Source organism: Halomonas sp. A29 (assembly GCF_046723295.1).
Taxonomy (GTDB): domain Bacteria; phylum Pseudomonadota; class Gammaproteobacteria; order Pseudomonadales; family Halomonadaceae; genus Halomonas.
Genome location: NZ_JAXQPR010000005.1, coordinates 342,382 through 437,314, shown reverse-complemented (window position 1 = coordinate 437,314; position 94,933 = coordinate 342,382). Strand labels below are relative to the sequence as shown.

At 63.6% G+C, this 94,933-nt stretch carries 93 protein-coding genes, 1 tRNA gene, 1 rRNA gene and 2 riboswitches (1 of these 97 cut by a window edge); of the genes, 64 read left to right on the top strand and 31 right to left on the bottom strand.

The features are described from left to right. Positions 1 to 8 precede the first annotated feature (8 nt). Positions 9 to 124, top strand: a 5S ribosomal RNA gene (gene rrf, locus SPH52_RS12450). Positions 125 to 393: 269 nt separating this feature from the next. After that, complete coding sequence (gene sugE, locus SPH52_RS12445; protein ID WP_411795332.1) at positions 394 to 708, top strand: quaternary ammonium compound efflux SMR transporter SugE; 315 nt, start codon at positions 394 to 396, stop codon at positions 706 to 708. Between the two features lie 107 nt (positions 709 to 815). On the opposite strand, the gene gdhA is transcribed toward sugE, so the two are convergent. Continuing rightward, positions 816 to 2,168 carry an NADP-specific glutamate dehydrogenase gene (gene gdhA, locus SPH52_RS12440; RefSeq protein WP_411795331.1) on the bottom strand — a complete coding sequence of 451 codons (1,353 nt, stop codon included), beginning with the start codon at positions 2,166 to 2,168 and terminating at the stop codon, positions 816 to 818. Positions 2,169 to 2,425: 257 nt separating this feature from the next. Between gdhA and rlmM the strand changes: the two genes are divergently transcribed. Next, entirely contained in the window at positions 2,426 to 3,505 is a 1,080-nt protein-coding gene (gene rlmM, locus SPH52_RS12435; protein WP_411795350.1) for a 23S rRNA (cytidine(2498)-2'-O)-methyltransferase RlmM, read from the top strand. Positions 3,506 to 3,546: 41 nt separating this feature from the next. On the opposite strand, the gene SPH52_RS12430 is transcribed toward rlmM, so the two are convergent. Further along, positions 3,547 to 3,834, bottom strand: a complete 288-nt coding sequence (locus tag SPH52_RS12430) for an antibiotic biosynthesis monooxygenase family protein (protein ID WP_411795330.1) — start codon at positions 3,832 to 3,834, stop codon at positions 3,547 to 3,549. A gap of 29 nt (positions 3,835 to 3,863) precedes the next feature. Between SPH52_RS12430 and tusA the strand changes: the two genes are divergently transcribed. After that, complete coding sequence (gene tusA, locus SPH52_RS12425) at positions 3,864 to 4,121, top strand: sulfurtransferase TusA (protein ID WP_411795329.1); 258 nt, start codon at positions 3,864 to 3,866, stop codon at positions 4,119 to 4,121. Between the two features lie 34 nt (positions 4,122 to 4,155). On the opposite strand, the gene SPH52_RS12420 is transcribed toward tusA, so the two are convergent. The 3 genes from SPH52_RS12420 to SPH52_RS12410 form a co-directional block, all read right to left on the bottom strand. Further along, positions 4,156 to 4,869, bottom strand: a complete 714-nt coding sequence (locus SPH52_RS12420) for a hypothetical protein (RefSeq protein WP_411795328.1) — start codon at positions 4,867 to 4,869, stop codon at positions 4,156 to 4,158. Positions 4,870 to 5,002: 133 nt separating this feature from the next. Further along, the gene (locus SPH52_RS12415) at positions 5,003 to 6,052 is read right to left on the bottom strand and encodes a DUF3080 family protein (protein WP_411795327.1); all 1,050 of its coding nucleotides are present in this window, start codon (positions 6,050 to 6,052) and stop codon (positions 5,003 to 5,005) included. Next, the gene (locus SPH52_RS12410; protein ID WP_411795326.1) at positions 6,024 to 7,472 is read right to left on the bottom strand and encodes an MATE family efflux transporter; all 1,449 of its coding nucleotides are present in this window, start codon (positions 7,470 to 7,472) and stop codon (positions 6,024 to 6,026) included. The genes SPH52_RS12415 and SPH52_RS12410 overlap by 29 nt, the downstream gene beginning before the upstream one ends. Before the next feature lie 134 nt (positions 7,473 to 7,606). Here SPH52_RS12410 and SPH52_RS12405 point away from each other — a divergent pair, with 134 nt between their 5' ends. After that, entirely contained in the window at positions 7,607 to 8,191 is a 585-nt protein-coding gene (locus tag SPH52_RS12405) for an elongation factor P hydroxylase (RefSeq protein WP_411795325.1), read from the top strand. Here SPH52_RS12405 and SPH52_RS12400 read toward each other — a convergent pair. Beyond that, positions 8,149 to 9,084, bottom strand: coding sequence for a LysR family transcriptional regulator (locus SPH52_RS12400; RefSeq protein ID WP_411795323.1), 936 nt, complete (start codon positions 9,082 to 9,084; stop codon positions 8,149 to 8,151). The two genes, SPH52_RS12405 and SPH52_RS12400, sit on opposite strands and share 43 nt — an antisense overlap. Positions 9,085 to 9,185: 101 nt before the next feature. Here SPH52_RS12400 and SPH52_RS12395 point away from each other — a divergent pair, with 101 nt between their 5' ends. Both SPH52_RS12395 and SPH52_RS12390 read left to right on the top strand, forming a co-directional pair. Beyond that, positions 9,186 to 11,411 (top strand): thiamine pyrophosphate-dependent enzyme, encoded by a 2,226-nt coding sequence (locus SPH52_RS12395; protein WP_411795322.1) that lies wholly within the window; start codon positions 9,186 to 9,188, stop codon positions 11,409 to 11,411. Further along, entirely contained in the window at positions 11,408 to 12,502 is a 1,095-nt protein-coding gene (locus SPH52_RS12390; protein WP_411795321.1) for an ACP S-malonyltransferase, read from the top strand. Before SPH52_RS12395 ends, SPH52_RS12390 begins: the two co-directional genes overlap by 4 nt. On the opposite strand, the gene SPH52_RS12385 is transcribed toward SPH52_RS12390, so the two are convergent. After that, the gene (locus tag SPH52_RS12385) at positions 12,488 to 12,964 is read right to left on the bottom strand and encodes a hypothetical protein (RefSeq protein ID WP_411795320.1); all 477 of its coding nucleotides are present in this window, start codon (positions 12,962 to 12,964) and stop codon (positions 12,488 to 12,490) included. The two genes, SPH52_RS12390 and SPH52_RS12385, sit on opposite strands and share 15 nt — an antisense overlap. Position 12,965: 1 nt before the next feature. Then, the gene (locus SPH52_RS12380) at positions 12,966 to 13,859 is read right to left on the bottom strand and encodes a TatD family hydrolase (protein ID WP_411795318.1); all 894 of its coding nucleotides are present in this window, start codon (positions 13,857 to 13,859) and stop codon (positions 12,966 to 12,968) included. A gap of 100 nt (positions 13,860 to 13,959) precedes the next feature. Here SPH52_RS12380 and SPH52_RS12375 point away from each other — a divergent pair, with 100 nt between their 5' ends. Beyond that, positions 13,960 to 15,882, top strand: coding sequence for an ATP-binding cassette domain-containing protein (locus SPH52_RS12375; protein WP_411795317.1), 1,923 nt, complete (start codon positions 13,960 to 13,962; stop codon positions 15,880 to 15,882). Positions 15,883 to 15,990: 108 nt separating this feature from the next. Here the strand turns inward: SPH52_RS12375 and SPH52_RS12370 are convergent, their stop codons facing one another. Continuing rightward, a complete protein-coding gene (locus SPH52_RS12370; protein WP_411795316.1) occupies positions 15,991 to 16,443 on the bottom strand; it encodes a universal stress protein in 453 nt (150 codons plus the stop codon). A 100-nt stretch (positions 16,444 to 16,543) separates the two neighbouring features. Between SPH52_RS12370 and SPH52_RS12365 the strand changes: the two genes are divergently transcribed. Continuing rightward, complete coding sequence (locus SPH52_RS12365; RefSeq protein ID WP_411795315.1) at positions 16,544 to 17,080, top strand: preprotein translocase subunit YajC; 537 nt, start codon at positions 16,544 to 16,546, stop codon at positions 17,078 to 17,080. A gap of 5 nt (positions 17,081 to 17,085) precedes the next feature. On the opposite strand, the gene slyA is transcribed toward SPH52_RS12365, so the two are convergent. After that, positions 17,086 to 17,529: a transcriptional regulator SlyA gene (slyA, locus tag SPH52_RS12360; protein ID WP_411795314.1), complete on the bottom strand. Its 444-nt coding sequence runs from the start codon at positions 17,527 to 17,529 to the stop codon at positions 17,086 to 17,088. Positions 17,530 to 17,886: 357 nt separating this feature from the next. On the opposite strand from slyA, the gene fadB reads away from it, so the two are divergent. The 3 genes from fadB (at position 17,887) to SPH52_RS12345 (ending at position 21,597) form a co-directional block, all read left to right on the top strand. Next, positions 17,887 to 20,064 carry a fatty acid oxidation complex subunit alpha FadB gene (fadB, locus tag SPH52_RS12355; RefSeq protein ID WP_411795313.1) on the top strand — a complete coding sequence of 726 codons (2,178 nt, stop codon included), beginning with the start codon at positions 17,887 to 17,889 and terminating at the stop codon, positions 20,062 to 20,064. A 28-nt stretch (positions 20,065 to 20,092) separates the two neighbouring features. Continuing rightward, a complete protein-coding gene (gene fadA, locus SPH52_RS12350; RefSeq protein ID WP_411795312.1) occupies positions 20,093 to 21,271 on the top strand; it encodes an acetyl-CoA C-acyltransferase FadA in 1,179 nt (392 codons plus the stop codon). A 140-nt stretch (positions 21,272 to 21,411) separates the two neighbouring features. After that, a complete protein-coding gene (locus SPH52_RS12345) occupies positions 21,412 to 21,597 on the top strand; it encodes a CCGSCS motif protein (protein ID WP_411795311.1) in 186 nt (61 codons plus the stop codon). Between the two features lie 46 nt (positions 21,598 to 21,643). Here the strand turns inward: SPH52_RS12345 and SPH52_RS12340 are convergent, their stop codons facing one another. Next, positions 21,644 to 22,105, bottom strand: a complete 462-nt coding sequence (locus SPH52_RS12340; protein ID WP_411795310.1) for a flavodoxin family protein — start codon at positions 22,103 to 22,105, stop codon at positions 21,644 to 21,646. A gap of 75 nt (positions 22,106 to 22,180) precedes the next feature. On the opposite strand from SPH52_RS12340, the gene SPH52_RS12335 reads away from it, so the two are divergent. Both SPH52_RS12335 and thpD read left to right on the top strand, forming a co-directional pair. Further along, on the top strand, positions 22,181 to 22,657 hold the full coding sequence (locus tag SPH52_RS12335; RefSeq protein WP_411795309.1) for a YbhB/YbcL family Raf kinase inhibitor-like protein: 477 nt from the start codon (positions 22,181 to 22,183) through the stop codon (positions 22,655 to 22,657). Between the two features lie 268 nt (positions 22,658 to 22,925). Next, positions 22,926 to 23,837: an ectoine hydroxylase gene (gene thpD / locus SPH52_RS12330; RefSeq protein ID WP_411795308.1), complete on the top strand. Its 912-nt coding sequence runs from the start codon at positions 22,926 to 22,928 to the stop codon at positions 23,835 to 23,837. A gap of 84 nt (positions 23,838 to 23,921) precedes the next feature. On the opposite strand, the gene SPH52_RS12325 is transcribed toward thpD, so the two are convergent. Next, positions 23,922 to 24,689 (bottom strand): class I SAM-dependent methyltransferase, encoded by a 768-nt coding sequence (locus tag SPH52_RS12325; protein WP_411795307.1) that lies wholly within the window; start codon positions 24,687 to 24,689, stop codon positions 23,922 to 23,924. Between the two features lie 105 nt (positions 24,690 to 24,794). Next, the gene (locus SPH52_RS12320) at positions 24,795 to 25,739 is read right to left on the bottom strand and encodes a 2-dehydropantoate 2-reductase (protein WP_411795306.1); all 945 of its coding nucleotides are present in this window, start codon (positions 25,737 to 25,739) and stop codon (positions 24,795 to 24,797) included. 203 nt (positions 25,740 to 25,942) lie between these two features. Between SPH52_RS12320 and SPH52_RS12315 the strand changes: the two genes are divergently transcribed. From SPH52_RS12315 to SPH52_RS12295, 5 genes are all read left to right on the top strand, one after another. After that, positions 25,943 to 27,535 carry a thymidine phosphorylase family protein gene (locus SPH52_RS12315; protein ID WP_411795305.1) on the top strand — a complete coding sequence of 531 codons (1,593 nt, stop codon included), beginning with the start codon at positions 25,943 to 25,945 and terminating at the stop codon, positions 27,533 to 27,535. Beyond that, positions 27,535 to 28,428 (top strand): ribose-phosphate diphosphokinase, encoded by an 894-nt coding sequence (locus tag SPH52_RS12310; protein WP_411795304.1) that lies wholly within the window; start codon positions 27,535 to 27,537, stop codon positions 28,426 to 28,428. The genes SPH52_RS12315 and SPH52_RS12310 overlap by 1 nt, the downstream gene beginning before the upstream one ends. Before the next feature lie 168 nt (positions 28,429 to 28,596). After that, entirely contained in the window at positions 28,597 to 29,139 is a 543-nt protein-coding gene (locus SPH52_RS12305) for a hypothetical protein (protein WP_411795303.1), read from the top strand. Positions 29,140 to 29,437: 298 nt separating this feature from the next. Beyond that, positions 29,438 to 30,646, top strand: a complete 1,209-nt coding sequence (locus tag SPH52_RS12300) for a Na/Pi symporter (protein ID WP_411795302.1) — start codon at positions 29,438 to 29,440, stop codon at positions 30,644 to 30,646. Between the two features lie 25 nt (positions 30,647 to 30,671). Further along, a complete protein-coding gene (locus tag SPH52_RS12295) occupies positions 30,672 to 31,352 on the top strand; it encodes a phosphate signaling complex PhoU family protein (protein WP_411795301.1) in 681 nt (226 codons plus the stop codon). Here SPH52_RS12295 and SPH52_RS12290 read toward each other — a convergent pair. Together SPH52_RS12290 and SPH52_RS12285 are read right to left on the bottom strand one after the other, a co-directional pair. Further along, the gene (locus tag SPH52_RS12290) at positions 31,325 to 32,251 is read right to left on the bottom strand and encodes a complex I NDUFA9 subunit family protein (RefSeq protein WP_411795300.1); all 927 of its coding nucleotides are present in this window, start codon (positions 32,249 to 32,251) and stop codon (positions 31,325 to 31,327) included. The genes SPH52_RS12295 and SPH52_RS12290 overlap by 28 nt on opposite strands. A 51-nt stretch (positions 32,252 to 32,302) precedes the next feature. Next, positions 32,303 to 32,776: an Lrp/AsnC family transcriptional regulator gene (locus tag SPH52_RS12285; protein ID WP_411795299.1), complete on the bottom strand. Its 474-nt coding sequence runs from the start codon at positions 32,774 to 32,776 to the stop codon at positions 32,303 to 32,305. Positions 32,777 to 33,101: 325 nt separating this feature from the next. Here SPH52_RS12285 and SPH52_RS12280 point away from each other — a divergent pair, with 325 nt between their 5' ends. The 7 genes from SPH52_RS12280 to SPH52_RS12250 all read left to right on the top strand — a co-directional run bounded on the left by SPH52_RS12280 (position 33,102) and on the right by SPH52_RS12250 (position 39,915). After that, a complete protein-coding gene (locus SPH52_RS12280; RefSeq protein WP_411795298.1) occupies positions 33,102 to 33,566 on the top strand; it encodes an SUF system Fe-S cluster assembly regulator in 465 nt (154 codons plus the stop codon). 72 nt (positions 33,567 to 33,638) lie between these two features. Beyond that, positions 33,639 to 35,081 carry a Fe-S cluster assembly protein SufB gene (sufB, locus tag SPH52_RS12275; protein WP_411795297.1) on the top strand — a complete coding sequence of 481 codons (1,443 nt, stop codon included), beginning with the start codon at positions 33,639 to 33,641 and terminating at the stop codon, positions 35,079 to 35,081. Between the two features lie 79 nt (positions 35,082 to 35,160). Further along, positions 35,161 to 35,913 carry a Fe-S cluster assembly ATPase SufC gene (gene sufC / locus SPH52_RS12270; protein ID WP_411795296.1) on the top strand — a complete coding sequence of 251 codons (753 nt, stop codon included), beginning with the start codon at positions 35,161 to 35,163 and terminating at the stop codon, positions 35,911 to 35,913. Next, positions 35,910 to 37,280 carry a Fe-S cluster assembly protein SufD gene (gene sufD / locus SPH52_RS12265; protein WP_411795295.1) on the top strand — a complete coding sequence of 457 codons (1,371 nt, stop codon included), beginning with the start codon at positions 35,910 to 35,912 and terminating at the stop codon, positions 37,278 to 37,280. Before sufC ends, sufD begins: the two co-directional genes overlap by 4 nt. 14 nt (positions 37,281 to 37,294) lie before the next feature. Next, positions 37,295 to 38,554 carry an aminotransferase class V-fold PLP-dependent enzyme gene (locus tag SPH52_RS12260; RefSeq protein WP_411795294.1) on the top strand — a complete coding sequence of 420 codons (1,260 nt, stop codon included), beginning with the start codon at positions 37,295 to 37,297 and terminating at the stop codon, positions 38,552 to 38,554. Between the two features lie 2 nt (positions 38,555 to 38,556). After that, on the top strand, positions 38,557 to 39,129 hold the full coding sequence (gene sufT, locus SPH52_RS12255) for a putative Fe-S cluster assembly protein SufT (protein WP_411795293.1): 573 nt from the start codon (positions 38,557 to 38,559) through the stop codon (positions 39,127 to 39,129). A gap of 69 nt (positions 39,130 to 39,198) precedes the next feature. Next, complete coding sequence (locus tag SPH52_RS12250) at positions 39,199 to 39,915, top strand: vancomycin high temperature exclusion protein (protein ID WP_411795292.1); 717 nt, start codon at positions 39,199 to 39,201, stop codon at positions 39,913 to 39,915. Between the two features lie 12 nt (positions 39,916 to 39,927). On the opposite strand, the gene SPH52_RS12245 is transcribed toward SPH52_RS12250, so the two are convergent. The 4 genes from SPH52_RS12245 to SPH52_RS12230 all read right to left on the bottom strand — a co-directional run bounded on the left by SPH52_RS12245 (position 39,928) and on the right by SPH52_RS12230 (position 42,942). Next, entirely contained in the window at positions 39,928 to 40,371 is a 444-nt protein-coding gene (locus tag SPH52_RS12245) for a hypothetical protein (RefSeq protein ID WP_411795291.1), read from the bottom strand. Positions 40,372 to 40,481: 110 nt separating this feature from the next. Continuing rightward, a complete protein-coding gene (gene rimK, locus SPH52_RS12240) occupies positions 40,482 to 41,390 on the bottom strand; it encodes a 30S ribosomal protein S6--L-glutamate ligase (RefSeq protein ID WP_411795290.1) in 909 nt (302 codons plus the stop codon). Between the two features lie 31 nt (positions 41,391 to 41,421). After that, positions 41,422 to 41,859: an ATP-dependent zinc protease gene (locus SPH52_RS12235; protein WP_411795289.1), complete on the bottom strand. Its 438-nt coding sequence runs from the start codon at positions 41,857 to 41,859 to the stop codon at positions 41,422 to 41,424. Between the two features lie 51 nt (positions 41,860 to 41,910). Then, a complete protein-coding gene (locus tag SPH52_RS12230) occupies positions 41,911 to 42,942 on the bottom strand; it encodes a DUF3549 family protein (RefSeq protein WP_411795288.1) in 1,032 nt (343 codons plus the stop codon). A 318-nt stretch (positions 42,943 to 43,260) separates the two neighbouring features. On the opposite strand from SPH52_RS12230, the gene SPH52_RS12225 reads away from it, so the two are divergent. From SPH52_RS12225 to SPH52_RS12205, 5 genes are all read left to right on the top strand, one after another. Continuing rightward, positions 43,261 to 44,019 carry an amino acid ABC transporter substrate-binding protein gene (locus SPH52_RS12225; RefSeq protein WP_411795287.1) on the top strand — a complete coding sequence of 253 codons (759 nt, stop codon included), beginning with the start codon at positions 43,261 to 43,263 and terminating at the stop codon, positions 44,017 to 44,019. Positions 44,020 to 44,036: 17 nt separating this feature from the next. After that, positions 44,037 to 44,711 carry an amino acid ABC transporter permease gene (locus SPH52_RS12220; RefSeq protein WP_411795286.1) on the top strand — a complete coding sequence of 225 codons (675 nt, stop codon included), beginning with the start codon at positions 44,037 to 44,039 and terminating at the stop codon, positions 44,709 to 44,711. After that, positions 44,708 to 45,454: an amino acid ABC transporter ATP-binding protein gene (locus tag SPH52_RS12215; protein ID WP_411795285.1), complete on the top strand. Its 747-nt coding sequence runs from the start codon at positions 44,708 to 44,710 to the stop codon at positions 45,452 to 45,454. Before SPH52_RS12220 ends, SPH52_RS12215 begins: the two co-directional genes overlap by 4 nt. Before the next feature lie 96 nt (positions 45,455 to 45,550). Beyond that, the gene (locus SPH52_RS12210; protein WP_411795284.1) at positions 45,551 to 45,883 is read left to right on the top strand and encodes a YqcC family protein; all 333 of its coding nucleotides are present in this window, start codon (positions 45,551 to 45,553) and stop codon (positions 45,881 to 45,883) included. A gap of 23 nt (positions 45,884 to 45,906) precedes the next feature. Further along, a complete protein-coding gene (locus SPH52_RS12205; protein WP_411795349.1) occupies positions 45,907 to 46,407 on the top strand; it encodes a gamma-glutamylcyclotransferase family protein in 501 nt (166 codons plus the stop codon). A gap of 69 nt (positions 46,408 to 46,476) precedes the next feature. On the opposite strand, the gene SPH52_RS12200 is transcribed toward SPH52_RS12205, so the two are convergent. Further along, the gene (locus SPH52_RS12200; protein WP_411795283.1) at positions 46,477 to 47,109 is read right to left on the bottom strand and encodes an OmpW/AlkL family protein; all 633 of its coding nucleotides are present in this window, start codon (positions 47,107 to 47,109) and stop codon (positions 46,477 to 46,479) included. Between the two features lie 217 nt (positions 47,110 to 47,326). Further along, on the bottom strand, positions 47,327 to 47,920 hold the full coding sequence (locus SPH52_RS12195) for an OmpW/AlkL family protein (RefSeq protein ID WP_411795282.1): 594 nt from the start codon (positions 47,918 to 47,920) through the stop codon (positions 47,327 to 47,329). A 268-nt stretch (positions 47,921 to 48,188) separates the two neighbouring features. Here SPH52_RS12195 and SPH52_RS12190 point away from each other — a divergent pair, with 268 nt between their 5' ends. Then, entirely contained in the window at positions 48,189 to 48,485 is a 297-nt protein-coding gene (locus SPH52_RS12190; RefSeq protein WP_411795281.1) for a hypothetical protein, read from the top strand. A 68-nt stretch (positions 48,486 to 48,553) separates the two neighbouring features. On the opposite strand, the gene putP is transcribed toward SPH52_RS12190, so the two are convergent. The 6 genes from putP to SPH52_RS12160 all read right to left on the bottom strand — a co-directional run bounded on the left by putP (position 48,554) and on the right by SPH52_RS12160 (position 55,688). Continuing rightward, a complete protein-coding gene (gene putP, locus SPH52_RS12185; protein ID WP_411795280.1) occupies positions 48,554 to 50,032 on the bottom strand; it encodes a sodium/proline symporter PutP in 1,479 nt (492 codons plus the stop codon). A gap of 42 nt (positions 50,033 to 50,074) precedes the next feature. Further along, positions 50,075 to 53,266 carry a bifunctional proline dehydrogenase/L-glutamate gamma-semialdehyde dehydrogenase PutA gene (gene putA / locus SPH52_RS12180; RefSeq protein WP_411795279.1) on the bottom strand — a complete coding sequence of 1,064 codons (3,192 nt, stop codon included), beginning with the start codon at positions 53,264 to 53,266 and terminating at the stop codon, positions 50,075 to 50,077. 178 nt (positions 53,267 to 53,444) lie between these two features. Continuing rightward, positions 53,445 to 54,257, bottom strand: coding sequence for a helix-turn-helix domain-containing protein (locus SPH52_RS12175; RefSeq protein WP_411795278.1), 813 nt, complete (start codon positions 54,255 to 54,257; stop codon positions 53,445 to 53,447). Positions 54,258 to 54,321: 64 nt separating this feature from the next. Continuing rightward, positions 54,322 to 54,696 carry a hypothetical protein gene (locus SPH52_RS12170; protein WP_411795277.1) on the bottom strand — a complete coding sequence of 125 codons (375 nt, stop codon included), beginning with the start codon at positions 54,694 to 54,696 and terminating at the stop codon, positions 54,322 to 54,324. 74 nt (positions 54,697 to 54,770) lie between these two features. Continuing rightward, a tRNA-Gly gene (locus SPH52_RS12165) sits at positions 54,771 to 54,844 on the bottom strand. A 436-nt stretch (positions 54,845 to 55,280) separates the two neighbouring features. Further along, positions 55,281 to 55,688, bottom strand: coding sequence for a CBS domain-containing protein (locus tag SPH52_RS12160; RefSeq protein ID WP_411795276.1), 408 nt, complete (start codon positions 55,686 to 55,688; stop codon positions 55,281 to 55,283). A gap of 233 nt (positions 55,689 to 55,921) precedes the next feature. On the opposite strand from SPH52_RS12160, the gene SPH52_RS12155 reads away from it, so the two are divergent. The 16 genes from SPH52_RS12155 to SPH52_RS12080 all read left to right on the top strand — a co-directional run bounded on the left by SPH52_RS12155 (position 55,922) and on the right by SPH52_RS12080 (position 72,170). Then, positions 55,922 to 56,452, top strand: coding sequence for a YqaE/Pmp3 family membrane protein (locus SPH52_RS12155; protein ID WP_411795275.1), 531 nt, complete (start codon positions 55,922 to 55,924; stop codon positions 56,450 to 56,452). Positions 56,453 to 56,745: 293 nt separating this feature from the next. Continuing rightward, entirely contained in the window at positions 56,746 to 58,284 is a 1,539-nt protein-coding gene (gene glpK / locus SPH52_RS12150; RefSeq protein WP_411795274.1) for a glycerol kinase GlpK, read from the top strand. Between the two features lie 59 nt (positions 58,285 to 58,343). Next, positions 58,344 to 59,432 (top strand): ABC transporter ATP-binding protein, encoded by a 1,089-nt coding sequence (locus SPH52_RS12145; protein WP_411795273.1) that lies wholly within the window; start codon positions 58,344 to 58,346, stop codon positions 59,430 to 59,432. After that, positions 59,432 to 60,532 carry an ABC transporter ATP-binding protein gene (locus tag SPH52_RS12140; protein ID WP_411795272.1) on the top strand — a complete coding sequence of 367 codons (1,101 nt, stop codon included), beginning with the start codon at positions 59,432 to 59,434 and terminating at the stop codon, positions 60,530 to 60,532. The genes SPH52_RS12145 and SPH52_RS12140 overlap by 1 nt, the downstream gene beginning before the upstream one ends. After that, positions 60,529 to 61,413, top strand: coding sequence for a carbohydrate ABC transporter permease (locus SPH52_RS12135; RefSeq protein WP_411795271.1), 885 nt, complete (start codon positions 60,529 to 60,531; stop codon positions 61,411 to 61,413). The genes SPH52_RS12140 and SPH52_RS12135 overlap by 4 nt, the downstream gene beginning before the upstream one ends. 1 nt (position 61,414) lies before the next feature. Continuing rightward, positions 61,415 to 62,308, top strand: a complete 894-nt coding sequence (locus SPH52_RS12130) for a carbohydrate ABC transporter permease (RefSeq protein WP_411795270.1) — start codon at positions 61,415 to 61,417, stop codon at positions 62,306 to 62,308. 16 nt (positions 62,309 to 62,324) lie between these two features. Continuing rightward, positions 62,325 to 62,597 (top strand): DUF2160 domain-containing protein, encoded by a 273-nt coding sequence (locus tag SPH52_RS12125; RefSeq protein ID WP_411795269.1) that lies wholly within the window; start codon positions 62,325 to 62,327, stop codon positions 62,595 to 62,597. Between the two features lie 62 nt (positions 62,598 to 62,659). Next, positions 62,660 to 64,399: an ABC transporter substrate-binding protein gene (locus SPH52_RS12120; RefSeq protein ID WP_411795268.1), complete on the top strand. Its 1,740-nt coding sequence runs from the start codon at positions 62,660 to 62,662 to the stop codon at positions 64,397 to 64,399. A gap of 162 nt (positions 64,400 to 64,561) precedes the next feature. Next, on the top strand, positions 64,562 to 66,244 hold the full coding sequence (locus SPH52_RS12115; protein ID WP_411795267.1) for a glycerol-3-phosphate dehydrogenase/oxidase: 1,683 nt from the start codon (positions 64,562 to 64,564) through the stop codon (positions 66,242 to 66,244). Between the two features lie 85 nt (positions 66,245 to 66,329). Next, positions 66,330 to 67,199 carry a carboxylate/amino acid/amine transporter gene (locus SPH52_RS12110; protein ID WP_411795266.1) on the top strand — a complete coding sequence of 290 codons (870 nt, stop codon included), beginning with the start codon at positions 66,330 to 66,332 and terminating at the stop codon, positions 67,197 to 67,199. A gap of 64 nt (positions 67,200 to 67,263) precedes the next feature. Further along, a complete protein-coding gene (locus SPH52_RS12105; protein WP_411795265.1) occupies positions 67,264 to 68,157 on the top strand; it encodes an NAD(+) kinase in 894 nt (297 codons plus the stop codon). A 16-nt stretch (positions 68,158 to 68,173) separates the two neighbouring features. Next, positions 68,174 to 69,160, top strand: coding sequence for a metallophosphoesterase (locus SPH52_RS12100; protein WP_411795348.1), 987 nt, complete (start codon positions 68,174 to 68,176; stop codon positions 69,158 to 69,160). A 243-nt stretch (positions 69,161 to 69,403) separates the two neighbouring features. Continuing rightward, entirely contained in the window at positions 69,404 to 70,252 is an 849-nt protein-coding gene (locus SPH52_RS12095; protein WP_411795264.1) for a rhomboid family intramembrane serine protease, read from the top strand. 24 nt (positions 70,253 to 70,276) lie between these two features. Continuing rightward, complete coding sequence (locus tag SPH52_RS12090; RefSeq protein ID WP_411795263.1) at positions 70,277 to 70,561, top strand: YeaC family protein; 285 nt, start codon at positions 70,277 to 70,279, stop codon at positions 70,559 to 70,561. Positions 70,562 to 70,610: 49 nt separating this feature from the next. Further along, a complete protein-coding gene (locus SPH52_RS12085) occupies positions 70,611 to 71,408 on the top strand; it encodes a DUF2797 domain-containing protein (RefSeq protein ID WP_411795347.1) in 798 nt (265 codons plus the stop codon). A gap of 75 nt (positions 71,409 to 71,483) precedes the next feature. Next, positions 71,484 to 72,170, top strand: a complete 687-nt coding sequence (locus SPH52_RS12080; RefSeq protein WP_411795262.1) for a glutathione S-transferase family protein — start codon at positions 71,484 to 71,486, stop codon at positions 72,168 to 72,170. 29 nt (positions 72,171 to 72,199) lie between these two features. Here the strand turns inward: SPH52_RS12080 and SPH52_RS12075 are convergent, their stop codons facing one another. Continuing rightward, a complete protein-coding gene (locus SPH52_RS12075; protein ID WP_411795261.1) occupies positions 72,200 to 73,282 on the bottom strand; it encodes a PA0069 family radical SAM protein in 1,083 nt (360 codons plus the stop codon). A gap of 96 nt (positions 73,283 to 73,378) precedes the next feature. Here SPH52_RS12075 and SPH52_RS12070 point away from each other — a divergent pair, with 96 nt between their 5' ends. The 12 genes from SPH52_RS12070 (at position 73,379) to SPH52_RS12015 (ending at position 86,028) form a co-directional block, all read left to right on the top strand. Continuing rightward, positions 73,379 to 75,619: a heavy metal translocating P-type ATPase gene (locus SPH52_RS12070; RefSeq protein ID WP_411795260.1), complete on the top strand. Its 2,241-nt coding sequence runs from the start codon at positions 73,379 to 73,381 to the stop codon at positions 75,617 to 75,619. A 56-nt stretch (positions 75,620 to 75,675) separates the two neighbouring features. Beyond that, positions 75,676 to 76,731: a nicotinate-nucleotide--dimethylbenzimidazole phosphoribosyltransferase gene (cobT, locus tag SPH52_RS12065; protein WP_411795259.1), complete on the top strand. Its 1,056-nt coding sequence runs from the start codon at positions 75,676 to 75,678 to the stop codon at positions 76,729 to 76,731. Further along, the gene (cbiB, locus tag SPH52_RS12060; RefSeq protein WP_411795258.1) at positions 76,728 to 77,708 is read left to right on the top strand and encodes an adenosylcobinamide-phosphate synthase CbiB; all 981 of its coding nucleotides are present in this window, start codon (positions 76,728 to 76,730) and stop codon (positions 77,706 to 77,708) included. The genes cobT and cbiB overlap by 4 nt, the downstream gene beginning before the upstream one ends. A 16-nt stretch (positions 77,709 to 77,724) precedes the next feature. Next, a complete protein-coding gene (cobD, locus tag SPH52_RS12055; RefSeq protein ID WP_411795257.1) occupies positions 77,725 to 78,822 on the top strand; it encodes a threonine-phosphate decarboxylase CobD in 1,098 nt (365 codons plus the stop codon). Beyond that, positions 78,819 to 79,364 (top strand): bifunctional adenosylcobinamide kinase/adenosylcobinamide-phosphate guanylyltransferase, encoded by a 546-nt coding sequence (locus SPH52_RS12050; RefSeq protein ID WP_411795256.1) that lies wholly within the window; start codon positions 78,819 to 78,821, stop codon positions 79,362 to 79,364. Before cobD ends, SPH52_RS12050 begins: the two co-directional genes overlap by 4 nt. Continuing rightward, positions 79,361 to 80,119, top strand: a complete 759-nt coding sequence (gene cobS, locus SPH52_RS12045) for an adenosylcobinamide-GDP ribazoletransferase (RefSeq protein WP_411795255.1) — start codon at positions 79,361 to 79,363, stop codon at positions 80,117 to 80,119. Before SPH52_RS12050 ends, cobS begins: the two co-directional genes overlap by 4 nt. Then, complete coding sequence (locus SPH52_RS12040) at positions 80,071 to 80,712, top strand: histidine phosphatase family protein (RefSeq protein ID WP_411795254.1); 642 nt, start codon at positions 80,071 to 80,073, stop codon at positions 80,710 to 80,712. The genes cobS and SPH52_RS12040 overlap by 49 nt, the downstream gene beginning before the upstream one ends. Next, positions 80,664 to 81,092: a bifunctional adenosylcobinamide kinase/adenosylcobinamide-phosphate guanylyltransferase gene (locus SPH52_RS12035; RefSeq protein ID WP_411795253.1), complete on the top strand. Its 429-nt coding sequence runs from the start codon at positions 80,664 to 80,666 to the stop codon at positions 81,090 to 81,092. Before SPH52_RS12040 ends, SPH52_RS12035 begins: the two co-directional genes overlap by 49 nt. 52 nt (positions 81,093 to 81,144) lie before the next feature. Then, positions 81,145 to 81,374: riboswitch (cobalamin riboswitch) on the top strand. A 117-nt stretch (positions 81,375 to 81,491) separates the two neighbouring features. Continuing rightward, entirely contained in the window at positions 81,492 to 83,357 is a 1,866-nt protein-coding gene (locus tag SPH52_RS12030) for a TonB-dependent receptor domain-containing protein (protein WP_411795252.1), read from the top strand. A gap of 70 nt (positions 83,358 to 83,427) precedes the next feature. Then, on the top strand, positions 83,428 to 84,273 hold the full coding sequence (locus SPH52_RS12025; RefSeq protein WP_411795346.1) for a cobalamin-binding protein: 846 nt from the start codon (positions 83,428 to 83,430) through the stop codon (positions 84,271 to 84,273). Positions 84,274 to 84,286: 13 nt separating this feature from the next. Beyond that, positions 84,287 to 85,261 carry a FecCD family ABC transporter permease gene (locus SPH52_RS12020; RefSeq protein ID WP_411795251.1) on the top strand — a complete coding sequence of 325 codons (975 nt, stop codon included), beginning with the start codon at positions 84,287 to 84,289 and terminating at the stop codon, positions 85,259 to 85,261. Beyond that, a complete protein-coding gene (locus SPH52_RS12015; RefSeq protein WP_411795250.1) occupies positions 85,261 to 86,028 on the top strand; it encodes an ABC transporter ATP-binding protein in 768 nt (255 codons plus the stop codon). Before SPH52_RS12020 ends, SPH52_RS12015 begins: the two co-directional genes overlap by 1 nt. Positions 86,029 to 86,100: 72 nt before the next feature. On the opposite strand, the gene SPH52_RS12010 is transcribed toward SPH52_RS12015, so the two are convergent. The 3 genes from SPH52_RS12010 to SPH52_RS12000 form a co-directional block, all read right to left on the bottom strand. After that, entirely contained in the window at positions 86,101 to 86,865 is a 765-nt protein-coding gene (locus SPH52_RS12010; protein ID WP_411795249.1) for an ABC transporter ATP-binding protein, read from the bottom strand. Then, positions 86,862 to 87,851, bottom strand: a complete 990-nt coding sequence (locus tag SPH52_RS12005; RefSeq protein WP_411795345.1) for a FecCD family ABC transporter permease — start codon at positions 87,849 to 87,851, stop codon at positions 86,862 to 86,864. The genes SPH52_RS12010 and SPH52_RS12005 overlap by 4 nt, the downstream gene beginning before the upstream one ends. Before the next feature lie 89 nt (positions 87,852 to 87,940). After that, positions 87,941 to 88,900 carry an ABC transporter substrate-binding protein gene (locus SPH52_RS12000; protein WP_411795344.1) on the bottom strand — a complete coding sequence of 320 codons (960 nt, stop codon included), beginning with the start codon at positions 88,898 to 88,900 and terminating at the stop codon, positions 87,941 to 87,943. A 324-nt stretch (positions 88,901 to 89,224) separates the two neighbouring features. Continuing rightward, a riboswitch (cobalamin riboswitch) is annotated at positions 89,225 to 89,435 on the top strand. 147 nt (positions 89,436 to 89,582) lie between these two features. On the opposite strand from SPH52_RS12000, the gene SPH52_RS11995 reads away from it, so the two are divergent. The 4 genes in view from SPH52_RS11995 to cobN are tightly spaced (each overlapping or abutting the next) and all read left to right on the top strand, a layout consistent with a single transcriptional unit that may run on beyond the window. After that, positions 89,583 to 91,343, top strand: coding sequence for an ATP-binding protein (locus tag SPH52_RS11995; protein ID WP_411795343.1), 1,761 nt, complete (start codon positions 89,583 to 89,585; stop codon positions 91,341 to 91,343). Beyond that, positions 91,340 to 92,740: a cobyrinate a,c-diamide synthase gene (locus SPH52_RS11990; protein ID WP_411795248.1), complete on the top strand. Its 1,401-nt coding sequence runs from the start codon at positions 91,340 to 91,342 to the stop codon at positions 92,738 to 92,740. Before SPH52_RS11995 ends, SPH52_RS11990 begins: the two co-directional genes overlap by 4 nt. Next, a complete protein-coding gene (gene cobW / locus SPH52_RS11985; protein ID WP_411795247.1) occupies positions 92,737 to 93,846 on the top strand; it encodes a cobalamin biosynthesis protein CobW in 1,110 nt (369 codons plus the stop codon). Before SPH52_RS11990 ends, cobW begins: the two co-directional genes overlap by 4 nt. Next, a protein-coding gene (gene cobN, locus SPH52_RS11980; protein ID WP_411795246.1) for a cobaltochelatase subunit CobN crosses the window boundary here: on the top strand, positions 93,846 to 94,933 show its 5' portion. 2,809 nt of this gene lie beyond the right edge of the window; only the first 1,088 of its 3,897 coding nucleotides appear in the window; the start codon lies at positions 93,846 to 93,848; its stop codon lies off the right edge, out of view. The genes cobW and cobN overlap by 1 nt, the downstream gene beginning before the upstream one ends.

The following is a 94,933-nucleotide window of genomic DNA, read 5'->3' as shown; positions in this document are numbered from 1 at the left end:
CGTTTTCGCCTGACGACCATAGCGAGTGGGAACCACCTGATCCCATGCCGAACTCAGCAGTGAAACCGCTCAGCGCCGATGGTAGTGTGGGGTCTCCCCATGTGAGAGTAGGTCATCGTCAGGCACTTCTTCAGAAACCCAGCTTCGAAAGAGGCTGGGTTTCGCCGTTTGTGGCACTTCATAATCTCAGTGCTGAACGTGAGCGGGACGACCCGTTATACGTACCTTGATTCGGGGACGACCTCGACCCACAAGGCTTTGGACGAAAACTGTCTGCGCTTGGCCATACGGCGTTGAAAAACAGCTCAAGTACTCGTTTACAGCGCGTAAACTGTTTTTTGCCCTGTCTGGCCTTTGCCGCCGGCTTTTCAGGCAAGCCTGAGGACGAAAGCAATGGCATGGTTCCTGTTAGTCGTGGCGGGGCTACTCGAAGTGGCCTGGGCGTTGGGCCTGAAGGCATCAGAGGGCTTTACCCGTCCACTTCCCAGTCTGTTCACGATCGTGGCCATGGCGGCCAGCTTTTACCTGCTGGCTCAGGCAATGAAAGTGCTGCCGGTGGGTACCGCCTACGCCATCTGGGTGGGAATTGGAGCGATCGGTACGGTACTGTTAGGCATTCTTGTCTATGGCGATAGCGCATCATCGCTACGGCTTATCAGCCTGGTGTTGATACTTGCAGGGATGGTGGGTTTGAAGCTGGCTGGCTAGTGGGCACTTGGCCTGCCATGAAGTTCGTGCATGACACAAAGCCCCGGCCTTTTGGCTGGGGCTTTGTCATCTGTGGTTGCCGGAAGTGTGGCGGCCTGGCTGGGCTCTTATACGACGCCCTGATCGATCATGGCATCGGCAACCTTGCGGAAGCCGGCGATATTGGCGCCGAGTACCAGGTTGGTGGGCTCTCCGAACTCCGCGGCGGTGCTGGCACACTGCTGGTGGATATCCGCCATGATGGCCTGCAGCTTGGTATCTACCTTTTCCATGCTCCACTGCTGCATGCTGCTGTTCTGAGCCATCTCGAGCTGGCTGGTGGCTACGCCGCCGGCATTGGCCGCCTTGCCGGGGCCATAGGCGATCCTGGCTTCGAGGAAGCGATCGACGGCGCTGGCGGTAGAGGACATGTTCGAACCTTCGCTGATGCAGCGCGCGCCGTTGCTTAGCAGGGCGATCGCATCGGCCTCGGTCACCTCGTTCTGTGTGGCGCTGGGGAAGGCCACCTCGCCCTTGATGCGCCATACGGCATGGCCATCGCTGGGGTAGTCCTGGGCATCGATATAGGTTGCCTCAGGATGGTATTCGACGTATTCGCGCAGCGAGGTCCGCTTGACCTCCTTGAGTAGCTTGAGCGTGTCGAGATCGATGCCTTCCGGGTGGTGGATGGTGCCGCGTGAATCCGAGCAGGTAACAGGGCGAGCGCCAAGCTGATACAGCTTCTCGATGGTGTAGATGGCCACATTGCCGGCTCCTGAGACCAGGCAGGTCTTGCCCATGATGCTGTCGCCACGTGCCTCGAGCATGTTCTGGGCGAAGTAGACGGCGCCGTAGCCAGTGGCCTCCTTGCGACCAAGTGATCCGCCCCAGTTCAACCCCTTGCCAGTGAATACGCCTTCATAGCTGCCCGTGAGACGCTTGTACTGGCCGTACATATAGCCGATTTCTCTGGCGCCTACGCCAATGTCGCCTGCGGGAACGTCGATGGTTGCGCCGATATGACGATACAGCTCGTTCATGAACGACTGGCAGAAGCGCATGATTTCACCGTCGGACTTGCCCTTCGGATCGAAGTTCGAGCCTCCCTTGCCGCCGCCGATAGGCAGCCCGGTCAGGGCATTCTTGAAGATCTGCTCGAAGCCCAGGAACTTGATGATGCTGGCGTTGACGCTCGGGTGAAAGCGCAGGCCGCCTTTGTACGGCCCCAGAGCCGAATTGAACTGGATGCGGTAGCCCTTGTTGACCTGGACCTTGCCGGCATCGTCTACCCAACTGACCCGGAACATGATCTGACGCTCGGGTTCGACGATACGTTCGATGATGCTGTGCTGATGATAGCGCGGCACCGTTTCGAGGAGGGGGCGCAGACACTCGAGGACTTCTTCGGCTGCCTGATAGAACTCGCTCTGGGCAGGGCTGCTTTTTCTGAGCCCTTCGAGGGTGTCGTGTACGTAGGTCATGTGAACATCCAGTCTGATAACGATGCGCTCACTATAATTCACTGCACCATTATGCAGCAATCGCATAGGCTATGTTCGGATTAGACATTGATATGAGTCGAAATCGCTTTTAAATGGCAATCTTTCGTGCACCACTATCGAGCATTTTGATATTTTCATTGACGATAAATAAACGGTTCTGAGGTTTCCCCACAGCTGCTGCCGAGACTGTTAACATTGGTGGGCCAAACTTGCTGGAGCCTCTTCTCTTGTCCTCGATGCCTCCGTCGCACCTGACGCCCGATCAATTGTTGTTCTATTGCCGCCCTGGTTTCGAGCATGATGCCGCTGCCGAGGTAGTGGCTTGCGTCGAACATCTGGATTGGCACGGCCGGGTGGAGTATTCGCCTCAGGAGGGCTTCGTGCGTTTCGTCGTGGATGACGCGCGGCCGGCCAACGAGTTGCACCGGGAGTTGCGCTTCGACCGACTCATCTTTGCGCGCCAGAGCCTGGTGGCACTGCAGCCGCTTTCCCTGGCCCGGGACGACAGGCTCTCAACGATTGTGGAGCAGGTCGTGGCCAGCGGTTGGAGCTTCGACTCGGTCTGGCACGAGACGCCGGATACCAATGACGGCAAAGCCTTGACGGGATTGATCAAGGCGTTGACGCGTCCACTCGAGTCGGCACTGCGCAGGCGTGGCGCCTTGCGTCGCAAGGCTGCCGGGCGCCGTTTGCATCTGTTCTGGACGGATGGCGATCGCGTGCAGCTGGGCATGAGCTTCCCCGGTAACCGCAGCGAACTACCCGGTGGCATCCGTCGGTTGCGCTTTCCCCAGGCCGCGCCAAGTCGTTCGACGCTAAAGCTCGAGGAGGCCTGGCATGAGTTCGTGCCACGGGAGGAGTGGGATGTCCGGCTCGGGGAAGGCATGCAGGCCGCCGACCTGGGCGCCGCGCCAGGCGGCTGGACGTGGCAACTGGTCAGCCGCGGGATGCATGTGTTTGCGATCGACAACGGACCCATGAACAGTGACCTGATGGCAACGGGGATGGTCGAGCACCTGCGCGAGGATGGCTTCGTTTGGGCGCCCCCTTACCGCCTGGATTGGCTGGTGTGCGATATCGTCGACAAGCCGTCGCGTGTGACGGCGATGGTTCAGCGTTGGCTGATCCAGCGCTGGTGTCGGGAAGCGATTTTCAACCTGAAGCTGCCGATGAAACGGCGTTGGGAGGAAGTTGCTCGCTGTCTGGCTCTGCTGGAGGAGGCGCTACACGACGCCGGCATTCGCGCCGAGCTGCGCTGTCGACAGCTGTACCACGATCGTGAAGAGGTCACGGTGCATGTCAGGTTGCAGGACTGATGGCGCCAGCAGGGCGCTGACGCCGTCGTTCTCACGCTATTTCAGTAGGAGGGTTCGTAGATGCGAATAGTCTCGTCTTCCGTCAGCAGCGGCAGGATGCGCTGCATTGCGCGTGAACGCTCCTCGCTGGTATACCACTCATTCCAGGCGAGCAGGTCACGCCACTTCACGATCATTAGCCGCCGGTCGCTGTGGCCGCGTTCGACCAAGGTTTCGCCTCCGACGAAGCCTCTGGCACCGAGAGAGTGGCGCATGGCTTCGCGTGCGGCCTCCTCGTACTCGTCCTCCAGGCCAGGCATGATACGACGTTCGATTATGATCTTGATCATCCAGCTATTCCCCACACCGAGGTCAATCGATGACGAATGCCGCCGACTCACAGCCTGACTTCGACTTCAAAGTCGAGCTGGACACGACCGGTCTCTATTGCCCGGAGCCCATCATGCTCATGCACAACAAGGTGCGTGACATGAGCGCTGGCGAAATCCTCAAGGTAGTCGCCACGGATCCGGCTACCGTCCGCGACGTGCCCAAGTTCTGCAGCTTCTTGGGCCATGAGCTGCTCTCGCAGCAGGAGTCGGGCGGACGCTACCTCTACTTTATCCGTTTAGGCTGATGTACTGCCAGCCTGGTGGTTGGGCACCTTGCACTCACTCTCCGGCTCCCTTCGCGGAACGGGGCACGACCATCAGGGCCAAGGCCTCGAGTGTGCTTGGGTCCTGTTCGCGGATGCGGTTGGCGATGCTGCGCTGGAAGAAGTAGACCATACGGTGCCGGCTGCGGCCGGGATAGAGGCAGGCATCGCCGAGCAGGATCGGCGTCGATTCGACGATGGATTCGTCTGCCAGGAGAGCTTCCACGTTGCCGTCGCTGTAGAGGCGCCAGCCGAACACCTGCTTGAGCTGCCAGGGGCGGCTGTCATCGTCGATGCACAGGGCGTGGGTGCCCTGAGAGTCGGGGATCTGCTGGATCAGGGTGACTTCGTGGGTTTCTTCGTAATCGAAATAGGCGGCGGCATGTTCCAGTTCGCAGGCCTTATGTGGCGGGGGAGACTCCAGCAGCTCCTCGGTTTCGGGATCGCGATAGCCGATGAAGCAACCATGCTCGGCATCGTCGAGCTGGTGGCAGGGCGTCAGCGTTTCCATCCAAGGTACCAGGCCGACTACATCGCCATCCTCACGCAGCCCCCAGGCAAGAATGGGCATGCCGTAGAGGGAGTCCGGGTCCGAGGCCAGGCTGTAGACCATCTCGAGGCCATCGAGCTCGGGGGAGAGGCGTACCAGGCGACGCTTGGCCTGGAGCTTCTGGCGCATCGTTTCCAGGTCGATGACCCGGGCAGGGCGGGGTGACAGTGACATACCCATGTTTCTCCCTCCAGATTCTGCATGGGCCGAGCGGAAAGGTCACGGCTGCGGCAAGGCTGACGGGATCGACTCCTACCTACTGGATCACCAATATCACAGAGTTGCCATGCAAGTTAAGCCTGGCGAGCCTTTTTCATGAGCAGTGGTCGATGAGAATCTGCCAGTGCCGATGGTGATCGCCATAGGCCCGGCGAAAGGCGGGCAGAGGGGCGTCAGGATTTTCCAGCGAGAGCCAGCGCTCTCGGTAAGCGCCGATCGCTTCGGGAGGAGGGTGGTGACTCTCGAACAGTCGGTCGATCTCTGTCAGCCAGCGAGTGGCCAGCGCTTCGAGTTGCTCCAGCCAATCGAACGCCTGGATGTCAGTCAGGCGCTGGTGCAGTTCACCGGGAACTGCGGAGAAATTCCTGCAGGTGTCGCCGGCGGCAAGGCTGGCGGCCAGTAGCCCAGTCGCTTCGTCCAGCCGTTGTTCGGCGAGCAGCAGGGCGCGCAGCAGTTCGGCCGTCAACGGGCGGCTGCGCAACGACTTGAGGTGTTTCTCCAGCGTGGCTGACTCATGGCGCCACTGCGGATTGAACTGGTTGAGCGTGGCCTGATGCAGCCAGGCCACGGCCTCGAACTGGGCCTCGATGCCTTGTGTTTCGCCAGGTGCCAGCGGAGAGCTTGCGCGGGAAAAGCTGCGTACCCACTCCTCGGAATCGAACAAGCTGTTCCAACTGACTCGCGGTAGTTGCTCGGTCTTGGTACGCGTGAGCTGCTCGAGCCGCTCGCGGTTGGCCTCGGAGAGAGTCTGTGGCACTTCGCTGTGCCAGCAGGTATGGAGGCGCCGCCAGAGTTCGAGTTCATAGATCCACTGCTGGCTGGGCGGCGCCACGCGCCCTAACTGGTTGTTGCGGGCGGCGACAAGTGAAGTGATATGGCACTCACGCAGGGCATAGACATTGAGTATGCCCTCGCGGGTTTCGGCGATCGCATAGAGGCGCTCGTCGCGTTCGGGAAAGGCAGCGATGTTGGGAGGGTTGGCCCTGTGCGGTGTCGGTTGGCCTAAGGCCTCGGCTAGTGCCTGCTGGTACGTTACCAGCTTGATCTCGCCTTCGTCATTGCCGCTACAGCCAGCCAGCAGAACCAGCAGCAGTAGCGCAAAGAATGGTTTCGTCTCAAGTGTGAGGGATGTCCAGCCTGCCATTCGTGACTCCCCTGGTCTTGCGCCGCAAACGCTCGCCAAGCAGGGCCGCTGCCACGGTGAGCCCGGCAACCAAGCCGATCCAGTAGCCATGCACACCCAGCGGTTCGGTCAAGCCGGCTACTCCACGGGTACCCAGCCAATGCCCACCGGCCAAACCCACTGCCCAGTAGGCGAATAGGGTGATGAGCATGATGATGCGAGTGTCCTTGTAGCCTCTCAGTGCACCGGCCAGGTTGACCTGGAGCGAGTCGGATATCTGATAGAGCATGGCCAGCAGGATCAGCGATAGCGCCAGGCGCTGAACGGCCGTATCGTGAGTGTAGAGCGCCATGACCGGCTCTGCCGTGAACCACAGCAGGGTGCTGTTCAGCAGCGCGATAAGCACCGATACCAGTACTCCGTTCCAGGCTACCATGCGGGCCAACTCGGCCTTTCCCTGCCCCAGGGTATTGCCGACCCTGACGGTCAGCGCCATGCTCAACGCCAGTGGCAGCATGAACAGGATCGAGGTGTAGTTCAGGGCGACCTGATGCGCCGCCACCGTGATTTCCCCCAGGCTGGCGATGAACAGTGAAATCAATGTGAACAGCGTGACTTCGACAAAGATCGCTACGCCGATGGGCACGCCCACATACAGCAACTCACCGATTAGACGCCAGCGTGGCGGGGCGGGGGAGTGCCAGAGCTCGACATTGCCATAGGCCCGGGAGCGGCGGGTATAGAAAATCATGGCCAGGCACATGACCCACATGGAGAGGGCGGTGGCAATGCCACAACCTAGCGCGCCCAAGGCCGGCAGACCTTGCACCCAGGCCGGCAGCCAATCACCGAACAGGCCGGTGAGCCCATCGCCGCCATAGATCAGCACGAAATTACAGGGGATATTGACCCCGAGGCCCACCAGACTGATCCACAGTGCCGGGCGGGTATGATTCATGCCGTCGGAGAAGGCGCGTAGCGCCTGAAAAAGCGCTACGCCCGGCATGCCGAAGGCGACGGCGGAGAGATAGGCCGACGAGCGGTAGGCAACCTCCGCGGGGACGTTCATCACACGAAAGATCGGCATCACCGCGAACCAGAGTAACAATGCCGACACCAGACCCAGGGTGAAGGCCACCCACAGCGCCTGGTGCACGCTCGGCCGAATGCGCTCGTTGGCGCCGGCTCCCAGCAGATGGGCGACGATAGGCGTCAGCCCCATCAGGGTGCCGGTCATGAACAGCATCAATGGCAGCCACAAGCTGGAGCCCACAGAGACGGCTGCAAGATCGGTAGCACTGAGACGTCCAGTCATCATTACATCGGCAACGCTCATGCCGGCCTGGGCCAGCTGAGCACCGCAGATGGGCAGGGCCAGTCGTATCAGAGGCCGCGTCTCCGTGCGGCTGACTCTCAGCAGATCGGTGAAGAACGTTGCCAAGGGGAGAGCTCCATGCGTATCGAGAGCCTGGCTATGCACCAGGGAAACGGAATATGTTAGCAACATCTGCTGAATTTCGCTGCGTCATCGACTCACATATACTGGCTGACCACTCTGTCATGCATGGAGAATCCGTGACCCATCGCCTCGAGGACGTGATTGCCCTGTTCGACGGCCTCTTCCAGCAGCGCTTCGATACTCGCTTGGTGCGCGGCGGTGACGAGCCGCTCTATTTACCTGCCGATGAAGAGTGCCCGTGGCATCGGGTCATCTTTGCGCGGGGCTTCTATGCCAGTGCACTACATGAAATCAGTCATTGGTGTATCGCCGGTGACCGGCGTCGCCTGCTCGTGGATTACGGCTACTGGTATCACCCGGATGGGCGTAGCGCCGAACAGCAGCGCAGCTTCGAATCGGCTGAAGTGGCACCCCAGGCGTTGGAAATGCTCTTCTCTCGGGCCTGTGGGCTGCGCTTTCATGTCAGCGTGGACAACCTGGGCGGAGAGGTGGATGTCGATCGCGAGGCCTTTCAGGCCCGTGTTAGCGCTCGGGCAGCACGTTACGAGCGCGAGGGGCTACCGTCCAGGGCGGCAGCCTTCCATGCCGGCCTGAAGGCGCTCTATCAGCAGGGTGTGTCTGTCGAGCGCGCCATCGCTCATGGCCTCGAAGCGATGGATCAGGCCATGCCGGCCTCTTCCCACGCCTGCCTGCCAAGCTGAAGCAGAGGCTGCAAGGCCGGCATGGGCTGTCGCGAAGGGTAAGCCACTCCCACGGTCTGGCAAATATCGAGCCCCGCAAGCGGGCGGCACTGCACGTNGGCCGGCATGGGCTGTCGCGAAGGGTAAGCCACTCCCACGGTCTGGCAAATATCGAGCCCCGCAAGCGGGCGGCACTGCACGTCCGGATGGGCGAGAATCTCCGGCCAGGCGGGCACCAGGGAGGCGCCGACCCCGGCCGCGACCAACCCCAGAGTGTATTCAATCGTGCGCAGGCGCGCGCGCACCTGACAGCGTACGCCGGCATCGCTCAATGCCGCTGCCAGCTGTTCCATGGCAGCGCAGGGATGCCGCCAGATGAAGGGCAGTCCATCCAGCTCGGCCAGCGGCAGCGTTTCCTTGATTACTAGTGGATGCCCGTTGGGCAGTGCGAGCAGGTAGCTGTCGTGCCAGATCGGTTGGAAGGCCTCACCCTGTGCCAGGTCCTGCGAGCCGATGATGCGCGCGTCGCAGCGTTCTTCCGGATTGACCAGCGTTAGCGCCAGATTGTCGCCCTGGCCGATGTACTCCTTGAGCAGCGCCGTCATGCGATTGGCACCGAGTGAGCGCATCAGCCCCAGGCGAACCGGGGTCGGCGGCGACGGGGTACGAAACAGGCGGCTGATGGCGTTGAGGTCCTCGCTGACCTGGCGCGCCAGGGGGTAGAGTCGATCACCCTCTTCGGTCGGCGTGATCCCGCGACGATGGCGCTCGAACAGCGGTGTGCCCAGTCGCTCCTCCAACTGCACCAGTGCGGTCGAGATGGAAGGTTGGGCCACATGGCAACGCCGGGCGGCAGCACTGATCGAGCCGCTTTCATAAGCGGCAATGAAGTAGCGCAAGCTTCGCACATCCATAAGCTTTGCCTATATCTAGGGCAGGATATCGATATTATCGCTTTGCCTGTCAGGCGCGCTAGGCTGTAAGCATTCCTCTTTCCACCTTGGGAGCCTGCATAGTGCTCGAACCTCTACCCCAGGAGCAGCGTTTCTACGCTGCGCTACGCAGCGGTGACTGGCCAAGGCCCGATCGTGATTGGCAGCTTGATGAGGTCGAGCTAACGGCGGCGGGGCTTGCGGAGCTTTTCGAGACTCAGCTCATGAGTCGGCACCTGGATCTGCATGCCCGGCGCCTGCAGGCCCGTGGCGAAGCCTTCTATACCATCGGCAGCGCGGGCCACGAGGGCAATGCCGCCATCGCACGCGCTTTTCGTGCCACCGACCCCGCCTTTCTGCACTATCGCGATGCCGCCTTCCTGCTGCAGCGCAGCCGCAGCGTGCCGGGGCAGACGCCGCTGTGGGACCTGCTGCTGAGCTTTGCCGCCTCGGCTGACGACCCGATTTCGGGTGGACGGCACAAGGTGCTTGGCTCGAAGACGCTGAATATTCCCCCCCAGACCAGCACCATTGCCTCGCATCTGCCAAAGGCCATGGGGGCGAGCTACAGCCTGGGCCTGTGGCGGCGGCTGGGCGGTGGCGGCGAATGGCCCGCCGACAGCGTGGTGATCTGCAGTTTCGGCGATGCCTCGTTCAACCACTCCACCGCCCAAGGGGCGCTCAACGCCGCCGGCTGGGCCGCTTATCAAGGTGCGCCGATGCCGCTGGTGATGGTCTGCGAGGACAACGGCATTGGCATCTCTACTCCCACTCCGGCTGGATGGATCGAAGCCAGCGTGCGCTCGCGCCCGGGCTTCCACTACCTCGCCTGCGATGGCCTTGACCTGCTCGACACCTGGCATGCCGCCCGGGAGGCGGAGCGCATCGCCCGATGCCGCAAGCAGCCGGTATTCCTGCACATGCGCTGTGTGCGGCTGTTTGGCCACGCCGGCTCCGATGCTCAGCAGGCCTATCTTCCCCCGGCACGCATCAAGGCCGACGAGGCGCGAGATCCACTGCTGGTCTCGGCCGGGCTCTTGCTGCGCCATGGCATACTCGATGTCGCGGCCATCGAGCGACTCTACCGCTCGATCGCCGAGCGGGTGGCGCACGTGGCCGAGGAGGCGATTCGTCGGCCCAAACTGGAAACCGCGGGACAGGTCATGGCGAGTATCGTGCCGCCGGCGCGGCCAGGTCGTGCCCGCTCCTGGCAGGGGGATATCGACGAAACGCCGTCGACCATGGCCAAGCTGTTGAACCAATCCCTTACTCGTCTGATGGAGAGCCACCCGCACCTGGTCATGGCCGGCGAGGACATCGGTCGCAAGGGGGGTGTCTATGGCGTCACCCAGCGCTTGCAGGCTCAGTTCGGCCCTCATCGGGTGATCGACACCCTGCTGGACGAGCAGAGCATTCTCGGACTGGGCATCGGGATGGGGCAGAGCGGCCTGGTGCCGATTCTCGAAATCCAGTTCCTGGCCTACCTGCACAACGCCGAGGATCAACTGCGCGGTGAAGCGGCCACGCTCAGCTTCTTCTCCAACGGCCAGTACACCAATCCCATGGTGGTGCGCATTGCCGGGCTCGGCTATCAGAAGGGCTTCGGCGGCCACTTCCACAACGACAACGCCATTGCCGTGCTACGCGATATTCCCGGGCTTCTGGTGGCTTGTCCCTCCAATGCTGCCGATGCCGTTGGCCTGATTCAGGAAGCGGTGCGCCTGGCCGACGAGGAGCAGCGGGTGGTGGTGGTGATCGAGCCGATCGCGCTCTACCACACCCGCGACCTGCACGAGGAGGGCGACCAGCAGTGGTGCTTTGCCGATCCTGGGCCGCAGCACCGCCTGGCGGTAGGCGAGCCTGGCCAGTGGGGGGAGGGGCGCGATCTCGCCATCGTCACCTATGGCAACGGCGTCTACCTGTCACGCCAGGCCGCGGCAAGGCTGGAAGCGCAGGGAGTCGCGCTGCGTATCGTCGACCTGCGCTGGCTGACCGATATCGACCATGACGCAGTTCATCGCTTCATCGCCGACTGTGGGCAGGTGCTGGTGGTGGACGAGTGTCGGCGCAGCGGCTCGCCCAGTGAGGAACTGATCACCGCCCTGGTGGAGCGCGGGGTGCCCAGCGATAGGCTGCATCGGCTGACCGCCGAGGACAGCTTCATTCCGTTGGGGCGGGCGGCCACGGTGACGCTGCCCTCGGTCGAGACGATCGTTGCAACAGCGCAGAGCCTGGTGACTCCCGACAGAAATTCGGTCGCAGTGGCAGCTAAGGCAATCAAGGCAGCGGCAGGGAGTGATGAAGGATGAGTCAGGCGCGCAATCATCGCATCGGCGGGGCGTCCCGAGAACGTCTGCTGATCGTCTGTCCCGGTCGCGGCACCTACAACGCTGCCGAGTGGGGCACACTTAACCGTCTGGCGGGCGGCCGCGAGTGGCTGGCACGCTTCGATGCCCTACGAGATGAGGCCGGCATGCCGACGCTCACGGAACTGGATGGCGAGACGCCTTTCCGCCAGAGCCTGCATGGCCGCGGTGAGCATGCCTCTGCGTTGATCTATGCCTGCGCCTGGGCTGACCTGTTGGCCATCGACCGCGAGCGCTACGAGGTGGTGGCGGTAACCGGCAACTCCATGGGCTGGTACATCGCTTTGGCGGCGGCCGGCGCACTGGGCCCTGACGAGGCACTGCACTTGATCGGTACCATGGGGCTGAGGATGCAGGAAAGCTTGGCCGGCGGGCAGGTCATCTACCCTTGGGTCGACGAGGGGTGGCGGCCCGACTGGGCGTTACGCCGCGAGCTGCTGGCTCTGATCGAGAGCACTCACGGACGCGAGGGCGCCGAGTTGCATCTCTCGATCGACCTGGGTGGCATGTTGGTCTTCGGTGGTAACGAGACGGGGCTGGCGCGCCTTACCGAGCTGCTACCAGCCCGCGAACGGTTCCCGCTGCGGCTGCATCAGCATGCCGCCTTCCATACGCCGCTGCAGGAGGGAGTCAAGCGTGCAGCGCGCCGCGAGCTGGCAAGCTTGCCGTTGCGTGCGCCCGAGGTGCCGATGATAGACGGCCGCGGCCATGTCTGGACCCCTTGGAGTACCGATCCCGAACGGCTGTGGAACTACACCCTGGGTGAACAGCTTGTGGCCCCCTACGACTTCACCGCGGCGATTCGGGTCGGCGTGCGCGAGTTTGCGCCGGATCGTATCGTGATCCCCGGTCCCGGGGCCACGCTAGGTGGTGCCACGGCCCAAGCGTTGGTTCAGCTCGGCTGGAAGGACTTGGATGACAAGGCCGCCTTCCAGCGGCTTCAGGCAGAGGAGCCGCGATTGGTCTGCATGGGCATTGCCGAGCAGCGTGAGTGGCTACTGGCAAGAGAGCCCATGCCGTCACTCAGCGCCTAGGCGCTCATGCAGGCGTAGCATCACTTCCACCTCGTGCTCGGGCCGCAGTGGCTCGAGCCCCATCTCGCCGAACAGCTCGTTGCGTGCGCGGCTCCACTCGCCTGCCGACAGGCTGGGGTAGAGGGTGTCGGCCGGCGCCAGTTCGACGAAGGGGTCGATACCGTAAGTATCGAACAGCCGTGCCAGTGCGGCCTCGTCGCCGCTGACCCCGGCAGTGAACAGGGTGGCGTTGAAATGGTCGTTTTCCAGTTCCCTGATCACATCCAGGGGGCTGGCACCGAAGCTGTGCAACTCTTCCAGGCTATAGCCGTTGAGCTCGTTGAACTCCTCGTCCAGCCAGTCGTCGTCGGGCTGGATCAAGGTGTGCTTGATGCGACCGTCGGACAGTACCCAGGCAATGGCCAGAGGCAGATCGCTGTCGTCGCCGGTCTCGACGGCGATGAATCCGGGTATGTCAGCCATTTCACAACTCCTGTTGGGTACGGCCAATATCTTGAGCTCCGCTTGCCATGGGCAGGCGAAAGAAGCGTCTCGCGGTGTCACTGGTGGCGCGGGCCAATTCTGCCTCGTCGTTGCCTCGCCAGTGAGCAATCTCGCGTACGATCCACGGCAGCAGCGATGGCTCGTTGCGCCTGCCCTTGAGTTTGGCAGGTAAATCGCGCGGCAGCAGGTACGGGCAATCGGTTTCCACCATCAGGCGCTCGAGAGGAATCTCCCTTACCAGTTCGCGGAGATGATGGCCACGGCGCTCGTCACAGATCCATCCCGTCAATCCGATGTGCAGATCCAGGTCGAGATAGCCGTGCAGTGTATCGCGGTCGGCAGTGAAACAGTGAACGACGGCATCGCTGATATCGTCGCGCCAGGCTCGCAGTATCTCGCGCATGCGCCGACCGGCATCGCGCTCGTGGATGAACAGGGGCTTGCCGCTCTCGACCGCCAGTCCTAGCTGGGCTTCGAAGGCAAACTCCTGCTTAGCCGGGGTAGAGAAGTTGCGGTTGAAATCGAGGCCGCATTCTCCCACGGCGACTATCTCGTGTCGCGAGTGCAGCTTGCGCATGGCCGCGGCCAGGGTGGGGTCCCAATGGCTGGCATCGTGGGGGTGTACGCCGGCGGTGGCGTACAGGCCCGGCAAGCGCTGGGCCAGCTCCACTGCCTGTTCGGCATGGGCGCGGTCGGTGCCGGTCACGATCAGGGTCGTCACGTTGGCTGCCCGTGCACGGCGCAGCACGGCCTCGAGATCGCGGTCGAAGCTGTCGTGAGTCAGGTTGGCGCCGATATCCACCAGCGGGGCGGGCGATCGAAACTGCAGCGCCTCGGGGAGAAAGTCATCGAAAGTGACGTCGGGGTCGACCAAGGATGCGCTCCTATGCAGATACATGGGGCATTGTAACCAAAGCCACGGCGGGCCAGCCATGCGTTACACTAGCCGCCTCGATGAATTGAGAGGTGAGCGTGTGACCCTGCTACGTCTGGAAAGCTTGCAACTGGCCTACGGCAACCATGTGCTGCTCAACGGTGCCGACCTGGTGCTGGAGAAAGGAGAGCGTCTGGCGCTGGTCGGGCGCAACGGCACCGGAAAATCGACCCTGCTCAAGCTGGTGGCGGGTGAAATCCTGCCCGACGACGGCAGTATCTGGCGCGCCCCGGGGCTGAAGATCGGTGTGCTGGAGCAGGATCTGCCCTCCGCCACTGGAGAGACCATCTTCGACGTGGTGGCACAAGGGCTGCCACAGGCCGGTGAGCTGTTGGCGGAGTATCACCATCTGGTGCAGGAAGCCGAGCCCGACATGAAGCGCATGGCGACTCTGCAGAGCCGCCTCGAGGCTATCGACGGCTGGTCATTCGAGCAGCGTATCGATGTCGTGTTGACGCGTCTCGGGCTGCCTGCCGACGATCTGATGAGCTCGCTCTCGGGTGGCTGGCGCCGGCGCGTTGCGCTGGCCCGGGCACTCGTCGCCGAGCCCGACTTGTTGTTGCTCGACGAGCCCACCAACCATCTCGATCTCGACACCATCGCCTGGCTGGAGGAGCAACTGCTCGCTTTCAACGGAGCGGTGCTGTTCATCACCCACGACCGCGCCTTCTTGTCGAAGCTGGCAACGGCAATTCTCGAACTCGATCGTGGACGACTGGGCCGCTACCCGGGCAATTACGCAGCGTACCAGCAGCAGAAAGCCCATGAGCTGGAGATCGAAGCGCGTGAGAACGCGGAATTCGACAAGAAACTCGCCCAGGAAGAAGCCTGGATTCGTCAGGGAATCAAGGCACGTCGCACCCGTAACGAAGGCCGGGTTCGAGCGCTGGAACAGCTGCGTCGCGAGCGTAGCCAGCGGCGCGAAGTGCAGGGCCGGGCGAGCTTCGGCGTGGACAGAGGCGAGCGCAGCGGCAAGCGCGTGGTCGAGCTCGTCGGTGTCTCTCACCGCTTCGGCGACGAAATCATCATTCAAGATCTTAACCTGGAGCTTCAGCGCGGCGATCGCATCGGCCTCATCGGACGCAACGGTGCCGGCAAGACCACCCTGCTCAAGATCCTGCTCGGCGAGCTCGAGCCATGCGAAGGCACGGTGCGCTTGGGTACCAACATCAAGGTCGCCTACTTCGACCAGCTGCGGGCCGGTCTCGAGCCGGAGAAGAGCGTCTACGACAACGTCGCCCAGGGCAGCGACCGAGTTACGGTGGGGGGCAAGGACAAGCACGTCATCAGCTACCTGCAGGACTTCCTGTTCACACCGGAGCGGGCGCGTCAGCCGGTCAAGGCGCTCTCCGGCGGTGAGTCAAACCGCCTGCTGCTGGCCCGGCTCTTCACCCAGCCAGCCAACGTCTTGGTGCTCGACGAGCCGACCAACGACCTCGACGTCGAGACCCTGGAGCTGCTCGAGGAGCTGCTGCTCGACTTCGATGGTACCCTGCTGCTGGTTTCCCACGACCGCGCCTTCATGGACAACGTGGTAACCGGCGTGCTGGCCTTCGAAGGCGATGGTGTGGTGCGCGAGTACGTGGGGGGCTACAGCGACTGGGTGCGGCAGGGTGGCACGCTGCCGCCAGCGCCGTGGGAGGGCGCGGCACGCCAGCAGGTGGAACCGACTGCCAAACCGGAAACGTCGGCCAAGGCGACTGCACCGGCATCGTCGACAGCGAAAAAGCCCACCAAACTCTCCTATAAGTTGCAGCGTGAACTCGATGCGTTGCCGGCCGAAATCGAAAGGCTGGAAGCCGAGGTGGCCGAGTTCGAGGCCCGGGTCGGTGCCCCAGCGTTCTATCAGCAGGAAGCGGGAGTGGTGGCCGAGACGCTACAGGCCATGGGTGACAAGCAGGCCGAACTCGATGCCGCCATGGAGCGGTGGATGGAGTTGGAAGCCCTTTCTTCGGGGGGGTGATCAACTTCAGGAGGACGATCAAGTAGATCGAGGCCTTGCCAGGAAGCGCAGAGGGAGCGCTTCCCCACGTCCCTGTGGGGGCTGGCGCAGTCGGACACAGTGATTCCTTTATTCGGCGCTTTCGCCTTTCTTGCCGACGCGCACGGCCAGCACATCGCACTGGGCGCCGTGCAGCACGCCGGTGGAGGTCGAGCCGAGCAGCAGGGCGAAGCCGTGCCGGCCATGGGAGCCAACCACGATCAGGTCGACGCCATTCTCTGCGGCAAAGCGATGGATCTCGGTGTCAGGCATGCCAACCAGTACGTGCTGGTTCTCCTCGGCCACGTGAGGATTGGCGATTTCGGCCAGACGCTGCTTGGCATGCTCATCCAACTGATCCTGGATGCTGGTGAGGTCCATGGGGATGTCGCCACCATAGGCAAAGCCGAGCGGCTCCAGAGTATGCATGATCGACAGCTTGGCGTGGTTGCGCTCGGCGATCTGCAAGGCGCGCTCCAGCACCTTGTGGGAGTCCTTGGTCAGGTCGACGGCGACCAGGATATGGCGGTATTCATTGCTCATGGCAGGGCTCCTGCGTAACGGCATGTGATCGGTATGCCTTCACTCTAGGACGGCTGATGAATCAAGACAACGACTTGCGTCAAGAATCAGGAGAAACCGGATGGTCTGGCTAGTCATTCTTGCAGCGTTGCTGCTGATGGTTTCACCGGTGATGTGGCTCAAGCCCAGCCCCCGGCAACGACGCATCGTGCCCCTGCGCAATGCGGCGGCAAAGGCGGGGGTCAAGGTGGTACTGGAGAAGCCGCCACTGCATGGGACCAGCACCGCCATGCCGGGCTATCGTTGGAGCTACCCGAGCGACGCCCCGGGGCCACGCTTCCTGCTGGTGCGTGCCAGCGAGGCCAGCGACGTGCTCAAGCCCAGCGTGGCCGATTGGCGTTGGCGGATCGAGCCTCTTCGACCTTTGCCAGGGGCGGCCAACGAGCCACTCGAGGCCTTGCTGACACGCCTGCCACAGGATGCACTGGTCGTCGAGTCGAACGAGTTTGCCATCACTTTATGGTGGTGGGAGTCGCAGACGGCAGAGCGCTTCCTCTCCTACGTCAAGGACTTTCGCCAGCTGCGCGATGCTCTGGCTGGGCATGCCGACCATCGCCGGGCCAAGCCTGCCTTCGGTCAAGAGATATCGCGAGACTGAGATGCTCAGCCGTCGCTCTCTCTGGACTGGATCGCCAGGCCGTTGTTCTCGATGTGCTCCAGCAGGGTGTCGAGCTGATGGATTTCCGCCTCGCTGAGGCCACCCAGCATCTCTCGCCTTGCCTGGGTCACCACCTCATCGATCTGCTCGAGCAGGGGCGTGGCGGCCTCGGTCAAGAACACGCGCTTGGTGCGCCGGTCCTGTTCGCAGGGACAGCGTTCGATCAGCCCCTGCTCTGAAAGCTGATCGAGTGTGCGCACCAAGGAAGGTGCCTCCACGCCGATCGCTCGTGCCAAGTCGCACTGGGGCTGTCCATCGCCGAGCCGCCATAGATGATACAGCGTGATCCAGCGCGTCTGGGTCAGGCCTAATGGGGCGAGGCGCCGATCGATGATGGCACGCCACAGGCGAGGCAGACGGGACAGTCGGAAGCCGATGTTCTGATGCATGGGACTCCGCTTAATCGTTGAATTTGTCGAATTGTCCGGACCCCTTGCGTGTAATGCAACTTGTCTCGTCACGTAACTGCTGTCGATGTTTCGATTACCGCACTAATCGATAGGTTCCCCTCCTTTCCTGGAAACGTGTCTTGCCAGCCTGAAACAGACTCACACCGGGCTCGCCTGGACTAGGCTATCAGCCAGTACCCATATGCCGGATGATGTCGACCTGCGCCGCTGTCGATTGCCGCCAATGCGTTTCTGGGGCTTGACGTGTCGGCCGGAGTACACCAAGCTTCCCAGAATCAAACGGCCGTATGAAATCTGGCACTCCTCCAACGCCAACCTCTGTGTGGAGATTCGTGGATGATCTATCAAGGCAACGCCATCACGGTGGCCCGCGGTACCAAGAACGGGGGCGACGATGTCGCCATGCTCACCTTCGATCTGCAGGGTGAATCCATCAACAAGCTGTCCAGCGCCGTGGTCGCCGAGCTCGACGAGGCCGTCCAGGCGATTCGCGCCGAGAGCGGCCTGAAGGGGCTGGTGATCGGCAGCGCCAAGGACGCCTTCATCGTTGGCGCGGACATCACCGAATTTCAGACGATGTTCGGCAAGGGCTCGGAGTTCCTCGAGTCGATGCTGATGAAAGTACACGACATCTTCAATGCCATCGAAGACCTGCCGTTTCCCACAGTTACGGCAATCAACGGGCTGGCGCTGGGTGGCGGCTGCGAAGTCACCCTGACCACCGATTTTCGAGTGATGGGCGACAAGGCCAAGATCGGCCTGCCTGAAACCAAGCTGGGGATTCTGCCTGGTTGGGGCGGCTGCGTGCGCCTGCCGCGCATGATCGGTTCGGACAATGCTGTCGAGTGGATCGCCGGCGGCACCGAGAATCGCGCCGATGCCGCGCTCAAGGTCGGGGCAGTGGACGCCGTGGTACCGAACGACCAGCTCGAGGCGGCGGCACTCGACATGATTGCACGCGCCAATGCCGGTGAGCTCGATTACCAGGCGCGCCGCGCCGAGAAGACCGGCCCGCTCAAGCTCAATGCCATCGAGCAGATGATGGCCTTCGAGACCGCCAAGGGTTTCGTGGCCGGCAAGGCCGGACCGCACTATCCGGCGCCGATCGAGGCGATCAAGGTGATCCAGAAGGGCGCCGGCGAGGAACGCACTCGTGCCCAGGCCATCGAAGCCAAGGCCTTCGCCAAGCTGGCCATGACCGACGTGGCCTTCAACTTGGTCGGTCTGTTCATGAACGACCAGGTGGTCAAGAAAAAGGCCGGCAAGTTCGAGAAGCAGGCCCGCGCGGTCAAGCAGACTGCCGTGCTGGGGGCCGGCATCATGGGTGGCGGTATCGCCTACCAGAGTGCCTCCAAGGGCACGCCCATCCTGATGAAGGACATCAAGGAAGAGGCCATCGAGCTGGGTCTGAAAGAGTCGCGCAAGCTATTCGCCAAGCAGGTGGAGCGCAACAAGCTCACCACCGAGCAGATGGCAGAGAAGTTGACCCTGATCCGCCCGACGCTCTCCTACGGCGATTTCGGCCACGTCGACCTGGTGGTCGAGGCGGTGGTGGAAAATCCCAAGGTCAAGGACGCGGTGCTCACCGAAGTGGAGGGTCTGGTCGGGGAAGACACCATCCTCACCTCCAATACCTCGACCATTTCGATCACCCGCCTGGCACAGAACCTCAAGCGCCCCGAGAACTTCTGCGGCATGCACTTCTTCAACCCGGTGCACCGTATGCCGCTGGTCGAGGTCATCCGTGGCGAGAAGACCGGTGACGCTGCCGTGGCAGCCACCGTGGCCTATGCCCGCGCCATGGGTAAGACGCCCATCGTGGTCAACGACTGCCCCGGGTTCCTGGTCAACCGCGTGCTGTTCCCCTATTTCGGCGGCTTCAGCCTGCTGGTGGAGCAGGGCGCCGACTTCCAGCGTGTCGACAAGGTGATGGAGAAGTTCGGCTGGCCCATGGGGCCCGCCTACTTGCTCGACGTGGTGGGCATGGATACCGCCGTACACGCCAATGAAGTGATGGCCGAGGGCTTCCCCGACCGCATGGCCCGCGATTCCAAGACCGCCATCCAGGTCATGTACGAGAACGAGCGCCTGGGCCAGAAGAACGACAAGGGCTTTTACGCCTACGAGGAAGACCGCAAGGGCAAGCCGAAGAAGGTCAGCGACGACAAGGCCTATGAGCTGGTCAAGCAAGTGGTCGTCAGCGAGAAGGAGTTCTCCGACGAGGACATCATCGCCCGCATGATGGTGCCGCTGTGTCTGGAGACGGTGCGCTGCCTCGAGGACAACATCGTCGAGACCCCGGCCGAGGCCGACATGGCGCTGATCTACGGCGTCGGCTTCCCGCCGTTCCGCGGTGGTGCACTGCGCTACATCGACGCCATGGGTGTGGCCGAGTTCGTCAAGCTGGCCGAAGGCCTGGCCGAGGAGCTTGGCCCGCTCTACGCGCCTACCGACAAGCTGCGCAAGATGGCAGAAGCCGGCGAGCGTTTCTATTCCACCCAGGCCCAGAGCTGAATCCACCACGAGCAGGAGGTGAGTTGATATGAGTTTGAATCCGAGAGACATCGTGGTGGTCGACGGCGTGCGTACTGCCATGGCCAAGGCCAAGAACGGCGCTTTCCGCAACGTGCGAGCCGAGAACCTCTCCGCCGCGGTGATGCAGGCACTGTTCGATCGCAATGCCGGTCTCGACCCGGCCGAAGTCGACGACATCATCTGGGGCTGCGTCAACCAGACCCTCGAGCAGTCGATGAACATTGCGCGCAATGCAGCGATCATGACCGGTATTCCGCGTACGGTGCCGGCCCAGACGGTCAACCGTCTGTGTGGGTCCTCGATGACGGCACTGCATATCGCCGCGGCCAACATCAAGGCGGGTATGGGGGACTTCTACGTCATCGGTGGTGTCGAGCACATGGAGCATGTGCCCATGGCTCATGGGGTCGACGTCAATCCCGCTGCCAGCAAGTATGCCGCCAAGGCTGCCATGATGATGGGCCTGACTGCCGAACTGCTGGGCAAAATGCACGGTGTCACCCGCGAGGACCAGGACAAGTTCGGCGTGCGTTCGCACCAGCGCGCCGCTGCGGCCAGCGATCAAGGCTACTTCGATAATGAAATCATCGGAGTCGAAGGCCACGATGAGCGGGGCTTCCGCAAGTTGGTCAAGCATGACGAGGTGATTCGTGTCGGCGCCAGCCTGGAGGACATGGCCAAGCTCAAGCCGGTATTCGACCCGCGTAGCGGCACGGTGACGGCAGGCACCTCCTCGGCGCTCTCCGTTGGCGCTTCCGCCATGGCGGTGATGAGCTACGAGCGGGCACGCGCCTTGGGGCTCGAGCCCATTGCCAAGGTGCTCTCCACCGGCGTGGCGGGCTGCGACGCTTCGATCATGGGCTACGGTCCGGTGCCGGCCTCGAAAAAAGCGCTCAAGGCTGCCGGGCTGTCGTCTCAGGACATCCAGACCGTCGAGCTCAACGAAGCCTTCGCCGCTCAGGCGATCCCGGTGCTCAAGGATCTGGGTTTCCTCGACGCCATGGACGAGAAGGTCAACCTCAACGGCGGGGCTATCGCCCTGGGCCACCCGCTGGGCTGCTCCGGGTCGCGTATCTGCACCACGCTGCTCAACGTGATGCGTCAGCAGGACACCACCCTGGGGCTCGCCACCATGTGTATCGGCATGGGGCAGGGTGTGGCAACGGTCTTCGAGCGCTTGAAGTAAGCCTGAAGCAGGCCCCTGCTTGGCCAACGGCCCCGCCCTTTCGGGCGGGGCCGTTTTGTTTGCTGCGTTGACGCCCGGATCGTCGAACAATAAGATGTATTTGTTTTGCATCTTATTAAATCCACTGCGAGGGGGCTACCATGGGGCTCAAGCATCTGTTCAAGAGAGACAAGGCGGAAGACAAACAAGCCGTACAGACATTCGAGCCGGGAGCGTCGACATCAGCGGCTGCGGACGTCAGCCCAGGCGAGCCTGCCAGCGCCGACGCCGCAAAGAAGAAAAAGCACGGAGAGCCAGGAGTCTGCTGCGGGTCGTGCAGCAACTGAGTCTTGTGAGAGCGGTAAGCAACGGACATGTCCCTTCGGGCATGTCCTACAGCACTCCCGCTTCGAGCCCCGCTGCCAGATAGAGCCCCAGCTCCTCTACCTGCTCGATGAATCCCTCTTGCCATTCGCCACGCAGGACCAGTGGCTCCTGCGCCCAGCGCCAGCGCAGTCCCGTAACGATGCCTTCAACAGCCCTGCGTGTACCTGTGCCGTCATGGCCTGCTCGCACGTAGAGCGCACAGGGCAGGCCCTGTTTTTCTTCCAGCACGGGGTAATAGCTACGGTCGAAGAAATCCTTCAACGCACCGCTCATGTAGCCCAGGTTCTCGGTGGTTCCAAGCAGGATGGCGTCGCAGGCCAGCACGTCTTCGGGGCCTGCATCCAGCGGTGCCTTCACGCTGACCTCGATCGCGTCGATATCGTCATGCATGGCGCCGCGTTCGGCGGCATTCCGCAGTCTGAGAGTATTGGGTGAGGGCGCATGGGCCACGATCAGCAATCGCTTCATGTTTGACAGTCTAACGGCTTTTTCCGACGCTGTTTCGACACCTTCCCGTTTCACCCAACCGGAGGAATCACGCACATGGCCTTTGCACTTTCGACCATGCAGGTGAAAAGCTCGGCCTTCGAGGCGCATGGCGCCATCCCCACTCGGCATACCGGCGAGGGCGATGATCTCTCACCGCCGCTGAGCTGGAGCGGCGCCCCCGAGGGTACCGAGGGCTATGCGGTCATCTGTCATGATCCGGATGCGCCCTTGGTCCAGCACGGCAGCTATGGTTTCGTCCACTGGCTGCTCTACAACCTGCCAGCTTCCACCACCTCGCTGGCCGAAGGCGCGGGTGATGGCTCGCGCGGCAACAACGACTTCGGCAAGGTCGGCTACGCTGGCCCGATGCCGCCGGAGGGCCACGGTGTGCATCACTATTACTTCTGGGTGCTGGCGTTGGACAAACCGACTGAGTTGCCTGAGGGGCTCGGCTTGAGTGAACTGCTCAAACAGCTCGAGCCTCACTTGCTGGGCATGAACCGCCTGATCGGCACTTACCGGCGCGGCTGATCCACCCGCTGTTCATGACGGTCGGGTGGGCGGCGATATTCCACCGCTGTTCCAGCACGGAGACAATGTTTCCGTGCTTGATCTCCATATTTAGTTGCGAGCGGTGCCTCGAGTGCACCGTCTGGTGGCCGTTGTGCGCTTACGTCCAATTTTCCTTGCGCAATAGGCGGATACAAACTCGCTTTGCATGCAAACCTTTCCGGGTCTAGGTTGGATCATTACCAGTTTGGATAACTGGCGTTTCGCTTAGATCAAGGAGGAGCATGCGATGAAAAACGACGTGCAGGATCTGTTTCCAACGCGATTGGAGCGCAAGCTGGGCATGTTCGAGCGTATCGACCCGGTGGTCTTTACCGAGCGGGGAGAGCGCAGCGGAGGTCCGCTGAGCGAGGAGCAGGTTAGCGAATACGAGGAGAAGGGGTTCCTGTCGTTCGAGGGGTTCTTCGACCGTGACGAGATGCAGGCCTTCATCGAGGAGCTGCATGACTACGAGGAGGATGAGGACCTGAAGCTGTCCGAGGGCACCATCCTCGAACCTGGCCGACAAGAGATTCGCTCGATCTTTGGGATACATGAGGTTTCCGAGCGTTTCAGCCGATTGACGCGGGACCCGCGACTGCTGGCGATGGTCGAGCAGTTGCTTGGCAAGGGCGTGTACATTCACCAGTCACGCATCAACTACAAGCCCGGCTTCAAGGGCAAGGGCTTCGATTGGCACTCGGACTTCGAGACCTGGCACAGCGAAGATGGTATGCCGCGTATGCGCTCGCTGAGCTGCTCCATCGTTCTCACCGACAACGGCGAGTTCAATGGACCGCTGATGTTGATTCCGGGCTCCCACAAGCAGTTCGTCCCTTGCGTGGGGCGTACGCCGACGGACAACTACAAGGAGTCCCTCAAGAGCCAGGATGTGGGTGTCCCCGACAATGCCAGCCTGCGCGAACTGATGCTAAAGGGCGAGATCGAGGCGCCGAAGGGACCTGCAGGCACTTTGGTGATGTTCGAGTGCAATACCATGCACGGTTCCAACATGAACATGTCCTGCTGGCCGCGCAGCAACCTCTTTTTCGTCTACAACAGCGTCGAGAACGGCCTGCTGAATCCCTTTTGCGGCAATCGTCCGCGCCCCGAGTTCCTGGCCAATCGCACGGACTGGAATCCATTGGAAGCAGTCGGATGATGTGCAGCCAGGCCCGTGCTAGCGGCGGCTTGGCGGCGCCACGACATGGAAGTGTGTCAGCCCGGCGAAGCCAGGGCTGACGCCTCAGCGGTGTGCTTTCACGCGCAAGCGGACATAATCAGCTGTCCAGTTGCCATGGCTGTCGTGCAGGCTGGGTGTCAGCAAGGACAAGACGTCATCCAGTACTGCCTCGCGCAAGTCTTCGTCCAGGCCATGCAGGAAGGGGGCGGCAAAGGTGGCTAGCCAGCCGGTCATGCCTGTTGGCAGGCGCGTAGGACGTGGGATCAATTCGATGGATTCGATGGTGAATCCAGCCGTTTCCAGACACTCCCGATACTCCTCGGCAGTGGGGAAGAACCATGGGAAGCGGGCTTTGCCACTGATGCCCCGTGCCTGTAGTGCTGCCAGCAAGGCGGTACAGATCGCCGCAACATTGCCGTGACCGCCGAACTCGGCGACGAAACGCCCGCCCGGCTTCAGCGAGCGATGAATACTGGCTACCACGGCTTGGTGGTTGAGCATCCAATGCAGGGCAGCATTGCTGAACACCGCATCGAACTCGTGCTCGAAAGGCAGGTTATGTGCATCCAGAACACGAGCGTCGAGTCCCCGCGCCCGAGCGGCCTCGACCATGTCGACGGCGGCATCGACACCGACGATGGTGGCACCGGATTTCGCCAGCACTTCGGTCAGGTTACCGTCACCACAGCCCAGGTCGAGGATGCGCTCCCCTGGTTGAGGGGCAAGCAACCTGACTACGGCATCGCCCAGTTCGGCGACGAAGTCGGCGTTATGGGCATAGGCGGCGGCGTTCCAGTGCTGGCCCGGGGCATTATGAGGGGCGTCGGTCATGGTAGTGCTCCAGCAGGACGGGTATGTCGCTTCATGTCTCGTTCATTAAGAATACTCCAATCCGAGCCTTGACATCGCCTGTAGAGAGTCAACGGACAAGGGCTGTCATTCGGCAGCCGGCACTTCCCCTCGGGCTGCCAGCTCCTGAGGCAGCAGAGCGGCATGAATCATGGCGTGAACTGGTGTTGCCACACCCACCGCGCGGCCCAGGCGCACCACGGCGCCGTTCTGCGATTCCAGCTCGGAAGGCTCGCCGGCCATGATGTTGCGCTGCATGGAGGAGGTGCTCTCGGCCGGCATGGCATCGATGAACTGCATGGCGCGGGCAACGGCATCAGGGGGAAAGGCGACGCCATGACCACGGGCTACCTGGTCGATCTCATCGAGCATGGCCTGGATCAGGGCTCGGGTTTCGGGCAGTTGGCGTGTGACTCCGATGGGAGCCCGGCTAATGCTGCCAATACCGCTCATGGCGCAGATGAACAGGAACTTGCTCCACTGGGCGACGCGAATGTCATCGGGAATCTCGGCGTTGACGCCATGCGCCTTGTCGAAAACGGCCTTGAGCCGTGCCGTGCGGGCACTGCTATGGTTGTCACGTTCGCCGAACCGGACGAACGGGTCCACGCCCGCATGGCGAATCTGCCCCGGTGCTTCTCGCCAGGCCAGGATGCCGCACAGGCCTTCCAGTACAGGAGCGTCACCCAGCACCTCGGCCAGGATGTCGGCGGCCTCGACGCCGTTCTCCAGCGGCAGCACCAGTGTGTCGGGACCGACCAGCGGCCGAATCGACTCGGCGGCTTCGCGTACCTGCCATGCCTTGACGGCCACGATCACGCAATCCACTTCACCTATGCTGGCAGGATCATCCGCGGCCTTGACGCTGTCCAGCACGACATCGCCTTTGATGCTATGCACGCACAGTCCATGGCGCTGCATGGCGGCCAGATGCTCGCCACGGGCAATGAAGGTGACGTCTTCGCCGGCTTCGGCCAGGCGGGCACCGAAGTAACCGCCGACCCCGCCGCTACCCATGATGGCGAACTTCATATTGCCTCCTGTCAATTCTCTCTCGTTTCTCGGAGCATAGCGGCTAAGACAGTATTCGTGTGTCCCCGCGCTTTGCTGGGCTGCCTGTGCCGACGAAGCCCGGCAGGCTTGCCCTGGGTCATGCTGGCTTGCCGTTGCGCTGCCCAAGTGGCAGGAAATGGGGCAGACTGATACTCATCGACCCTGCGTATACGGTCTACTACATGCACAACCCTGGACACCGCTCTACGACCGACGAGGAAATCATCGAAGAGGCGGGCCTGCCCTTGGCACTGTGCCGTGTGGCCATTGATACCTATCGCGAGAACGTTGCCTATCTGCACCGGGAGTGCGATCTATATCGGGCCGAGGGATTCCAGGCTCTTTCCAAGGTGGAGGTGCGGGCCAACGGCCAGCGCATTCTGGCGACCCTGAACGTAGTGGATGATGTCGCCATCGTCGGTCATACCCAGCTTGGCCTTTCTGAGGATGCCTTCGCCCTGCTCGGTGTGGCAGAGGGGCAGCCTGTCAGCGTGTCGCAAGCAGAGCCGCCATCGTCGATCCCGGCCCTGCGTCGAAAAATTGCCGGTGAGCGGCTTTCGCGCCAAGACTTCCGTGAGATCGTTCAGGACATCGCCGAGCTGCGCTATTCGAAGATCGAACTCACGGCCTTCGTGGTGGCGTGTGAGCTAGGCGAGCTCGACCGCGAGGAGGTCTTCTATCTCAGTGATGCCATGGGGCGGGTGGGGCGACGGCTCGACTGGCACGAACATCCGGTGGTCGACAAGCACTGCATCGGTGGGATTCCCGGCAACCGCACCTCCATGTTGGTGGTCCCCATCGTGGCGGCCCATGGCCTGCTGTGTCCCAAGACCTCGTCGCGAGCGATCACTTCCCCTTCGGGAACCGCCGATACCATGGAGGTACTGGCCAAGGTGGAAGTGCCCTTTGAGGAGTTGGGTGAGTTGGTGCGTACTCACCGTGGCTGTGTGGCCTGGGGCGGCACCAGCGAACTCTCGCCGGCCGATGACGTATTGATTGCGGTAGAAAGACCGCTCTCGATCGACTCACCGGGACAGATGGTGGCTTCCATCCTGTCCAAGAAGTTGGCGGCTGGCTCGACACACCTGCTGCTCGACATTCCCGTCGGACCCCATGCCAAGGTCAAATCAATGCCTGAGGCGCGCCGACTGCGCAAGCTGTTCGAATTCGTGGCCGGCCGTATGGGATTGATGCTGGACGTAGTGATCACTGATGGCAGCCAGCCAGTCGGACGCGGTATCGGCCCCGTTCTGGAAGCACGCGACGTAATGCGAGTACTCACCAACCATCCACACGCGCCCATGGATCTGCGCCAAAAATCGCTGCGTCTGGCGGGACGTATGCTCGAATTCGACCCCGATATCCGCGGCGGCGACGGCTTCGACATCGCTCGCGACATCCTCGACTCCGGCCGTGCCCTGGAAAAGATGCAGGCGATCATCCGCGCTCAAGGGGAGAAGCCCTTCGACCTCGACAACCCCGAGCTGGCACCGCACCAGTTCGAGGTGGTCGCGCCTCAGGCGGGTGTCGTCATTGCCATCGACAACTTGCGGCTGGCGCAGGTCGCGCGTCTGGCCGGTGCGCCCAAGGCCAAGGGGGCTGGCATCGACCTGCTGGCCCAGATCGGCGATCAGGTCGCGCAGGGCCAGCCACTTTACCGGGTTCATGCCGCTTTCCGTAGCGAGCGTGGCTTTGCCCACCAGTGTAGCGAGCGGGATAGCGGCTACAGTATCGGTCAGCATGAACAGATCAATCGCTTGAACGTGGAGTTCTGATGCACGCCATCCTGCTCTATTTCGACGAGGAGTCCCTTCCCGCGAGGCGCCTGGCTTCGGCGGCGGCCATCGAGGCGCATCGAATCGCATGCCACCGTTTCCCTGATGAGGAGCTCCGTCTTCGCCTGCCAGACATGGCGTTGCCCGGCTGCCTGGTGATCTATCGTAGCCTGGATCGTCCCAACGACAAGCTGGTCGAGCTGATGCTGCTGGCGCGCCATGCTCGTGAGCAAGGCGTAGGGCGTCTGGTGCTGGTAGCTCCCTACCTGGCCTATATGCGCCAGGACATCGCCTTCAGCCCGGGTGAGCTGGTCAGCCAGCGGCTGGTCGGCGGCTTTCTCGCCGAGCTGTTCGATAGTGTCATTACCGTAGATCCGCACCTGCACCGAATCGAGAGCCTCGAACAGGCTGTGCCCGTGCGCCATGCCATCACCCTTTCCGGGGCCCCGCAGTTGGCTATGGCGATCGCCGAGAGGCGACGCGATGCCCTGCTGTTGGGGCCCGACGCCGAGTCGCGGCAGTGGGTTGAGAGTGCGGCCCGAACAGCGGCGCTGGAGTACGGCACATGCATCAAGAAGCGTCACGGGGATTGCGACGTAGAAATTACGCTGCCCGATCTCGTCATTACTGGCCGACGGGTGGTGCTTTTGGACGATATAGCCAGTTCCGGTCGCACCCTGGCCCAGGCCGCGGAGCGAGTGCTGGCCGCTGGGGCAGACAGCGTGGATGTGGCGGTGACACACGCTCTGTTTGCCGGCGATGCCCTTGGTGTCATTCGCCAGGCCGGAGTGGGGGAGATATGGAGTACCGACACCGTCGGCCATGAGAGCAATACCGTATTCATGGCACCGGTGCTGGCCAAGGCACTGGCTGGGATCATGAGCGAGGGCTGAGGCCGCAGCCTAGCGAAAGACCGATGTGGGAAGGCTGAGCGAGGGTGAGGACGCCATTGCGTTCGAGGCCTTCAGGCGAATGAATGCCTCGCCCAGACTGATGTTTGTTCTTACCATGGCATCCGTGCACGACGCCATGCAGCATATGATCAAGAGGAGTGGTACCAGGTGATTCCGAACGACCTGAGATTCGTCCCGATTCTATTCGCCCTTGTTCTCGCGAGCGGTTGTGCCGGCCGCCCGGCACCGGAAGCCGAGCCAGCCATTGCCGAGCCTGAGCAGGTCTCGCCGACCGAGCCGGCGGCGCCCTTGGTGGGTACCACCCAGCATGATCGCTTTTGGGTCCCCCCACTCTTCGCCTCGGAAGAGGACGAAGCCCACTATTACATCAGCCGCCTGGCTGACAGGCGTTTCATCGATGTCTACGGCGGTGGGGAGCATCCGCGGGTCTGGTACATCTCAGCGGAGCGTTTGGGCCAGATCGGCGAGCCAGCCATTCCGCTGCTGTATGCCCTGATCGACACCCGTGACGAGTACGAACTGATGCTGGTGTTGTATGCGCTGCAATTGGCCACCCAAGACCCGCAGCTGATGGCTCAGACCGGAAGTGATTATGTTCGCCTCACCGAAACGCTCAATGAAGGGGCCAACGCTGAGAACCGGGCCATTGCGGTGGAGTGGTGGGAACGACACGGCTGGCGTTGGCAGTAGGGGGCCGGCGTCTGTTGGCGTCCGCTTTGGGGGCAGCCCCTCATCTTCTGGCTCGAGTGGTCAAGTTCCGCTCCGGCGAGCTTGAACTCGTGGCTACCCCGGCGGGCAGCTCGTACGGGCATCTGCTATGGTCACGGCGAGGCCAGGCATGCCGTGGCAGTTCATCAATGGGGCATCGAAATCGAAGCCCTGCGGCGGGTGTCATGAAACTGTCATACGGAGTCTATACCGTTCGCCGACAGTAACGTGGGTGTCATGCATCCGTCACATTTCCATGAACAGAGCAAACGGCCCATTCATGTCGAAACCACCTCCTTCCTCCAACGCAGCGCAGCGCTCGGCACTGGCCCGTGAGCCAGTACGTGAAGTGCCGGCCTGGATGCGCGGTATCTATGCAGGGCTCTGCCTCTATCTCTTCCTGGCGGCCCTGAACGTCCTGGGCGCGGGCCTGGGTACCTTCGGCCGTGCAAGCGACTTCCTGACCCAGCTTTTCGCCTATGGCGAGAACCCCTTCATTGCGCTGCTGGCCGGCGTGCTGGTGACGATGATCGTACAGAGCTCCTCGTTTACCTCGGCGCTGATCGTGACCCTGGTAGCCAGCGGGGAGATGTCGCTGGGCACGGCGGTGTTTGCCATCATGGGGGCCAATATCGGCACCGCCGTCACCGGCGTGATCGTGGCGCTGGCCAACATGCGCATCAAACGCAATTTCCGGCGTTCCTTCACCGCGGCGCTGATGCATGACTTCTTCAATATTCTCACCGTGCTGGTGGTCTTCCCGCTCGAGTTCATCAGCGGTCTGTTCCATGAAGCCGGACGTGGCATCTTTTCGCGCCTGGCTGGCTGGATGGCCGAACTGATCGGCCTGGAGGAAGTGGCGCGACCCAACAGTCCCATCAAGCTCATCACCCAGCCGGTGGTGGACCTGTTCAACGCCATCGGAACCTGGCTGATGCCGACGCCGGCGGCCCAGGGGCTGATGGTGGCAGGACTGGGCCTGCTGCTGATGTTCGCTGCCCTGATCTTCATGGTGCAGAACTTGCGCGGCGCGCTGTTGCGCCACATGGACGGGCTGTTTCGCACCTATTTCTTCCGCAGCGATCTGCGGGCCTACGGCGTGGGCCTGGTTTCTACCGTACTGGTGCAGTCCAGTACCATCACCAGTAGCCTGATGGTCCCCCTGGCCGGGGCTGGTGTCGTGCGTCTGCGGCGGGTGCTGCCGTTCATGATGGGCGCCAACCTGGGAACGACGGTGACCAGTGTTCTGGCTGCTACCGCCAACCCGGTCGCGGCCGCGATGACGGTGGCCCTGTTCCATGTCACCTTCAACGTGATCGGTACCGCCATCTGGTGGCCTCTGCGCTATATTCCGCTCAAGGTGGCGACCTGGTACGGCAAGCTGGCGGCGCGCCAGACCCGTTACGCCTTCATTTTCCTCATCGGTGTGTTCCTGGTGGTGCCCTTGCTGGGAATCGGTGCCGTCGAACTGTTCACGAGCCTGCGCTGAGCGCGGTATTTCGGGAGTTTCCTCCATGTTTCGTCAGCTATACAGCGCCCTGACTTCGGAAAACACCATCAACCTGGCCTTCGAGGATCTCACCCAGATGCTGCAGAACGGTGCCTGGATGTTCGATCGTGCCAATGAGGTATTGCACAGTACGGCGCCTGCCGACGAGGTCCGGCAACCGCTCTACGAGCGCGACCGCAGCATCAACGAGCTCGAGCGCTCGATTCGCCGCAAGGTATTGCGACACTTGACCGTCAACCCCGGCCACGATGTGGCAATCTGCCTGGCCCTGATGAGTGTGGCCAAGGATGCCGAGCGAATCGGTGACTACTGCAAGAACGTTTTCGAGGTGGGGCACTTCTATCGCGAAGGCTTCCATGTCACCAAGTATCAGGAACCGCTCGATCGGATCGCTGCGCAAGTCGTCGAGATGTTCGGCATGGTCATCAAGGCGGCTCGGGACTCCGACGAATCCCAGGCGCGCAAGGCACTGACCAGGGCCGGCGAGGTGCGCCCGCAGTGCGACCGGCTGATCGAAGAGCTGTTTCGTGATGAGGACCAAGTCGCATTCCACGAGGCCGTGGCCTATTCGCTGCTGGCCCGGCACTACAAGCGCGTGGCGGCGCATCTGGCCAACATCGCCACGGCCGTGCTGGGTCGCCTCGAGGATCTCGACTTCTACTCCGACGACGAGACCGAGCTCTGAGCCGGCGGCAGGCAAGCGGGAAGGGCGTCACGCAGTGAACGCGGCAGGATGTTCAGGTCGGCGAACGTGCCCGCACCTTCGCCGACCGTATTGTCCTCGGCCATCATGTAGACCTGATCGCGGGTCAGCGGTGGCCCGGGCAGAGGGGAGGCCAGCAGGGCGGCAAGGTGCCACAGCGGGAACGGCACAGGGAGTAGAGTGCGTTCGCGCTTCAGGTGAGCCATGATCAGTTCCAGCACTTCGCGGTAGCACAGGACATCCAGGCCGCCCAGTTCGAATAGCCGACGCGCCGGCGGAGCATCCCCCAATAGCCGCACCATCGCCCTTGCCACATCCACTACATGCACTGGCTGCAGGTTCGTCTCTCCGTTCCCGAAGAGCGGGATGATAGGTAGCCGGGTCAAGTCTGCCAGGCGGCTGAGGAAGGCGTCATCGGGGCCGAACATGACGCTTGGCCGCAGGATGATTGCCTTCGGATAGGCATCGACGACGGCTGACTCGCCGTGCCCCCGTGCCCTGACGTAGCGTGAGCGCGACGAGGCGCGGGCGCCGATGCCAGAGAGGTGGATGAAGGTCTTGACGCCCTGTACATGGGCCAGGCGAGCCAGGCGTCCAGCACCTTCCACATGCACCTGATCGAAAGTCAGCTTGCGCTGCTCGACGTAGAGGCTCACGGCATTGACCGCCCCAAGGGCACCTTCGAGGGCTCGGCCCACGTCGCTCTCGCTGCGGATATCGACGCTCATCGGCTCCAGGGGATCGTCAGGCTCGGCCCATTGGGGTAGCTCAGGCCGACGCGCCGCGATACGAACCGCATGGCCGGCATCGAACAGTTCTCGCACTACGTGACGACCGAGAAAGCCGGTTCCGCCGAATACGGTGATGGGGGCTTTCGCCATGTTGTCTCCCTGCGTTCGTCGATGCCGGGGCCGCCTGGACGTTGATTGATCTCACTGAGACGGCAAGGGGAGAGGGCCGTTCTCCTTGATCGCGCGTATCGCGAAGCTGCTATCCACGGCGCTGACCATCTGCAACTGTCGGAACTGTCTCAGCCACAGTTCGAAGGCATCCATATCGACAGTAATCACTTGCAGCAGATAGTCGAAGTGGCCGGAAACGCTATGGCACTGGACAACTTCCGGCATGTCTCGAACGTTGCTCTCGAATTCCTCGACCCGCTCCTGCTGATGCTGGTCGAGCCGGACCTGTACGAAGATCGTAATCATCAGGCCGAGCCGAACCTTGTCCAGCTCGGCACGATAGCGTGTTATCAGCCCGGCCTGTTCGAGCCGACGAATGCGTCGGGCGCAAGGAGAGGGGGAGAGACTTACGAGCTCTGCCATTTCGGCAGTGGTCAGACGGGCGTCCTGCTGGAGGGCTTCGAGCAGCATGCGATCGATGCGGTCGAGTTTGAGATTGCGCATGGGGTGCCTCGTCAATGTGGCGTTCAGTGGTTCCTTGGCCGATACCGCTAACCATTACTGCAAGTCTGGCGAATCCGGCTCGTGCTCGCCAGTTTTCAGGCCAGTTCTAGTCGAGATAGCAGCCTACGGGCATGGTGACGGATATAATTTTCACAAATGAGAACGATTGGTGTTATTGATAAAAATGGCTGCGATCTTGTTGCTATCTAGCCACCTTCAGTCATCTTTTGGCCCAAGGTCTTCACATCGATTTCATACAGGACTAAAATGGTCCCAAATGGAGTGCAGGCCTCCGTCACGCGTCCGTGCCATTCAGGAGTCAGGCATGCTGAAGCTTTCCCGGATGACAGACTACGCCGCCGTGATTCTGGCGCAGATCGCTCGGCATCCCGAGCAGTCCCATGCGGCGGCAGAGCTGGCCGAGACCGTCCAACTGCCGCACCCCACGGTCAGCAAGACCTTGAAGATGCTGGTCAAGGCAGGGCTGCTGGAATCGCGTCGTGGCGCCCAGGGCGGCTATTCTCTGGCGCGGCCGGCATCGCGGATCACCGCCATCGACATCATCACTGCGATCGAAGGCCCAGTGGCGATGACCGAGTGCAGTCATGTCGGGGGCGATTGCGATCTGCTCGCCACCTGTGGCGTATCGGACAACTGGCAGCGTGTGTCCGTCGCCGTGCGCACCCTGCTCGACAGCGTGACCCTGGCCCACCTGGCCGACACCGCGCCGATCAAGCTGCCGGTGCAGTTACCCATACAGAGTGTGAGCCTGGCCGCCGACACGGCTTGAGCCACCGAACCGGATTCATTGCCCGAGGCGAGTACGCTCGCCGGCCCAACAGCCCGGGAGGGGAGAGAGACCATGGCAAGTGAGGAAATGGAACAGCTTGTCCGCCGCGAATACAAAGAAGGATTCGTGACGGACATCGAGAGCGAGACAGTGCCGCCAGGGCTCGATGAAAGCGTCATCGCTTTCATTTCCAACAAGAAGGGCGAGCCAGAGTGGATGCTGGAGTGGCGTATCAAGGCCTACCATCAGTGGCTCAAGATGACACCGCCTTCCTGGGCGCATCTGGAGTACCCGCCCATCGATTATCAGGCGATCTCCTATTACAGCGCGCCGAAGCGTCCCGAGGATCGTCCCCAGAGCCTCGACGAGGTCGATCCCAAGCTGCTCGAGACCTACGAGAAGCTGGGTATTCCGTTGCACGAGCGGGCCGCCCTGGCCGGTGTGGCCGTTGATGCGGTATTCGACTCCGTCTCGGTAGCCACTACCTTCAAGGACAAGCTGCACGAGGCGGGCGTCATTTTTTGCTCCATCTCCGAGGCGATTCGCAACTACCCGGAGCTGATCAAGCAGTATCTGGGTACGGTGGTGCCGGTGGCGGACAACTACTTCGCCGCGCTCAACTCGGCGGTGTTCACCGATGGTTCCTTCGTCTTCGTGCCCAAGGGCGTGACCTGTCCGATGGAGCTTTCCACCTACTTCCGTATCAATGCCGCCAACACCGGTCAGTTCGAACGCACCCTGATCATCTGTGAAGAGGGTGCCCAGGTCTCGTACCTCGAGGGCTGCACCGCGCCGATGCGCGACGAGAACCAACTGCATGCAGCGGTGGTGGAGCTGGTGGCGCTGGACGACGCCTACATCAAGTACTCTACGGTGCAGAACTGGTACCCCGGCGACGAGGATGGCAAGGGCGGTATCTACAACTTCGTCACCAAGCGCGGCGATTGCCGCGGCGACCGTTCACGCATCAGTTGGACCCAGGTCGAGACCGGTTCCGCCATCACCTGGAAGTACCCCTCCTGCGTGCTGCGCGGAAAGAACAGCATCGGCGAATTCTACTCGGTGGCAGTGACCAATGGGCGCCAGCAGGCCGATACCGGCACCAAGATGATTCACATCGGCGAGGGGACGCGTTCCTACATCGTTTCCAAGGGCATCTCCGCCGGGCGCAGCAACCAGTCCTACCGCGGGCTGGTCAAGATCGGCCCGCGGGCCAAGGGGGCGCGCAACTTCACCCAGTGCGACTCGCTGCTGATCGGCGACAAGTGTGGGGCGCACACCTTTCCGTACCAGGAGATCGGCAACAGCACCGCCACGATCGAGCATGAGGCGACCACCTCGAAGATCGGCGAGGACCAGCTGTTCTACTGCCAGAGCCGTGGTATCTCCGAGGAGGATGCAGTGAGCATGATCGTCAACGGCTTCTGCAAGGACGTGTTCCAGGAGCTGCCGATGGAGTTCGCTGTCGAGGCCGAAGCCTTGCTTAACGTCACGCTAGAGGGAGCGGTGGGCTAAGGTCCTCGTACTCGGCCCTGCTCAGTCAATTTATTTCGGGTCGCGGTGGCGGCTCGGCAGAATCGAAAAGGTACTCAAGATGCTCGAAGTCAAGGATCTGCACGTCAAGGTGGAAGGCAAGGAAATCCTCAAGGGCCTGAGCCTGACCATCAACGCCGGGGAAGTGCATGCCATCATGGGCCCCAACGGGGCCGGCAAGTCGACCCTGTCGGCGGTGATCGCGGGCAAGGAGGGCTACGAGGTAACTTCCGGCTCGGTCACCTTCGAGGGACGCGACGTGCTGGAGATGGAAATCGAGGAGCGCGCCCAGGCGGGCCTGCTGCTGGGTTTCCAGTACCCGGTGGAGATCCCCGGCGTGAAGAACATCTACCTGCTCAAGGCGGCGCTGAACGCGCAGCGTGAGGCCCGTGGCGAAGGCGAGATCCCGGCGCCCGAGTTCCTGAAGTTGGTCAGGGAGAAGCTGGCGCAGATGAAAATGGATGCCAGCTTCCTGCAGCGCGCCGTCAACGAGGGCTTCTCCGGCGGCGAGAAGAAGCGCAACGAGATCCTGCAGATGCTGGTGCTGCAGCCCAGGCTGGCCATGCTCGACGAGATCGACTCCGGTCTCGATATCGATGCCATGCGCGTGGTTGCCGATGGCGTCAACTCCCTGCGTGACGAGAAGCGCGCCATCCTGCTGGTGACGCATTACCAGCGCCTGCTCGACTACATCGTGCCTGACAAAGTACACGTGCTGGTCGATGGCCGCATCGCCAAGAGCGGCGACGCTGAGCTGGCCAAGGAGCTCGAATCCAGAGGGTATGACTGGGTAGTGGAGGAAACGGCGGCATGAGTGACGTCCAGAGCGAAGTGACCACCTTTCTCGAGCGTCTGAGCGAGCGCAGCGCCGTACGCGCCGAGTCACAAGGGCCTGAGCCTACCTGGATCGCTGCCCGCCGCCAGGCCGGGGCGGCCCGCTTCGAGGCGCTGGGCTTTCCCACCCGTCGCGATGAGGCATGGAAGTATACCGACGTGCGTGCCATCGCCCGCGGCGATTTCGCCCTGACCGACAGTGCCGAGTTCTCGCCGGCCTCGGCGGCGGCATTGACGCTGCCCATCGAGGCGCACCGGCTGACCTTCGTCGACGGCGTCTTCTCTGCGGCCCTTTCCGATCTGGGCGAACTCCCTGGCGGCGTGGCGGTGCTGCCTCTGTCCCAGGCGCTGGCCGAGAATCACGAAGCCGTGGGCGGGCCGCTGGGGCGGCTGACCGGCGTCGACTTTTCGCCGTTCTCGGCGCTCAATACCGCCTTCATGGAAGAAGGGGCCGTGGTACGCCTGGCGCCGGGCAGCGTAGTGGAGAAGCCGATCCTGCTGCAGTTCCTGTCGCGGGCCAATGACAAGCCGGTAATGAGCCACCCGCGCATCCTGGTCGAGGCCAGTGCACGCAGCCAGGCCACGCTGATCGAGCATCATATCGGTGAGAGCGAGGCGGCCAACTTCACCAACCTGGTGGCCGAGCTGCTGCTCGACCGCGGCGCGATACTCACCCACTACAAGCTGCAGGAAGCCGCACTTGGTGACTTGCATGTGGCCAGCATCCACGTCGAGCAGGGCCGCGACAGCCGCTACACCTCGTTCAACCTTAACCTGGGCGGTAGCCTGGTGCGCAACGACCTGGTCAGCGAGCTCAACGGGGAAGGGGCCGAGGCCAATTTCTACGGGCTGTTCTACGGCCAGGGCCGCCAGCATATCGACAACCATACCCTGGCCAATCACAACGCCCCGCGTACCTTCTCCAACGAGAACTACAAGGGCATTCTCGACGACCGTGCCCGTGGCGTGTTCAACGGCAAGGTGGTGGTAAAGCGCGACAGCCAGAAGATCGAGGGCTTCCAGAGCAACGCCAACCTGCTGCTCTCGGACCGCGCCGAGATCGATGCCAAGCCGGAGCTCGAAATCTACGCCGACGACGTCAAGTGCTCCCACGGCACCACCACCGGGCAGCTCGACGAGGAGGCGATCTATGCCCTGCGTACCCGTGGCATCGACCTGCAGACCGCACGCGGTCTGCTGACCCTGGCTTTCGCTGGCGAAGTGATGGAACTGGTCGACCTGGATGCAGTGGCCGAGCGGGTGGAGCTGGCGGTGGCCGGCAAGCTGCCGGAGCGTTTCAACCTGGCCGGGCTGGTGGAAGTATCCATGGCCCTGCACGACGAGTGAGCGAGGAGAGAGCGATGAACCACCTGGCCACCGAGCAGACGCTCAATGCACCGGCCCTGGACGTGGCCGGGATTCGCGCTCAGTTCCCGATCCTGGAGCGGCAGGTCCACGGCCGGCCGCTGATCTACTTCGACAACGCCGCCACCAGCCAGACACCGCTGGCGGTGATCGACTGCTTCCGCGACTACTACAGCCGCTACAACGCCAACATCCATCGCGGCCTGCACACCCTGGCCGACGAGGCGACGGCGGCTTATGAGGCGACCCGTGAAACGGTACGCGCCTTCCTGGGCGCGGCAGACCGGCGCGAGATCGTCTTCACCCGTGGTACCACCGAGGCGATCAACCTGGTGGCCAACAGCTGGGGCCGTGCCAACCTCAAGGCGGGCGATGAGGTACTGGTCTCGTTGCTGGAGCATCACTCCAACATCGTGCCCTGGCAACTGCTGGCCAGCCAGCTCGGCATCACTGTCAAGGTGATCCCGGTGGACGAGCGCGGCGTGCTGGACCTGGATGCCTACCGTGCGCTCTTCAGCGAGCGCACCAGGCTCGTGGCGGTCAACCACGTCTCCAATGCCTTCGGCACCGTCAACCCGGTGCGCGAGATGGCGGCTATTGCCCATGAGCGCGGCGCGCTGATCCTGATAGACGGCGCTCAGGCGACGCCTCACCAGCGCGTCGACGTGCGTGACATCAATGCCGACTTCTATGCCTTTTCGGGGCACAAGGTCTACGGCCCCACCGGCGCCGGCGTGCTCTACGCCAAGGCCGAGCTGCTGGAGGCAATGCCGCCCTGGCAGGGCGGTGGCGAGATGATCAAGAGCGTCTCCTTCGACGTGCCGACGACCTTCGCCGACATTCCGCACAAGTTCGAGGCGGGTACGCCGGCCATCGCGGAAGTAATTGCGCTGGGTGTGGCCCTCGACTGGGTCAGTAACGTGGGGATCGAGCGTATCGGTGCCTGGGAGGCGACGCTGCTTGAGCGGGCCACGGGGGCCGTATCATGCATCGACGGGCTGAGACTCCTGGGGACGGCGCCCAACAAGGCCGGTGTACTCTCCTTCGTTGTAGACGGTGCGCACTCGCAGGACATCGCGCTGCTGATCGATCAGCTCGGCGTGGCGATTCGCACCGGCAACCACTGCGCCCAGCCGCTGCTGGCGCACTTCGGCGTGACGGCCACATGCCGAGCCTCGTTCGCTGCCTATAACACCCTCGAGGAAATCGACACCTTTGCCGATGCCCTGGAGCGTGTGATTGGAATGGTGCGTTGACCATGTCGAGCATTGAACAGATCGCCAGCCTCGAGAGAGGGCAGACACTGCCCCTGCAGCGTGACGTGGAGGCCATCTCGATTCCTTTCGGCAAGACCATTACCTTGCCCGAGGACAGCGTCGTCAGCGTGATGCAGGCCAAGGGCAGTTCGGTAAGCGTAGGCTACGAAGGGCGGCTCTACTTGATTGAAGGCAGCAATCTCGATGCCCTGGGGCTGGAGCCGTTGCCGCGTCCGACCCTGCCCGCGGAGGCCAGCGACGAGGAGATCGAGCAGTTCGTCTGGGATCAGTTGCGCACCTGCTTCGACCCCGAGATCCCGGTCAACATCGTTGACCTGGGCCTGGTCTACGGCTGTCGTATCGAGCGGCTGATCAGCGGGGAACGGATCGTCACCATTCGCATGACGCTCACTGCGCCGGGTTGTGGCATGGGCGACGTGATTGCTGCCGATGCGCGCAACAAGATCCTTGGCGCGCCTCAGATCAGTCGCGTGCATACCGAAATCGTCTTCGATCCTCCCTGGAGCCGTGAGATGATGAGCGATGAGGCGAAGCTGGAACTTGGCATGTTCTAGCCGCAGTCCGAGCCTTCCCACTACGGGTGTCGGGGCAGGGCTTCGTTATTTCTTGCCCGGTGACGGTGAATGCAGGCGCTGTTGTGGAAAACCTTCAAGCTTCTTCTGATGTCGCTCGGCGCCCTGTTGCTGCTGGCGCTGCTGCTGTTCGTCGGCGCCAATCTCTGGGTGCTGGGTCAGACCCACGCGCGTATCGAGCATGAGCTGCCGCTGTGCGGCCCGGAGCGGGTCGGTATCGTCTTCGGCACGTCGCACTGGACGCGCAGCGGCGTGCGCAACCCGCATTTCGACGCTCGCATCAATGCCGCTTCACGCCTGATCCGACTGGGACGGGTCGAGCACCTGCTGCTTTCTGGTGACAACCGCACACGCCAGTACAACGAGCCCATCACCATGTGGCGCGACCTGCGCAGCCAATACGTGCGCGATGAGGACATGACGCTCGACTACGCCGGCTTCAGTACCTTCGATACCCTGGCTCGGGCGCGGGACGTGTTCGGTGTCGACCAGGTGCTACTGGTCACGCAGTCATGGCACCTGCCTCGCGCGCTGTTCATTGCCGATGCACTCGGCCTCGAGGCACGGGGCTGCAGTGCGCCATCGCGCCCGGTGTCAGGGCTGTGGCGGCTGCAGGCGCGGGAGTGGATGGCGCGGGCGGCAACCGTGGGGGATCTCTATCTCTGGGGACGCGAACCCTATTTCCTGGGACCGCTCGAGCCCCTGCAGATCGCACCGCCGACCTGGCGCCAGCTGCTCGACATCGAGCCGGAGCCGGAATACTACTAGCCGGGTGGCCGGTCAGCGACGACGCGGCTTCTGTTGCCGATAGAGTTCACGAATCAGTGATCGGCAATCTTTCCAGCACTGCTCGACGATCGGCTCGAGAGGATTGGGCAAAGGGTGTGTGTAAAGCGTGGCCAGGGCCTGCATCAGCACGCGCTCCTGTTCCAGCAACTCGCCGATGACCACCTGACTCTCGTTACCGACGAAACTCTTCAGGCGGCTCCATAGCCACATGTAGTCGTCACGCTCGACATCGGCATCACGCGGAAGCAGCTTGAGGTGCCGCCTGGCCAGCTCCTGCAGCTTCTGCATCGTCTTGGCTCGGGCTTCATAGTGAGGTTTGAGCGTTTCGCGCAGGGAAGGGCGCAGGCGCTCCAAGTTGTCCTGAAAATAGTCGATGCTGTCTGCCAGCGCTTCCAGAACGCTGTCCATCGCCACCTGGCGATTGTCGAGAAACATGAGCGGTCACCTCCTCCGGTGACGCAGATTGTGGCGGGGGAAACACTGTTTTGCTACCCCCGCAGGCAAAATATGTTGCCTTTCTACAAATTATGCCGCTTTTCTCGCAATTACCCCTTGGGCTTAGGCGGTGCCTTGCGCGGTGCGACGGCATTCTTCTCGATGTGCTCGATGATCATGCCGGCAATGTCCTTGCCCGTTGCCGTCTCGATGCCCTGAAGACCAGGCGAGGAGTTGACTTCCATGATCACGGGACCATGGTTGGCACGTAACAGGTCGACACCGGCGACACGAAGCCCCATGGCCCTGGCCGCGCGAATCGCCGTGGAACGCTCCTCCGGCGTGATACGGATCAGGCTGGCCGTGCCGCCTCGGTGCAGGTTGGAGCGGAATTCGCCCTCGGCCGCCTGCCGTTTCATCGAGGCGACCACCTTGTCCCCGATCACGAAGCAGCGGATGTCGGCACCGCGGGCCTCCTTGATGTACTCCTGCACCATGATGTTCGCCTTCATGCCCATGAAAGCCTGGATCACCGACTCGGCGGCCTGGTTGGTCTCGGCCAGTACCACGCCGATGCCTTGGGTACCTTCCAGCAGCTTGATCACCAGCGGCGCTCCCTTGACCATGGTGATCAGGTCGGGAATGTCATCCGGTGAATGGGCGAAGCCGGTAATCGGTAGCCCCAGCCCCTTGCGCGAAAGCAGCTGCAGTGAGCGCAGCTTGTCGCGCGAGCGGGTGATGGCGACCGAGTCGTTGAGTACATAGGTACCCATCATCTCGAATTGGCGCAGGACGGCGCATCCGTAGAAAGTCACGGATGCGCCGATCCGCGGTATCACTGCATCGAAGCGCTCGATCTCCTCGCCTTTGTAATGGATAGAGGGATGGTGCGCGGCGATGCTCATGTAGCAGCGCAGGGTATCGATTACCCGGGCCTTGTGGCCGCGCTGTTCGGCGGCCTCCACCAGGCGTCGCGTTGAGTAGAGATTGCGGTTGCGGGACAGCAGCGCGATATGCATCGTGGGCTCCGGAGCGGTAGGGCCGGGTGGGTCAGGGTTCGCCGTGCAGAAAAGTGACGCCGGGCGCCACCAATAAACGACGCAGAGCGCGTCGGCCGAGCAGCATGGGATAGCGCATGTCACTGCGGTCGGCCAGGGTGAGTTCCACCATGACCTCCAGTTCGCCCAGCTTCATCGGCGTGCGAATCACGTAGCGCCACTCCTTGTGGCCGTTGGAGCTCGTTACCTTGCGCCTGTCATGCAAGTGGGTGCGGTAAACGTGTGGCGGCGATTCCAGCCCTCCACTGCGGGTAGTGAAACTGACCCAGAGATGGCCTTCCTCCTCGAAGATCTCGATGTCCTCGGCATGCAGTGCCGAGGTGCGGGCTCCTGTGTCGATCTTGGCGCAGACGGTCATGCCGATGGCAGGCAGGGTGACCATCTCCAGGCGACCGATCACGGCCTTGGGAATATAGGGCAGTTCCTTCATTGCATCACTTCCAGCTGTCCTTATTCATTGGCCCAATCTCATTGGCCTGACTCATTGGCCAAGGCCAGCCAGGCGTCGACCGACGGCTGAATCCTGTCGGGCTTCGCGTAGCATCATCAATACCGGCAATCGCAGTCGTGGTATCAGAGCCAGGTCGCGGACTGCACTGGCAAAATCCGCCTGTGGCTGCTCGGCCAGCCGCTCGAGAAAGCGGGGTAGGCGCTCACCGTCCTCCAGATGCTCCCAGCCGCGCCCGGCAATAGCCGCCAGCAGGTCGGGGCCGCAGGCCGCCGAATCGGCCAGCAGTTCATCGAACCAGGCGCCGGCAATGGCCACATCGGCACCGCTCACGGCACGTACGCAGGCACACAGCGTTTCCAGGTGACCCATGGCCGCGGCCTGTTCACCCCGGTCGCGCAGCGCGTGGGCGAGCATGTCGGGCACGGCGACATGCTCTAGACAGTAGCACAGGGAATTCAACACTTCGTCCGGCAGGCTGGGCATTGTCGCGGCCAGCTGGCGGGCGGCCTCGTCATCCAGACGCACGGCAAAGTCCGCCAGGCCCTGCAACCCCAGGAATTGCCAGTCCACCTGCTGCTGGCCGCTGAGATAGGCTTCCACCGGCTCCAGGTGCTGACTCGCCGACTTGCCGGTGTCATGCGTGGCATGGGCATGCAGCATGGCCTGGAAGGGCAGCGAAGGGGTGAAGGCCAGCGGGTTGTCGTGCATCAGATTCTCGATATCACTGCCGTCCTGTGCCTCGCGACCCACGCGATCCACATTGCGCCCCAGGATAACCAGCAAACGCTGCAGGAAGGCATCGCGTGGAGCCGGCACCAGTAGCCCCTGTTCGTCCAGCGGCAGAGCAAGGAACCAGATCAGTGGGTCGACGAGGTCTCCGAGGCGGAAGACGATCCCCAGGCGCGCCTGCCCCTGCCAGGGAGCTGGCCAGGCACAGGTGCCTTCCTCGAAGCGGGAAAGGGCTTCCAGGGAACACGGTTCTACCCGACGCCCCATGTGATAGAGGTGGACATCGGCACCGGTGCGTACGAAGAAGTCATGAAGCGTGTGGATCGGCTGCATAGGGGCTCCCTTTTGAGCGTGCACTCTACCGTGACGGCTGGGGAGTTGTCAGCCATCATCCGGCGTGAAAGCGATCACGGTTGATCAATAAATGAGCATGGCTGGCAAAGCCCCGGTTCGTCTGCTACCAGGGCAGGTTTCCATAGCTTATCCACAGCCTCTTTCAGCGAAACTGTGCATGATCTCCTGCCGCATGGCTACGCTATGGCTGAGATAGGAAATTGCCATGAGGCGACAGTGGGTTATTTGATGTGTATCTGCTAAGGTCGAATATCAAATGAAATACTTATTCCAAATTGATATGAATGGAGGTCGATCATGTCGCCGCGCTTTCTTGTCATAGCGGTTCTTTCCGGGGCCCTCTCCTTCGTGGGTAGCGTACAGGCACAGAACGATGTACTCAGGGTTGGCATGTCGGGAAGCTATTTTCCTTTTACGTTCGTCGAGCAGGATACGCTCAAGGGGTTCGAGGTGGATGTCATGCAGGCGGTCGGCGAAGAGCTGGGCGTCGAGGTCCGGTTCGAGACCGCCAACTTCTCGGGATTGTTCGGCATGCTCGAGTCGGGGCGCATCGACACCATTGCCAATCAGATCACCATCACCGAGGAGCGCGAGGCGAAATACCTCTTCACCGAGCCGTATGTGTATGACGGCGCGCAGGTGGTCGTCAGAGCGGGTAACGAGGAGATCTCAGGTGTCGAAGATCTCCGGGGCAAGCGTGTCGCCGTCAACCTTGGTTCGAACTACGAGCAGCTATTGCGTGAACTGTCCTACGCCGAGGAAATCGACATACGCACCTATGACAGCAACATCGAGCAGGATACTGCCTTGGGGCGTGTCGATGCCTTCGTCATGGACCGCGTCAGCGCCAGCCAGGTGATCAAGGAGAAGCCGCTGCCACTGCAGCTTGCCGGCGAGCCCTTCTCCAGCATTCGCAATGCGCTTCCGTTCCGTGACACTGAAGCGGACCGCGCTCTGCGCGACAGGGTCGACGAAGCCCTCGCCGCACTGCATGAGAATGGTACGCTGGCATCCATCTCGGAGCGCTGGTTCGGTACCGACATCACGCGCCCGTGACCCGCTGAGAGCCCGTCATGCGTGTCCTCGATATCGACTACATGCTGGGGCTGATTCCCATCCTGCTGCGCTATCTGCCGCTGACGCTGCAGATGGCGACGGCAGGCATGGTGCTCGCCCTGGTCCTCTCCTGCGGTCTGGCGGTGATCCGCGTACTCAAGATTCCGGGGCTGAACGCAGCGACCATGCTGTTCATCTCCTTCTTTCGCGGTACGCCGCTGCTGGTGCAGCTGTTTCTGTTCTATTACGGCTTGCCGCAGCTACTGGCCTTCTTGACCCATATCAACGGCATTACTGCCACCATCATGGGGCTGACGCTGCACTTTTCGGCCTACATGGCCGAGTCGATACGCGCCGCCATCGTCGGAGTGGATCGCAGCCAGACTGAGGCCGCTCTATCCATTGGCATGACCAATGGCCAACTGATGCGGCGCATCGTGCTGCCTCAGGCTACCCGAGTGGCCGTGCCCACGCTGATGAACTATTTCATCGACATGATCAAGGCGACCTCACTGGCCTTCACCCTGGGGGTCACGGAATTGATGGGCGCGACACAGAAGGAGGCAGCCGGCAGTTTTCTCTATTTCGAGGCCTTCATCACCGTGGCGGTCATGTACTGGATCATCGTCGAGCTGCTGGCCTGGTTCCAGCGATGGCTGGAGATGCGACTCAACAGGGCGTACCGCAGATGATCAAGATTGCCAACCTCGTCAAGCGTTTCGGTAATGCGACCGTGCTCGATGGCATCGACCTCGACATCGAGCAGGGAGAGATCATCGTCGTGATCGGTCCCTCGGGGACCGGCAAGTCGACCCTTCTGAGGTGCCTCAACTTCCTCGAGCGCCCGGATGCCGGGCGGCTGGTCATCGGTGACCTGGAGGTCGACGTCACCCGGGCCAGCCGGGCCGAGATCCTGGCGGCAAGGCGTCGCACGGCGTTCGTGTTCCAGAACTATGCGCTGTTCGCCAACAAGACGGCTCTCGAGAACATTGCCGAGGGTCTGATCGTGGTCAACCGCTGGCCCAAGGCCAAAGCGCATGCCCGGGCTCGGGAGATCCTCCAGCGCATCGGCCTGGCCGACAAGGCGGACGCTTATCCGGCTTCTCTCTCCGGAGGGCAGCAGCAGCGGGTCGGGATCGGCCGTGCCATGGCAGCCCAGGCCGAAGTGATCCTGTTCGACGAGCCGACCTCATCGCTCGATCCGGAATGGGTCGAAGAGGTGCTTGGGCTGATGAAGCAGTTGGCCCGTGAACGGCAGACCATGCTGGTGGTCACCCACGAGATGGGCTTTGCCCGGGACGTCGCGGATCGGGTGGTGTTCATGGAGGGCGGACGAATCGTCGAGCAGGGGCCTCCCTCCGAGCTTTTCAATGCTCCCCGAGATCCGCGCACGCGCGATTTCCTGCGCAAGATCCTCGCCGGCCAGCCTGCCTGATATTCGAAGTCAGGGTCGGAAGACGGAGTTAGGGGCATGAAGTTGGAGGTTAGGCGAGTTGTGCGATAATGGATGCATGGCCGAACAGGAGACTCCATGACCGTTCACGAAGAGCTCGACGTAGCGTTACGCCGTCTCGAAGCCACGATGAAGGCCACCAACATGTGGCGCATGAGTGCCCCGAAGCCCGAAGCTTACGAGAGCCAGCAGCCGTTCTGTATCGATACCATGACGCTGCCACAGTGGCTGCGTTTCGTGTTCATTGTTCGCCTCGATGCGTTGATCGAGGCCAGGGCGCCGATGCCGGACAAGTGCGATGTGGCGCCTGTTGTCGATACCTACCTGGCCCAGCAGGACACCCGTGCCACTGATCGCCTGCTGCTGTGCAAGGCCGTGGAGGAGATCGACCGCCTGGTAACCGAGAACTGACCGCGGGACGATGCGTGAGGAAAATGCCGTACTACTTCGCCTATGGCAGCAACATGAACGTGGCGCGGGTCGAAGCCCGTATCGGGGCGACACGACGATCCCTGCCGGGCGTGCTGCATGACCATGCGCTGCGCTTCGACAAGGTGTCGCGGGTGGCAGGAATCGCCCATGCCAATGTGGTCCCGTGTGCGGGGGAGAGGGTCGAAGGGGCGCTATTCGAGCTGCTCCAGCCGGCTCAGATAGAGCGGATGGACCCCTTCGAGGGCTATCCGTTGGAGTATGAGCGGCATCGTCTGCCCATTGCCACCCAGGAAGGCACGCTCGAGGCCTGGGTCTATATCGCTGCGCCCGGCACCACCGCCCCGGCCCTGAGGCCGGCGCGCGAGTACATGGACCACCTGCTGGCCGGCGAACCCTTCCTCAGTGCCGATTATCACCGCCGGCTGACCAAGGTGGAAATGGTCCACGACCTGGAGGATCGCATCCTCTCGTTGCTCGGCCTGTCGCGGCATTCTCCGCGCTGAGGTCCGCAGGATAGCCTGAAACGCGCGAGGCCCACCGTGAGGTGGGCCTCGGCGTTCAGCGCTTGGGTCTTAGAAGCGGTAGCTGATGCCGGCCATGAAGACCCATGGGTCGATGCTTACCTTGCCCAGGTCTGTGCCATCTAGGCTCACATCGGTATCGATATCGATGTACCAGGCAGCGGCGTTGAGGCCCCAGTTGTCGTCGAGGCGCACGTCCAGGCCAAGCTGCCCGGCCAGACCCCAGGAGCTGTCGAGCTCCAGGTCACCGAGTTCGCTCGACTCGTCGAAGAAGTGCGTGTAGTTGAGGCCGATGCCGGCGTAGGGCTGGACCTGTGCGCCGGTGCCGCCCAGCGGGTAGTACTGCAGAGTCAGAGTCGGCGGCAGGTGCTTGGTGGATGCCGTCGGGAGACCACCATCTGCGAGGCGGATGTCATGCTTGAAGGGCAAGGCTGCCAGCAGCTCGACGCCCAGCTTGTCGTGGAACAGATAGCCCAGGGTAAAGCCCAGGTTGGTATCGCTGCGCACGTCGACGTCAATGGCGCCATTTGCCAGGCTGCCATTGTCGCTCTTGGGGTCGACGTGGGCGACGCCGACACGGGTGATGAAGTCTCCTTCGTTATAGGCGAGCGCCTGGCTGCTGGCCAAGAGGGCGGTAGCGGCAATGCCGGCAGTGAGTAGGGTGGGACGGGCTGGGTTGCGCATGAGTCGACTCCTGTCGTTTGCAAAGGATCAGCCTGGGGCTGCTCTTGAACGAATCCAGTCTACTCAGAGCTTGACGGAGAAATATTGACCTGCAGCAATGGTTGTTTTCGACAACTAAATAGGCATTTACAATACTTGTTATGGGCTAGATGGGCGCAGAACGAAGAACGCCGGGCCCAGGGCCCGGCGTATCGAAGCGTTTGCAGCTTCGCTCGGCTCAGAAGCGGAAGGTTACACCGCCGCCGATGGTCATCGGATCAACCTTGGCCGTGCCGATACGCTCGCCGTCTGCAGAGAGGCGGGAATCGACATCGGCATAGTTGGCGAAGCCGTTGAGCATGAAGTTGTCGGTGACGGCCAAGTCGATCCCGACCTGGCCCACGGCGCCATAGGAGCGACGTGCCTCGATGCCTTCCGGCTCGCCGGAGAAGCGGGTGTAGTTGAGGCCTGCACCGACGTACGGCTGAACTTTGGAATCCAGCCCGCCGAGCGGGTAGTAGTTCACCAGCAGATTGACCGGCATGCGGTCGATGGTGTCGGTTTCGCCACCGGCGCTGATCGTATGCTCGATCTTCTCGGAGCTGTTGAGTTCGATGCCAATATTGTCGTGGAACAGGTAGCCAGCACCGAAGGTGAAGCCGGTTTCGCCGCTGCTGACGCCGTCGAGCACGCCATTGTCGGAACGGGTGTCGGATTTGGCAAAGCCGCCACGCACGAAGGTATCGCCGGCGCTATAGGCCAAGGCCGCCTGGCTGGCGAAGAGGGAGCTGGCTGCAAGGGCAACCACAGGAATCAGACGGATCGGTTTCATTACAGCGTCCTCCTGGTTTCTAACGCCGGAGGTTCCGGCAACATGGACGATGCCCAGTATACGAACACTGTTTCTAAAAGTCCTGTTTAATTTTGTTATCAGCGCCATTGCCACAATTGATTGACATAATCGCTTGAATGCCTAATTTCAAAGCCGTGAATATGACAAACAATGTGCACCCGGATGTACAATTATTGTTGTGTCGCAGCATGGCATAAGGCAAGACGAAGGGCTAAGCCTTGTGTAAGAGCACACAGGAGAGGTCGCGATGCGGACAGAGGTACAGAACTGCCCGATGTGGTTGACAATGGCGGCCATGCTGACGGCTGCAGCGCTGGCGCTAGGGTTGTTGATTCGCCCGGAGCTGATCAGCGGATTGCCGATGGTCTTGCGCATGCCGGCCATCGGGCTGGGTGTCTGGGCGCTTGGCGCGGCCTTCATGCAGCCGCTGGGGCTCGAGTTTCGTCGCCATTGGCTGCGGCGTGCCACCAGCCCGCCGATGAGTCTGGCGGTACTCGGCGCCTTTGCCGTGATCGTGATCGCCCGTGCCCTCTGGTTGATATGAGCCACGAGAAAGCCGCCCGGAGGCGGCTTTCTCTCTGCGTATGGCGCCGTTGCGCTGGTGCCGGCGGATTACGCCTCCTCGAAGGTATCGAAGTCGGCGGTCACACGCAGGTCCGGCTCTTCGGTGGTCAGGCTTGCCACGATGATGGCGATATAGGCCAGGATGACGCCCGGAACGATCTCGTAGAGATCGAAGATTCCTCCCGACAGCTCGGCCCAGACCACCACGGTCACGCCGCCTACCACGATACCGGCCAGCGCCCCCCATTTATTCATACGCCGCCAGTAGAGCGACATGATCAGTGCCGGTCCGAAGGCGGCGCCAAAGCCGGCCCAGGCGTAGGCGACCAGGTCGAGTACGGTGGCGTCGGGGTTGAGCGCCAGCAAGTAGGCGAGCACCGCAATGGCGATGACGGCGAAGCGGCCCACCCATACCAGTTCGGTCTGGCTGGCGTCCTTGCGGAAAATCGCCTTGTAGAAATCATCGGTCAGTGCTGAAGAAGAGACCAGCAGTTGGGAGTCGGCGGTGGACATGATCGCGGCCAGGATGGCGGCGAGCAGGATACCGGCGATCACCGGGTGGAAGATCAGGTTGACCATCACCATGAATACGGTTTCGCCGTCGGCCAGGTCGCGCTGGACGAAGCCTACGCCGAGCAGGCCTACGGCGATGGAGCTGACCAGAGCGATGGCGGTCCAGGTTACGGCGATGCGGCGGGCGGCGGGAATATCACGATCACTGCGGATGGCGGCGAAGCGCGCCAGAATGTGCGGCTGGCCGAAGTAGCCCAGGCCCCAGGCCAGGGAGCTGACGATGCCGATGAAGGTCAGCGCTTCGCCAGTGGAGGCGTCGCGGAACCAGGCCAGCATGTACTCGCTCTCTGCGGCAAGCGCGGCCCCGGCACCGGCAGTGCCGCCCAGGTCGCCGAAGGCGATGATCGGTACGATGGCCAGTGCCGCGGCCATCATCAGACCTTGGATGAGGTCGGTCCATGAGACCGCCAGGAAGCCACCGAAGAAGGTGTACGAGATCACTGCGACGGTGCCGATGGTGACGGCTAGGGCGTAATCGTAGCCGAACACCGTCTCGAACAGCCGGCCGCCGGCGACCAGCCCGGAGCTGGTATAGAAGAGGAAGAACATCAAAATGAAGATTGCCGAGATTACCCGCAGCAGCTGCGACTTGTCGCGGAAGCGATTGGCGAAGTATTCCGGCAGGGTCAGGGCGTCGCTGACCTTGAAGCTGTAGAGACGCAGACGGCGCGCCACGACCAGCCAATTGAGCCAGGTGCCAATCAGCAGGCCCACGGCGATCCAGCTCGCCGAGATGCCGCTGACGTAGGCGGCACCCGGCAGGCCGAGCAGCAGCCAGCCGGACATGTCCGATGCGCCGGCGGAGATCGCCGAGGTCCAGGGACCGAGCGAGCGGCCACCCAGGATGTAGTCGGAAAGGTTGGTCGTACGCTTGTAGGCGACGATGCCGATACCGAGCATCAGCAGCAGATACACCACGAAGGTGAAGCCGATAGCCATATTATTCTGAACCATAAGGGGTTCCTTCACATGTTGTTGTGGTCAATGACGAGCGGGTCACTCGTCTCCCAGCGCAAGCAGTGACGCGTTGCCGCCCAGTGCGGCGGTGTTGACGGTCACGGTCTTTTCCGTGGCAAAGCGCAGCAGGTAGTGCGGTCCGCCAGCCTTGGGTCCGGTGCCCGAAAGGCCCTGGCCGCCGAACGGCTGTACGCCTACGACGGCGCCGATGATATTCCGGTTAATGTAGACATTTCCAACGCGAATCCTCTGCGCAACGAGCTGAGCAAAGGATTCGTTGCGGCTGTGCACGCCGAACGTCAGCCCGTAACCCTTGGCATTGATCGACTCGAGTACCTTCTCGATCTCGTTGGCCTTGTAGCGCACCACGTGCAGGACCGGGCCGAACTGCTCCCGCTCCAGGGCATCGATGGTGTCGATGCTGAAGGCCGTCGGCGGCACGAAGGTGCCGTGCGCAGTGTGGGTCGCATCCAGGCGGGTCTCGGCCAGCAGGCGGCCTTGGCCCTTGAGCTTCTCGACGTGCGCCATCAGGTTCTTGCGCGCGTCCTCGTCGATCACTGGCCCCACATCGGTACCTAGGTCACGCGGATCGCCAACGTGCAGTTCGTCCATGGCGCCGCGCAGGATCTCGATGACCCGGTCGGCCACGTCGTCCTGCAGGTAGAGTACGCGCAGCGCACTGCAGCGCTGGCCGGCACTCTGGTAGGCGGACTGCACCACGTCGGCCACGACTTGCTCCGGCAGCGCAGTGGAGTCGACGATCAGTGCGTTCATGCCGCCGGTCTCGGCGACCAGTGCCGGCAGCGGGGCGTTCTCGCGCGCCGCCAGGGCGCGGTTGATGATCTGGGCGGTGTCGGTACCGCCGGTGAAGGCGACACCGGTGATGCGCGGGTCGGAGGTGAGCACGCTGCCCACGGTGGGCCCATCGCCCGGCAACAACTGCACCACGTCGCGTGGCATGCCGGCCTCGTAGAGCAGCTCCACCACTCGATGGGCGACGATGGAGGTCTGCTCGGCAGGCTTGGCCAGCACGCTGTTGCCGGCCACGGCGGCGGCTACCATCTGGCCGCAGAAGATCGCCACCGGGAAGTTCCACGGGCTGATCGCGGCGAATACACCCTTGCCTCCCAGCATCAGCCGGTTCGACTCGCCGGTGGGTCCGGGCAGCTCGAGCGGTTCGCCGAACTGCTCTTCGGCGCGCATGGCGTAGTAGCGGCAGAAATCCACCGCTTCGCGGATCTCGTCGACGCCGTCGGTGAGCAGCTTGCCACCCTCGCGGGAACACAGCGCCATCAGTTCGGCCATGTTCTCCTCCATTAGGTCGCCCAGGCGGCGAATGATGGCGGCGCGCTCGGCAACCGGCGTGGCCTCCCAGCGCGGGAAGGCGGCCCAGGCGGCATCCACGGCACGGGCGGCCTGGTCACGGCTGGTCCACTGCACGCTGCCGACCCGTTGACGCCTGTCGTAGGGGCTGAACACCTCGTGCACGTTGGCCGAGTCGCGCGTTACCTCGAAGGCGAGTAGTGGGCCGACCTCATAGCTTTGCTCCATGAAACCCGCCATGGCCTTCATCAACGGATCGTACTGGCTGCGCACGTTGAGATTGACGCCCCGTGAGTTGCGGCGCTTCTCGCCGTAGATATCCTTGGGCAGGGGAATTCTCGGGTTGGCGAAGGTGCGGTATTGGCCCAGCGTTTCCACCGGATGGATGCAAAGCGACTCCACCGGCACCTTGGGATCGACCAACTGGTGTACGAACGAGGAGTTGGCGCCGTTCTCCAGCAGGCGTCGCACCAAGTAGGGCAGCAGGTCCTTGTGGGCGCCCACTGGGGCGTAGATACGGCAGTAGGTGCCCTTGGGTGCGCGCTTCAGGGCTGCGTCGTAGAGTGCCTCGCCCATACCGTGCAGGCGCTGGAACTCGAAGGGACGCGTTGCCTCGTTGGCCATCTCGAGGATGGTGCTGATGGTGTGGGCGTTGTGGGTGGCGAACTGGGGGAAGATGCGGCCGCGGGTCTGGTCGGACAGCAAGAGGTGTGCGCAGACCAGGTAGGCCACGTCGGTGCAGGCCTTGCGCGTGTAGACCGGGTAGCCATCCACGCCGAGCTGCTGCGACTCCTTGATCTCGCTGTCCCAGTAGGCGCCCTTGACCAGGCGTACGGGGATTTCGTCGCCCTGTCGGTCGGCCAGGCGATTGAGGTAGTGCAGCACCGGCAGGGCGCGCTTGGAGTAGGCCTGTACCACCAGGCCAAAATGCCCCCAACCCTTGCAGGCGTCGCTCTGGTAGACGGCGCGGAACACTTCAAGCGACAGCTCCAGACGATCGACCTCCTCGGCATCGATGGTCAGCGCCACGTCGCGCTGACGCGCCATGGTAACCAGTTCTCTCACGCTACCGGCCAGTTCGCGCAGGACCTGTTCGCGGCGGCCGAACTCGTAGCGCGGATGCAGCGCCGAAAGCTTGATCGAGACGGAAGGCGACGGGGTGCGGTCCGAGAGCTTGGTGCTGGTCAGACCGACTCGCTCGATGGCGCGCGCATAATCGTCGAAGTAGCGCTTGGCATCGGCACGCGTGCGCGCCGCCTCGCCCAGCATGTCGTAGGAGTAGGTGTAGCCCTTATCGAACAGCGTCCGGGAGCGCTTCAGGGCTTCGTCGATGTCGCGACCGAGCACGAACTGCTTGCCCATGATCTTCATCGCTTCATACATGGCGCGCCGTATCACCGGCTCGCCCATGCGATTGACCAGGCGATTGATGAAGCCCGAGGGCTTGCCGTCACGTGGCTTGTCGAGCGTGACCACGCGGCCGGTCATCAGCAGGCCCCAGGTCGAGGCATTGACCAGCCAGGAGTCGCTCTGGCCCATGTGCGCCTTCCAGTCGGCGGGTCCCAGCTTGTCTTCGATCAACGCATCTGCAGTGGCCGTGTCGGGAATGCGCAGCATGGCCTCGGCCAGGCACATCAGCATCAGCCCCTCGTGGGTATCAAGGCTGTACTGCTGGAGCAGTTCGTCGATGGTATCCACTGCTGTGTCCATCTCACGCACTTCTCGAACGAGCTCGGCAGTCTTGCCCGCGATGCGCCGGAAATCCTCGGGGTCGGCGCTGAGCACGTTGACCAATTCCTGGACGAAGGTCTCCTCATCGACGATGTAATGATTGCTGATGCGCGAGTACAGGGTATCGAGATCCTGCTGCCAGGAAGCAGCGTCCAGCATTGTTTTGGCATTGAGCATATGAATTCCCCGAAGGTCGCCCGTCCTGAAACGGCAAGAGGCATGTGCCAAGCGTTCCGCCTGAACATGGGTATGTCTTCCTTGACTGTAGGGGGCGAACGGAGGGCTTGCTTGTCAAAACCCCGGAAGGATTTGCAGAATTCGCGGGACTTGCGGGCGCGGGGCTTGTAATTGCGACTTAAGTCGTATGTCGTAGGCGGTTTGAGGTGAAGGACAGAGAAGTGTCCAGCTTGGTGCGCCGAACCTGGCTGGGTGGGCAGCCGTAGGCACTACGAAACGCATGAGACAGTGCGCTCTGGTGAGCGAAGCCGGTATTCAGGGCGACCTGTGACAGCGGCATGCGGCTCTCCTCGAGCAGCCGCCGGGCTGCTTCCAGGCGGCGTCGGCGAACGTACTGCCATGGAGAGAGACCGGTCTGCTCACGAAAGCGGCTGCGAAAGTGTGCTTCGCTGAGGCACGCTTGGGCGGCAAGATCTGCCACCGAGATCGGACAGGAGAGGTGGCGGTCGATGAAATGGTCGAGCTTGGCCAGATCCAGCCGACGCATCGACGGCGGCGCTGTCGCCCCGCCAAGCCTGGCGTGCAGGCAGCCAAGAAAGGTCGCCGCCAGCCGGTCGCTCTGGGCGTTGCTCAAGCTCTGCTGGCTGCTGGCCTGCTCGAGCAGAAGAAAATCGAGATATTGCTTGAGTGGCTTGTCCAGAGCGAAGAACCGGGGGGCATCGAACAGCCGTGACAGCTCGTGATGGTAGCCGGTGAGCGATGGGGCAGTGGCGGGTAGATCGAGGATGAGCTGGCGGTTCTCGCCCTGGCCCATGTAGTAGTGCACGTGGTTGGCAGGCACGATGCAGCCGGAAAAGGCCGAGATCGCACCGCCCAGCCCCTCGATCTCGAACTCCGCATGGCCCCGCAGGCCGATGACGATCTGGTGAAAATCATGGGCGTGGTGCTGGGTTGCGGTATCGAGCGGAATCTGGCGTATCACACTGGACATGAGGGCCTCCCGCCTGCGGCTGGCTATCCGGCCACAGGATATCATATTCATCGCCTGGCCAGCGCTACGGCTGGTGGCGTTGCCGTTCCCGCAGACGCTGGTGGGAAGCCAGGTGGTCGCGCAGGGCGGCCAGCTCATCCCGGCCGGTCTTGTCGAGCAGGGACTTGCCCTGGGCCACCTGCCAGGGTCGTCCATGCTCTTGCATCAAGCGCTGGGCACGGCGCCGCACGCCGTCGAGATAATCATCGTGGCGAATCGGGTAATTGATCACGACGTTCCATTCGGTTTCCCCCACCTGGTTGGCCAGTGCCTTGTCGAACAGCGCCAGTAGCTGCTCCGGCTCGGTTCGATAGCGAGGCGTGCGTGAGAACATCAGGATCAACACCATGCCGCCTATGACGAACAGGCAGACGGCGAAGATGAGCAGGAAGAGTGCCATGCGAAAGCCACGCTGATAGAGACGTGCGGGTCGGCGAGCTGCGGTCGCCTGATGCACCGGTCTGCTGCGAGAACTGGAGCGGGTGAAGGGAATCGAACCCTCGTCTTAAGCTTGGGAAGCTTCTGCTCTACCATTGAGCTACACCCGCGAGGCGTTTCGATAGTAAAACCAAGGGTTTGGGCTTTGCAAGCCGTCTCGTGAATTTCCCTCTTCCGGCCCGATAAGTATTTGTTTTGTCGGTCAGGCATGCTGTGTCCGGTGTCCTCGGCAGCGTTCCGGAAGGTGGGGGCGGGGGAAGGGAAGAAAAAAATTATCGAACAGTGGCGAACTTTTTTGCTTGCTGCTGTCATATCTGGTACAGGCAACAGCGCGATGGCAGTCGCTAACACTGTTGTTCTGGCTCGCAGTTTCGATCTTGCCGCCCATGACATCCCTCATGGGCGGTTTTTTTTGTGCGCTTGGGGCAGGGCAGCGACGATATGAACGAGCCCTGCCTCGGCAGGGCTCGTTGCGCTTCCGTGAAGCAAGGTCTCGCTCGGCAGCTGGGTGTGGCAGCCGGGCCCGTGACCTGTGACCCGTGAGCCTCAGGTGTGTCGCATGCGCAGGATAGCGGTCAGCACGTCGCGACGGGTCACGATGCCACACAGGCGGCCCTGTTCGGTCACCGGATAGACCTTGGGTTTCTGGCCGAGCATCTCCTGGGCCAGGTCGGTGATGCTCTTGGTGGGCGAAACGGACAAGACTTCGTTGCGCATCAGCTCCTTCACCAAGGGTGCTTCGTCGTTGAGGTAGGCGCTCTGGAGCAGCTTGCCCAATACGTCCTGCTCGGAGATGAAGCCGATCAATTGATCATGGTCATCGACGACCGGTACGCCAGGCAGGCGGTGCAAGGCCAGGCCTTTGGCCAGGGTGGTGATCGACATGTTGCCGGTGACCCGGTAGCAATCCCGGGACATTATCTCTCGAACGATGGTCGGGGCCCTGTTGAGCATGGCGCATCTCCTTGTTCCGGACGCTCGTGGCGGGACACTTTCAGCATAGCCGAGTCGACTCGGATATAAGGAAAGTCTTCAACACCTGGCCAACGCTCGGCTCCCCGGTATCGAGAAGGCGGCTCTGAAGGCGAACATGCCTGGACGGATTGGCCCCAAGTCAGCAGGTCTTGGTCTAGCTTGAAAGGCAGGCCCCAGTGGGTCTGGTTCCATGACGAAGGCAGGAGGCGGTTATGGACGCGCGCGAATACTTGGCAAGAAAGGGCCTCGACGGTAGCCGGGACGAGGAGCGCCCCAACACACTGGAGGAGAAGGCGTGGGAGCGCGCCCGTCAGGCGGGTGGGCACCAGCCTCGTGCCGGTACTCCGCATGATTGGGAGGACTGGGAGCGCTATCACGAGGAGTTGGCCGAAGGTGCCGAAACCATCGATCTGAAGATCGATCACGAGGCGCATCGCCAGGCCTCGAGGTTCGCTCAGGCGGAGCATGAGGCGGACCCGGCGGTGCAGGAATTCGTGCCGCCGGCTGAGGCGTGCCCGGCCCTCAGCGATATGGAGGAGCCGACCGCAACGCCGCCGGCATGGCAGGAGTCCGCGGTGCTGCGTTTCTCCTACAAGGCCCTGGCCGTGTTGTTGCCGCCGCTGGCCGTTGGTCTTGCTCAAGGGGGAGGCAGGCGAGTAGCCATCAGCCTGGCCCTTACGCTGCTGGGCTGGGTGCCGGGCTGCCTCTACGCCTGGTCATGGTTGCGGCGCCGGCTGGGCTGAATGCCGTCTTCGGAAGTGAACAGTTTGGTTGCAAACGAAAGTGTCGATCCCTATTGCACATTGCTGATGCTAAGTTGCCGTTTTGAGCCATTTCTTGGTAAAACTAGACTATGGTATAAGCGGTTATTCGAGCATGAGCGTTGCTCGCCCTCTGCCTCTGAGCTAGTCTCGCTATCGTAATTCGAACATTTGTGGTGATTATCTGGTTGAAATCGAACATTGGAGTGTCGATCTCCTGTTCGCTTTCGTTGCCTCAATGTCCACGACCCGACAAGAATAACAGGGCGAGGCTCATGTCCTACCTACTCTCCATCGATCAAGGCACGACCAGTTCGCGCGCGCTCCTCTTCGATGACTCGCTGCAGACGGTGGCCATCGCACAGCAGGAGCTCGCCCAGTCTTTCCCCGATGACGGCTGGGTGGAACACGATGCCGAGGCGATATGGCAATCGGTAATTGCTGTTTGTCAGGAGGTATTGCAGCGCAGCGGTGCCGTCGCTCGGGAAATCGCCGCGATCGGCATCACCAACCAGCGGGAGTCCACCGTGGTATGGGATCGTGCCACCGGTGAACCTATCCATCCCGTTATCGTGTGGCAGGATCGGCGCACGGCAGCGTACTGCGATGCGCTCAATGCCGCTGGCCACGCCGAGACCGTGCGGCAGCGCACCGGGCTTCTCATCGATCCTTATTTCTCTGCCACCAAACTGGCGTGGCTGCTCGACAACGTAGCCGGTGCGCGTGAGCGGGCCGAGCGTGGCGAGCTGGCCTTCGGCACCATCGACAGCTACCTGATCTGGCGCCTGACCGGGGGGCGGCGGCACCAGACCGATGCCACCAACGCCTCGCGTACGCTGCTCTTCAATATCCATACCCAGCAGTGGGATCCACGGCTGCTGGGACTGTTCGACATTCCCTCGGCATTGCTGCCCGAAGTATGCGACTCGAGCGACGACTACGGCGTCACCGATCGGGCGCTGTTCGGCCATGAGATTCCCATTGCCGGCGTGGCCGGCGACCAGCATGCCGCGCTGGTGGGGCAGGCCTGCTTCAAGCCCGGCATGTTGAAAAGCACCTACGGTACCGGCTGTTTCATGATGCTCAATACCGGCGAGCAGGCCGTTGCTTCAGGCAACCGCTTACTGACCACCCTGGCATACCGTCTCAACGGTGTACCCACCTATGCCCTCGAAGGCAGCATCTTCGTTGCCGGTGCCACGGTGCAGTGGCTGCGCGATGGACTCAAGTTGTTCGGAGATGCTGCCGAGTCCGAACGCCTGGCCGAGCAGACCCGAGAGGGTAGCAATGTCTATCTGGTGCCGGCCTTCACCGGGTTGGCCGCCCCCCACTGGGACCCGCGGGCACGCGGCGCGATCTTCGGCCTCACTCGCGATACGGGTATCGCCGAGCTGGTGGCGGCCGGTCTGCGCTCGGTGTGCTTCCAGTCTCGCGATCTCTACGGCTGCCTGGAGCAGGATGTTGGCCTTGGCCTTGGCCTTGGCAGACTCAGGGTCGACGGCGGCATGGTGGCCAATGGTTGGCTGATGCAGTGCCTCGCCGACGTGCTAGGCCAGGAGGTCGACCGTCCCGCGGTGCGTGAGACGACCGCTTTGGGTGCCGCCTACCTGGCGGCATTGGGTATCGGCTGGTATTGCTCGCTGGACGAGCTCGATGCGCTGTGGCGCTGCGAGCGAACCTTCACTCCGGACATGGCAGCGGGCCTGCGGGAATCGCTCTATGCCGGTTGGCAGACGGCCGTGGAGCGGGTGAAGAGTGACCGCAGCAACAGCGCCGCAGCCGTGCCGAGGCATGCCTTGCCGCTGGCCGGCTAGGTCGTGACGTTCACGCGCCCGTTCACACAACGACTCATAACGATGACAAAGAGTTCTGTATGTCTCTGATACTTGAAAACATCGACCATGTGGTCAATGGGGTCACCCATATCGAGGGCATCAATCTCGAGCTGGCACCCGGCTCCTTCAATGTTCTGCTGGGGCGAACCCTGGCCGGCAAGACGACGCTGATGCGCATCATGGCCGGTCTCGAGCCACCTACGCGAGGTCGGGTGCTGATGCATGGCGAGGACGTGACGCGCAAGTCGGTGCGCAAGCGCAACGTCTCGATGGTCTACCAGCAGTTCATCAATTACCCGGGTCTCACCGTCTACGACAACATCGCCTCACCGCTCAAGCTGGCGCGGGTGCCGAAAGCGGAGATACGCCAGCGGGTTCAGGAAACGGCGAGCATGCTGCACATCGAGCATCTGCTCGATCGTTATCCGGCAGAGCTTTCCGGAGGCCAGCAGCAGCGAACCGCCATGGGACGGGCGCTGGTCAAGGATGCGGACCTGATCCTGTTCGACGAGCCGCTGGTCAATCTCGACTACAAGCTGCGTGAGGAGTTTCGCGAGGAACTGCGCGAACTGTTCAAGACGCGCAATTGCATTGCCGTCTATGCCACCACCGAGCCCAACGAGGCGCTGGCGCTGGGTGGTCATACCGCTGTGCTTCACCAGGGACGCCTGTTGCAGTATGGCCCCACCGAAGATGTCTACCATCGTCCACGCGACGTGCTGGCCGCCGAGATGTTCTCGGAGCCACCGATCAACGTGATGCCGGCCATCGTCTCGGGCGCCGAGGTGACCTTTGATCGCAATGTGCATTTTCCGCTCAACCGTGATCTGGCCAAGCTGTCACCGGGCCAGTATCAGTTCGGCGTGCGTGCTTCGCACATCGGGCTCGAGCGTCGGTCGGAAGATGATCTCGAGCTGGAGGTGACCGTCGATATCGCCGAGATCAGCGGTTCGGAAACCTTTGTGCACGTGCACAACGACCTTTTTCATCTGGTGCTGCACTTGGACGGTGTCCAGCAGTTCGCCGTGGACCAGAGGCTCAAGGTCTACCTACCGACCCACAAGATCTATGCCTTCGATCGGCATGGCGACGTCGTGCACATCCCGGCACGGCCAGGAGCGCACTGATGGCCCAGATCACCCTCAAGTCACTGGCGCATAGCTATTCTCCCAATCCTTCAGGCCCCGAGGATTACGCCATTCGTGAAATGGAGCATGTCTGGCAACAGGGAGGTGCCTATGCACTGCTGGGGCCGTCAGGCTGCGGCAAGTCGACGTTGCTCAACATCATCTCCGGCCTGCTCACCCCCTCGGACGGACAGGTCCTGTTCGACGACCAGGTCATGAACGAACTGCCACCCGAGGAGCGCAACATTGCCCAGGTGTTCCAGTTCCCGGTGGTCTACGACACCATGACCGTATACGACAACCTGGCCTTTCCGCTGCGCAACGTGGGCACATCGGAAGCCAAGGTGCGCGAGCGCGTGGCCGAAGTCGCCGACATTCTCGACCTCACTTCGCTGCTCAGGCGCAAGGCACGCAATCTCACCGCCGATGAGAAGCAGAAGGTCTCCATGGGCCGCGGCCTGGTACGCGACGACGTCTCGGCGATTCTGTTCGACGAGCCGCTCACGGTGATCGACCCCCAACTCAAGTGGAAGCTCAGGCGCAAGCTCAAGGAGATCCACGAGCGCTTCAACATCACCATGATCTACGTGACCCACGATCAGCTCGAAGCCTCGACCTTCGCCGACAAGATCGCGGTGATGTACGAAGGCCAGGTGGTGCAGTTCGGCACCCCGCGTGAGCTGTTCGAGGCCCCGGCCCATACCTTCGTCGGCTACTTCATCGGCAGCCCGGGCATGAACCTCGTCGAGGTGGTACGCACCGACGAAGGGGGCGTGCGCGCAGGGACCGTCGACCTGACCCTGCCGCCTGCACTGCTGAGTGCGATCCACCAGGCTCGCTCGCGCAACATCAAGCTGGGTATACGGCCCGAATTCGTCGAGATGCTGGCCGCTCCCGCCGCAGATGCCTATCCCATCGATATCGACAACGTTCAGGATCTGGGCACCTACCGCATCGTGTCGTTCTCGTTTGCCGGCGTGTCGTTCCGTGCCCGCCTGGGGGAGGATCAGCCAATGCCGGAACGTCAGGCCTTCGTCCGCTTCCCCGAGGCTTGGTTGAATCTTTACATCGATGAGTTCCGCGTGGAGGTGGGGCAATGAACAAGGTCCAGAACAACCGGGCATGGTTCCTTATCCTGCCCATGCTGCTGCTGGTGGCCTTCTCGGCCATCGTGCCGCTGATGACGGTGGTCAACTACTCGGTGCAGGACGTGTTCGATGCCAATACGCGCTTCTTCACCGGCACCGAGTGGTTCGAGACCATGCTCAACGACCGGGCGCTACAGGCCGCATTGCTGCGCCAGTTCGCCTTTTCGTTCACCATCCTGGCGATCGAGGTGCCGCTGGGTATCGGCATTGCGCTGCTGATGCCGAAGCGTGGCTGGCAGGCCTCGGCGGTACTGATCCTGATCACGCTGCCATTGTTGATTCCCTGGAACGTGGTGGGCAGCATCTGGCAGCTCTTCACCCGCGGCGATATCGGCCTGATGGGGGTGGGCATCCGCCAACTGGGCTACGCCTACAACATTACCCGCAACCCCACCGATGCCTGGGCGACGATCATCCTCATGGACGTGTGGCATTGGACGCCATTGATCGCCTTGCTGTGCTATAGCGGCCTGCGCTCGATCCCCGATGCCTACTACCAGGCGGCGCGCATCGATCGGGCCTCCAAGTGGGCGGTGTTCCGCTACATCCAGTTGCCCAAGCTGACCAATGTGCTGGTGATCGGTGTGCTGCTGCGTTTCATGCACTCCTTCATGATCTACGCCGAGCCGTTCGTGCTGACCGGTGGTGGGCCCGGCAGTTCGACCACCTTCCTCAGCCAGTCGCTGACCACCATGGCCATCGGCCAACAGGACCTGGGGCCATCGGCGGCGTTCTCGCTGATCTACTTCCTCATCATTCTGCTGGTCTGCTGGGTCTTCTACACCGCGATCATGAACAGCCAGAAAGACAAAACCACTCAGGGAGGAGCCTGACATGACCAGCTCCGTACCGACCACGCCCGAAAGCGTGCGCCGCCAGGCTGCCGAGAGTGCCGCCAAGCGCCGCAAGCGGGCACGCTCCGTCACCATTCGCTGGCGTCGCCGCACGCTGCTCGCTCTCTATCTCGTCTTCGTGATGCTGCCGATCTACTGGTTGCTCAACCTGTCCTTCCAGACCAACAGCGAGATCCTGGGCACCTTCTCGTTCTGGCCGCAGAACTTCACCGCTGCCAACTATGTCCGCATCTTCACCGATTCCAACTGGTACATGGGTTACGTCAACTCGCTGGCCTACGTGCTGATGAACATGCTCATCAGCATTTCGGTAGCGCTGCCCGCCGCCTACGCCTTCAGCCGCTTCAAGTTCATCGGCGACAAGCACCTGTTCTTCTGGCTGCTGACCAACCTGATGGCGCCACCGGCGGTGTTCCTGTTGCCCTACTTCCAGCTCTACTACTCGGTGGGCCTGTTCGATACCCATATCGCCGTGGCGCTGGCCCACTGCCTGTTCAATATCCCGCTGGCGGTGTGGATCCTCGAGGGTTTCATGAGCAGCGTACCCAAGGAGGTCGACGAGACCGCCTACATCGATGGCTACAGCTTCCCGCGCTTCTTCGTCACCATTTTCCTGCCCATGATCCGCTCGGGGATCGGCGTGACGCTGTTCTTCCTGTTCATGTTCTCCTGGGTCGAACTGCTGCTCTCGCGCACCCTGACCGCGACCAAGGCCCAGCCCATTGCCTCGATCATGACACGCACCTCGACGGCATCGGGCATCGACTGGGGCACGCTGGCCGCAGCCGGCGTCTTGACCATCATCCCGGGCATCGTGGTGGTCTACTTCGTGCGCAACCACATCGCCAAGGGCTTCGCCCTGGGCCGGACCTGAAGGGGAGGACATCGCGATGGAATGGATGGTCTGGACGTTACCCACGGCAATCTTCTTCTCCGTCATTGCCGCGATACTGCTCGGCATGACGGCCTGGGAGCTGGCGTCGCCCACGGTGGAGCGTCGCGGCTTCCTGCCGATCGCCACCACCCGTGGCGACAGGCTCTTCATCGGTCTGCTATCCGCCGCCTATATTCACCTGGCCGTGGTCGGCTTTACCGAATTTTCGATTTGGTTTGCCCTGGGGGCTTCCGTCCTCTGGTTGCTGGTGCTGATGCGCTGGGGCTGAGCCAAGGCACTACGGACGATAACCATGTCACGGACGACAACCACACGCAGAACGAGGTCAACATGAAGAATAAAAGGATCCAACTGACGGCCATCGCGGGCAGCCTGCTGCTTGCGTCGGCCGCGCTGCACGCTCAATCCGATGATGCCCGCGCGATCGCCGAACGGCTGATCGACCAGCATTTCCAGAATTCCACGCTAACGCGTGAGGAGCAGATCGAGGAGCTGCTGTGGTTCGCACAGGCCGCCGAGCAGTTCCGCGGCATGGAGATCAACACCGTCGCCGAGGGCCTCACCACTCACGTCTGGGAGCGCGACGTGCTGGCACCGGCGTTCGAGGAACTCACCGGTATCCGGGTCACCCACAACATCATCGGTGAGGGCGATGTGGTGGACAACATGCAGACCCAGATGCAGACGGGGCGCAACATCTACGATGGCTATGTCAACGACTCGGACGCCATCGGCACCCACATCCGCTATGGCACCACCATCAACCTGTCCCACGCAATGGAGAACGAATGGGCCGACTATACGCTGCCCACCCTCGATCTCGACGACTTCATCGGTCTGCAGTACACCACCGGGCCGGATGGCAGTATCTATCAGTTGCCGACCCAGCAGTTCGCTAACCTCTACTGGTTCCGCTACGACTGGTTCCAGCGTGAGGACCTCCAGGAGCAATTCCGTGAGATCTACGGCTATGACCTGGGCGTGCCGACCAACTGGACGGCCTACGAGGACATCGCCGAGTTCTTCACCGAGCACGTTGGTGAGATCGACGGCCAGCGGGTCTACGGGCACATGGACTACGGTCGCCGCGACCCGTCGCTGGGCTGGCGCTTCCACGACTCCTGGCTCTCCATGGCCGGCATGGGCAGTCCCGGCATTCCGTTCGGCAACCCCGTCGACGACTGGGGCATTCGCGTCGACGAAGAGAGTCGCCCGGTAGGGGCCAGCGTCAGCCGTGGCGGGGCGACCAACTCGCCAGCCTCGGTATTCGCCGTGACCAAGATGGTCGAGTGGCTCGACAAGTATGCACCCCCCGAGGCCCAGGGCATGACCTTCGGCGAAGCTGGCCCCGTTCCGGCCCAAGGCAACATTGCCCAGCAGATCTTCTGGTACACCGCCTTTACCGCCGACATGGTCGATCCCAGCGTGGCGGTTACCGACGACGAGGGCAACCCCATGTGGCGCATGGCCCCGTCGCCCACCGGGCCGTATTGGGAGGAGGGCATGAAGGTCGGCTATCAGGACGTGGGTTCCTGGACCTTCTTCGACTCCACTCCTGAGGATCGTCGCACCGCGGCCTGGCTGTTCGGTCAGTTCACCACGGCCAAGACGGTCTCCCTGGAGAAACTGATTGCCGGCCTGACGCCGATTCGCGAGTCCGATATCTTCTCCGATCAGATGACCGAAATGGCACCCAAGCTGGGTGGCTTCGTCGAGTTCTATCGTAGTCCCAACGAGTCCATGTGGACGCCGACCGGGACCAACGTGCCCGACTACCCGCGCATGGCGCCGCTGTGGTGGCAGAACCTGGCTCCGGCCGTCAGTGGTGAAATCTCGCCTCAGGAGGCCCTCGACAACCTGGCCGGTGCGCTCGACAACATCATGGCACGCCTGGCGCGGGCCAACGTGTTCGAGGCCTACCCGCCGGTGCTCAACGAAGAGCGCGATCCGGAGTACTGGCTGTCGCAGGAGGGCTCGCCCAAGGCCAAGCTAGACGACGAGATGCCGCAGGGAACCACCGTGCCCTACGACCAGCTGATGGAGGAGTGGATGGCCGCCGGTACACGTTGACTGTCGGCGCCAGGCTCTGGCCTGACGCGCCTGGAAAACCTGGCGTACCGGCAAGGTGCGTCGGGTACGCCAACCGATTCGTGTAACCGGTAGCCCGTCCGGGGCATTCAGGCCCCGTTCGGCGCTCGCCGAACGGGGCTTTTGTCTTCAAAAGGTCCGCACATGGAACTGCGTAGCAGCAACATCGACAAGCTGGACGGTGAGGTCTTCGACGTCCTGATCGTTGGCGGCGGCATCAACGGCGCCTCGGCGGCGGCGGCCCTGGCCGGCAAGGGAGTGCGGGTCGCCCTGATCGAGCGCGGTGATTTCGCTGGCAGCACCAGCATGCACTCGTCCAACCTGGTGTGGGGCGGCATCAAGTACATGGAAAGCCGCGACTTTGCCTTGGTACGCAAGCTCTGCATGAGCCGCAACCACTTGATCAAGAGCTATCCCTCGACGGTTCAGGAGATCCGCTTCCTGACCACCATCAAGCAGGGCTTCCGCTATCATCCGCGCTATCTTTGGGCTGGCGCCTGGCTCTACTGGCTGATCGGCAATGGCTTCACGCGTATCCCGCGCTTTCTTTCGCCGGCGGCAATACGCGACTGCGAAGCCATCGTCGATACCCGCAGCGCCATCGGTGGCTTCGAGTACTCCGATGCCTACCTGCACGACAACGACGCTCGCTTCGTCTTCAACTTCGTGCGCGGCGCTCTCAACTACGGCGCCGTGGCGGCGAACTACGTGGAGTCGCTGGGTGCGCGAAGGGAAGGGGAGCGATGGATTACGCGAGCCCGGGACGTCATCAGCGGGCGAGAACTGGAGGTGCGCTCCCGGGTGCTGATCAATGCCGCCGGCCCCTGGGTCGATGAGCACAACGCCCTCACCGGCCAGGCCACGGATCATCGTCACCTCTACTCCAAGGGGATTCACCTGATCGTGCCGCGGTTGACCGACAGTCAGCGCGTGCTGGCGTTCTTCGCCGATGACGGCCGGCTGTTCTTCGTGATTCCCATGGGGCCGAGGACCTGCATCGGCACCACCGATACCCGAGTCGAACGACCCGAGGTGGCGGCGACCGAAGACGACATACGCTTCGTGCTCGACAATCTCAACAAGCGACTCGAGCTCGACAAGCCGCTGGGCAAGGAGGACATCATCTCCATCCGCTGCGGCGTTCGGCCACTGGCGGTCAAGGCCGAAGGCGATGGAGAGCGCGACTTCCTGCACCTCTCGCGCAAGCATGCCATCGATATCAATCAGCGCGATGCCCATTTGAGCATCTTCGGTGGCAAGCTCACCGATTGCCTCAACGTGGGTGAGGAGATCGTCGCTGCGGTCGGTGGCATGGGGGTCGAGGTGCCCTACCCGAGGCATCGCTGGTACGGTGAGCCGCCCGATCAGGTGCGCCGGGAGTTTCTGCATCAGGCGAAGCTGATGCGACTTGACGCCATGACGGCGAGCGAAGCCTCCGAACCGCTTTCGACCCGACTGTGGCGGCGCTACGGTACCCATGCGCTGGAGATGCTCGAGGAGATTCGCGAGGATCCACGCCAGGCCGAGGTGCTGATCGAGAGCACCGAGTACCTGCGTTGTGAACTACGCTATGCCAAGCGGCGCGAGATGGTCACACGGCTGGAGGATTTCCTGCGGCGACGCTCCAAGATTGCCTTGGTGGTACATGAAGAGGCGATGCGTCGATCCCCGGGACTGCGCGAGGCTTGCACGATCCTGTTCGGCGACGATGCCGACGCTCGCCTGGAGGAGTACTTCGCCACCACGCGGCGGGAGCGCGGCGAGGAACCTGTGAGGGCTAGCGATACAGGGTCTGCGTCGGTGGGCACGACAGCGCCCGGGGCCTGAGTCATGGAGGGGCTGGCGGTGGATTGAAGAGCGGCGCGATGGGGGTATAATCCCGCGTCAACCCAAAATCTCAAAGAGGTTAACCGTGGGCTATCTCATCGGCGTCACCGCGCTCTGGGCCTTCTCGTTCTCGTTGATCGGCGTCTACCTGGCCGGCCAGGTGGATAGTTACTTTGCGGTGCTGATGCGTGTCGGTCTGGCTGCCCTGGTGTTCCTGCCGTTCCTGCGGCCGAGACTGCTGGTAGGACGCCAGCGGCTGGCCCTGATGGGACTTGGTGCCGTGCAGCTGGGTATCATGTACATCTTCTTCTATCAGTCCTTCCTGCTGCTGTCGGTACCCGAAGTCCTGCTCTTCACCATCTTCACGCCGCTCTATGTCACGCTGCTCGATGACGCCCTGTTCGGGCGCTTCACACCGTTCTACCTGCTCACCGCCGCCCTGGCGGTGCTGGGTGCGGCGGTGATCCGCTACGACGGCATCGACAGCGGCTTCTGGCTGGGTTTCCTGGTGGTTCAGGGGGCCAATTTCTGCTTCGCCCTGGGCCAGGTAGGCTATCGCCGCCTCTCCGTGGCGCTGCCTGCCGAACTGCCACGGCACAGTGTCTTTGCCTGGTTCTACCTCGGTGCCCTGGTCGTGGTGCTGCCGGCCTTCGCCCTGCTTGGCAACACCGCAGCGCTGCCCACCACCAGCGTACATTGGGGCGTGCTGGCCTGGCTGGGTCTGGTGGCTTCGGGACTCGGTTACTTCTTCTGGAACCTGGGCGCCACCCGGGTGGATGCCGGGGCGCTGGCGATCATGAACAACGCCCTGATCCCCGCCGGGCTCGCGGTCAACCTGGTGATCTGGAACCGCGATGCCGATCTGGGGCGGCTGGCCCTGGGTGGTGCGATCATCGTCGGCTCGCTGGTACTCAACGAGTGGTGGCTGCGTCATCGCGCGCCTGCCGCTGCCTGAGCCGCGTTTGCCCGCCCTGACCCCAGCCTCCATAATGAGCGCCGATGATCCGAGAGGCCAGGGCATGCAAAAAGAGCACGACGGGTTCAAGAACATCGGTCTGATTGGCCGCCTGGGCAGTACCAAGGTGGTCGAGACCCTCAAGCGCCTGCTGCGCTTTCTCGACGAACGAGGCCTCCACGTCATCGTCGAGGACCGCACCGCCACCGTGCTGCTCGACCATGGCCATCCCGAAGCCAGCCGGCGAACCCTCGGCGAACTCTGCGATCTCGTGATCGTGGTAGGGGGCGATGGCAGCCTGCTCGGTGCCGCCCGCACGCTTTGCCACAGCGGCACTCTGGTGCTAGGCGTCAATCGTGGGCGGCTGGGCTTTCTCACCGATATCTCTCCCGATGAGCTGGAGGAGCGCGTCGGCCAGGTGCTGGACGGCCAGTTCGAAGTCGAGGAGCGCTTCCTGCTCGATGCCGAACTCTATCGCGACGGCACTTTGGTCGGCAGTGGCGATGCCTTGAACGAGGTGGTGCTGCACCCGGGCAAGGCGGTGCGCATGATCGAGTTCGAGCTCTTCATCGACAAGCAGTTCGTCTGCAGCCAGCGCAGCGACGGCCTGATCATGGCCACCCCAACCGGTTCCACTGCCTATGCACTTTCCGGGGGGGGCTCGATCATGCATCCCAAGCTGGACGTGATCGAGCTGGTGCCGATGTTTCCCCATACCCTGTCCAGCCGGCCCATCGTCATCGATGCCGCCAGCGAAATCCACGTACACATCGGCGAGACCAACCAGACCTATCCTCACATCAGCTGTGACGGCCAGACGCGCGCTGTGGCCAAGCCGGACGACGTGCTGGTGGTGAAGCGCAAGCCCCAGCGGGTGCAACTGGTACACCCCCTCGGCCATAACTTCTACGAGGTCCTGCGCAGCAAGCTGGGCTGGAGCAACCGGCTGGGGGATTGACGTGAAGCAGGCGGCAATAGAAGGCTACGACCTGATCGGTGACGTGCATGGCTGCGGGGCAACCCTCGCCGCGCTGCTCGAGAAGCTCGGCTACCATCAGCGCGGCGGCGTCTACCGGCATCCGCGACGCCAGGCCATTTTCCTTGGCGACCTCATCGACCGCGGCCCGCGGATTCGCCTGGCCGTCAGCATTGCCCGGCGCATGGTGGAGGAGGGCGAGGCGCATATCGTCATGGGCAATCACGAATACAATGCGCTGGCCTACTGCCATCGTGCGCCGCGCCGCCTGGGGCGTGAGTGGCTGCGCGAGCACTCTCCGCGACACAACCGCATCATCAAGGAAACCCTCGATCAGTACCGCGATCATCCGGCGGAGTGGGACGAGACCCTGGCCTGGTTCATGGAGATTCCTCTGTACCTGGACTTCGGCAAGCTGCGGGTCGTGCATGCCTGTTGGGACCAGGCGCTGATCGAGGCGCTGGATCGCGAGTGCCCGGGTGGCGTCATCGACGAGCCGTTCCTGCAGCAGTCAGTGGCATCGGACACGCTCGCCTTCCGCGTACTCGACCGGCTGACCCGCGGCGTGCACCTGCCGCTTCCGCCTGGTGTGGAGATCCACTCCGGCGACGGCTTCACCCGGCGCAGCTTCAGGGCACACTTCTGGGCGCGCGAACCGCGCACCTGGGGCGACGTGATCTTCCAGCCCGACAACCTGCCCGACGCTCTGGAAGAGCGCGAGCTGAGCGCATCCGAACGGGCTCGCCTGCCCCACTATGGGCTCGACCAGCCGCCGCTGTTCATCGGTCACTACTGGTGCGAGGGCATACCGGCCTTGCCGGCGGCCAACATCGCCTGCCTCGACTATAGCGCCGTGAAGTTCGGGCGCCTGGTGGCGTACCGCTGGAGCGGCGAGCAGCGGCTGGACGCCAATCATTTCGTCTGGGTGAGGGTGCCGCAGGAGGAGGCGGCGAGGCCTAGGCCCTGGGAAATCGATTTCGATTGAGAGAAGCGAGACGCGCTACAAACTTTTACAACTTTTTTTGTCGCGATCCTGAACTTCCTTTCGCTTCGCCCATCAGAATAGGTGTTCCCTTGAATGATCCCTTGCTCTTGTCCGGCGGCCCCCCTTCCGCCGGATTTTTTATGCATGCTGGCGACCTGGGTTGGAGATCGGTTTTGAGACGGGTTTGAGAAAAGAACCGCCGCAGCGCAAGATGCACCTTACAGGATAGTTCAGGAATATTTCATGTACCGCATCATGTTGTTTCCCCACGAGACGGACACCCGCGAGCTTCGCCGAGCGTTGTGGGCCAACCGGATCGGGCATCGCTTCACCGAGGAGGCTGAAGGCCAGGTCCTGTGGCTGGCCGACATGGAGCAGCATGACACCCTGATGCAGTTGCTGACACGCTGGCAGCGTGGCGAGCGCATCATGCCGGAACGGCGTCACCGCTCGGCTAGTGGCGCTACCCTGGCCGCTTCCCTGCGCCAGGCGCCGGTCACGGCTGCGGCGCTGGGCATTTCGCTGTTGGTCTTTGCCCTGATGTACCTGCTCGGCGACATCGTGGTGGCCATGCTGACCATCGTGCCGGTCGCGGTCGTGGGCGGTAGCCTGTCCTTCGGAAATCTGACCGATGTGCTGACCTCGGGGCAGGTGTGGCGGTTGCTGTCGCCTGCCTTTATCCACTTTGGTTGGATGCACCTGATCTTCAACATGATGTGGCTGTGGTACTTCGGGCGCCAGGTGGAAACGCTGCAGGGCAGCGGACGTATGCTGGCGATCCTGCTGGTGGCCGGTATAGGAGCCAACCTGGCTCAATACGCCACTGGCACCGTCCTGTTCGGCGGCATGTCGGGCGTCGATTTCGCCCTGCTCGGTTACGTCTGGTTGATGTCGCGCCGGGCGCCGCGGAGTGGTTTCTTCGTGCCGCAGATGCTGGTGGTCTTCATGCTCGGCTGGATGGTCTTCACCATGACCGACATGGCCGGGGCGGTAGGTTTCGGCAACGTGGCCAACGAGGCGCATCTGGGGGGGCTGGTCGTGGGGTTGGCGATGGGGTGGTATTATTCGGGCCGTGCCCGCCGCCTTCCCTGAACCGCTATTTCAAGAGAATCTCCAATGAGCGATATGACCTTCGAGCGCATGATCCGGCAGATGACGCCTGCCATCTACGACAGTCTCAAGCAGGCGGTGGCGCTGCGCAAGTGGCCCGACGGGCGCATGCTGAGCGCGGAGCAAACCGAACTCTGCCTCGAGGCGGTGATCCGCTACGAGCACGAGAACAACGTGCCCGAGGAGCAGCGGGTCGGCTACCTGCAGCAGCGCACCTGCGGCAGCGCCAGCAGTGGTGCCGATGTGCCGCCCGAGCTGGCGGGGTTGGCCCGGGATGCCTCCCGTGATTGAAAACGGTCTGATCGAGGTGGCGGCAAACGTGCAGGGCTGCCTGAGCAAGATGGCCATTGCGCCCGGCGAACAGGGCGGTGCGGTGCGCTATACGCTGCGCGCCGGCGAGCATCGGCTCGATCTCAATGCGCGCCTCGGCCAGCCCCTGCAGCTGACCTGGAGCGGAGCGATCGCCTGTACCCATTGCGGCCGGGCGACGAAGAAGAGCTTCGCCCAAGGCTACTGCTACCCCTGCTTCAAGAAGCTGGCCCAGTGCGATACCTGCATCGTCAAGCCCGAGACCTGCCACTTCGATGCCGGCACCTGTCGCGAGCCGGAGTGGGCCGAGCGCCACTGTTTCCAGCCCCATGTGGTCTACCTGGCCAATTCGTCCGGGCTCAAGGTCGGTATCACCAGGGGGACACAAGTTCCGACCCGCTGGCTGGACCAGGGCGCGGTGCAGGCATTGCCGATCCTGACAGTCGAGACACGCCAGCAGTCCGGCCTGGTCGAGATGCTGTTCAAGGAAGAGGTGGCCGACCGTACCAATTGGCGCGCCATGCTCAAGGGTGAGGTAGAGCCGCTCGACCTCGTAGCGGAACGCGACCGGCTGCTGGCCCGGCTCGAGAGCGGGCTCGGCTCGCTGCGTGAGCGCTTCGGTCACGATACCATTCGGGTGATCGATGAGCCGCCGGTCAGCTTTGACTATCCGGTACTGGAGTTTCCGCGCAAGATCGTCTCGCACAATTTCGACAAGAAGCCCGAGGTGGCCGGTACGCTGTTGGGCCTCAAGGGGCAGTACCTGATCCTCGATACAGGGGTGATAAACCTGCGCAAGTTCACTGGCTACGAGATCGCCGTATCCTGAGGCTTCAGTGCGCGTGGCAGGGAGGTGTAATGGCAGGCTATGCTGTCGTTTCCTTCCCCTGCGACGAGTTCTGACATGTATCGCCTGCATATCGCCAACAAGAACTACTCTTCCTGGTCGCTACGCCCCTGGGTGTTGATGCAGCAGTTGGGTATTCCTTTCGAGGAGTCCCTGACCCCCTTCGAGCCCGAATCGAACTGGATCGCGTTTCGTGCGTTCTCGCCGTCCGGGATGGTGCCCTGCCTGGAAGATGGCGAGCGCGCCGTATGGGAGTCGCTGGCGATCGTCGAATACCTGGCCGAGCGTCATGCGGGCGTATGGCCCGTCAACGACGAGGCGCGCGCCTGGGCGCGCTGTGCCAGCAGTGAGATGCACGCCGGTTTCGCCGCGCTGCGCAGCTTGTGTCCGATGAACTGCGGCCTGAGGGTACGGCTGCACCGCATGCCGGACGCTCTCGCGCGCAACCTGGCCCGTATCGATGAGCTCTGGCAGCAGGGCTTTACGCGTTTCGGCGGCCCTTTCCTGGCCGGTGATACTTTCTCGGGGGTGGATGCCTTCTTCGCCCCAGTGGCGTTTCGCGTGCAGAGTTTCGGGCTCGAGCTCAGTGCGCCCTCGATGGCATACGTCGAACGGCTGCTGGCACTCCCCGCCATGCAGCAGTGGTACGAGGCGGCGCTGGACGAACCGTGGCGCGAGGCGGGACACGAAGCCGAGGTGCAGGAGAATGGCACCGTCGTTGAGGATCTGCGCCGCCTTTCCTGACACCCTTCGGGCTGGTTTCCTGCCCCGGGTCAACTGAACAGGTCGCCCTGCTTGAGGGGCGGCTTGAAGGCCATGGTATCGAGCTGGCGCGCCTCGCGTTTATCGGGGTCGTTGAGGCCGAGGCGCCGGCACGCCTTGTCGAAGCGCTGGGCGATGAGCTCGGCGAATATCCCCTCACCGCGCATGCGCTTGCCGAAGCGGCTGTCGTAGTCGGCTCCGCTGCGGCACTGGCGTATCAGGCTCATCACCTTGCCGGCCCGCTCCGGGTAGTAGGCCTGAAGCCAGTCCTCGAACAGCGGTGCCACCTCGCGGGGCAGGCGCAGCAGTGTCCAGCCGGCTGATTCTGCCCCTGCATCTCGGGCCGCCTCGAGCAGGCGCTCCAGCTCATGATCGGTCAAGCCCGGAATCACCGGCGCGACCATCACGCCCACCGGTATGCCGGCACTTCTCAACCGCTCAATGGTACGCAGGCGCGCGGCAGGCGAGGCGGTGCGCGGTTCCAGGCTGCGCTTGAGCTCGGTGTCCAGGCTGGTGAGGCTGATCGACACCCGGGCCAGGCGCAAGTCGGCCAGCTCGGCGAGCAGGTCCAGGTCGCGCAGTACCAGCGCGCTCTTGGTAATGATCGAAACCGGATGACGGCACTCGAGCAGGAAGGCAAGTATCTCTCGGGTGCTGCCGCGCTCCGCTTCCAGCGGCTGATAGCAGTCGGTGTTGCCGGAAAGCGCGATGGGGCGACACACGTAGCTGCGCTTGCAGAACTCCTCCCGCAGCCGATCGACCAGGCCGCTGCGGGCAATCAGCCGGGTCTCGAAGTCGATGCCCGGTGACAGATCCCAGTAAGCGTGGCTGGGTCGTGCATAGCAATAGATGCAGCCGTGCTCGCAGCCGCGGTAAGGGTTGAGCGAGCGGTCGAAGGGAAGGTCGGGTGAGTCGTTCCAGGAGAGTGCGCTGCGCGCCTGTTCTTCGCTGACCACGGTGGCCAGGCGCGTCGGCATGTCGTCTTGCCACCAACCGTCGTCCTCCGTCTCGCTATGGGTCGGGTGGAAACGGTTGTCGGGGTTATAGGTGGCGCCGCGACCCTTGCGCGGCTGCTTTTGGTCGAACCGAGGCATGAGTCAATCCCTTTTGCTGTATTTATGTACAGTATATGGTTCCTGCGGCGGGTCGCCAATGCTGAATAACTTTCCACGGGCGATTACGCTTCAGGCATGACGACAATTTCCCATAGCGATTCTTCGCATACCGGTGAGGCGCTCTACTCGGTCCAAGGGCTGTGGTGCACCAGCTGTGCGCTGGCCGTCGAAGCCCAATTGATGCGGCTATCCGGTGTGGTAGCTGCCAGCGTGCACTACCCCAGCGCGACCCTGCTGGTGCAGGGCCGACCGGATGCCCTGGAGGAAGCTCGTCTGGCCACCGCCGTCAGGCGGATCGGCTACCGCCTCGGTCCGCCGGAAGCGACAGCCGATGCCGAGGCGCGGTTGGAGGCCGAGAGCCGCTATCTCACCCTGCGCCTGCTGACGGCCGTCGCCTTCGGCATGTGGACCATGCTCACCTCGCTGCTGATCTATGCCGGTGCCATGCCCAGTCCACGGCTGGAGCTGGTCATGGCCTGGGTTTCCGGTGCATTCGCCTTGCCTGTCGTTACCTATGTGGCGTTTCCGTTCTATCGGGCCGGGTGGCGTACGGCACGCGCGCGTCGCCCAGGCATGGATGCTTTGGTGTCGCTGGGCACGCTGACGGCGGTAGGGGTATCGCTATGGCTGCTTACACGCGGCTCGGCGGAGGTCTATTTCGATACCGCGGTGATGCTGGTCGCGCTGCTGCTGGTGGGCAGGCTGGTGGAAACCCTGTGCCGCCACCGTGGGCTGCGTGCCCTCCAGGCGTTGCATCGGCCGCCGGCGCAGGTGCAGCGCTGGGTGGCGGATGCCTGGCAGTCCTGTGCGCTGGAAGCGGTGGCGGTGGGGGATCGGCTGCGCGTCGAGCCCGGCGAGACCCTGCCGCTGGACGGCGTCCTCCGGGATGGCGAAGCGCTGCTCGACCTCTCACCACTGACCGGGGAAAGCGCGCCGCGCCGCTGCCTGCCCGGCGAGCCGGTGGCGGCGGGCTGCCGCAACCAGGGCGCGGCGCTGGTCTTCGAGGTCACCGCGCCCGCAGGCGAATGCCGCCTGGATCGGCTGCGCGAACAGATGTGGTGGCAGCAGGCCCGCAAGGGGGAGTTGCAGCGGCTGGCCGACCGCTTCGCCGGCTGGCTCAGCCCCTTGGCCGTGGTATTGGCGGCTCTCACCCTGTTGGCTGCGTGGTTGGCAGGCGTGCCGGCCGAGGAGGCCTGGGTCAGGGCGCTGTCGGTGCTGGTGGTGGCCTGCCCCTGTGCCGTGGGCTTGGCGATCCCTCTGGCGGCTCTTGCGGGCAGCGGGCAGGCCCTTGAGCGTGGTGTGATCATTCGCGACCCGAGCACTTTCGAAGCGTTGGCGGGTATCCGCAGCGCAGCGTTCGACAAGACCGGCACCCTGACCCGGGGCGAGCCGGAGGTGCTGGCCGTGCGGTCGGCTCCCGGCTATGGCGAGGCGGCCGTTCAGGCACTGGCCGCGATGGCGGCGGAGGGCAGTGAGCATCCGCTGGCACGGGCCGTGCGCAGGCACGCACGGGATGCCGGCCACGACGCTGGTGCCGAGGTGGCGGAAGCCGAGGAGACCGGCGGACGCGGCCGTCGCGTGCGCCTGGCCGATGGGCGTCGGCTACTGCTGGGTAGCCGCGACTGGCTGGGCGAGCAGGGCATTGCCATTGATGGCCTACAGGAGTCGGCTGAAAGCGAAGTGCTGCTGGCCTGCGATGGCCAATGGTTAGCGCAATTCAGCCTGGGTGAAGCGGCGCTGCCCGGTAGTGCCGAAACCCTGGCCAGGCTGCGCAGGCAGGGGCTTACGCTGGCGCTGATCAGCGGCGACCGGGCTCTGGCGGTGCGGCGCCTCAGTGCCGAAGTAGGGCTTCAGCCTGAGGAGTGCTACGCCGGGCGCAGCCCCGAAGCCAAGGCGAAGCTGTTGGCGGCCATGCCACAGCCCTCGCTCTACGTAGGCGATGGCATCAACGATGTGCTGGGGCTGGCGACCGCCAGCGTGGGCGTGGCGCCGTTGGGGGCGAGTTCCACCGTGCAGGAGGGGGCCGGCGTGGCGCTGCTGAAGCCAGGCATCAAAGGCGTCGAAACCGTCTGGCAGCTGGCACGGCGCACCCGGCGCGTGATGCGCCAGAACCTTCTGCTGTCGGGCATTTACAATCTGCTGGCGCTGGGCCTGGCAGTGGCCATGCCGATACCGCCTCTGGTGGCGGTGCTGGCGATGGTGGCCAGCTCGCTCAGCGTGGTGGCGAACTCGGCGCGGCTGGCATGGAGCGACGCTGAGGTTTGGCAGAAGCAGCAGGATGCCCCGGCGTCCGATGCGCTCGGTGCGGTGCCGTGACAGACCGGGTCAGCCTGTTAAGATGGCGGCTGCCTTCGCGATATCAGGACTCCCTCATGCTTGCCGATACCCTGGCCGCCATCGTACCGGTCGATGACGCTCTCGCCCCCGCCGTGCAGACACGCCTCGACAATCTCACCAAGCCCCCCGGCAGCCTGGGTCGTCTCGAATTGCTGGTCATCCAGCTTGCCTGTCTGAGCGGCAGCGCTGCGCCTGCGGTGCGCCCGCCCGGGGTGATTGTCTTTGCCGCCGACCATGGCGTGGCCGAAGAGGGCGTGTCGGCCTTTCCCCAAGAGGTCACGGCGCAGATGGTGGCCAACTTCGCCGCCGGCGGCGCCGCCATCAACGTCTTCGCCCGCCAGATAGGCGCGCGGCTCGAAGTCGTCGATGTCGGGGTGAAAGGGGTGGCCGAAGGCGAGGGCGTGGTGATCGACAAGATACGCCCCGGCACGGCCAACTTCGCCCGTGAGGACGCCATGAGCCGCGCCGAGGCCGAGCGTGCCATTGAGGTGGGTATCCGCGCCGCTACACGCAGTCACCATGCCGGCTGTCGTTGCTTGATCGTAGGCGAGATGGGCATCGCCAACACTACCGCAAGCAGCGCTGTGCTGGCCGCCCTGAGCGGTCTGCCGGCCAGTCGTCTGGTAGGGCTGGGGACGGGTATCGAACCGGCACGGCTAGCCCACAAGGCGGCAGTGATAGAAGGGGCGCTGGCCGCCCGCGACGCGGACCCATCTCAACCGCTCGAGGTGCTGGCCAAGCTCGGCGGGCTGGAAATCGCCGCCATGGCCGGCGCCTACCTGGGCGCGGCGGTCCGGCGCATGCCTATTCTGGTCGACGGCTTCATCGCCACCGTGGCGGCACTGGTGGCCTGCCGGCTTGCACCTGCGCTGCGCGGTTACCTGATCTTCGCCCATCGCTCCTGCGAGCCGGGGCATGACGTGGCTCTCGAACTGCTCGAGGCCGAGCCGCTGCTTGACCTGCAACTGCGCCTGGGCGAGGGCACCGGGGCGGCCTTGGTCTTCCCGCTGCTGGAAGCCGCCTGCCGCATGCTGGCCGAGATGGCCACCTTCGATTCGGCGGGCGTAGCGTCTGGTGGCGTGGAATCATGAGCGCCGGGCCGCTGAGTCTGGCCCTGGTCGGGCTGCTGATCGGGGCCATCCTGCTGGATCTCGTGCTCGGTGACCCCCGCTGGCTGCCGCACCCGGTAGTCGCCATGGGGCGCTTGATCGCCGCCCTGGAACGGCGCTGGAACCGGGGCTCGCCGCGAGCCCGGCGCCTCAAGGGCTTCCTGCTGACCGGCTGCGTGGTGGTGTCGGTCTTTGTGGTGGCCTGGGCCATGCTGGCCATGCTGGCCTGGCTGCACCCCTGGCTGGGGCTTGCCGGCGAACTCCTGCTGCTGGCCAGTGCTCTCGCCATCAAGGGGTTGCGCGATGCTGCCATGGCCGTGGCGACGCCCTTGGTGCAGGGCGATCTTGGTGAGGCGCGTCGGGCCGTGTCAATGATCGTAGGGCGCGACACCGCAGCACTCGACGAAGCCGGTATTACCCGAGCCACCGTGGAGACCGTGGCAGAGAACAGCGTCGACGGCATTACCGCGCCACTGTTCTGGGCGCTGCTCGGGGGTGCACCGCTGGCGCTGGCCTACAAGGCGGTAAACACCCTCGATTCCATGGTCGGCTATCGCAGCGAGCGCTACGTCGATTTCGGCTACGCCTCGGCAAAGCTAGACGATATCGCCAACTGGATACCGGCCCGGCTGACCGTGCTGGCCATGTGGTTGGCTGCCCACCTGTTCCAGGGGGCGCGTACGCGAGGGGCGGTGGCCGGCACCTGGCGCGATGCGCCGAGCCACCCCAGCCCCAACGCCGGCTGGCCTGAAGCGATGATGGCGCATCTGCTGGGTGTACAGCTCGGCGGTACCAATCACTATGGCGGAAGCATTTCCGAGCGGGCGGCGATGGGCGAGCCGCACGAGCCGCTGCGGGTGGCGCATATCGGCCGCGCCGTAGGCCACATGCACGGGGCCTGGGTCGTCTTTTTCCTGATGATGGCAGGCTTGGCTGTGACATGGAGAGCGGGCGCATGAACGAGCGGGAGGTAGCATGAGCGACTGGCCGAGCCACGGGGGTCGCCCCGAGCGGATGCTGCCGCGCTTCGGCCTCGCTGGCGACAGTGAGGTCATCGACTTCAGTGCCAACCTCAACCCGTTGGGGCCGCCGCCCTGGCTGGCGCAGCGGCTTGCCGCCAGCGTGGCGGGACTCGCCGTCTATCCCGACCCTGACTATTGCGAGGCGCGAGACGCTATCGCCATGAGCGAAGGGCTCAGGCCCGAGCAGGTAAGGCTGACCAACGGCGGTGCCGAGGCGATCTTCCTCGCCGCAGCGCTGCTGGCCAGGCGCGAGGCAGGGCGCAAGGTTAGGTGGGCCATCATCGTCCAGCCGACTTTCTGCGAGTACCAGCGTGCCTGCCGCCACTACGGCATCGCCGTGCAGCCTCTCGCCCTGGCGGGGGAGAGCTTCGCGCTGGACGAGGCTCGTGCCTGTGAGGCCATGGGTGAGGCCGATGCGGTCTTCCTGGGTCGGCCCAACAACCCGACCGGTACGCTCGTTGCGCGCGACCTTATCGAGCGCATGCTGGCGGTGGGAGAGCGCCACGGCAGCATGCTGGTGGTGGACGAGGCCTTCATCGACTTTGTCGTTCCGGACGAGCGGCTCACGCCGCTGCTGGCTCGCTTCGACAACCTGCTGCTGCTGCGCTCGATGACCAAGCTTTACGCCATTCCCGGCCTGCGGCTGGGCTACCTGCTGGGCTCAGCCGCAGCGGTAAACGCTATTGCCGAGTTGCAGCCGCCGTGGAGCGTCAACGCCCTGGCGGCGGGGCTGGTCGCGCCGCTGCTGGCGGACCGGGACTATCTTGCGCGAACCCGCGCCTGGCTCGATACCGAGCGCCCCTGGCTGCAGGGCGAGCTCAAGGCGCTGGGGCTCGACGTCGTGCCTTCCCACGCCAACTTTCTGCTGTTTCAGGATGCTCACGGCGGGTCGATGCCGGCTCTGCTGGAACACCTGGCGCGCTGCGGCATTCTCGTCCGTCATACCCACAATTTCATCGGCCTCGAGGGTGCCTGGCTGCGGGTGGCGGTGCGCTCGCGGCCGGAGAACCGGGCGCTGGTCGAGGCCATCGCGCGTTGGAGACATCCATGATCGCTTTCATCAGCGGCGGGGCGCGCTCCGGCAAGAGCACCCATGCCGAAGCCCTGGCGCGGCGCTGGCAGGCCGAGCGGGGCGGAGTGCGCTATTACCTGGCGACCGCCAGGAGCGGCAGCGATGGCGAGTGGCAGGCCCGCATCGGCCGCCATCGGCAAGCCCGGGGCGAGGGCTGGATCACCCTGGAGGAGCCGGTGGATCTGGTCGCCGCCCTCGAGCGGGTGGAGCCCGGCAGCACGCTGCTGCTCGACTGCCTGACCCTGTGGGCCAGCCAGCTGTTATACGCCAGCCCGCTCGACGAGGCGCAGGGTATCGCCATGATCGAGAGGATGCTGGCCGAGGCCAGGCAGCGCGACATCGCGCTGGTGATCGTCTCCAATGACGTCAACGAAGGCATGCCCCCCGAAGATGCCGAGGTGTGGCGCTACCTGACCTTCCTGCAGCGCGTTCACTGCCTGGTGGCGCGCGAGGCGGACGAAGTGGTGCAGGTCATCGCCGGCCTGCCCCAGTGCTGGAAGAAGCAGGGAGGCCAGGCATGAAAGACGCCGCCTACGGCCTGGCATTGGCCCTGCAGTTCCTGACCCGTCTGCCGTTGTCGCTTCAATGCCCCTGGACACCTGCCACCCGTCGCTGGGCGGTACGCTGCTACCCGCTGGTGGGTATGCTTCTCGGCGGCCTGCTTGTCGCGGTGGCGATACTGCTCGAAGGCCTGCTGCCCACACCTCTGTTGGCGCTTGCGTTGCTCACGCTGTGGGTGGCACTGACCGGTGGATTGCATCTGGATGGCCTGATGGACGTCGCCGATGCCTTGGGCAGCAATGCGCCGCTGGAGCGCAAGTGGGAGATCATGAAGGATCCCCACGTGGGCAGTTTCGGTATCCTGGCGCTGGTGTTCCTGCTGCTGTGGAAGGCGGCGCTGCTGTTCGTGCTGCTGGATGCCGGGGCTAACCTGGCCCTGCTGGTGGCGATTCCGGTGCTGGGACGTCTCGCGGCGGTGGTATTGCTGGTGCTGGCGCCGGCTGCCCACGTGGAGGGCATGGCCGCCAGTTGGAAGCGTGACCTGACGCCGTTCGATCTTATGCTGGCGGCGCTGCCCGTGCTGCCGCTGGCTTTGCTGGTGCCGGTTGGTGGATGGTTGTGCCTCGCACTGGTTCCGTTTCTTGCGCTTTATGCCTGGGGCATGCTGAGCGCCTTCAAGGGCATCAACGGCGATATCGTCGGAACCGCAATCGAAGGAGGAGAGCTATGGCTGCTGTTGGCCGCCTGGAGCTGGTGGTCGTTCGTCATGGGCTGACGCAGTGGAATCGCGAGCGCCGCTACCAGGGGCAGCGGGATATTCCGTTGCTGCTGCCCGACGCCTTGCCGGGGCTCGACCGGCTGCGCAAAACGCTGGAGACGTTCGAATTCGATACCGCTCATTGCAGCGACCTGACCCGCTGCCGTCAGACCCTGGCGCATGTACTCGAAGGGCGAGAGACGGCCTGGCCGACATGCTTCGATGCGCGTCTGCGTGAGCTCGATTTCGGCGACTACGAGGGCTGCACCTACGATGAGCTCGAATCGTGGCCCGCCTATCGCGCCTGGATCGACAGCGTGGGTGAGCATGCGCCACCTGGTGGTGAATCCACCGCCGATCTGGGACAGCGGCTCGATGAGTGGTTCGCCGAGCTGCTGGCCGGCTGCACCTTACAGGGGCGCCGCCGTGTCCTGGTCGTCACCCATGGAGGAGTGATTCGCGAGCTGCGCCGCCGCTTCGAGGGCATCGGCTTCTGGGAGGGGGGCGTCGTTCAGGCCGAAGGGCGCCGATTCACCTTCACTCATGACGGAGGGCGCTGGCAATGCAGCTCTTCATCGGCGGTACCTACGCCGGCAAGCGCGGCGTCGTAAGGCAACGCTTCGAGGAGCCCCGCTGGCACTCCGCCCATGCGGGAGACCGGCTCGAGGCGTGGCCTTCGGCTGCCGACACCTCATGCCTGGTGCTGGAGGGCTGGGAGCGCTGGATCGGCGAGCGGCTCGCCGCCGAGCCCGACGACGACCGGCTGCGCCAGGCCATGGTGCGGGAGCTCGATGCGCTGCGGTCCTGGGAAGCCGAGCAGGGCGGCGAAGTAGTGTTGATCCTGCTCGAGATGGGCCGTGGTATCGTGCCCCTCGGCCTGGATAACAGGCGCCTGCGCGACCTCAACGGCTGGCTGGCCCAGGATGCCGCGGCCCGCTGCGAGCGGGTGTGGTACGTATGGAACGGGCTGGTGAAAGAGCTAAGTTGTTGATCTGTATCAGCCTGAGCGCAACGGTGCGTTGACGTTCGTCGGCGCTGTTGTTAGCTTACGCCCACTCTCAGGCGCCTCATTGTCCTATCGAGGTTAAACGGGAAGTCGGTGACCCTCTTTGCAAGTCGAAGAGGCGCATTCCGACGCTGCCCCCGCAACGGTGATCGAGTGCAGGTCCATCATCACGCCACTGTGCTTTGCATGGGAAGGCGATGGACCCGGAGCGTGTAATCGGCGCTTCACTCGTCAGCCCGGAGACCGGCCTGAGGTAATCTGTCGGGTTGCGGTGGGCAACTTCGAGGCAGGGCCGCACCTCTCCCCCTTTCTCGATCCCCTTCACGCCGCCCCGGCTTCGCCTAGAAGACCGTGCGGGTAGGCACGGCGAGCAAGGGAATCAAAATGAAAACCAGTCATCACCTGGCCGCGCAGGGTCTGGCCGCCTTTGGCCTGGCTGTGCTTCCTCTGGCTGTTCAGGCCCAGGCCACCACCGCCGGAAAAACCGACACCGTTGCGCTCAACCCGATGGTGGTCACCGCCACCCTGGCACCGCGCACCGCCGACGAGACGCTCTCCTCGGTGACCGTGCTCGACGAGGCCACCCTGCGTCGACAGGACCCGACCAGCGTTACCGATATGCTGCGCGGCCAGCCGGGAGTGGACGTCATCACCAACGGTAGCTTCGGCAAGAACAGCAGCGTCTACCTGCGGGGTACCGGCAACGAGTCGACGCTGCTGATGATCGACGGCATTCGCCTGCGCTCGGCGACGGCGGGCGGTGCAGCTTGGCACTATCTCGATCCGCGCATGTTCCAGCGCGCCGAGATCGTGCGTGGCCCGCGGGGCAGCCTCTACGGGGCCGATGCGGTGGGCGGCGTGGTGCAGCTGTTCACTCATGAGGCGGAGGAGGGCGGTCCGCACCCACGCGTCTCGGTGGGCGGCGGCTCCTTCAACACCCAGCGCTACAGCGCCGGGCTCTCCGGCAGCAGCGGTGGCACCCGCTACAGTTTTGCCGGCAGTCATTTCACCACGGACGGTACACCGATCCGTCGCGATGGCGAGGACAAGGGGTACGACAATACCTCTGGGCTGGTTCGTATTGCCCATACTTTCGAAACTGATGCGGAAGTAGGCGTGCTGGCACTGCGTGCCAGAGGCGGCAATGAGTACGACGGTGGCGAAATGGACTTCGTGCAGCAAGTTGCCGGCATCTACGGTGAGCTACCAATCGCCAGCAACTGGCGTAGCCGGCTGACCTTGAGTGAGTCACGTGACGAGCTCCACGACCAGGCCTATGCCACCCAGTGGGGGCCGGCAAGCACTTCCATCCTCGATACTCGTACTCAGACTGTTCGCTGGCAGAATACCCTGGCTTTTGGTGTGCACGAATTGGTGGCCGGGGCCGAGTACAGCGAAGATCGTGTTTCCGGTACGACAGGCCACGACGTGACTCGTCGCGACAACACGGCGGTTTTCGCCCAGGGTCTACTCGATTTTTCTCCGTTCGCCTTGCAGGCCGCCCTACGTTATGACGACAACGAGGCGTATGGCGAGGAAGTCACCGGCAGTTTGGCGCTTGGCTATGATCTGGATAGCTTTCATACGCTGCGAGCCAGCTATGGCACGGCTTTTCGTGCTCCGACTTTCAACGATCTGTATTGGCCCTACCAGGACTTCGGTGCTTGGGGATCCTACCAAGGAAATCCTGACTTGCGGGCGGAAACTTCTTCTACGGTTGAGTTCGGTATACGTGGCCAATACCAGACCATTTTCTGGGATCTGGCGGCTTACCATACGTCTGTTGACGATATGATCGCCACGGAGACCATCAATAATGATAGTCGTCCGACCAATATCAACGAGGCGCGTATTCGGGGCGTCGAGTTGTCAGGGGGAGCCGAGATACAGGACTGGACTCTGGCCGCCGCCTTGACCTGGACTGATCCCGAGAATCGTAGCGGAGCCAATGCGGGCAATCGTATCCAGCGCCGGGCCAGCCAGAGCGCACGTTTCGACGTGGATCGCGAGCTGGGCGAGTGGTCGCTGGGCGGCTCCTGGATCGTTCAGGGGTATCGCTACAACGATGCCGCCAACACGGATCGCATCGGTGGCTTCGGGCTGGTCAACCTGCGCGCCGGGTGGCAGTTTGCCCCGCTGTGGTCGGCTCGCCTGACGGTGGAGAACGCCCTGGACAAGGAGTACGAAACTTCCCGTGACTACCTCAATGCCGGCCGTGCTGCCTTCGTCAGTGTCCACTTCGGCCAGTAAGGGTCGATTCGGCGGGGACCTTGGCCCCGCTGCATTTTCCTGTGCCTTGCTGGCTTTGGCCCTGTCGTGCATGGGGACCGGCGAGGCGCGTGCCGATTCGCTGTGCGCCATCGATGACCGCGACCGCGAGGTGTGCCTCGACCAACCGGCCGAGCGCATCGCCGTGCTCTCGCCCGGGGCGACGGAGTTGACCTACGCTGCCGGGGCGGGAGACAAGGTGGTTGCGGTGGTGGCCTACAGCGACTATCCGCCCGAGGCGCAAGAGGTGCAGTCGGTGGGAAGCCATACCCGGATGGATCTGGAAACCCTGGTCTCGCTGCGCCCGGACCTGGTAATCGGCTGGATGACCGGCAACCCGCCCGAGCAGCTCGAAACCCTCGAGGCGCTGGGCATGCCGGTGTTCTATATCGAGCCGCGCGACTTCGAGGGCGTCTCCAGCACCATCGAGAGGCTGGCGCTGCTTGCCGATACCCGCCAGGAGGGCGACCGAGTCGCCGCCGAGTTCCGCAACGGCATGGCGGCACTCGCCGAGCGCTATTACGATGCCGAGCCGGTCACGGTGTTCTACCAGGTGTGGGACGAGCCGCTGATGACCATCAACGACGAGCACCTGATCGGCAAGGTGCTGACACTGTGCGGTGGCGTCAATGTGTTCGGCGAGCTGTCGCGTCTGGTGCCGCGCATCGACGACGAATCGGTACTTGCCGCCGATCCCGAGGCAATAATCGCCGGCGGCATGGGGGAGGAGAATCGGCAATGGTTGACCCACTGGGAGCAGTACCCGGGCCTGACGGCCGTGGCGCAGGACAACCTCTACTTCGTGCCGCCATCGCTGATTCAGCGGCCCACGCCGCGGCTGCTTGAAGGTAGCCGGCTGTTCTGCGAGAAACTCGACCGTGCCCGCGACAAGCGCTGAGATGAGCCGCCTGATGCCCCGCCGCTCGCTGTGGCCACCCCTGGCCGCACTGGCCTTGGCGGGGCTGGCGGCGCTGCTGTTTTCGGTCACGGTGGGCAGCGCTGCGCTTTCTCTTGCCGACGTTTGGGCGGTGGTGCGCGGCGAGGGTAGCCCCCTGGCGCGCACGCTGATTCTCGAACTGCGTGTTCCACGTTCGCTGGCGGCCTTCGCCGTGGGTGGCCTGCTCGCCGTGGCCGGTGCCCTGATGCAGGTGCTGTTGCGCAACCCCCTGGCCGACCCCTATGTGCTGGGCCTCTCCGGTGGCGCCTCGGTGGGGGCATTGGCGGCGATGCTGGCGGGTCTGGGGGGAGCGGTGATTACCGGCTCGGCGTTTGCCGGGGCCTTTCTCTCCACGCTGCTGGTGTTCGGCCTGGCCCACGGCACCGGTAGCTGGACGCCTTCCCGGCTGCTGCTCACGGGGGTAGTGGTGGCGGCCGGCTGGGGGGCGGTGATCACTTTGATGCTGGCACTGAGCCCGGCGGAACGCCTGCCTGGCATGCTCTACTGGCTGATGGGCGATCTCTCCTACTCACGCTCCCCCTGGCCGCCGCTGACGCTGCTGCTGTTGATCTGCCTGCTGCTGATGCCGCTGGGCCGCAGCCTCAACGTCATGGCGCGTGGTCCGCTGCAGGCGGCGGCGCTGGGGGTCAACGTGCGTCCCCTGGAGTGGACGATCTATCTTGTCGCCAGCGCGCTAACCGCCATGGCGGTGACCACCGCCGGCAGTATCGGCTTCGTCGGCCTGGTGGTGCCGCACATGCTGCGCCTGGTGCTGGGCAACGACCAGCGCCTGATCCTGCCGGCCTGCGCCCTGGCCGGCGGCACCCTGCTGGTGCTGGCCGATACCCTGGCGCGCACCCTGATCGCCCCGGAACAGCTGCCGGTGGGGGTGATCACCGCTCTGCTCGGCGTACCCACTTTCCTCTACCTGCTCTATCGGAGCCGCTGATGAACCGCCTCGAGACCCGCGAGCTGGTGATCGACGTGCCGGGGCGGCGCAGCGGCCAAGCGCTGACGTTCAATATCGCACCGGGGCAGGTATGGGGTGTGCTCGGACCCAACGGCGCCGGCAAGACCACACTGCTGCATACCCTGGCCGGGTTGCGTGCTCCGCGGGCAGGTCAGGTGCTCGTCGACGGCCGACCGCTGGCAGCGCTTGGTCGTCGCCAGGTGGCGCGCATGCTGGGGTTGGTATTCCAGGATCGCCAGGACGGCTTTCCCGCCACGGTGCGGGAGACCGCGCTGATCGGCCGCCACCCCTGGCTTTCGGCGTGGCAGATGGAGGGCGGCGAGGACCTGCGCCTGGCCGAGTCGGCGCTGGAGCGGCTCGACGTCGATCACCTGGCGGAACGCTTGGTCAGCACGCTCTCGGGCGGCGAGCGGCAGCGCCTGGCCATTGCCACGGTGCTGACCCAGGCGCCGCAGATCTGGCTTGCCGACGAACCCACCAACCATCTCGACCTGCACCACCAGACCGCGGTGATGGCGCTGCTCGCCGAGCAGGCCGCCGAGGGCAGGGCGGTGATGATGTGCCTGCACGACCTCAATCTGGCGGCGCGCTGGTGCGATCATCTGCTGCTGCTCTACCCCGACGGCGAGGCGTGCTGGGGCCCGCGCGACGCCATGCTGGTGCCCGCCGCGCTCGAGGCGTTGTACGGCCAGCGCCTGGCCACCGCCGAGATCGACGGTGCGCCTGTCTTCGTACCCGTGAGATAGCGCCAAGTGGGCCTGCCAGCGCTATCGATGGCTGGCGCGAAGGGGCTTCGCGGGGCAGGGCTTTCTGAGGCTTTACAGAGCGCTGCGGAAGCGCATGATCCGGCGATGGTCGACGGGATCATCGAGGAAATCGGCATGCACGCCGAAGGTATGGCGCAGCCTTTCGGCCGTCAGTACCTGGCTGGGTGGGCCGACATCGACCAGGCGACCGCCATCCATCACGCCGATGCGGTCGCACTCCATGGCCTGATTGAGGTCATGCAGGGCGATGACCACCGTAACCGACAGCTGCCGGACCAACGACAGGATCGACAACTGGTGCCGGATATCGAGGTGGTTGGTAGGCTCGTCGAGCAGCAGGATCCTCGGCTGCTGGGCCAGGGCGCGTGCGATGTGGACGCGCTGTCGCTCGCCGCCGGACAGCGTATGCCAGAGTCGATCCGCCAGATGCGACATGCCGACATTGGCGAGTGCCTGGGCGACGATGGCGTCATCCTGCTCCGACCACTGCTGCAGCGCCGAGAGGAAGGGCGTCCGGCCTAGGGCCACCGCCTCGCGAACCACGATACGGTCGAGGGTCTCGGCCTGCTGCTCGACGAAGGCGACGGTCCGGGCGATGTCGCGCTGGCGCATCGCATACATCGACGCATCGTTCACCAGTACACGACCACGCTTGGGCTTGCGCAGCCCGGCCAGCACCCGCAGCAGGGTGGTCTTGCCCGAGCCGTTCGGGCCGACCAGGCCGAAGGTCTCACCGGGTTCTATCGTGAGGCTGACATCGACCAATAGCCTGTGGCCGTGAACCGACCAGTCGATGCGTTCGGCGGTAAGTCTCATTTCGCCCTCGTTCCACGCACCAGGATCAGGGCGAAGGCCGGAGCGCCGACCAGTGCCGTGACCACCCCGATCGGCAGTACCTGACCCGCCACCAGGATGCGCGAGAAAATATCCGCCCCGATCAGGAATACCGCGCCAGCCAATGCCGAGGCGGGCACCAGCCGGGTGTGGCGGCTGCCGACCAGAAAGCGCATGGCATGAGGTATCACTAGCCCTACGAAGCCGATGGCGCCGACCATGGAGACCATTACCGCAGTGACCAGGGCCATGCTGGCAATCAGGATGCCGCGTACGCGGCGCACGGGAATGCCCAGCGAGGCAGCACTGTCGGCACCGAAGGTGAAGGCATCCAGCGCCCGCCGGTACCATAGGCAGACCAGTAGCCCGGCCACGGCGGCAGGCAGTCCCAGGGCGACGTCCTCCCAGCGCACCCCGGAGAGGTTGCCCATCAGCCAGAACATGATGCCCCGCGCCTGCTCGGCGCTCGCCGACCTGGCGATGATGAAAGCGGTGAGCGCATTGAACAGCTGCGAGCCGGCAATGCCGGCGAGGATGATGGCCCCCGCGGCCTGGGTGCTGCGTCCGCCTCCGGTGCCACTGCTGGCGGCATGGGCGAGCATCACCACCAGGCCGAACGCCAGCCCCGCCCCGGCGAAGGCGCCGAGGGAGAGCGTTACCGCGCCGGCGCCGAGCCCGGCGATGGTCACGGCTACTGCACCGGTAGAGGCGCCGGCGGAAATTCCCATCAGGAAGGGGTCGGCCAGGGGGTTGCGCAGCAGTGCCTGCAGGACCACGCCGGCCAGGGCCAATCCGGCCCCGCAGCAGGCGGCAAGAATGGCGCGACTGAGGCGATAGTTCCAGATGATGCCGGCGTCGATCCGATCCACCGCGTGCTCCGCCCCCCACAGCCGGTTGGCCAATACCTTGAGAATCGTATCCAGTGAAATCGGCGTCTCGCCGATGGCGGTACCGGCCATTATCGCCATGAACAGGATCAACGGCGTCAGCCAGGCCCAGTGCCAGCGAATAGGTATCGCCGGGCGCAATGTCAGGGTCGAAACCACTGGTCGAAGGATCACTGATCGAAGGACATCGTCGACAAGGCCTCGACCAGCGTTTCGAGACCGAAGATCGTGCGCATGGTGGCGCTCATCGCATGGGCATCCATTTCGATGATGCGTCCGTTCCTGACTGCCGACATTTCGCGGGTCACGGGGTCGCTGTGCAGGAATTCGAGTTTATTGGCGACATCGTCGGCAGGGAAGCGGCGGCGGTCCATGCTGGCGACCACGATGATATCCGGATCGGCCCGGGCAATGGTTTCCCAGCCGACCACTGGCCACTCTTCATCGGATTCCACCACGTTATGGATGCCCAAGGCATCCATCATATAGCCCGGCGCGCCGAGCCGGCCGGCGGCGAAGGGATCCGCCGACTCGGCGGGGGAGGAGAACCAGAAGACCGCTGACAGGTCTTCCGGCAGCTCCAGGCGGCTGGCACTCTCGATAGCGCTGGCCTCGCGCGCCTGGAGGTCGGCGACCAGGGCATCTCCGGCTTCGCGGACATCGAAGATACTGGCCAGCTCGTTGATGCCTTTGTAGACGTGTTCAGGGGAGAAGGCGGCGATGCGCGTGCCGTCGCCACCGGTGCTGTTGTCCTTGGTGTCGCAGTCCGCCGGCATGATGTAGGTGGCGATGTCGAGCTCATGGAACTGCTCCCGGCTCGCCACGCTTCCGGTGGGGCCAACGTGCCACTCATATTGGGCGGTGACAAGATCGGGCCTGCGGCTGATGACGGACTCGAAACTCGGATCGTTGTCGGCGAGACGCGCGATATCGGCATCGATCTCGCTGAACTGTGGCAGTACGGGATTGAACCATACCGATGTTCCGGATACCCGCTCGGAAAGTCCCAGTGCATAGAGGATTTCCGTAGTCGATTGCCCGACGGTAACCGTGCTTTCAGGAGCAGATTCGAAGCTGATTTTCATGCCACAATTGGTCAATGTTAGGGGGTAGTTTGTGCTATCCGCCATGACGAATGGTGCGAGAAAAAGAGCGAAAGTTGCCAATAGTCGTCGAGCGTAATTCATCGCGTCATATCCGGGTAGCGGTAGGTGGCTGGAGAGAGTATCGGCCAATCTGACCCTGGTGGGCGGCGATCTTAGCACTGCATTTTGCACGTCGGTGCCTCGATTGCCAGCCACCAGGACAAGAAAGAATTAGATATGTTATATCATAATAATTTGAAAGAGAACCGTGCGTCGCGAGCTGCCGGGTCAGCCTGCTGACCGGCATGCCTGTGCGCCGCGTCGGCCATCCAGTGGTCAAATTGCGCCTGTTGCGCCAATTGCTTTAGGATGGGCCTACTCGAGACGGGTGCCCCTGAGCCTAGGGGATAATCGGGAAGTATGGTACGGCACTTGCGCCCATCCCATCGCTGCCCCCGCAACGGTAATGAGTGAGTAGCCTGCGATAACCACTGGCCTTGGCTGGGAAGGTGCAGGCAATGACGCGATTTTTCGCGTCACTCCTCGAGCCCGGAGACCGGCCCGTCATGTCGTTTCATCCAGTAACGGTGCGGTGGGCACCGGGGATAGCGTGTCTCTGTGATTCCATTTTTCCCCCTTCAGGACGCTACCCGTTCCTGCCGGCTATCGGCCGGGCACTCGTGTGCCCTCGATCCAACGTCGCGTGTCGGCACGCCTGGTGGTCATGATGTCCGGGGCCCTGATGTCACGGGCTGAGTTTCCCTTCGTCGCCGTGGTCGGCCAGCAGGCCCTCAAGACCGCACTGCTGCTCAATGCCATCGACCCTCGGGTCGGGGGCGTGCTGATCAGCGGTCCTCGCGGCACTGCCAAATCCACCCTGGCCCGGGCGCTGGCGGCGATCCTGCCCGATGACCCCGAAGGTTGCCGTCCGCCGTTCATCACCCTGCCGCTGGGTGCCAGCGAGGAGCGCCTCACCGGCAGCCTGGACCTGCAGCGGGTGCTCTCCGAGCGCGAAGCGGCTTTCCATCCGGGCCTGCTGGCCAAGGCGCACGGTGGCGTGCTCTACGTCGACGAGGTCAACCTGCTGCCAGACCCCCTGGTGGACCTGCTGCTCGATGTGGCCGCGAGCGGCACCAACATCGTCGAGCGCGACGGCATCAGCCATACCCACCCCGCCCGCTTCAGCCTGATCGGCACCATGAATCCCGACGAAGGGGAGCTGCGCTCCCAGTTGCTCGATCGCTTCGGCCTGTGTCTCGAGCAGGGCGCGGCGATGAGCGTACGGGAGCGGGTGGCCATCCTGCAGCAGCGCGAGGCCTTCGACCGTGACCCCGAGGGCTACGTGGCCCGCCAGGCGGAGGCCCAGGCCGCGCTGACCCGACGACTGTGCCAGGCGCAGCGCCTGCTGGCCGAGATCGCAACCGCCAACTGGGTCTACGAGCATATCGCGCTGCGCTGCGAAGCCGCTGGAGTCGAAGGCCTGCGGGCTGACGTGACCTGGCATCGGGCCGCCCGGGCCCATGCCGCCTGGCGCGGCGCGACCACGGTGGGCCGGGAGGACCTGGACACCGTCGAGCCATGGGTCCTGGCGCATCGCCGGCGCTCGGATCACACCCCAGACCAGCCTCCAGGCCAAGGCCCGGACCAGACTCAGCCGCCCCCCGATAGCGGCAACGCCGCTGCCGATAGCCAGGCGCCGGGTGCTAGCGAGAGCGCTCCAGCCTCGCAAGCGCAGGGGCAGTGGGGCGCCATGCCGCCGGTCACCCAGAAAAGCGTCACTGTGCCGGCGGCGGAGCTGCCGGGAATCTCCCCGGGACAAGGCGCGAAACCGACGACCTCGGCGCCTTCGGCATCCGTGCGCCGCGGGCAACAGCCCGGCCAGCACCGGGCACATCGCGAAGCATCACGACCGGACTGGTTCGCCACCCTGGTCGCCAACCGCGGCCGCTGGCCCTGGCGGGAGCTGCGCTATCGCCAGGCCCGCCGTGGCCAGCCGGTGTTGCATCTGGTGCTGCTGGATACCTCCGCCTCGACCCTGGGCCGGCAGCTGCTGGGCCGGGCCAAGGGCCTGGTCGAGCGGCTGGCGCAGCAGGCCTATGCCGCCCGGGAGCAGATGGCGGTGCTGGGCTTCGGCAATGGCGGCGTCACGCCTATCCTGCTACGCCGCCGCGCCCCCAAGGCGCTGCGTGAGCGGCTCGATGCTGCCGACGGCGGCGGCGGCACGCCGCTGCGCGACGCCGTGCTGCGGGCGGCGCGCCAGATTCGCCAATGGCGGCGACAGGATCCTGGCCTGCATGTGCGGACCTACCTCATCACCGACGGGCGTACCCGCCAATCCCTGGATGGCCTGCCGCCGCTGGGTGACTGCATCGTCGTGGATACCGAGCAGGCCGCGGTCAAGCGGGGCCGGGGGACGCAGATCGCCCGGCAGCTGGGTGCGCTGTACCGGCCCCTGTCTCATCTGGAACGCCGCCTGGAGGCCACATGATCGAGCATGATCCGAACCGTGCGGCGCCGACGAGTGCCGCCTGCCCTGCGGTCTTTATCGCCGCACCCGCCTCGGGCCAGGGCAAGACCACGGTAACCGCTGCGCTGGCGCGGATGCTGCGCAACCGGGGCAAGGTGGTGCGGGTCTTCAAGACCGGCCCGGACTACCTGGATCCCCTGGTGCTGGCCCAGGCCTCAGGCCAGCCGGTGGATCAGCTCGACCTGTGGATGGCCGGCGAGGCCTATTGCCGGCTGCGCCTGTTCGAGGCCGCGCTCGAGGCGGACCTGATCCTGGTGGAAGGCGCTATGGGCCTGTTCGACGGTGAGCCATCGAGCGCCGATCTTGCCACCCTGTTCGACCTGCCGCTGGTCATCGTCATGGACGTCAAGGGCATGGCCCAGACGGCGGCGGCGCTGGTGGCCGGCCTGGCGGGCTTCCGTGACGATATCCGCATCGTCGGAATGATCGCCAACGCCTGCGGTTCGCAGCGCCACCGCGAGCTGATCGAAGCGGCGCTGCCTGACGCCATACCCTTGCTGGCCACGGTGCCGCGGGACCCCGCCCTGGCCCTGCCCGAGCGTCACCTGGGGCTGGTGCAGGCCGATGAGATCCGCGATGAGCTGGAAGCCCGCTTCGAGGCCGGTGCCGCGGCGCTCGAGGCCGAGGGGCTGGCGGAGGCGCTGCTGCGATTGCCGCCGGTCATGTTTTCGGCGCCAGACGTGGAGGCGACGCAGGCCCTGTCGTCGCTTCAGCCACTGCTTGCCGGCCGCACCATCGGCGTGGCCCGGGATGCGGCCTTCAGCTTCATCTACCAGGCCAACCTGGACCTGCTGGAGGGGATGGGCGCGACCCTGCGCTTCTTCTCACCGCTCAACGATGCCCAGCTGCCAACCTGCGACGCCCTCTGGTTCCCCGGCGGCTACCCGGAGCTCCACGCCGCGCGGCTGGCGGAAAACGGCGCCATGCGCGAGGACGTTCGCCGCTTCTTTGCCGCGGACAAGCCGATCCTCGCCGAGTGTGGCGGCCTGCTCTACTGCCTGGAAACCCTGACGGACTATGCCGACAGCACCCACGCCATGCTGGGCTTGCTGCCAGGTCACGGCGCCATGCGCGGGCGGCGAGGTTGTCAGGGAATGCAGATCGCCGAGCTGCCGGAGGGGCCGGTGCGCGGCCATGCCCATCACCGTTCGCTGGCAGAGGGCACCCCCGAAGCCATCGCCTTTGGCCGGCGCCAGCGCCACCCCGCACCGGGGGAGGCCATCTATCGCCAGCGCCGCCTGACGGCGACCTATCTGCACCTGTTCTTCCCCGACAACCCCGCCGCCGTGGCCCGCCTGTTCATGCCGGGCCAGGCCAGCGAGACTCACTCCATCACCACACAGGAAACTCACGGATGAACCTGAACAAGATCCCCGCCACGGTGGTGACCGGCTTCCTGGGCAGCGGCAAGACCACGCTGCTGGCCAGCCTGCTGCGTCAGGTCACCGGCAAGCGCATCGCCGTCATCGTCAACGAGTTCGGCGAGCAGGACATCGACTCCAGCCTGCTACGCGGCTGCGCATTAAGTTGTGAAGAGGGCTGTGAAGAAGACGCCACCGCCGTGGAATCGGAGAGCGGTATCTTCGAGCTGGCCAACGGCTGCATCTGCTGCACCGTGGAGGAGGAGTTCCTGCCGGTGATGAAGAAGCTGATGGCGCGCCGCGACGACATCGACCATATCCTCATCGAGACCAGCGGCCTGGCCCTGCCCAAGCCGCTGGTGCAGGCCTTCAACTGGCCGGAGGTGCGCCAGCACTGCACCGTGGATGCCATCATCACCCTGATCGACGGGCCAGCGGTGGCCGCCGGCCGCTACGCCAGCGACGTCGGCAAGGTGGAGGCCCAGCGCCTGGCCGACGACTCCCTGGACCACGACCCCAGTCTTCGCGAACTGCTCGACGACCAGCTGAGCGCCGCCGACCTGGTGCTGGTCAGCAAGACCGACCTGCTCGAGCCGGCCGACCGCAAGCGGGTGGAGGAACTGGTGGCCCAGCGGGTGCCGGCATCCGTCAAGACGCTGTTCATCGACCAGAGCCTGGCCGCGGACAGCGCCCAGTTGGAAGCCCTGATGGGCATCGGCGCGGCGAGCGAGGAGCGCATCGACCGCATCGACAACCACCACGATCGTCATCACGCCGAGGGGGCGCACCACGACCACGCCCACGACCATTTCGACTCCTGCGTGATCCGCCTGGGAGAGGTCGACGGCGACCTCCTGGCGGACAGCCTCCAGCAGCTGCTGAAAGCCCACGAGATCTATCGCGCCAAGGGCTTCGCGGCGGTTCCCGGCAAGCCCATGCGCCGGGTGATCCAGGCCGTCGGCGAGCGCCTGGACGGCTACTTCGACCGGCTCTGGAGGCAGGACGAACCGCGCTGCACCCAGCTGGTGATCATCGGTCGGGCGCTGGACAAGCAGGCCCTGCACGCGGCCCTGGCGAGCGCCGAGATCGAAGCGACCGCCTGATGCATCTCTTCGCCGCCAAACCCGGGGGCTTCGTCGAGGATGAGGGCATCGTCGACCTGCAGCAGAGCCCCGCCGAGATCGTCATCCTGTCCGCCGCCGACAGCAGCCTCTCGGCCCTGGCCCAGGCGGTCGAGCGGCTGAGCGTGACGCTCGGCGACGACTACCCGACGGTGCGGCTGGCGAACTGGATGAACCTGGTCAAGCCCGCCGCCTACGACCTCTACGAGGACCGCGTGCTGGACAAGGCGAGCCTGGTGATCGTCTCGCTGCTGGGCGGCAGCGGCTACTGGCGCTACGGCCACGAGCGGCTGCTGGCCTGGGCCGCCGCCGGACGCGGCCGGCAGCTGATCCTGGTGCCGGGCTGCGACGCCCCGGACGATGCCCTGCTGGAGGATTCCAGCGTGCCTTTCGCCTCGGCCCGCCGGGTGTGGCGCTACCTGCGCGAGGGCGGTGTGGACAACGCCGAGCAGCTGCTGCGCTTTGTCGGCAGCGAGTGCTTTGGCCATGGGTTGGACTGGCAGGAGCCCAGGGCGATTCCCGCGGCGCTGCTCTATTTTTCCAGAACCCCTTCCCAGGAGGCGCCGCAAGCCGCCACTCAACAGGAGGCGACGCTGAGCGAATGGATGGCATGGCGCCATCCCGAACGCCCGGTCTGCCTGCTGCTCTTCTACCGCAGCCATCTGCAGGGCGCCAATACCGCCGTGCTGGATGGCCTGCTCGAGGCCCTGCGGGAGCAAGGGCTCCAGCCGCTGGCGGTGGCCGTGGCGTCGCTCAAGGAAGAGGCCTGTGTGGCCTTCGTCAATCACCTGATCGAGCAGACCGGGGCCATGCTGGTGGTCAATACCACCAGTTTTTCCGTCAATCGCAGTGACGACGACAAGGAGGCCCTGGGAGGGGACCCGTTCGAGGGGCGCTTCGCCGGGCAGTTCGTCGGCCGGCCGGTGGTGCTGCAGGCGATCCTGGCGAGCAGCACCGAGGAGGACTGGCAGGCCAAGGCCGGCGGCCTGCACAGTCGCGACGTGGCCATGCAGGTGGTGCTGCCGGAGATGGACGGCCGCGTCATCACCCGGGCGGTGGGCTTCAAGAG

Bases quoted from the DNA above. Each gene is read 5' to 3' on its own strand.
- sugE (WP_411795332.1), top strand. From the start codon at position 394: ATGGCATGGTTCCTGTTAGTCGTGGCGGGGCTACTCGAAGTGGCCTGG.
- gdhA (WP_411795331.1), bottom strand. From the start codon at position 2,168: ATGACCTACGTACACGACACCCTCGAAGGGCTCAGAAAAAGCAGCCCT.
- rlmM (WP_411795350.1), top strand. From the start codon at position 2,426: ATGCCTCCGTCGCACCTGACGCCCGATCAATTGTTGTTCTATTGCCGC.
- SPH52_RS12430 (WP_411795330.1), bottom strand. From the start codon at position 3,834: ATGATCAAGATCATAATCGAACGTCGTATCATGCCTGGCCTGGAGGAC.
- tusA (WP_411795329.1), top strand. From the start codon at position 3,864: ATGACGAATGCCGCCGACTCACAGCCTGACTTCGACTTCAAAGTCGAG.
- SPH52_RS12420 (WP_411795328.1), bottom strand. From the start codon at position 4,869: ATGGGTATGTCACTGTCACCCCGCCCTGCCCGGGTCATCGACCTGGAA.
- SPH52_RS12415 (WP_411795327.1), bottom strand. From the start codon at position 6,052: ATGGCAGGCTGGACATCCCTCACACTTGAGACGAAACCATTCTTTGCG.
- SPH52_RS12390 (WP_411795321.1), top strand. From the start codon at position 11,408: ATGAGTCAGGCGCGCAATCATCGCATCGGCGGGGCGTCCCGAGAACGT.
- SPH52_RS12385 (WP_411795320.1), bottom strand. From the start codon at position 12,964: ATGGCTGACATACCCGGATTCATCGCCGTCGAGACCGGCGACGACAGC.
- SPH52_RS12370 (WP_411795316.1), bottom strand. From the start codon at position 16,443: ATGAGCAATGAATACCGCCATATCCTGGTCGCCGTCGACCTGACCAAG.
- SPH52_RS12365 (WP_411795315.1), top strand. From the start codon at position 16,544: ATGGTCTGGCTAGTCATTCTTGCAGCGTTGCTGCTGATGGTTTCACCG.
- slyA (WP_411795314.1), bottom strand. From the start codon at position 17,529: ATGCATCAGAACATCGGCTTCCGACTGTCCCGTCTGCCTCGCCTGTGG.
- fadB (WP_411795313.1), top strand. From the start codon at position 17,887: ATGATCTATCAAGGCAACGCCATCACGGTGGCCCGCGGTACCAAGAAC.
- fadA (WP_411795312.1), top strand. From the start codon at position 20,093: ATGAGTTTGAATCCGAGAGACATCGTGGTGGTCGACGGCGTGCGTACT.
- SPH52_RS12345 (WP_411795311.1), top strand. From the start codon at position 21,412: ATGGGGCTCAAGCATCTGTTCAAGAGAGACAAGGCGGAAGACAAACAA.
- SPH52_RS12340 (WP_411795310.1), bottom strand. From the start codon at position 22,105: ATGAAGCGATTGCTGATCGTGGCCCATGCGCCCTCACCCAATACTCTC.
- SPH52_RS12335 (WP_411795309.1), top strand. From the start codon at position 22,181: ATGGCCTTTGCACTTTCGACCATGCAGGTGAAAAGCTCGGCCTTCGAG.
- thpD (WP_411795308.1), top strand. From the start codon at position 22,926: ATGAAAAACGACGTGCAGGATCTGTTTCCAACGCGATTGGAGCGCAAG.
- SPH52_RS12325 (WP_411795307.1), bottom strand. From the start codon at position 24,689: ATGACCGACGCCCCTCATAATGCCCCGGGCCAGCACTGGAACGCCGCC.
- SPH52_RS12320 (WP_411795306.1), bottom strand. From the start codon at position 25,739: ATGAAGTTCGCCATCATGGGTAGCGGCGGGGTCGGCGGTTACTTCGGT.
- SPH52_RS12315 (WP_411795305.1), top strand. From the start codon at position 25,943: ATGCACAACCCTGGACACCGCTCTACGACCGACGAGGAAATCATCGAA.
- SPH52_RS12310 (WP_411795304.1), top strand. From the start codon at position 27,535: ATGCACGCCATCCTGCTCTATTTCGACGAGGAGTCCCTTCCCGCGAGG.
- SPH52_RS12300 (WP_411795302.1), top strand. From the start codon at position 29,438: ATGTCGAAACCACCTCCTTCCTCCAACGCAGCGCAGCGCTCGGCACTG.
- SPH52_RS12295 (WP_411795301.1), top strand. From the start codon at position 30,672: ATGTTTCGTCAGCTATACAGCGCCCTGACTTCGGAAAACACCATCAAC.
- SPH52_RS12290 (WP_411795300.1), bottom strand. From the start codon at position 32,251: ATGGCGAAAGCCCCCATCACCGTATTCGGCGGAACCGGCTTTCTCGGT.
- SPH52_RS12285 (WP_411795299.1), bottom strand. From the start codon at position 32,776: ATGCGCAATCTCAAACTCGACCGCATCGATCGCATGCTGCTCGAAGCC.
- SPH52_RS12280 (WP_411795298.1), top strand. From the start codon at position 33,102: ATGCTGAAGCTTTCCCGGATGACAGACTACGCCGCCGTGATTCTGGCG.
- sufB (WP_411795297.1), top strand. From the start codon at position 33,639: ATGGCAAGTGAGGAAATGGAACAGCTTGTCCGCCGCGAATACAAAGAA.
- sufC (WP_411795296.1), top strand. From the start codon at position 35,161: ATGCTCGAAGTCAAGGATCTGCACGTCAAGGTGGAAGGCAAGGAAATC.
- sufD (WP_411795295.1), top strand. From the start codon at position 35,910: ATGAGTGACGTCCAGAGCGAAGTGACCACCTTTCTCGAGCGTCTGAGC.
- SPH52_RS12260 (WP_411795294.1), top strand. From the start codon at position 37,295: ATGAACCACCTGGCCACCGAGCAGACGCTCAATGCACCGGCCCTGGAC.
- sufT (WP_411795293.1), top strand. From the start codon at position 38,557: ATGTCGAGCATTGAACAGATCGCCAGCCTCGAGAGAGGGCAGACACTG.
- SPH52_RS12250 (WP_411795292.1), top strand. From the start codon at position 39,199: ATGCAGGCGCTGTTGTGGAAAACCTTCAAGCTTCTTCTGATGTCGCTC.
- SPH52_RS12245 (WP_411795291.1), bottom strand. From the start codon at position 40,371: ATGTTTCTCGACAATCGCCAGGTGGCGATGGACAGCGTTCTGGAAGCG.
- rimK (WP_411795290.1), bottom strand. From the start codon at position 41,390: ATGCATATCGCGCTGCTGTCCCGCAACCGCAATCTCTACTCAACGCGA.
- SPH52_RS12235 (WP_411795289.1), bottom strand. From the start codon at position 41,859: ATGAAGGAACTGCCCTATATTCCCAAGGCCGTGATCGGTCGCCTGGAG.
- SPH52_RS12230 (WP_411795288.1), bottom strand. From the start codon at position 42,942: ATGCAGCCGATCCACACGCTTCATGACTTCTTCGTACGCACCGGTGCC.
- SPH52_RS12225 (WP_411795287.1), top strand. From the start codon at position 43,261: ATGTCGCCGCGCTTTCTTGTCATAGCGGTTCTTTCCGGGGCCCTCTCC.
- SPH52_RS12220 (WP_411795286.1), top strand. From the start codon at position 44,037: ATGCGTGTCCTCGATATCGACTACATGCTGGGGCTGATTCCCATCCTG.
- SPH52_RS12215 (WP_411795285.1), top strand. From the start codon at position 44,708: ATGATCAAGATTGCCAACCTCGTCAAGCGTTTCGGTAATGCGACCGTG.
- SPH52_RS12210 (WP_411795284.1), top strand. From the start codon at position 45,551: ATGACCGTTCACGAAGAGCTCGACGTAGCGTTACGCCGTCTCGAAGCC.
- SPH52_RS12205 (WP_411795349.1), top strand. From the start codon at position 45,907: ATGCCGTACTACTTCGCCTATGGCAGCAACATGAACGTGGCGCGGGTC.
- SPH52_RS12200 (WP_411795283.1), bottom strand. From the start codon at position 47,109: ATGCGCAACCCAGCCCGTCCCACCCTACTCACTGCCGGCATTGCCGCT.
- SPH52_RS12195 (WP_411795282.1), bottom strand. From the start codon at position 47,920: ATGAAACCGATCCGTCTGATTCCTGTGGTTGCCCTTGCAGCCAGCTCC.
- SPH52_RS12190 (WP_411795281.1), top strand. From the start codon at position 48,189: ATGCGGACAGAGGTACAGAACTGCCCGATGTGGTTGACAATGGCGGCC.
- putP (WP_411795280.1), bottom strand. From the start codon at position 50,032: ATGGTTCAGAATAATATGGCTATCGGCTTCACCTTCGTGGTGTATCTG.
- putA (WP_411795279.1), bottom strand. From the start codon at position 53,266: ATGCTCAATGCCAAAACAATGCTGGACGCTGCTTCCTGGCAGCAGGAT.
- SPH52_RS12175 (WP_411795278.1), bottom strand. From the start codon at position 54,257: ATGTCCAGTGTGATACGCCAGATTCCGCTCGATACCGCAACCCAGCAC.
- SPH52_RS12170 (WP_411795277.1), bottom strand. From the start codon at position 54,696: ATGGCACTCTTCCTGCTCATCTTCGCCGTCTGCCTGTTCGTCATAGGC.
- SPH52_RS12160 (WP_411795276.1), bottom strand. From the start codon at position 55,688: ATGCTCAACAGGGCCCCGACCATCGTTCGAGAGATAATGTCCCGGGAT.
- SPH52_RS12155 (WP_411795275.1), top strand. From the start codon at position 55,922: ATGGACGCGCGCGAATACTTGGCAAGAAAGGGCCTCGACGGTAGCCGG.
- glpK (WP_411795274.1), top strand. From the start codon at position 56,746: ATGTCCTACCTACTCTCCATCGATCAAGGCACGACCAGTTCGCGCGCG.
- SPH52_RS12145 (WP_411795273.1), top strand. From the start codon at position 58,344: ATGTCTCTGATACTTGAAAACATCGACCATGTGGTCAATGGGGTCACC.
- SPH52_RS12140 (WP_411795272.1), top strand. From the start codon at position 59,432: ATGGCCCAGATCACCCTCAAGTCACTGGCGCATAGCTATTCTCCCAAT.
- SPH52_RS12135 (WP_411795271.1), top strand. From the start codon at position 60,529: ATGAACAAGGTCCAGAACAACCGGGCATGGTTCCTTATCCTGCCCATG.
- SPH52_RS12130 (WP_411795270.1), top strand. From the start codon at position 61,415: ATGACCAGCTCCGTACCGACCACGCCCGAAAGCGTGCGCCGCCAGGCT.
- SPH52_RS12125 (WP_411795269.1), top strand. From the start codon at position 62,325: ATGGAATGGATGGTCTGGACGTTACCCACGGCAATCTTCTTCTCCGTC.
- SPH52_RS12120 (WP_411795268.1), top strand. From the start codon at position 62,660: ATGAAGAATAAAAGGATCCAACTGACGGCCATCGCGGGCAGCCTGCTG.
- SPH52_RS12115 (WP_411795267.1), top strand. From the start codon at position 64,562: ATGGAACTGCGTAGCAGCAACATCGACAAGCTGGACGGTGAGGTCTTC.
- SPH52_RS12105 (WP_411795265.1), top strand. From the start codon at position 67,264: ATGCAAAAAGAGCACGACGGGTTCAAGAACATCGGTCTGATTGGCCGC.
- SPH52_RS12095 (WP_411795264.1), top strand. From the start codon at position 69,404: ATGTACCGCATCATGTTGTTTCCCCACGAGACGGACACCCGCGAGCTT.
- SPH52_RS12090 (WP_411795263.1), top strand. From the start codon at position 70,277: ATGAGCGATATGACCTTCGAGCGCATGATCCGGCAGATGACGCCTGCC.
- SPH52_RS12085 (WP_411795347.1), top strand. From the start codon at position 70,611: ATGGCCATTGCGCCCGGCGAACAGGGCGGTGCGGTGCGCTATACGCTG.
- SPH52_RS12080 (WP_411795262.1), top strand. From the start codon at position 71,484: ATGTATCGCCTGCATATCGCCAACAAGAACTACTCTTCCTGGTCGCTA.
- SPH52_RS12075 (WP_411795261.1), bottom strand. From the start codon at position 73,282: ATGCCTCGGTTCGACCAAAAGCAGCCGCGCAAGGGTCGCGGCGCCACC.
- SPH52_RS12070 (WP_411795260.1), top strand. From the start codon at position 73,379: ATGACGACAATTTCCCATAGCGATTCTTCGCATACCGGTGAGGCGCTC.
- cobT (WP_411795259.1), top strand. From the start codon at position 75,676: ATGCTTGCCGATACCCTGGCCGCCATCGTACCGGTCGATGACGCTCTC.
- cbiB (WP_411795258.1), top strand. From the start codon at position 76,728: ATGAGCGCCGGGCCGCTGAGTCTGGCCCTGGTCGGGCTGCTGATCGGG.
- cobD (WP_411795257.1), top strand. From the start codon at position 77,725: ATGAGCGACTGGCCGAGCCACGGGGGTCGCCCCGAGCGGATGCTGCCG.
- SPH52_RS12050 (WP_411795256.1), top strand. From the start codon at position 78,819: ATGATCGCTTTCATCAGCGGCGGGGCGCGCTCCGGCAAGAGCACCCAT.
- cobS (WP_411795255.1), top strand. From the start codon at position 79,361: ATGAAAGACGCCGCCTACGGCCTGGCATTGGCCCTGCAGTTCCTGACC.
- SPH52_RS12040 (WP_411795254.1), top strand. From the start codon at position 80,071: ATGGCTGCTGTTGGCCGCCTGGAGCTGGTGGTCGTTCGTCATGGGCTG.
- SPH52_RS12035 (WP_411795253.1), top strand. From the start codon at position 80,664: ATGCAGCTCTTCATCGGCGGTACCTACGCCGGCAAGCGCGGCGTCGTA.
- SPH52_RS12030 (WP_411795252.1), top strand. From the start codon at position 81,492: ATGAAAACCAGTCATCACCTGGCCGCGCAGGGTCTGGCCGCCTTTGGC.
- SPH52_RS12025 (WP_411795346.1), top strand. From the start codon at position 83,428: ATGGGGACCGGCGAGGCGCGTGCCGATTCGCTGTGCGCCATCGATGAC.
- SPH52_RS12020 (WP_411795251.1), top strand. From the start codon at position 84,287: ATGCCCCGCCGCTCGCTGTGGCCACCCCTGGCCGCACTGGCCTTGGCG.
- SPH52_RS12015 (WP_411795250.1), top strand. From the start codon at position 85,261: ATGAACCGCCTCGAGACCCGCGAGCTGGTGATCGACGTGCCGGGGCGG.
- SPH52_RS12010 (WP_411795249.1), bottom strand. From the start codon at position 86,865: ATGAGACTTACCGCCGAACGCATCGACTGGTCGGTTCACGGCCACAGG.
- SPH52_RS12005 (WP_411795345.1), bottom strand. From the start codon at position 87,851: ATGGCGATAATGGCCGGTACCGCCATCGGCGAGACGCCGATTTCACTG.
- SPH52_RS12000 (WP_411795344.1), bottom strand. From the start codon at position 88,900: ATGGCGGATAGCACAAACTACCCCCTAACATTGACCAATTGTGGCATG.
- SPH52_RS11995 (WP_411795343.1), top strand. From the start codon at position 89,583: ATGTCCGGGGCCCTGATGTCACGGGCTGAGTTTCCCTTCGTCGCCGTG.
- SPH52_RS11990 (WP_411795248.1), top strand. From the start codon at position 91,340: ATGATCGAGCATGATCCGAACCGTGCGGCGCCGACGAGTGCCGCCTGC.
- cobW (WP_411795247.1), top strand. From the start codon at position 92,737: ATGAACCTGAACAAGATCCCCGCCACGGTGGTGACCGGCTTCCTGGGC.